This is a genomic window from Acidovorax sp. LjRoot74 (genome assembly GCF_964254355.1).
Classification (GTDB): Bacteria; Pseudomonadota; Gammaproteobacteria; order Burkholderiales; family Burkholderiaceae_C; genus Acidovorax.
In genome coordinates, this window is sequence record NZ_CAXUTI020000001.1 from 667710 (window position 1) to 780291 (window position 112582).

Below are 112582 nucleotides of genomic sequence, written 5' to 3' on the forward strand. Positions count from 1 at the left end.
CACATCGCCAATGCAGTCGTAGCGCTGCTGCAGCGCGCGCAGCCCGGCCTCCAGCCGCGCACCGGCCACCTGCGCGCGCTCGGCCAGGCGGTCGCGCTCGACGATCTCCAGCACCTTGAGGCCGATGGCAGCGGGCAGCGGGTCGCTCACATGGGTGGTGTAGAACAGGTAGCCACGCTCGTGCGCCTTGTCCTCGATCTCGGCGGTGGTGACGATGGCTGCCAGCGGCAGGCCCGCGCCCAGCGTCTTCGACAAGGTGAGGATGTCGGGCACCACGCCGTCGCGCTCGAACGCGAACATCGTGCCCGTGCGGCCCACGCCGGTCTGCGCCTCGTCCAGGATCAGCAGCATGCCGCGCTCCTCGCACTTCTTCTTGAGCGCGGCCAGGTAGCCCGGCGGCAGGTCGATGATGCCGCCCGAACTCAAGATGGGCTCGGCAATGAACGCCGCCAGGCTGCCGCTGGACTGGCGGTCCACCAGGTCAAAGCCGTAGTCCAGCTCGGCCTGCCAGTCATACGCACCGCTCGCGTCAAAAAAGCGCGGCCGGTAGCCAAAGGGCGCGTTGATGGCCAGCGAGCCCGCCGCCGCCGGGCCCACGCCACGCCGCCCCGCGCTGTAAGTGGCCGATGCCGCACCGCCCGTCATGCCGTGCCATGACTGGGCAAAACCCACGATCTCGTACTTGCCCGTGACCAGCTTGGCCATGCGGATGGCGGCCTCGTTGGACTCGGCGCCGGTGGTCAGCAGCAGGCTGCGTTCCAGCGCGCCGGGCGTCACTTCGGCCAGGCGCGTGGCCAGGTCCACCACGGGGCGCGAGAGCATGCCGCTGAACAAATGCTCCAGCCGGTGGGCGTAGTCGCCGATCACGGCGCTGATCTCGGGGTGGCAGTGGCCCAGCACGGCGCTCATCTGGCCCGAGGTGAAGTCGAGGATGGGGCGGTCGTCCGCGTCGTACACATAGCTGCCCGCAGCGCGCTCGATCACCATGGGCGCAAAGCTGCCGCCGTAGCGCACCAGGTGCTGGCGGGCGTGGGCCCAGAAGGCGGGGTCGTCGTTGCGGGACATGGCAAGCTCCAAAAGAAAAGAGGGGTTGGCGGCCACTCTAGGCACTTGCATGGGTTCAGTAAAACGAATAGTTTTCACAGCTGAAATCAATTCTGCTGATATCTCAAGCCCATGGCCACACCCACCCTCGACATCGACCTGCTGCGCAGTTTTGCCGCCGTGGCCCAGGCGGGCACGCTGGGCGCAGCGGCCGAACGTGTGGGCCGCACGCAGTCGGCCCTGAGCATGCAGATGCAGCGGCTGGAAGACGCCTGCGGCCAGGCCTTGCTGCACCGCACCGGGCGCGGCGTGCGGCTGACGCACCCGGGCGAGCGCCTGCTGGTGCATGCGCGCCGCATCCTGCACCAGCATGACGAGGCGCTGGCCGACCTGGCGGGCACGGGCCTGGCCGGTGCGCTGGCCGTGGGCTGCCCCGACGACTACGCCGCCGCCTTTTTGCCGCACCTGCTGCGCGGCTTTGCGCAGCAGCACCCGCTGGCGCGTGTGGACGTGGTCTGCGCCAGCACGCCCCGCCTGCGCGAGCGGCTGGCCACCCGCGCGCTGGATGTGGCGCTGGTGTCCACCCCCTGGGGCGCCGCGCCCGAGCCCGGCATGCTGCCCGCGCTGCGGCGCGAGCCGCTGGTGTGGGTGGCCGCCCCCGGCGTGCAGCCGCGCGACTGGGACCCGCTGCCGCTGGCGCTGTCCGACCCCGATGTGCTGGACCACCTGGCCGCGCGCGAGCGCCTGGACGCGCAGGGCCGCCGCTACCGCGTGGCCTACGCCAGCGGCAGCCTCACCGGCCTCACGGCGGTGGTGCGGGCGGGCTCGGCCGTGGCCGTGCTCACCCGCTGCGCCGTGCCGCCCGACCTGCAGGTGCTGCCGCCCGACGCGGGTCTGCCCGAGCTGCCGTTGCTGGCCATTGGCGTCGCCTTTGCGGGCGGGCAGCCCACGCCGCTGGCGGCTGCGTTTGCCCACCATGTGCGGGATGTGCTGCCGTCGCTTTAGGAATCGGATTGCTATTAAAAATATAGCTATCAGGGCATGATGGACGGGCGAGATCGGCTTTTTTCCCCAAACTGCATCTCGTGCGGCGGCTCGAAAGGGCTCGGCGCCGGGGCCTGGCGCCTACACTCGGCGCACCATGATCCGCTGGCTCCTCGTCATCTTCCTGGCCCTGATGCTCATCAGCTGGCTCACGCCCCTGCTGCGCCGCCTGGGCTTTGGGCGCCTGCCGGGGGACCTGCGGTTTCGCTGGCTGGGGCGCGACTGGGATGTGCCGCTCGCGTCCACGCTGCTGCTGAGTTTTGTGGTGAGCCTGCTGACCAAGCTGCTGTAGAAAGACCCCGAACCCGCAGGTTGTTACTGCTCTGCCGCTTGCAACGCGTCCATGAACGCCTTGCGCCACCAGTGCACGTCGTGCTCCCGGATGCGCGCCATGAGCTTCTGGTGGCGCGCCTGCCGCTCGGCCAGCGGCATCTGCAGCGCCTGCTGGATGCTGTCTGCCACGCCCTGGGTGTCGTAGGGGTTCACCTGCAGCGCTTCTTTCAGCTGCTCTGCCGCACCGGCAAAGCGTGACAGCACCAGCACGCCGGGGTTGTCCGGGTCCTGCGCCACCACGTATTCCTTGGCCACCAGGTTCATGCCGTCGCGCAGCGGTGTGACCAGCCCCACGGCGGCGGCGCGGCACAGGCCCGGCACACGTTTACGCGCCACCATGCGGTGGATATAGCGCACGGGCATCCAGTCCAGCTCGCCATAGTCGCCGTTGACTGAGCCGCACAGGCCCTCCAGCTCGTGGCGCAGGTCGGCATAGGCGTGCACGTCGTCGCGGCTGGGCGAGGCGATCATGATCATCGTGGCGCTGCCCCGGTTTTCGGGGTAGCGGTCCAGCAGCTCGCGGAAGGCCCGCACGCGGTGCGGGATGCCCTTGGAGTAGTCGAGCCGGTCAATGCCCAGCAGCAGGCGCCTGCGCGAATACTCGTCGCGCATGTTCTGGTAGGTCTCCACCGCGTCGGGGGCGTGCGCGAGGCGCGTGAACTCGTCCACGTCGATGCCGATGGGAAACGACTGCACCACCACCGTGGCCCCGAAGGCGCGCACGCGCTTTTCGTCCACCGCTTCGGCGCTGCCTTCGTTGCGCACATAGCGCGTGAAATGTGAAACATCGGCCTCGCTCTGCAGGCCCACCAGATCGTAGGCAAACAGCGACCGCATCAGCCATTCGTGCTGCGGGATGGCCGCCATGATGAGCGGCGGCGGCATGGGGATGTGCAGGAAGAAACCGATGCGCTGCTTGCAGCCCATGGCGCGCAGCTCGGCGGCCAGCGGGATCAGGTGGTAGTCATGCACCCAGATCACATCGTCGTCGCGCAGCAGCGGCAGCAGCTTGCGTGCAAACATCTGGTTCACGCGCCGGTAGCCTGCGATGTAGCTGGCGCTGAAGTCGGCCAGGTCCAGCCGGTAATGGAACACCGGCCACAGCACGCTGTTGCTGTAGCCGTGGTAGTAGCTGTCGTGGTCTTCGCGGCACAGGTCCACGGTGGCCAGGGTGACGGCGCCGGCCTGGCGTGTGTGCAGTTCGCCTTCGCCGGGTGTGCCGCCTTCGACCACGGTACCGCTCCAGCCAAACCAGAGTCCTCCGGTCTGGCTCAGGGCTTCACCCAGGGCGACAGCCAGGCCGCCTGCAGCGGGTTTGCGGGGATCTGCGAGGCGGTTGGAGATGACGACAAGACGGCTCATGGACCGATCATCGTTGTGGATCGGTCCCGGCCATTGTCGGACAGCGCCTCAAATCACGCTGTCCCAGGGCGCCGACAGGCGCACGGCGGCGTTGATCACGCCCACCATCGAGTAGGTCTGTGGGAAGTTGCCCCACATCTCGCGGGTGTCGGGGTGCGTGTCTTCCGACAGCAGGCCCAGCGGGTTGCGGGCGGCCAGCATGGTCTCGAAGATGGCCCGTGCCTCGGCCTTGCGGCCAATGCGCGCCAGCGCGTCGATGCGCCAGAAGGTGCAGATGTTGAAAGCCGTTTCGGGCTTGCCGAAGTCGTCGGCCGCTTCGTAGCGCCGCATGTAGGGGCCATCGCACAGGCTTTTTTCCATGGCCTCCACGGTGCTCACAAAGCGCGGGTCTTTCGGGTCGATGAGGCCCACCTCGGCCATCAGCAACACGCTGGCATCCAGCTCATGCCCGCCAAAGCTCTCGGCAAACGCTTGGCGCTCTTCGCACCACGACTTGTCGAGGATCTCGGCGCGCATGCGGTCGGCATGTTGCTGCCAGTGGCTGGCACGGTCGGCCAGCTGCAGCGTGGCGGCGATCTTGGCGAGGCGGTCGCAGGCGGCCCAGCTCATCAGGGCCGACGAGGTGTGCACCCGGGCGCGCGTGCGCAGCTCCCACATGCCCGCGTCGGGCTGGCCGTACACGCGCACGGCGTTGTCGCCCACCTGTTCCAGCCGCTTGAATTCGGCCAGGTCCGCGCGGTGCAGCAGGCGGTGGTCGTGGAAGGCCTGGGCCGCGCCCAGCACGATGTTGCCGTACACGTCGTGCTGAAAATGCTCGGCCGCCTGGTTACCCACGCGCACCGGGCCCATGCCCCGGTAGCCCGCCAGCTGGGGCACAAAACTTTCGGGCAGGTCTTTCTCCAGCCCAATGCCATACAGCGGCTGGATATGGCCGTCGCCGCCTTCGACCACCACGTTGCTCAGCCAGCGCAGGTAGTCCTCCATGGTGCCCACCTCGGAGATGCTGTTGAGCGCGCGCACCACAAAAAAAGCATCGCGCAGCCAGCAGTAGCGGTAGTCCCAGTTGCGGCCGCTGTGGGCGGATTCGGGGATGCTGGTCGTCATGGCGGCCACGATGGCGCCGGTTTCCTCGTACAACGACAGCTTGAGCGTGATGGCTGCGCGGATCACCGCGTCCTGCCACTCCAGCGGAATGGCCAGCGCGCGGCTCCAGCTGCGCCAGTAGGCCGTGGTCTCCTGCTCGAAGTGGCGGGCGGTGTCGGCAATGCCGTCCACCAGCGTCTCGTCGGCGCCCAGCAGAAAGTTGTGTTCGCGCGTGAGCACAAACGCCTGGCCCGACAGCACATGCGACACCGGCGCATCGGTGGACAGGCGCAGCGTCATGCTCTCGCCCACATAGCGGATGTGGTTGCTGCCGCGCGTGATCTCGGGCGTGGTCTGGCCCCAGTCGTAGCGCACCTTGAGCGCCACCCGGATGCGCGGAGACCCTTGGATGGGGCGCACCCTGCGCACCAGCGTCATGGGCCGGAAGTAGCGCGAGCGGCTGTAAAAGCGCGGCGCAAAGTCGGTGATCTCGATGCCATGGCCCGACTTGTCGAACAACTGCGTGCGCAGGATGGCGGTGTTCGGCTCGTACCACTGGTGGGCCGATGCCAGGTCTTCCAGCTCGATCGCAAAGTGGCTGCCCTCGTCGCCGGGCTGCAGCAAGGCGTTGAACACCGGGTCGCCGTCAAAGCGCGGCAGGCAGCACCACACCATGCGGGCGTGGTCGTCGATGAGTGCGCTGATGGCGCAGTTGCCGATCATCCCGAGGTTGAGCGAGCCCGTCTGGGCCTGTGTGGTGGCTGTGTTCATCGTTCGCGCTCCAGCGTTGTGCGTGCAGACGAAAGCCAGCCCCGCAGTGCGGCCGATGTCATGCAGCGGTGTTGTGCCATGGTGGGCCCTTCGCCCACCTTGATGCCCCAGCCGCCCAGCGTCTGCACAGCCGCAAAACCGGCTTCGTCGGTGACGTCATCGCCCACAAAGACCGGCGTGCGGCCCTCAAAGGGGGGCTGCGTCATGAAGTCGATGATGGCCTGGCCCTTGTGAACGCCACGGGGCTTCACTTCAAAGACACATTTGCCGCGCAGCAGTTCCACACCGTCCACCTCGCGCATGGCCCGCACCAGCGTGTCGTGGCACAGGGATTCGAGGTGGGGGACCAGGCGGTAGTGCAGGGCCACGCTCACGCGTTTGGTTTCCACCAGCAGGCCGGGGTGGCGCGCTGCCAGGGCCTGGGCGGCCTGCAAGACAGGCTCCAGGGCGGGTGGTGCGGTGGCGGGCACCGAAGTGTCAAAGAGGCGGTATTGGGCCCCATGTTCGCTCGCCAGCGGCAGGCGCAGCGGCGCCAGAAATCCGTCGATGTCGGCCTCGGGCCTGCCGGTCACGATGGCCAGCGCGCCACCCAGCTGGGCGTGCAACGATGACAGCGTGGGAATCAGGCCCGATGCGATGCGCACCGCCTCGGGGCGCGGCGCCAGCTCGGTGAGCGTGCCATCGAAATCGAGGAAAAGCGCATGGGCAGTTGTCAGTGTGGGGAGCAGCTGCATGCGCGAAACCATAGCAGACGCTGCAATGCAGGCAAGGCCACCAGGGGGATTCAGGGCTGGTAAACGCGCGCAAGGTCTGCGACCGGTTGCAACTGGAGTGGCCGCAGATTGCCGCGCGGACTCTTGAAACCGCGCGCCTGCGGCGCCAAGTGATCACCAAGCTTTTTGCCTCTACTCTTGCCGCGCCATGACCGAAGCCCTGCACATCGTCTGTCCCCATTGCCACACCACCAACCGCGTGCAGAGCGCTGACCTGGGCAGCGCGCCCGATTGCGGCCAATGCCATCGGCCCCTGTTTGCGGGGGCGCCGCTGGAGCTGGATGCGACCAGTTTTGACAAGCATGTGGCGCGCAGCCACATTCCGGTGCTGGTGGACTTCTGGGCCCCGTGGTGTGGACCTTGCCGCCAGATGGCGCCCGCCTTTGCGCAGGCCGCCCGCGAGCTGGAACCCCGCGTGCGCCTGGCCAAGCTCAATAGCGAAGACCAGCAGGCCATCGCGGCGCGCTATGCCATCCGCAGCATTCCGACCATGATCCTGTTCCAGCAGGGGCGCGAGGTGGGGCGCATTTCGGGCGCACTGGGGGCGGCAGACATCGTGCGCTGGGTGCGCACCACCGCAGGTTGATGCGCAGCGGTCAGCGGATTCCCAGCACGCGGTCCAGCGACACGTTGCCTGCACCGCGCCCCACCAGGTACAGCATCAGCCCCGCCCACGATAGGTGGGTGGGCCATGCGTCCGGGTAGACAAACAGTTGAATCGTCAGTGTCATGCCCAGCAGTGCCAGCGCCGACAAACGCGTAAACAGGCCCAGCACCAGCAGCACCGGAAACAGGTGCTCCGCCACGGTGGCCATCTGCGCCGCCAGCTCGGGCGGTAGCACAGGCAGCTTGTATTCGTCGCGGAACAGCGCATACGCGCTGTCGGAGATGGTGAACCAGCCCTCGACCTTGGTGCGTGCCGACATCCAGAAGATGCCCGCGATAGCCACCCGGTTGACCAGGGCCAGCAGGCTGTGCGGGGTGAGCCAGGCGGCGGTGTCGGCCAGGCGCGCCAAGAGCACGCGGGGGCCTTTGGCGGGTGCAGTGGGGAAGTGTGTGCTGGTGGTCATGAAGGGCTCCTCAGCCTGGGCGTGAATCGGTGGGTAAATCGGTGGGTATCAAGGCGCCTGCGTCCAGCAAGGTGCTGATCAGGGCGGCAAAGTCGGCGGTGGGTTCTGCATTCAGGGCCGAAGTGGCGGCGGCCTCCAGCGTGTGGCCATCGGCGCAGGCGTCCAAAAAAACCACGCCTGCCCGCGACACGGGGTGCCACACCACTTCTGCGTGGGGCCGGGTGAGCAAGGCGCCATCGCCCGTCCACTCCAGCGGCTCTGCCGGGGTCAGGCCTTCACGGTGGTTGTGCCACAGGGCGTAGGCGGGATGTTCTTCGCACCAAGCCCAGCGTGCAGCGGGGTGGGGCCGCAGTGATGCTCGGGGCAAGCTGTCAGGGGTTTGCTGGGCCAGCCAGTGGCGGTCCACGGCGGTGGCATCTGCCGCCAAGTGGCATTCGGTCCAGCAGCGGTCCAGGCGCGCCACGGCGCTCAGGTAGGGCAGCTCGGCGGCCGGGGCAAACCCGGCCAGAAAGTCGGCAAACCCCGCGCCATAGCTCACCAGCAGGCCGTCACGCGGCGGCTGGGCGCGGGCAAACACTGCCGCAGCGGCGCGGAACCAGTCGTCACCCACCAGCTGGCACACCGTGGGGTAGTTGGCCTGCAGCGCATCGATGCAGCCCTTGAGCACGGTGTTGCGGTACACGGCAAAACCCGGTTGAGACTCCAGTGCAGACAGCCACGGCGCATCGGCTGCCTGGCCGAGCAGTGCGGCAGAGAAGCCGTCCTGGAAGGTGCTCAGCTGCACGCTGCCTCCTCGGGCTGCGCTGCGGTGAGCGCGTTGTGGGCCTGTTCCCTCTCGGCCAGCAGTTCGCTGAAGACGGGCAGCTGGTCGTCTCGCTCGATGAGGGTGGGCACAGGGCCGGTGCGTGCGATCACCTGCGCATACAGCGCCCACACGGCGGGCGCCACAGGCGCATCGTGGCTGTCGATGAGCAGCGCATCGCCATGCACCGGGTCCGCATGGTGGCCCGCCAGGTGTATTTCGGCCACGGCGTGCAGTGGGAAAGCGTTGAGGTAGGCCTGTGCGTCAAAGCCCAGGTTGTTGGCGCTGATGTACACGTTGTTCACGTCCAGCAGCAGGGCGCAGCCGGTGCGCCGCACCAGCTCGGCCAGAAACTCGGTCTCCAGCCAGTCATGGCCGTCGATGTGCAGGTAATGCGTGGGGTTCTCGATGGCGATGGGGCGTTGCAGCACATCCTGCGTGCGGGCGATGTTGTCTGCAATGCGCTGCAATGCGGCCTGTGTGCGCGGAAACGGCAGCAGGTCAGGCAGGTACTGCCCGCGCCAGGTGGACCAGGCCAGGTGCTCTGAAATGATGGCGGGCTCCACACGCTTTGCGAGGGCAGCTAGCCGCGCCAGGTGGGCCGCATCGGGCGGCGCGTCGGCTGCGAGCGACAGCGACACGCCATGCAGGGCCACCGGGTGGCGCGCACGGATGGCTTCGAGCCAGGCCAGGCGCGGGCCGCCGTTGGCCAGGTAGTTCTCGGGGTGCACCTCCCACCACAGGCCGGGGGCGGTGCATCGCAGCGCCTCGTCGTAGTGCTGGGGCTTGAGGCCCAGGCCGGCGGTGAGAGGGCACGTGGTCATCGGTCAGGCCTTGGTGGGGGCCAGCGAGCCCATGCCCTTGGGCGTCTTGATCGTGGTGCATGTGCCTGCGGGCACAAACTTCCAGGCGTTGCCCTGATAGTCCATCTTGGACGAACCGGCGCAGGTGGTGCCGGGGCCTGCTGCACAGTCGTTCTTGCCGGCCATCGACACGCCGTAGCACTTCTCCATGGCAGGCTTGGCTCCTTCGGCGGGCTTGGTCTGGGCAATGGATGCACCAGAAGCCAGGGCGGCAATTGCAAGGGCGCCGATGCTGAGGGTACGAGTGGTCATGGTGAGGTTCTCCAGAAAAGTAAGGGTTGAAACTGACCGGGGCTGCACAGTGGCTGCTCCAAACTGCCCGATCTGCGTTGTAATTCGCGCAGCCCCGTGGGCCGGTTACACCGCATCTATAAATAGTTGTCCATTGTTTTTTTCGCACGGGGTGTAACCCACAAGCCTCAGGACCCGAATTCCCCTCAGGGAGACACCATGGAGATAGAAGAACGGCTGCGCGGCTTGCTGCTGCAGGGGCTGGACGCGGACGCTGCCGCCTACCAGCGCTTTCTGAAAGAGCTGAGCGCTCACCTGCGCGCGTTTTTGCGCCGCCGCCTGGCGCAGCGGCCCGACGAGGTGGAGGATCTGGTTCAGGAGACGCTGCTGGCCGTGCACAACCAGCGCCACACCTACCGGCCCGAGATGCCGGTGACGGCCTGGGCGCATGCGATTGCGCGCTACAAGCTCATCGACTGGCTGCGCTCGCATGCCGCCAAGGAGGCGCGCAACGACCCGCTGGACGATGCGGACGAGCTGTTTGCCAGCAGCGACAGCGAGGCGGCCGAGGCGCGGCGCGACCTGGGGCAGTTGTTGCAGACCCTGCCTGACAAGCAGCGCCTGCCGATCGAGTATGTGAAGCTGGAAGGTTTGTCGGTGGTCGAGACGGCACGCCTCACGGGGCTGTCGGAGTCGGCCGTCAAAGTGGGCGTGCACCGGGGGCTCAAGGCCCTGGCCGCCAGGATCAGGGACATGGCTTACGCGCCACAGGGTTCAGGCGCACCGCCCGGCACACAAGACCGGGCCGTGTTGCACCCCGAGGTGCGGAAGCCCCAGAGGAAATAGCATGAAAACCGATGAATTGATCCACCTGTTGGCTGCGGACGACCGGCCCGTGCAGCGTACCGCCATCGAGCAACGGTTTGCCGTTGCCAGCGCCGTCGGCATTGCGGGCGCCGGGGTGCTGATGCTGGCGCTGTTTGGCCTGCGCCCTGACCTGCTGGTGACCATGGCGCTGCCCATGTTCTGGGGCAAGCTGGTGTTTGCGGCCGCCCTGGCGGCTGCAGGCCTGGCGCTGCTGCGCCGCATGGCCCGCCCGGGCATGCCGCTGGTCCACGCTGCCCTGTGGCTGGCCGTGCCACCGCTGGTGCTGTGGGCCCTGGCCGCAGTGGCGTTGGCACAGGTGCCTGCAGCTGAGCGTGCGCCGCTCATCCTGGGCAGCACCTGGCGCACCTGCCCGTTCAACATCGCGGCGCTGTCGGTGCCTGCGTTTGTGGCCGGGTTCTGGGCGCTTAAGGGCGCGGCGCCCACCCGCCTGGCTTGGGCGGGTGCGGGCGCGGGCCTGCTGGCCGGGGCGCTGGGCGCCTTGGTCTATGCCCTTCACTGCCCCGAGATGGCCACACCCTTCCTGGCGGTGTGGTACCTGGCGGGCATCGCCATCCCCACCGCGCTGGGCGCCGTACTGGGGCCGCGCCTGCTGCGCTGGTAAGAGCCGCTCTTAGTGCGCGGTGGGCGCGCTGAGCCACTGCGCCACGGCCTCCACCCGTGCCTGGTGGATCCGTGCACCCACCTGCGGACCGCTCTGGCCCTTGGCGGCGGCCTGCGCCGCAATCTCGCGCGTGACCACGGCCTGTACGGCGGCCAGCACGGCCAGCAGGCGGGGGCGCTGCGGGTAGGCGGATTCTTCAAACCCCAGCCGCCCGCGCGCGTCGCATTCGCAGGCCAGCAGGATTTCGGCAAACCGCTCGGGCTTGCGGATCGCGTCGCAGCGTTCCAGCAGGCGCACCAGCGCTGCGGCCGACAGGTCCTGGCTGCGGTGGATGTGCCCATGTTCACGCGCCACCACATCGGCCGTCTCGCGGCAGTCCACCGGCACGCGCAGGCGCTCGGCCACGTCTTTCAGCAGCTCGGCGCTGCGGGTTTCGTGGTCGATGTGGCGCGGCAGCACATCGGCGGGCGTGGTGCCCTTGCCCAGGTCGTGCGCCAGGCAGGCAAAGCGCACAGTCAGCGGCGCTTGCAGCCGCGCGGCCATGTCCAGCACCATCATCAGGTGCACGCCGGTGTCCACCTCAGGGTGGTAGTCAGCGCGCTGGGGCACGCCCCACAGGCGCGCCACCTCGGGCAGCAGTACAGCCAGCGCGCCACAGTCGCGCAGCACCTCGAACATGCGCGAGGGCTTTTCTTCCATCAGCCCGCGCGCCAGCTCCTGCCACACCCGTTCGGGCACCAGGTGGTCCACTTCGCCGCGCTCCACCATCTCGCGCATGAGCTGCATGGTTTCGGGCGCTACGCTGAAGTCGGTGAAGCGCGCAGCAAACCGCGCCACGCGCAGGATGCGCACGGGGTCTTCGCGGAAGGCATCGGTCACGTGGCGCAGCACGCGCGCTTCAATGTCCTGGGCACCAGAATAGGGGTCAAAAATGCCCTCTTCGCTCGTACCATCTATGTTTTCAGCTATCGAATTGATAGTAAGGTCGCGGCGCGAAAGGTCTTCTTCCAGCGTCACATCCGGCGCGCTGTACACCACAAAGCCCCGGTAGCCACGCCCGCTCTTGCGCTCGGTGCGGGCCAGCGCGTATTCCTCGCGGGTCTCGGGGTGCAAAAAGACGGGGAAGTCGCGCCCCACGGGCAGGTAGCCCTGCGCCAGCATCTGCTCGGGCGTGGCGCCCACCACTACCCAGTCGCGGTCATTCACCGGCCTGCCCAGCAGCTTGTCGCGGACCGCGCCGCCCACCATGTAGATTTGCATCGGCATAGTTTAGGGCGGGCCCCCGGCCGTATATTCAACGCACCATGTCACTCTCGTCCGACCTCACCATTGCCCAGCTCAACCCCGACGGCAGCGTGCCCGTGCCCACCGCGCCCGATGCTGCAGCCAATGCCGCCGCCGAGGCCCTGCAGCGCGAGGCGCAGTTCGAGGCCCTGAAAGCCCAGGTAGAAGGCTTGCAGGAGATCCTGGCCAAGCCGCTCAACGACATCCTGGCCGAACACGACAAGTTCAAGGAGGTGGCGGCCGCATGGGATTCTTTCGGCGCCATGTGGATGCTGTCCCAGCGCGCCATGCGCCGCGTGGCGATGGACCTGGCAGCCACGCAGGGCGTGAGCGAGGAAGAGGTGGTGGCCCGTGCCATGGCCTACGCCAACCAGGTGCTCAACACCGAGGACGAAGACCTGGGCGGCTCCGTCGCCCCCGCCCAGCTGGCGCACATCGCGCGGCACAAGGCGTTTTTGCGCAAGCAGTTCCGGTGAGGGCGCCGCCTGCGCGTGGGTTCATCAATCAGCCAAACACCGGCCTGAAAAAACTCCGCTCGTAACTCACGATGCAGTCCGTTTCCTCGGCATAGCGGAAGGCCGCCTGGCATTCCGCGTCCTGCATCGAGGCCTCGCGGTAGCGCTCATAGGCCGCGAGGCTCTCGAACGTGAACAGCGCCAGCGCGATGTTGTTGGCCCCTTCGCTGGGCATGAAGTAGCCGTGGTGCTGGCCGCCGAATTTCTCGACCAGCGGGATCCACAGCTTGCCGTAGTGCTCGAACTCTTTCAGCTTGCGGGTGTTGAGCACGTAGCGCAGGTAGATGGTGACGGCCATGGGGTGCTCAGCCTTCCGTGTGGCGCAGGCGGTAGGGTTCTTCAAAGTCCAGAAAATCCCTCTCGCCCAGGGCCTCTGCGATCCAGGCCTGCACGCCGGGCAGGGCGCGCACGCGGTCCACATAGGCCTTGATGGGGGCGGGCACGGGCAGGGCGTAGGTGTGCAGGCGCATGCACACGGGGGCAAAGTAGGCGTCGGCCACGCTGAACGAGCCAAACAGCATGGGGCCGCCGTGTTCCTGCAGCAGGGCGCTCCACATCTCCACGAGGCGCTGCACATCGGCGCGCACGCCGGGCTTGTCGCGCCAGATCAGCGCGCCGGTGTCGGCCAGGTCGGCCTCGATGTTCATGGGGCAGTTGCTGCGCAGGGCCGTGAAACCGCTGTGCATCTCGGCGCAGACGCTGCGGGCGCGTGCGCGGGCCTGGGGGGGGGCGGGCCAGAGCTGCTTGTCGGGCCACGTCTCGGCCACGTATTCGGCGATGGCCAGGGTGTCCCACACCACCAGATCGCCATCGACCAGCACCGGCACCTTGCCGGTGGGGCTCACGGGGCCGATGACGCGCTTGAACTCCGAGTCGGTCTCGAAGCTGTCGAAGCGCACCAGCACTTCCTCGAACGGGATGCCGGCCTGCTTGAGCAGCACCCAGGGGCGCATGGACCAGGACGAATAGTTCTTGTTGCCGATGTAGAGCTTGGGCATGGTGGGCACCTGAAAAATAAAGGTCAGCCTGCCATGCTAGCCGCTGCGGCGCGCGCGAGCGATGCCAAAACGCTGCCTGAATGATGCGCGGTGCGCATCACCGGCCGTGCCGGCAGCTCAAACGGGCCAGACCACGCCGTTGTCGTTCAGGATGGCATCGAGCGGCAGGTCGAAGTCTTCGGGCTCGAAGTCGTCGAGGAAACCGTGGGTGAAGCCCAGGCCCACGGTGAAAGGCTTGGGCTGCAGTGTGGCCAGCGTGCGGTCGTAAAAGCCGCCGCCGTAGCCCAGGCGGTAGCCCCCGGCGGCGTAACCCACGCAGGGCACAAACAGCAGGGTGGGCACGATGACCTCGGTGTCCTTGGGCTTGGGGATACCGTAGGCGTCTTCTTCCATGGGGCAGCCGGGGTACCAGGCGTGGAAGGTGAGGGTCTTGTGCTGCTTGTTGACCACCGGTAGGCCGATGCGGCGGCGCAGGGGCTCGTCCAGCAGCTCGCCGTCTTCCTTCCAGCGGTGCAACGCGGGCAAGGGGTCGAACTCGCCCTTGATGGGCCAGTACGCGCCAATCACGGTGTCGGGCCGGTTCACCAGCCAGATGCGCATCACCTGTTGTAACAGGTCGGACCGCTGTAGGCGGTCGGGCAAATTGAGGCGTTCTTCTATCAATGCGCGCCGAAGGGCTGCTTTGTCCATCACATAATTCCCCCATGCAATTGTTTCGAATTCTGACACCGCTTGTCGCCAGTGCCCTGCTTGCCACGGCGGCCCCCCTTGTCCAGGCGCAAAACAGCAAGGGTGACGACACCCTGCTGGAGATGCAGCAGGCCTTCCGCAAGGGCGACCGCAAGCGGCTGGAGCAACTGCTGCCCTCGGCCCGTGGCCATGCGCTGGAGCCCTGGGCCGCCTACTGGGAACTGCGGGTGCGCCTGGCCGAAGCCCAGCCGGCCGAAATCCAGTCGTTCATGCAGCGCTACGCCGGCAGCTACCAGGAAGACCGCATGCGCAACGACTGGCTGCTGCTGCTGGGCCAGCGGCGCAACTGGGCGCAGTTTGCCGAGCAGCATCCCGCCTACCGCATGTCGGACGACCGCGAGGTGCGCTGCTATGCGCTGCTGATCGACACCCTCAAAGGCACGGCCTCCGCCACCGTGGCCGACGACGTGCGCAGCAACTGGTATGCCATCCGCGACGCCGACGACGGCTGCACCCATGCGGCCAGCGAGCTGTACAGCTACAAGAAGCTCAGCGCGCTCGACATCTGGCGCAAGGCGCGTCTGGGCGTGGAGGCCAACCGCCCCCGCGTGGTGCGCAACGCGGTCGAGATCGTCTCGCCCGACTCGTTGCCGCAGCTCAAGGAGGTGCTGGACGCGCCCACCAAGTTCCTGCTCTCGCGCGCCACCGCACGCGGCAACGCCCGGCAAGAGCTGGTGCTGCTGGCCCTGGTCAAGCTCGCAGGCAGCGACCCGGACGGCGCCGCGCAGCAGCTCGACAACAAATGGGGCGTGCACCTCTCGGCCGAAGAGCGCAACTGGGCCTGGGGCGTGATTGGCAAGGCGTCCGCGCAAAAGCTGTCGTCCAGCGCGGCGGGCTACTTTGCCAACGTGACCAAGGACACCGACCTGAACGACGACCTGCTGGGCTGGAAGGTGCGCGCCGCCTTGCGTGCCGGGCAGTGGAAGGCCGTGGGCAAGGCGGTAGATGCCATGAGCCCCGAAGCACGCCAGGACAGCACCTGGGTGTACTGGAAGGCCCGCTCGCTGCTCGCAGGCCGCGTGACCGATGCCGAGCGCGCCGAAGCGCGTCAGCTGCTCGAAGGCATTGCCAGCACCCGTGGCTTTTATGAAATGCTGGCGGTGGAAGAACTGGGCCAGCGCATCACCACGCCCCCCGCCCCCGCGCCCCTCACCGCCGAAGAAAAAGCGGGAGCCCGCGCCAACCCGGGCCTGAACCGCGCCCTGTACGCCATCCTGCTCGGCCTGCGCAGCGAAGGCGTGCGCGAGTGGAACTACACCACCAACCTGCACCAGAGCGGCGGTATGCCCGACCGCGAACTGCTGGCCGCCGCCGACTTCGCCTGCCAGCGCGAAGTGTGGGACCGCTGCATCAACACCAGCGAGCGCACCAAGAGCGTGGTGGACGTCACCCAGCGCTTTCCCACCCCCTTCCGCAGCGCGGTGGTCGAGCGCGCCAACGGCATCGGGCTGGACCCGGCCTACGTCTACGGCCTGATCCGCCAGGAAAGCCGCTTCATCATGGATGCGCGCTCGCATGTGGGCGCCTCGGGCCTCATGCAGGTCATGCCTGCCACCGCGCGCTGGACGGCCAAGAAGATCGGTCTGAACGGTTTCACTGCCGACCAGATCAACGACCGCGACACCAACATCACCATCGGCACGGCCTACCTCAAGCTCGCGCTGGACGACTTTGCGGGCTCCATGCCCATGGCCGCAGCCGCCTACAACGCAGGCCCCGGCCGCCCGCGCAGCTGGCGCAATGGCCCGGTGCTGGACGCCGCCATCTGGGCCGAAAACGTGCCCTTTGCCGAAACCCGCGACTACGTGAAGAAAGTGCTGGCCAACACCACCAACTACGCCGCCATGCTCACCGGCCAGCCCCAGTCGCTCAAAGGCCGCCTGGGCACCATCGGCCCGCGCGATGCATCGGCGCCCGAGGTGAACAAGGACCTGCCCTGATGCCCGCCATCCGCACCCCGCAGCACCTGCTGCGGCAGGTGCGAGGTGGGTGGATGTGAGATTGCTATAAATAAAATAGCTGTTTGCGCATGATGGACGAGCGCAAAGGCCCAATTTGATTCATATTTCTGGAGGGGGAATCATGAAAAAGCTGTATGGGGTGGCCCTGGCCGCCATGGTGTGCTGGGCGCTGGGCACGGCCCAGGCGCAGCCGGTGTACAAGTGGGTGGATGCCGACGGCAAGACCCATTACGGATCACAACCCCCGCCCGCCAAGCAGGACGCCGAACCCCTCAAGCTGCAAAGCAACAACGGCAGCACCCGGAGTGCATCGCCGTCCACCAAGCCCGCCCAGCAGTACAACCCCGACGGCACCAAGAAGATCCCCAAGGATGTCGAAGAGTTTGGCCAGGGCATGAAGAAGGCGCTGGAAAAGGTGGACGGCAAACAGGTGCCCCTGAACTGCGCTGCCGCCGTGGACAATATCCACTACCAGGCCGACCAGATGCTGGAGGTGGGCCAGAAGAACGTGCGCGACGGCTATATGAAGCAGGCCGACTTCGACAAGACGGCCCCCAAGATCCGCGAGGCCCGGGGCAAATACAGCGTGTCAGATTGCCAGGCGTCGTCGGGCAACAAGAAGTCGTTCTACCAGTGTATGTCGAGCAGCAACAACCATGTGATGGGGTGCGACAAGCAGTTCAAGCATGGGGAGTGAGTGGGCTGCCTGAGTGCTTCCTCGGGCTAGTGTGGCTGCTGGCGGCCAGGAGCAGGTATCGAACCATGCCTGCCACGGCCAACCAATCTGTAGGCCTCCAACGATGATTCGCATTATTTCTCCGGGCGATGCGCGGTCGGTAGTGTCCCCATGGTTCTGGGGCTATCTGGTATCGCTTCCTGTCACGCTATCGTTGATCGCTTTGGCTTTTGGGTTATGGTGGCCCGATTCGCTGGAGCATTTGTTTTCCCTCGGCGGATCAACACGTCTTCGTCAGTTTTTTAGTCAGCAGGCCAGCTTCACCAGCTTTCACTCTGCCGCCTATCTGTACTGGTGGGTGCTCGTTTCAACGGTTCCGCTCTGCTTGGTGTGGATGCACATAAGATCGAAAAAGCTGGCGCTTCATCAAGCGCTGCGTTCAATCGCTAGGTTGAATATGAGCAATGGTTCCTGGGACCCAGACAAGTGGACGCTCCGAGGTGGACGCATTCGGTTGATCGCCGGCGTAGCATTGGGAGCAATTCTCGCTTTAACGTCGCTGCTGCTGGCGCAAGAGCTGTCATTCTGCAAAGGCTGCGAGACGACATCCTTGCTAGGCGCTGCTTTGTTCCATTGGGCTGCGCTCCATATGGCGCTAGCTTTAAGCTACATGATGGGCGTCTACTTCTATTTCTGGCGTTCGATCCGTGTCGGCTTGGAGGCAGGACAGAGCACATAGTTTGAGTCAAAAGCTTCTCTTCCAATTTCTGCTTTTGGCTCCAAGCGGCTCCTGCAAACTCCCCGTCATCTCACACGTTGTGCAGCACGCCCCCCTGCCGCACGGCCGCCCCCGACCGCACCAGCTCATCCACCAGACTCAATAGCCACACCCCCTCGGGCTGATCGCCGAAATGGCGCTGGTGCAGCATGCCGAAGTAGGGCGTGGCCTGCGCCCAGGCCGTGAGGTCAGCCATGGCGATCTGCTGCCACTCCAGCAGCTTGTATTTCAGCAGCACCTTGGCGGCATACAGCGCGTGTTTGCCGGGGTTGCGCACAAAACCATCCAGGCGGCGGCGGGCGCCGTCGATGGCGCGGGGGGCATCCGCAAACACAGGGCCGTGGCCGGGGATGACGACCTGGGGTGACAGTTTTTCGATCACATCCAGCGTGGCCGCCACCTCGGCAAACGCGCTGTCGCCTTCCAGTTCGGGGAATACCACGCCGAAGCCGTTTTCCCACAGCGCATCGGCCGAAATCAGCACGCGGCCCTCGGGCTCGAACAGCACCACCGAATGGGGGTCGTGCCCCGGCGCGGCATGCACCTGCCAGGGTTTGTCGCCCAGCAGCACGCACGAGTCCGGCATCAGCAGGGTGTCGGCACGGAACGGCGGGCATTCCTGCCCCGTGGGCGTGTAGCTGAGCGCATACGCGTCCCACTGGCGCACATGGTCGGCCTGGCCGGGCGGGATGGCCGTGAGCACACCGGGCCAGGCCTTCTGCAGCGCCGCGTTGCCGCCGCAGTGGTCGCTGTGCAGGTGGGTGTTGAGCACACGGTCCAGCGCGCGGCCTGCCAACGCGCCGCGCACCAAGTCCACGGTCTGCTCGGCATGGCTGCAGTAGCCGGTGTCCACGATGGCCGTGTCGTGGTGGCCGATGAAGAGGATGTTGTTGGCCGACAGCCAGCCGCGCTCCAGCACGGTGATTTCGGGGGGGAGCAGGTCGTGTGGTGCGGTGGTGGGCATGGAGGCGGGGGGGACGGTGCTTCGGTGGCAGGCATCAGCAATGCATCGCGCGGCAGGCTGTGGCCCAGCCTACCGCAGGTCGCGGCTGTCTGAAGTCCTCCAAAACCCGCAGCCTACGCCCGCCATGGCTGTGCGCTGCTACTGCGGCAGGCTCACCTGCGCCACCGCATTGCGCGTAGTGAAGTACAGCTTTGAGTCGCGCACTACGATGCCCACAGGCGTGTGGATCACCCCCGGAAGGTCGCCGCCGACGAAGCCTCTTTGTCCAGCCTTGCCCACGAGGGTGGTCACTTGGCCTTCTGCGGAGATCTTGCGGATCACGCTGTTGACGGGATCGGTGAGGTACAGATGGCCCTTGGCATCCACAGCAAGGCTGGCCGTTGCGCCATTCTCTCCATGGCTGGAGCCAAAATCCTGGCCCACGTAGACCCCGCCCGCCGTGTAGGTGCTGTAGCTGGCAACAGCAAAGCGCGCGCTGCTGGCAGGGCCATCCACCAGGCTCGCAGGCAGGCCGGCTTGGCCAGCAATGGTGCTCACCACGCCTTGCGGTGTGATCTTGCGGATGGTGGGACCAATGCCGGTGAAGGCATCGTTAAGCCCATCGACCACATACAGGTTGCCCGCCTGGTCCAGGGTCATGTTTCCCAGGATGGCGAAGCGTGCAACGTTGCCCGGCCCATCCACATGGCCCAAGGCACCGGGGCTTCCGGCCAGAACCGTGACCGAGCCCGCCGGAGTGATCTTGAGGATGACGCCATTGACGCCTGCGGCATAGACATTGCCAGCGCCGTCGGAGGCAATCCCGTTGATGCCTGCTGAGTATCTATAGGTTTGGCCACCCGAGGTGAAGGGGGCTATCCAGTTGGATACATCTGCCAATACGGAGCCTTGGCCGGTGGGGCTGATTTTGTAAATGAGATTGGGTGCACCCGGCATGCTTGCCGTCGAAGCCGCGTAGACGTTGTCCTGTTCGTCCGTGGCCATGGCTCGCCAGGAAGGGCTTGCAGTGCCTGCGGGCCACTGGAGCGCGCGGGTGCTTGTGACGCCATCAGGGCTGACGATGCGCATCCTGACGTTGTCGTAGTCACTCACATACAAGGCGCCCGATTTTGCAAGGGCCAGGGCCAACGGTACCCTGAACCGTGCATTCATGCCTGGGCCATCGGGCGGGGGCGCCTCAAGATTCGCTTGCGTGGGCTTGCCAGCCAGGATGGACCGGCTGCCGTCCCGCTGGTACTTCTGGATCCACACGGATTGGCCGTTGGAGATGCTGGCAATAAAGTTGCCGTTGCGATCAATCACCAGGCTTGTGCCGCCCAGCGCATCAGGAGTAGCGCTGGCTACTGTGGATACTGTCCCGTTCCTGGCGATGTGGCGAATGGTGGCGGAACGGAGGCCATCCAGTGCATAGAGTTCGTTGGCAGCGTCGATTGCCAGGTCCTGGAGGATGCCGAACCGGGCTGTGGTCGCATCGCCATCGGCCGTTCCCTGGGTGTCTTTGGCGCCGGAAACGTGGGTCAGTTCTCCGGTCGGGGCATATTTCTTGATAGAACTGCCGTCCGTGACGTAGATGGTGCCGGATGCATCCACGACGAACTTGGAGCGCTCGGGTATCGGCAGTTCCGCAGCCAGCGTACTCGTCACGCCAGCGGGTGTGATCTTGCGGATCTTCGGATAGGTGTAGGAGCCCTGGCCGACATAGAGATTGCCAGCACTGTCCAGCTTCAGTTCCCGAGGGCCGCAGAGTGTTGATTCGTTGGGCGCACCGTCTGCGTTGCCACACACTCCGTGCTTGCCTGCGACTGTGGTGACCGCACCCGCGTTGTCGATCTTGCGCACCAGGTGGTTGGCGGTGTCCGCCACATAGGTATTGCCTGCCGCATCCGACACGATCGCAGCCGGGTAATAGAAGAGGGCGGCAGCGCCTGAACCGTCCGCATACTGCCCCTGACCGGACTGAGAGGGGGGCGGGCTCTTGCCACCCGCCACGGTGCTGACCACGCCAGAGGTCGTCAGCTTGCGGATGGCATGGTTGCCCGTGTCGGCCAGCAGCAAGTCGCCCGTGGGGGACAACGCCAGCGCCGGCGCGCCGGCAAACAGCGCGTCAGCAGCGAGGCCATCCTGATAGCCAAAGCCACTGGTGGCCCCGGCAAGCAGGCTGAGCGAAGCCTTGGCTGCGGGTGGGGGGGCCGGGGTAACCGGAGCGCTTCCACCGCCGCCGCACGCAACGAAAAGGACGGAAGCGCCTAACAGGAGGAGAGGCTGCCACACTCGGGCAGGCGGGTGTCGTCGCGGCATGGTGTTCATGGGTAGATCCTCCCGGATGTGGTGTCAGCAAATTGCACCAATGTGGTGCGTTTATGTGCGAAATGATTATGCTGAAGCACTACTAAAACACGGCGGCTGTTTCAATTTATTGCAGTTTGGCTTTGGCTCCTGGTGGGCCGTGGAGGGCCCGGAGCGTGACAACGCAGAAGCCGCATTGCGCGGCCTAGCTGTGAGGATTCAATAGGTTGTATCCGGTGTTCATCCGGATTGGGTTTGAGAGACTGGAAGTTGCCAAACACCCAATCCACCCAGGACACCCAACCGAATGAACACCCATAAGCATGCCCGACTTACGTTTGCCCGTCGCCTGCAGATGGTCCAGCAGATGACACTGCAGGGCCTCAGCGCTGCGCAAGCCGCTGCTGTGCAGCGGTGTCACACCGCCTACAGCCAGGAAGTGGCTTGGCCGCTATCTGGCAGGAGGTGAGGCAGCCCTGGCCGATGCACCCTCCAGACCCGCCAGCTCACCAAGAACCATTGATGCGGCCAAGGCCTTGCCGATCCTGGGTTTGCGCAAGCGGCGCATTGCACACAGCGTGGGAGTCTGTCAGGCCACGGTAGCCCGCGTGCTGGCCAGAGCGGGTCTCTCCAGGCTGAGCGATCTGGTGCCCGCCGAGCCTGTGGTGCGCTACGAACACAAGGCTCCTGGCGATCTCCTGCACATCGACACCAAGAAGCTGGGTGTCATCGTCAGACCCAGCCACCGGGTGACCGGCAATCGCAAGGATTCGGTGGCTGGAGCGGGTTGGGAGACGCTGTTCGTTGCCATCGATGACCATGCCCGCATTGCCTTCACGACCATGCATCCCGATGAGAAGAAGCGTGAGGCGGTGCAGTTCCTGCGCAATGCGGTGGCCTACCACGCGGGGCTGGGCGTCACCATCAAGCGGTTGCTGACGGACAACGGCTCTGCGTTTCGCTCACGAGAGTTCGCTGCGGCCTCCACAGCCCTGGGCATTTGGCACAAGTTCAACCGGGCTTATCGACCCCAGACCAATGGAAAGGCAGAGAGATTTATCCCATCTGCACTGCGCGAGTGGGCCTATGGCTGGAGCTACCAGAACTCAGCTGAGCGAGCTGTGGCCTTGGCAAGCTGGCAGCATCACTACAACTGGCACCGACCGTACAGTGGCATTGGCGGCTTGGCACCCATGGCCAGACTCAATCCAACGGGAAACAACCTGTTGACTCTTCACATCTAGCGGTGCGCGACTACTGCGGCAACGTCACTTGCGCAACCGCATTGCGAGTGGTGAAAAACAGCTTGGAATCCCGCACGGAGATGCCCACTGGCGTGTGGACGATTCCAGGAGCCTCTCCCGCGAGGAAGCCCTTCCGCCCGGCTTGGCCTACCAAGGTGCTGACTTGCCCGTCTGCCGCAATCTTGCGGATTACGCTGTTGCGAGGGTCTGTAATGTACAGATTGCCCTTGACGTCGGTGGCCAAGCTCGCGGTACCTCCCCATGTTGCGAGGGAATCGCCAAAATCAATTCCCCAGGGGATAGTTGCTGCGATGAGCAATGTTGAGTAACCCGCGACGGTCAGTTGTGCGTTTGCGGCGGGGCCATCGACATAGCCTGCAGGAAGATCGGGACGCCCAGCCACGGTACTGACGACGCCGGCCGGCGTAATCTTGCGAACGGTGGGCCCGATCCCCGTGTAGGCGTCATGTAGTCCATCGACCACATACAGGTTGCCATCGGCATCCATGGTCATGTTGCCGAGAACAGAGAAGCGTGCAGCCCTGCCCTGCCCGTCCTGATGGCCGAGCGCACCTGCACTGCCGGCCAGCAAGCTGACGGTGCCTTGCGGGGTGATTTTCACAATAGTACCGTTGACACCTGCTGCATAGACGTTGTCCGCTGCGTCGGCGACCAGCCCGTTCACGGGGCTGCCGTACTTGTACGAACGCCCCGCGTGTTCGAAGTATGGGAACCACTGAGAAAGGTCTGCCAGCACCCTGATAGTGCCCTGGGGATTGATCTTGTAGACGTAGCTAGGCAGGTTGGGTGCAGCAGCGAAGGATGCGGTGTAGAGGTTGTCATTGCCATCGACGGTCATCGCTCGCCAGGACGGGATGCTCTGGACTTCAGCAGGAGCCGTGTCCGAGGTGAGCGGCAGGGTGCTGGTGCGGCCATCCGATTCCAACTTTCGCAGGGTGGTGGTGCTGAGTGCGTCCCCTACATACAGCGCGCCGGATTTGGTAAAGGCCATGGCGAGGGGGGCGATGAAACGGGCCTGCGGCCCTGCGCCATCGACGGGCACCAGCTTGGGCTCGTACGGCGTGGCCTTGCCCGCAAGAACCGAAGTCGTTCCATCCAAGCGGAATTTCTGGATCCACGACGACAGCGAGTTGCCCAGACTGACGATGAAACTGCCGTTCGCATCGATGACGAGGCTTCTGGCCGTCTGCGCATCGGAAATGCGCAGCACCGTTGAGACGGTGCCATCATCGCCAATACGGCGCACGGCGATGGAGCGGTCTTTGGCTGCCTCATAGGCAGGAGGGTACTGGTCGAGTGCATACAGTTTTCCAGATGCATCGAGTGCCAAGTCAAGCAATGTGCCAAACCGGGCGGTGACGGCGTCGCCGTCAGCGTTTCCCATTGCGTTTGCCGAGCCGGCGACCTGGACCAATCCCGTCTCCGGGGTGTACTTCCGGATGGTGCTTCCGGCGGTAATGAACAGCGCACCCGATGCATCCACGACAAAGGTGTAGGGAATGTTCCAGCTGCGCTCCAGCGGCAGCGTGCTGACCACGCCCGCCGGGGTGATCTTACGGAATGGGCGGTCGCCACCACCGCTCAAAACGTAGAGGTTCCCTGCACCGTCCAGCCGGATTGCATTTACATAGCAGAGCGTTGCAACCTGCGGCGGGCCGTCGTCGGTGCCGCATATGCCGGGTTTGCCAGCCAATGTGGTGACAACCCCCTGGCTGTCGATTTTGCGAACGAGGTGGTTGTCTGCCACGTAAGTGTTGCCTGCCGCATCGACGACCACTGCTGACGGGTTGACGAAGCGTGCTGCAGGCCCTTGCCCGTCTGCGTGGTTGGGGGAGCTGCTGAAGGAGAACGGGCCCGAGGGCTGCCCGCCAGCAAGGGTGCTGACCATGCCCGAAGTTGCTAGTCTGCGCACCGCCTTATTGTTCGAGTCTGCCAACATGATGTCGGCAGTCGGTGTCAATGCAAGTGCCGGAGGTGCTGAGAACAGCGCATCGGCAGCCGTACCATCCTGATACCCGGTACCCAGCGTGGTGCCAGCGACCATGCTGAGTACACCCTTAGCCGTGGCTGGCGGCGGTTTGGGGGCGCTCCCTCCGTTGTTGTCGCTACCTCCACCGCAGGACGCGATCATTAACGAGAGACTCAGCGCGGCGGTCGCAACCCGTGAACGTGATGCGAGGCTGGGGACTTCTGGCAGGGTTCTCAAAAGCAACCTCTTGGTGAAGGGGGGATTGCAGCGCCGTGCATAGGTTTCTTGGCGCGCAGTGCTGCAGTTGTCTGATTATTGCCAGACTGACTGAAAACTCTGTGCTATTGCATCTGCTTACATGGGACCGCCACAGATGGTGGGCCCGTAGCGTGTCAGAACGTCACGCCAGCCACCAGGATCACGTTGGCATACGGCGTGCACTCCCCCGTGCGCACCATTACGCGAGCCTGGGCCGTGCGCCGTTTGAATTCCTCGTGCGCAATCGGCACGGGCGGCACGGGCAGCCCTGCACTCCAGGCGGGCGGGGCGCCTGCGCTGCGCTCCACGGCCTCGGTGGCGATGAAGGCGTGCTCGACCTGCATTTCCGTCAGCACCACACGCAGCACATCGGCCACAGCCGGGATGCCGGGCGTGAGCGCCAGGTCGATGCGGCGCGGGCCGGGGGGGATGGGCAGGCCCACGTCGCCAATCACCAGCATGTCGCCATGGCCCAGGGTGGCGATGGCGTGGGAGAGTTCGGCGTGCAGCAGGGCGGTGCGTTTCACAGGGGGCTCCAGGCGGGCGGTTGGGGGCTTTGCGCCACGGCGGCGCGGGTGGGGATGGAGGGCTGGGCGCCGGGCTGGGTGACGCACAGCGCCGATGCGCGGATGCCTTCGCGCACGGCGGCGTCCAGCGGCTCGCCGCGTGCCAGCGCCACGGCCAGCGCACCCAGGAAGGTGTCACCTGCGGCCGTGGTGTCCACGGCTTTCACGACCAGGCCAGGGTGGTAGCGGTTGCCTGCAGCATCGGCGGCCACGGCGCCTGCAGCGCCCAGGGTCACCACCACCTGGGCCGGGCCCTTGGCACGCAGGGCCTGTGCGGCCTGCGCGGCATCGGCGGGGGTGGCAACGTTCTGGCCCGCCAGCGCAGCGGCTTCCACCTCGTTCACCACCAGCGTGTGCACCCGCGGCCACAGGGCCTCGGGCAGGGGCTGGATGGGCGAGGGGTTAAGCACCACGGGGCAGCCAGCGGCATGGGCCATCTCGGCGGCGGCCAGTACCTGGGGCAAGGGGGTTTCAAACTGCAGCACCAGGCCGCCTGCGCCTTGTAGCGCGGCGCCCAGCGCGACGGCATCCAGCACAAAGCGGCCATTGGCGCCGGGCACGACCACGATGCGGTTTTGCCCGCTGGCTTCCACGGTGATGGCGGCCACGCCGGTGGTGGTTTCGGTGTCGGTCTGCACGCCGCTGTGGTCGATGCCGTCGGCATCGAGCCCGGCGCGCAGCGTGTGGCCGTAGCCGTCATCGCCCACGCGGCCGAACAAGGCCACCCGGGCGCCTTGGCGCGCGCAGGCCACGGCCTGGTTGCCGCCCTTGCCGCCGGGCACCAGGTGCAGGGCATCGGCCAGCACAGTCTCGCCGGGGCCGGGTGCGTGTTGCACCTGCAGCACCAGGTCCATGTTCAGGCTGCCGACGACGGCGATGCGGGGCGTGTTGTTTGTGCTCATGCGGCACCTCCGGGCGCATGGGCCGTGGAGGCGCGCACGCGCAGCTCGGGCTGCAGCATCACCTTGCGTGCGTCCTGGCGCTTGCCGTCGATGCGCTCCAGCAGCATGTCCACGGCCAGCGCGCCGATGCGCTGCTTGGGCTGCGCCACGGTTGTCAGAGGCGGGCTGGTGAAGGCGGTGAGTTCGATGTCGTCAAAGCCCACGATGGACAGTGCCTCGGGCACGCGCAGGTCGCGCTCGTGCGCGGCGCACAGCGCGCCCATGGCCATGAGGTCGTTACAGACAAAGACGGCAGTGGGCGGCACGGGTGCGCGCAGCACGGCATGCATGGCTTCGTAGCCGCCCTGGCTGGTGAAGTTGCCGTGCCACAGAAGGCCCTCGCCGGTGCCGCAGCCTGCATCGGCCAGCGCCGTGCGCCAGCCGGCAATGCGCTGCTCGCTGGGGGCGATGCCTTCGGGGCCGCCAATGCAGGCAATGCGGCGGTGGCCCAGCGACAGCAGGTGGCGCGTGGCCAGCAGGCCGCCCTGCATGTGTGCGGTTTCCACCAGGTCGCAGGGTTGTTGTTCGGCGATGTCGATTTCGCGGTCCACCAGTACGGTGGGGATGGACAGGCCTGCGAGCTGCGTGGCCAGCGTGGCGTCATGCCCGGTGGAGACCACGATGAGCCCGTCGATGCGCCGCTCGGCCAGCACCTGCAGGTAGGTGCCCTGGCGGTGCGCCTCGTCGTTGGTGTTGCACAGGATGACGTTGTAGCCCGCGCCAAAGCAGCGGTCTTCCACGCTGTGCACGATCTCGGCAAAGTAGGGGTTGGAGCTGTTGGGGATCAGCATGCCCAGCGTGCGCGTGTTGTTGCTCTTGAGGCTGCGCGCAATGGCGCTGGGCACATAGCCCAGGGCGCGGATGGCGGCCTCGACCCGCTCGCGCCCCTCGGGGCTCACGCGGCGTGTGCCGTTGACCACGTGCGACACCGTGGTGACCGACACCTCGGCGTGGCGCGCAACGTCCTTGATAGTAGCCATGCAAAAAGAAGAATGAGGTCGTTGGTGGTGGGGCGGCTGGATGCGGGGCCAGTCTCTCAGACCTTGGCGCGGCGCTGGCGTAGCGTGTCCACAATGACCGCCGCCACGATCACAAAACCCGTGATGATGCGCTTGCTGGGCTCGCTGGCGCCCACCTGGGCCAGGCCTGCCTCCAGCACCGCGATGATGAGCACGCCAAACGCGGTGTTGATCACCGAGCCGCGCCCGCCCATCAGGCTGGTGCCGCCAATCACCACGGCCGCAATCACCTGCAGTTCCATGCCGGTGCCTGCGTTGGGGTCGGCAGCTTCGAGCCGGGCCGACTGCATCAGGCCCGCCAGGCCTGCCAGCAGGCCGGTCATGGCAAACACGATCACGCGGATGGGGCGCGGGTCCACACCGGCCAGGCGCATGGCTTCTTCGTTGGTGCCAATGCCCACCACGCAGCGGCCAAACACGGTGCGCGACAGCACTAGTTGCGCCACCACCACCAGCACCACGGCCAGCAAGAAGGCGAACGAGATGCCGCCAAAGAAGGGGGCCGACAGCCAGGAGATCGCATCGCCCACGTACTGCGTGCGCGAGTCGGTCACCACATACGCGCTGCCGCGCACGGCTTCGAGCATGCCCAGCGACACGATGAACGAGGGCAGCCGCCACGCGACGGAAATCATGCCGGTGATGGTGCCGCACACCAGGCCCGTGGCCAGGGCCAGCGCGGCGGCGGCGGGCACCGTCCAGCCCCACTGAAGGATGGCGGCGGCCGAGGTAGCGGCGGCCAGCGCCATCACCGAGCCCACCGACAGATCGATGCCCGCGATGATGAGCACAAAGGTCATGCCCACGGCCATCACGGCCAGGGCCGGGATTTCGTTGGCGATGGTGATGAAGGTCTCGGCGCTCCAGAAGTATTCGGACAGCGACGAGAACAGCGCCACCATGCCCGCCAACACGGCCATCAGGCCCAGGTAGGTGCCCAGCTGGCTGCGCCAGACCGAGGCGGAGGAGGGCGCCGCAGCGGGCGCGGCAGATGCGGTGGGGGCGTTCATGCGGTAACGGGGGAGGAAGTTGAAGGGGTTGTGCTGGTGCGCCCGCCGGGCTCGGAGAACGCGGCCGCCAGCAGGGATTGCTCGGACCACTCGCCGCGCTCGAACACGGCCACCAGGCGGCCCGCGCTCATCACGCCGATGCGGTCGGCCATGGCCATGAGTTCGCGCAGGTCCGACGACACCATGAGCAGCGCGCGGCCTTCCAGCGCCATGCGGTCCAGCTCGCCATACAGCTCGGCGCGCGCGCCCACGTCCACGCCGCGCGTGGGTTCGTCGAGCAGCAGCACGCGGCCTTCGCGGTGCAGCCAGCGGGCGAACACCACCTTTTGCTGGTTGCCGCCCGACAGCTGGCCCACAGGCTGTTCCGGGCCGTGGCAGCGCACGCGCAGGGTGCGGATGAAGCCCTGCACCAGGCGGCTTTCCAGCCCGCGCTGCAGCCAGCCGCCGTGCGATACGGCCGACAGGTCGGACAGCGTGGCGTTGATGCGGATGGGCTGCGAGAGCAGCAGGCCCTGGGATTTGCGGTCTTCGGTGACCAGGCCGACTCCGGCGGCAATGGCTTGCAGCGGCGAGGCAAAGCCCCGGTGCCAGGTACGGGGCGCAGTTGTGTCGGGGGTGTTTGCTATGTTTTGTATAGCTGTTTTGGCTTGTCCATCGCGCGGGAGAGCCTGTTTTTGTTCAAATTCTGAGTGCAGCGTCACGCTGCCACGGTCTGCCCGGTCGGCGCCAAACAGCAGGCGGACCAGCTCGGTGCGGCCCGATCCGACCAGCCCGGCAATGCCAAAAATTTCACCGGCCCGCAGCTCCAGGCTCACGTCCTGCACGGCGGTGCCCCGGCCCAGCTTGTCAGCGCTCATCACCACCGGGCCGACGGGGCGGCGTGGGCGGTGGTCCAGGTCGCTCACCACGCGGCCCACCATGCGCTGCACCAGGTCGTCCTCGCTCATGCCCGCCATGGGGCGCACGTCCACCAGGCGGCCGTCGCGCAGCACGGCCACGCGGTCGGCAATGCGGCGCAGTTCCTCCAGCCGGTGCGACACGTAGATGATGGCCACGCCGCGTGCGGTGAGGTGGGCGATCTGCTCGAACAGGTAATTGGTCTCGCGCGGCGTGAGCATGGCCGTGGGCTCGTCCAGCACCAGGATGCGCGTGTCGTCCTGCAGATTGCGCGCAATCTCCACCATCTGCTGCTGGCCAATGCCCAGCTGCGAGACCGGCGTGGCGGGGTCGATGGTGTCGAGCCCGATCTTGGCCAGCTGCGCACGGGCGGCGGCATGCAGCACATCGCGCTGCAGCCAGCCCAGCCGGTGCGGCAGGCGGCCCATCAACAAATTCTCGGCCACGGTGAGCGTGGGCACCAGGCCCAGCTCCTGCATCACCATGCGCACGCCGTGGCGCTCGGCATCGCGGCGCGACGAGGGCGCGTACGCCTGTCCCGCCAGTTGCATGCCGCCGCGTGTGGGCTGCTCCAGCCCGCAAAGGATCTTGGACAGCGTGCTCTTGCCCGCCCCGTTCTCCCCGGTCAGCGCCAGCACCTCGCCCGCAAACAGCTCCACGTTCACGCCATCGAGCACGGTGGCGGTGTAGTCCTTGCCCACGGCCTGGATGGCGAGCAGGGGCGTACGTGGTGAGTCAGGTGACGGGCTGGGCATGGCGGTGTGTGCGGTTTTCAATCTTGGAGCGGAGAACAACGCCAGAAGGGCATTGTTCTCCGCTCCTGGGCTTACTTGCTGTCTTTAGTCACCAGCACCACATCGGTCTTCACCGTGGCGGGCAGCTGGTTCTGGGGCGTCTTCGCGGCCAGGGCCTTCTGCGCGAGTTCGATGCCGAACACGGCCTGCTTGGCGGCGTACTGGTCGGCGGTGGCCAGCACGCGGCCGTCAGCCAGCATGGGCTTGATGGCGCCGATGTTGTCGTAGCCCACCACCTGCACCTTGCCGGTCTTGCCTGCAGCCTTCACGGCGGCCACGGCGCCCAGGGCCATGCTGTCGTTGCCGGCCAGCAGGGCCACAAGGTCCGGGTGCTCGCGCATCATGCCGGCGGCCACGGTGTTGCCCTTTTCGATCTCCCAGTTGCCGGACTGCACGCCCACAACGGTGATGTTGGCGGCCTTCATGGCGTCCTGGTAGCCCAGGGTGCGCTGCTGCGCATTGAAGGTGGTGGACACGCCTTCGATGATGCCGACCTTGTCACCGGCCTTCAGCGTCTTGGCCAGGTGGTCGCCCACGAGTTTGGCGCCTGCACGGTTGTCGGGGCCCACAAAAGGCACGGTGATGCTCTTTTCCTTCAGCGCATCGGCATCGAGCTGGTTGTCGATGTTGACCACGAGGATGCCCTTGTCGATGGCCGCCTTGACCACGGGCACCAGCGCCTTCGAATCGGCCGGGGCCAGCACGATGGCGCTGACCTTCTGCGCCATGGCTTGCTCGATCATCTTGATCTGGGCTGCCGTGTCGGTCTCGTTCTTGATGCCGTTGGCCACCAGCGTGTATTCCTTGGCGTGGGCCTTCTGGTGCGCCTTGGCGCCGTCTTCCATGGTGCGGAAGAACTCGTTGGCCAGCGACTTCATGATGAGCGCGATCTTGGGCTTGTCTTGCGCAAACGCAGGGCTGGCCAGCAGGCTGCCCACAACAGCGAGGGCGGCGGCGGTCTGAACGGAACGGCGGGTGAACTTCATGGGTGTTGTCTCCAGGTTGGAATGTGGACAAAGGCGACCGACAGCGTGAATAGAACCCCGGCAGACCCCGCAAAAGAAGAGCGGCTGCGGAGGCCCGGTGCCTTGTCGCGATCGGGATGATAACGAAAGCAAACGTTTGCGCAAACGTTTGCTAATCGGTAAAAACCCGGGGACGATGGCGTTTTACGGCTGTGCGGTGGCTGCAGGAAGGCGCTGCAATGCGGTGAAAAAGAGCTGGCCTGCCGTTGTGTCGATTCGCTATGTGGCCGACGGAGGCAGAGTTGCGGAGCGGGCTTGCGGGGGGGGGCGTGTGCCGAGAAGACAGATACTTTGCTATCGCTTGGGCCTTTGGAGAAGGCGCGCCCCAGACCAGGGACACCGCGCAAGGGCCGCCCCGCCGCGCTGGTGTCGTCCCCCTTCCCGAAGCGCGTAGCGCGCAGAGAGAAGGGGGAAGCGGCGTAGCCGCTCAGGGGGATGGTCTCTACTTTCGCAATTCCCTGCGCAAGATCTTGCCCACGTTGCTCTTGGGCAGCTCGTCGCGGAACTCGATGTACTTGGGTCGCTTGTAGCCCGTGAGGTTCTGGTGGCAGTAGTTGGCCACTTCGTCCTCGGTCAGGGCCGGGTCGTTCTTGATGATGAACACCTTGATGGCCTCGCCCTGTTTCTCGTCGGGCACGCCAATGGCCGCGCATTCGACCACGCCGGGGCACAGGCTGATGACCTGCTCCAGCTCGTTGGGGAACACGTTGAAGCCGCTCACCAGGATCATGTCCTTCTTGCGGTCGATGATGCGGGTGTAGCCCTGCGGGTCCATGATGCCGATGTCGCCCGTGCGCATGAAGCCGTCGGGCGTGAAGGCCTTGGCGTTTTCTTCGGGCTGGTTGTAGTAGCCCGTCATCACGTTGGGGCCACGGATGCAGATCTCGCCCGACTCGCCCTGGGGCAGGCTGTTGCCCTCGTCGTCCTTGATGGCAATGTCGATGCCCGGCAGCGGCAGGCCGATGTTGCCGCTGAACTCGGTGCTGATCACCGGGTTGTTGGTGCCGATGGCGCAGGTCTCGCTCATGCCCCAGCCTTCGATCATGGTGCTGCCGGTCACCTTCTGCCACTGCTTGGCCGTGCCCTCGCTGGCCGCCATGCCCCCGGCCTGCGACACGCACAGGTGCGAAAAATCGAGTGTCTTGAACTGCGGGTTTTGCAGCAGCGCGTTGAACAGCGTGTTCACCGCAGGCAGCATGTGGAAGGGACGCTTCTTCAGCTCGGCCACGAACTTGGGGATGTCGCGCGGGTTGGGGATCAGCGTGAGGCTGGAGCCCTGGCGGATGGCCAGCAGGCACAGCGTGAGCGCGAAGATGTGGTACAGCGGCAGCGCGGCAATGCTGTTGGCCTTGCTCAGGTCGCCCACCTTGGACAGGGCGGGCGTGAACCATGCCTCGGCCTGCAGCGTGGCGGCCACGATGTTGCGGTGGGTGAGCACCGCGCCTTTCGACAGGCCCGTGGTGCCGCCGGTGTACTGCAGGAAAGCAATCGAATCCAGCGTGGCCTGGCTGGGCGCGAGCGACTTGTGCTCGCCCAGCGACAGCGCCTTCTTGAAGGTGACGACCTTGCGGCCATTCGACAGCGGCAGGTCATACGCAGGCACCATCTTGGCCAGGTGGCGCACGGCAAAGGTGATCCATTTGCCAAACCAGAAGCCCAGCAGGTCGCCCATGGACGCCATCACCACATGCTTGACGGCGGTGTGGTCCACGACCTCGGCCAGCGTGTGGGCAAAGTTCTCCAGGATCACGATTGCCGTGGCGCCCGAGTCCTTGAGCTGGTGCTCCAGCTCGCGGGCGGTGTACAGCGGGTTAACGTTCACGCAGGTGTAGCCCGCGCGCAGCACGGCGGCCATGGTCACGCCAAACTGCGGGATGTTGGGCAGCATGATGGCCACGCGCGCACCGGGCTCCAGCCCCAGGCTTTGCAGATAGGCGCCCAGCGCGGCCGAGCGGCGTTCCAGCTCGCCATAGGTCATCCACTGGTCCATGCAGACCGAGAACGGGCTCGATGCGTGTTTGCGGAACGACTCTTCCAGCAGGTGGGCCACAGAGCGGTATTGCTCGGGCTTCACGTCATGCGGGACGCCCGGGGGGTAGCTCTTGAGCCAGATCTTTTCCATGCGCGTGTTTCCTTGTGCTCGCCAAATGCCATTGATAGGTGGGCACAGATTGTGGAAGGCAGGCGCGTTGCGGGCTATCGGGCTTGTCCTAGTGTGTGGTTAAGCTGGGTCCCGCAGGTGACAGGATCAGCGTCGAAGAGCAAATCCATCAGCGCGCGCTCCCGTTGTTCGATGGTGGCCAGGAACTGCTCCACCCCGCCGCGCTGGCGCGCGAGCTGGCCGAAGGTGTCAAACCCCGCCTCCAGAAACTTCTGCAGCGCGCCCATGCCCGCAGCGTTGGCCGGGCCGCGCATCATGCGCAGCATCATCCGCAGGCCGGGCGTGCGGGTGAGGCGCGCCAGGTCGGTGCCCATGGCCAGCACGCGCTGCAGCTGCTGCTGGCGCGCGTGGCGCTGGCCCACGGTGCGCCACGCGGCGGTGTAGCGGGCGGCGTCGTTGGCCGCATCGGCACCTTCGTGCGCAAGCCAGGCGCGGCCCATGTCCTGGTCCAGTTCCTCGGTCTGTGCGTGCAGCACGGCAAGGGCTACGGCGGTATTCACGACCGGTTGGGGAAACATGGTCTGCAGCGTGCCGGCGATGCGGCCAAACTGCTGGTCGCGGTCGGTGTAGTCGGTGTCGCTGTACAGCTCTTCCAGAAAAAACCGCGCTGCGGGCCCGAACGCGGGCGATGCTATCAGGTCGGCATAGGTGCCGCCAAAGCGCCGCGCCTGAAAGGTCTTGACGCTGCCCACCGCCGCCCCCAACGCCGGGTCGCCCGTGCGGTGCAGGCGCAGGGCGGTCACATCGGCAATGGCGTCGCGGATGGTCTGGGCAGCATCCATGGGGCGGGGTCCTTTCAGCGTTCTGCGGGGTGCGGTGTCGGGCTGTGGTCAGACCGCACAATGCGGCTGGTCGATTACAACATTTGCCCATCACCACCATCATGATGATCGCGCGCTGGCAACGAATCCTTCTCCTGTGCATCCTGCTGGCCATGGCCGCCTGGCTGGTGTGGCAATGGCCCCATTCACCCTGGCGCGCCGTGCTGGGGGCCTTGGTACCGCTGTGTCTGTACCTGGTGGTGATGGCGGTGGAGTTTGTGCTGATGCACATCACCAACCGCACCAACGCCGCGCCGCGCGCCCGCCTGTCGCAGGTGGTGGGTGCCTGGTGGGCCGAGGTGTGGGTGGCACTGCTGGTCTTCTGCTGGCGCCAGCCGTTTCGCCACCAGTCCGTGCCCGACTGGCTTCCTGCACAGCCGACGGGAAAGCGCGGCGTGGTGCTGGTGCATGGATTCATGTGCAACCGGGGGCTCTGGCTGCCGTGGTTTGCGCCTTTGCAGGCGCGGGGGCATGCCTATGTGGCGGTCAATCTGGAGCCGGTGATGGGGTCGATTGACGAGTATGCGGACATCATTGAAGACGCTGTGCACCAAGTGACGGCTGCCACGGGGCAGGCGCCGGTGTTGTTGTGCCACAGCATGGGGGGGTTGGCGGTGCGGGCGTGGCTGCGGGCGCACCAGGCGGATGGGCGGGTGCACCGTGTGTTGACGCTGGGCACGCCGCATGGGGGCACATGGCTGGGGCGTTTCAGCCGGGCGGTGAATGGGCGGCAGATGAGCTTGGCGGGGGATTGGGTGGTGGCGTTGCAGCGGGCGGAGCCTGCGGGGCGGGCTGCGTTGTTTACCTGCTGGTATTCGAACTGCGACAACATTGTGTTTCCGGCGACTACTGCGGCATTAGTGGGGGCGGAACACCGGTTGGTGGAAGGGGTCGCGCATGTGCAGATGGCGTTTGCCCCTGGGGTGATGAAGGCTTGTCTGGAGGAGATAGATCGCGGGTGATTCTGTGATTTTTTGGCTGCTGGCGCCTGTCTGTAAAACGGTTGTAGCTATTGATTTTGTAGTACTTGGTTAGGTGCGCTGATGTAGCCGCATGCTTTTGTTGAGGGCGGGGGCCGGGTTGTCGCCCCGGCGGGCGAGGTACTTTTCTTTGCTTCGCCAAAGAAAAGTACCCAAAAGAAAAGCGACCCCCAGTCTGCGACCCCTGCGCTTCGCTACGGGGCAAACCTGCGTCGTGTCGGTTGCGGGGTGCGCCGTGGAACTCGCTTTGCGCTGCGCGCGCCGCTCGGACAGCCACGGCGAGTCAGAGCACGAAGCATGGGCGCTTCGACGCCCATGCCACCCCGCAACCGCCCCGCCGCAGGCGCAGCCAGCAGGGGTGGGGAGTCAAACATCCAACAGCCGAACAGCCACACGGGCCGTCGCTGCGCTCGGCCCAGTTTGCGCAGCGCGTGGCGCTTGCGCCCGCGAGACGGGGCCGAGCGCAGCGCAGCGAAGCAATGGCCCGTGTGGATGTCCCTCGGGTTCCCTTCTGGATGCGCCTGGGGCGCGCAGGGCGCGGGGTGGCGCGTGTGCCGAAGGACACACGCGCTTCGTGAACTGACTCACCGCAGCTGTTTGAGCGGAGCGCCGCAGGCGCGCAGCGAGTTCTGCGGTGCACCCCGTGACCGAGCACCCCAGGTTGCCCCGCAGCGCAGCGAAGGGGTCGCAGACAGTAGGGTCGCTTTCTCTTTGGTGACTTTCTCTTGGCGAGACAAGAGAAAGTTACTGCGCCGCCGGGCGCACACCCCGGCCTCCGCCCTCAACACCGGCATGCTTTTCAAACCAGCACGCCAATCCTTCGATCGGCTCAGCCCGAAGGGCTGCTTAATCGCTATGAAAATAATAGCTGTTAGCGCTTTATAGACAGGCGGTGGCAGTCAATTTCACTAAAAATCAAGCCGCCACAGCCTCCCGCTCATCCGCTGCAAACTCCGGCAACCCCCGCAGCCGCTCATAAATCGGCGCAAAGTCCGCCGCCGTCATCTCAAACAGCTGCTCAAAACTGTCGATCACAAAATACGTCTGCTGGTACGTATCGATTTTGTAGCGCGTGCGCATGGTCCGCTCCAGTTGCAGCGGAATGCGCTGCGGCTCTGGGCTCTGCACCGAGTACGCCAGCTCGCCAGACGAACTCAAAATCCCCGCGCCATACGCCCGCAGCTCCCCCGCCTCGCGGATCAGCCCGAACTCGATCGTGTACCAGTACAAGCGGCTCAGCATCTCGCACGACCCCAGCCCCTGCGCCTTCAGCCCGCCCTGGCCGTAGCGCTGCACATAGTCGGCAAACACCGGGTTGAACAGCAGCGGCACATGCCCGAACAGGTCGTGAAAGATGTCGGGCTCGACGATGTACTCAAACTCCTCGGGCTTGCGGATCCAGTCCGTCACCGGGAACTTGCGGTTGGCCAGCAAGGTGAAAAAGGGCACCTCGGGGATCAGCCCCGGCACGCCCACCAGCTCCCAGCCTGTGGCCTTGTAAAGGCGCTCGTTCACCTCTTCAAAACGCGGAATGCGGTCGCTGGCGCCCAGCGAGGGCAGGGCGTCGATGAACGCCTGGCTAGCCAGTCCCGGCAGCAAGGCGCGCTGGCGCTCGTACAGGCGGCGGTAGGTGTCGTGGTCGGCGGCAGTGTAGGCCGCGTAGTCCTGCGGGCAGGTGTAGTCCGCGTTGGCTCGCGAATAGTCGCCACGGGGTGGGCGGGTGGATTGGCCATAGACGACAGGGGCTTGTCCCATTTTTTCTCCTTTGCCGCCATGGTCGGCGCACCGCGATGGGGGTGCGCACCAGCCCACGCGGCTGCTAATCGATCTTGATCTTTGCGGCCCGGATCAGAAATTCGTACTTGCTGTTTTCCGAGCGCACAAACTGCGCGAACCCGTCGAGCGTCAGCTCTTCGGGCGTGATACCCATCTTCTTGAACTTCTCCTTGCCAGCGGGCGAGTGCATCGCGGCGCTAAATGCGTTGGCATAGCGGCGCGCGTCCGCATCAGGCAGCGAGGCGGGCGCGAACAGGCCGAACCAGGTGGACACGTTGAAGCCCTGCACGCTGTCGTTGATGCTGGGCACGTTGGGCAGTGCCTCGTTGCGGCTTAATGTGGTCACGCCCAGCGCCAGCAGCTTGCCCGACTGGATCTGCGGCAGCGCCGAGGCCAGGTTGTCAAACACCATCAGCACCTGGCCCGATTCCAGCGCCGCCAGCGCGGGCTTGGAGCCCTGGAATGGCGTGTGGCCCATCTTGGTGTTGGTGAGCGACTTGAACATCTCGGCCGCAATGTGGCCGATGCTGCCGTTGCCGCCCGAGCCGTACTTGGCCTGGTCCGGGTTCTTCTTGAGGTACTGCACCAGGTCGGGCGTGGTCTTGATGCCCAGCTTGGTGGCCTGTGCCGCGTTCACCACCAGCACGTTGGGCGTGCGTGCGACCAGCGCGATGGGCTTGAAGTCCTTGATGGGGTTGTAGGGGAAGTTCTTGTACAGCCACGGGTTCACTGCGTGCGTGGCCACCGCGCCCATCAGCAACTGGTTGCTGGTCTTCCCGGCCTTGGAAACCTGGTCGGCGCCGGTATTGCCACCTGCCCCGGGTTTGTTCTCCACGGTGATAGCGCCCAACTGGGCGGCAGCACCTTCGGCCACGATGCGGGCCGAGATGTCCAGCGGGCCGCCAGCAGGGTAGGGGACCACGATGGTGAGGGGGGCAGACGGTTTCTGCGCCAGCGCGGCAGTGGCCGCGCTGGCGAGAAAGATGCTGAACAGGGTGCTACGGAGCGACATCGGGATCCTTTTGAGTTCCGGGGAGCGCGCAGTATAGGCATCTGTTCAGGGTAAACCCTAGGCGGCGGATGTCTTAGGTGTTCAGTACGCCGCGCCGGATCTGGTCGCGCTCCAGCGACTCGAACAGCGCCTTGAAGTTGCCCTCCCCAAAGCCGTCGCGGTAGTCGCCTTCGCGCTGGATGAATTCGAAGAACACGGGGCCCAGCATGGGCGTGGAGAAGATCTGCAACAGCAGGCGGGGCGTGCCGTCGGCGGTGGTGCCGTCCAGCAAGATGCCGCGCGACTGCAGCTCGGGCACGGGCTGGCCGTGGCCGGGCAGGCGGGTGTCCAGCATCTCGTAGTACACGTCGTTGGGGGCGGTGGCCAGCGAGACGCCCGCCATACCGAGCTTGTCCACTACGTCCTGCAGGTTGTCGCAGATCAGCGCGATGTGCTGGATGCCCTCGCCGTTGAACTGCATCAAAAATTCTTCGATCTGGCCGCCGCCCTGCTTGGACTCTTCGTTCAGCGGGATGCGGATCTTGCCGTCGGGCGCGGTCATGGCCTTGGACGTGAGGCCCGTGTATTCGCCCTGGATGTCGAAGTAGCGGATTTCGCGGAAGTTGAACAGCTTCTCGTAGAAGTTGGCCCAGAAACCCATGCGGCCGCGGTACACGTTGTGCGTGAGGTGGTCGATGAGGTTCAGGCCGTGGCCCACGGGGCGGCGGTCCACGCCTTCGATGAATTCGAAGTCAATGTCGTAGATGGACTTGCCGTCTTCAAAGCGGTCGATCAAATACAGCGGTGCGCCGCCAATGCCCTTGATGGCGGGCAAGCGCAGTTCCATGGGGCCGGTGGGGATCTCGATGGGCTGGGCGCCCAGCTCCAGTGCGCGGTTGTACGCCTTGTGCGCGTCCTTCACACGGAAGGCCAGACCGCAGGCCGAGGGGCCGTGCTCGGCGCCGAAGTACGCGGCCTGGCTGTGGGGCTCGCGGTTCAGGATGAAGTTGATGCCGTTCTGGCGGTACAGCACCACATCCTTGGAGCGGTGCTTGGCCACTAGGGTAAAGCCGAGCTTTTCAAACACCGCCTCCAGCACGCCCGGCTGGGGCGAGGTGAATTCGACGAATTCGAAGCCCATCAGGCCCATGGGGTTGTCCCAGGCTTGAAGCTGGGCGGCGGTTTCTTGCGGCAGGGCGGCGTTCATGGGGTGTCTCCGGCATTCGTTGATGAATGTCATGGACTGTAGGCGCGCCCTGCCTCATGTTTCTGGCGAAATCAAGAGGCTTTGCTGCTTGATTTGCAGGAATATTGTGAATGGTCAAATTTCTGCGCAAGGAGTCGGCGCTGTTTGCACGGAAGGGCCGTCATGTACGGCGTGCAGGCTTAGGAGCCGGGCGCCGCCGTCTGGAGTTTGCGCAGGGCCAGCGCGGCGTCCACACGCTGCTGCTCTTCCGATGAAAAAAGCTGCTGGCGCAATTGCTGGAGCGCGGCCCCATCGCCCTGCTGGGTGCGGGCCTGGCTGTACTGGTCCAGGCGCTGCTGCCAGTGCTGCTCCTCTTGGTCGAGCCGGGCCAGCGCATGGGCTGCGGCCTCGCCGTACTGGGCGCTGCGGGCGGTGTGGCGCGTGTAGGCGTCGGCGTTCTGGTTGTTGAAGGCAGCGGTCTGCGCGGCGGCGGCCAGGTGCTCGGTGGCGGCGCTGCGTTCTGTGCGGCGTTCGGGCGAGAGTTCGCGCTCTGCCTGCTGCAGCGCCTGGCTGCGCTGTTCGGGCGAGAGCTGAGTGTTGTAGGCCACCTCCAGGCGCGCCAGCGTGTAGCGGTCCAGCTCGGCCTCGCGGGCAAAAAGTGCGTCGTATTCGGCACCGTCAAAGAACTGCGCGCGCACCTTGTGGCGGGCGTCCATCGCCTTGCGCAAGGCGCGTGGGTCGGTCAGGTCCTGGGGCGCACGCAGCTGGCCCAGGGCCACGCGGTAGTCCACATAGCGCTCGGCCAGCGCCAGCGCGCGTGTGGCCAGGGCGGCAGGAAAGTGCTGGCCTATCAGTGCGGCCAGGCGTTGCTTGAGGGTGGCCGGATCGCTGGTGTCGCCCGCTTCCAGCAGCAGGGCCTCCAGCGTGTTGCGCAGGCCGTCCACCAGCAAGGGGTCGGTCGGTTCCTGCGTGTTGCCACTGCGCTGGTGTGCCGAGGGGGCACCATCCGAGCCCCGTGCGGAGTCGGAATATGGGTCCGGGGTGTGGCTGGGCGCGGTGACCGCGCCCCACTGTCCTTCAGGCCATGCGCCCACACCGGGCCAGCCCGCAGGGCCTGTCAGCCACCAGGCCACGGCGGCCGAGGCGATGATGGCCAGGACGGCTGCGGGCTTTGCCCAGGTGCGGATGGCCATGGCTTACAGACCTTGTTGCTTGAGGCGGTTGGCGTGCTGGCGGTACAGCGTCACCGGGTCGGTGGAGAACCAGTCGCGCAGGCCCAGCAGCTGGTTGACTTCGTCCAGGTGGTTCTGGCGGTAGTCGCCCAGGTGTTTGCCCAGCCGCGATGAGCAGGCCGACACCAGGCCGTCGTTGGCCTCGCCAAAGGTGAGGCTCAGCACGCTTAGCAGGCCGTCGCTGGCGTCCAGCACGTTGGTCAGGGGCTGTGTGCCCGTCCACGAGTAATAACGCACGCCGTTCACCAGTTCGGCCCCGTTGCCGCAGCCGGAGGTGGGCACGCCTTGCGGGAAGCGGTTGTTGAACTTGGCAGAGCCCGCCGTGGTCAACGAGTCCAGCGCCGCCGTGGGCATTTGGGGCAGGCCGGTGCCGCCAGAGGTCAGGTTGATCAGGCCCACCAGCGCCTTGGCTGCGGCACTGGCCACAGCCTCGGACACCGAACCTGCGGGCGCTACGCCGCGCAGGATGTCCGCCACGCGCGAACCCCGGTTCACGCCGCCAATCGATGTCACCGATGCCACCAACTGCGGCGCCACGCCCGCCACGTAGCGGGTGGTGGGCCCGCCATGGGAATGCCCCACCAGGTTCACCTTGGCCGCGCCGGAAATGGCGAGGATGGTCTTGACCTGCGCCAGCAATTGCTCGCCGCGCACCTCGGTGCTGTTGGCGGCCGACACCTGTGCCACGTAGACCTTGGCACCACCCTGGCGCAGCGCGTCGGGGATGCCGTAGAAGTAGTCGATGCCCAGCGCCGAGTCAAAGCCGAAAAGCCCGTGCACCAGCACGACGGGATAGCGCGTTTGTGTGTAACCCGTTTGCGCCTGTGCGCCCACGCCCGCCAACAGCAACCCCGCTGTGGCTGCCAGCACCAGTCGCCGCAAAAAGCGGCTGAAAAATCCGGTCATGTGTTTGTCTCCGTTGATGTGATTTCTTATGCTTGCAAAATAGAACGGTCGTTCGTTTTTGCAGGGTTTATTTTTTGGGGAGATGGCTTCTGTCACTATCGGGACATACCCGTGCCTGCAATATGGGCAGCGGATAAATGCCTGGATTCCGTAAAATCCTGCGCCATGAAAGCCTTTGACGCATTGGACAAGCTGGATCGCGCCATCCTGCGCCGTCTGCAAGAAAACGGCCGCGAGACCTACGACGTGATCGGCGAGCAGGTGGGCCTGTCGCCCAGCGCGGTGCTGCGCCGCGTCAAACGGCTGGAAGACAGCGGTGTGATCGACCGCTACGTGGCCCTGGTGCCGCCCGAGGCCGTGGGTCTCGGGCTCACGGCGTACCTGAATGTGCGCCTAGAAAAGCACACCGAAAGCCACAAGCGCAACCCCATGGACCTGTTCCGCGCCAGCGTGCAGACCTGGCCCGAGGTGGTGGAATGCGCCTCGCTCACCGGCGAAATGGACTACCTGCTGCGCGTGGTGGTGGCCGACATGGCGCACTACAGCCGCTTCATCATGGACACCCTGCTCAAGCACCCCAGCGTGCAGGACTGCAAGACCAGTTTTGTGCTCGACCGCGTGAAGGCGACGACGGCTGTGCCCGTGTAAGTGCGTGGGGCCTGGGTGCAGGTGTTGCCGGGCGGACCGCTTCGCTATACGCTGGTGCTGACCGGGCTGTGGCGCCAGCCGGGCCCGTCGCCAGCGCGACGGGGGCGGTGGGGTGGTGTTGTATGAATGCTCTCAAAATAGGAGCATTTATTCTAGGTGGGATGCGCGGAGAAGCCCATTTTCTTTGTTTTTTGAGTGAGGTCACTATTTTGCTGCGGTGCAGCAAAATGAACTGGAAATGATTGGGGAAAACCCTTACATTACTTGGCATGATCGCAACCAAAGACTGGCTCAAGGCATCCTGGTACGCCAGCAGGGACATGCTGCGCCCGGTGACGGGCGGTCCGTCTGCCGGTGATATCCGCATCAAGCAGGAGGTGCCCGTGATGGTTCCTATCCGTGCCCTGGGGCCCTCGTACCGCGAGCGGATTGCCCAGCATCTGCTGCAGCTGGAACCGGCTGACCGCTATCTGCGTTTTGGCTACGCCGCCAACGACGAGCAGATCCGCCGCTACGCCGAGCAGCTCAACTTCGAGCGCGACGAAATTTTTGGCATCTACAACCGCCGCCTTGAGCTCATCGCCATGGCCCACCTGGCGTTCTCGGAAAACCCCGAACACAAGCCCTGTGCCGAGTTTGGCGTGTCGGTGCTCAAGCAGGCGCGGGGCCGTGGTTTTGGTGCGCGCCTGTTCGAGCGCGCTGTGATGCATGCGCGCAATGAGGGCGTGAACATGGTGTTCATCCATGCGCTGTCCGAAAACACCGCCATGCTCAAGATTGCGCGCAACGCCGGTGCCACGGTGCGCCGCGATGGCTCCGAGTCTGAGGCCTACCTGCAGATCCCGCCCGCAAGCCTCGACACCCGCATGGCCGAGATCGTGGAGCAGCAGTTTGCCGAAGTGGACTACCAGCTCAAGAAGCAGGCCAAGCAGTTCTGGGATTTCCTGGCCAACGTGCAGGAAGTGCGCAGCGGCGTGCAGCACGCGCGCCACCAGTCGGCCGAATAACGCCCGCGCGCCGGGCGTGCCTTGGCGTAGTGCGGGGCCGCTGCGGGGCCCCGTCATCACAATCCGCTATCCTAGGGGCTCGATTCACCACCGCACGTCCTGCACTCCACGACAGTGTCTGATCCGCATCCCGGGCGTCCGCCCGAAAAGGAAGACAAACGCACCTTCCTGCAGAAGGTGGCCGAGTTCATCCACCCTGGCCCCGATTCGACGCAAGAGTTGATCGAAACCCTGGCCGAAGCCGAGGACAACCAGGTCATTGGCGCCGAGTCGCGCGTGATGCTGGAACGCGTGATCCGCATGGCCGACATGACGGCGGGCGACGTGATGGTGGCCGCGCCGCGCATGGACCTGGTCAACATCGACGCTCCCTTCGAAGAGTTGTTGCACCTGGTCATCAACACCGCACATTCGCGGTTCCCGGTGTACCAGGGCGAGCGCGACAACATCATCGGCATCCTCATGGCCAAGGACCTGCTCAAGCTGCAGCGTGCGCCCGAGCTGAACATCCGGGCCCTGCTGCGCCCGGCAGTGTTTGTGCCCGAGAGCAAGGGCCTGAACGACCTGCTGCGTGAGTTCCGGGGCAACCGCAACCACCTGGCCATCGTGATCGACGAGTTTGGCCGCATGGCCGGGCTGGTCACCATCGAGGACGTGCTGGAGCAGATCGTGGGCGAGATCGAGGACGAATTCGATATCCCCGAGGACGACGGCGACATCTTCGGCCTGGCCGATCGCACCTACCGCGTGAGCGGCGACACCTCGGTGGAGCGCGTCTGCGAGGCCTTTGATACGCTCATCCAGAGCAGCGACCCCGGCGAGAGTTTTGACACCATCGGCGGCCTGATCGCCCATGAGATGGGCCATGTGCCCAAGCGTGGCGAGCAGTTGGTGCTGGGCGGCCTGCATTTTGTGGTGCTGCATACCAAGGGCGGCGCCGTGCGCTGGTTCAAGGTGTCCAAGGCCGAAGACGGCAGCACTGCCGGTTGATGGCGCGGGTTTCCTTGACGATGCGCTGGCCTGTGCAGGCACTGCTGGCGTTGGCCGCTGGGCTGGCGCAGGCCGCGTCGCTGGCCTGGCCGGGCAGTGGCCAGCCGCTGTGGTGGCTGCAGCTGGCGTCTATCGCGGTGCTGGCCCGCCTGGTGCGACCGGGCGTGCACGGCGCAGTGCCCTGGCAGCGGGGCGCCCTGATCGGCGGTGTGTTTGCCACAGCCTGGCTTTCGGGCACTTTCTGGTGGCTGTTCATTTCCATGCACACCTATGGCGGCTTGCCTGCGCCGCTGGCGGTGGCGGCGGTGCTGGCGTTGGCCGCGTTCCTGGGCAGTTACTACGCTGCAGTCTTAGGCCTTTTTTGCCGCCTTGCGCCCGTCCATCAAGGCGGAGCTGCTCTGCTTTTCGGAGCGCTGTGGTTGCTGGCCGAGCTGGCGCGGGGCATCTGGTGGACAGGTTTCCCGTGGGGAGCGGGGGGCTATGCCCATGTCGATGGGCCGCTGGCGCCGCTCGCGCGGTATGTCGGGGTCTATGGCCTGGGCGCCGTGGCGGCTGCGCTGGCCATGGGGGTGGTGCAACTGCGCCCTGCCGACCTGCGTCGGTGGCGCCTGTGGGCACTGTTGCTGGCCCTGGCGGCTGTGCTGGCCGGGGTCACGGTGCAGCGCTTCTGCGCGGTCAATCTGTGCCATACGCCCTCGCAACCCCAGCCGCCCGCATTGAGCCTGGAACTGCTGCAAGGCAACATCCCGCAGGACGAGAAATTCCAGCCGGGCAGTGGTGTGCCCGTGGCCCTCCAGTGGTATGCCGAAGCCTTGCGCAATGCCAAGGCCGACCTGGTGGTGGCGCCCGAAACCGCCATCCCGCTGCTGCCGCAACAGCTCATCCCCGGCTACCTGGAAGGCCTCCAGCAACGCTACGCCCAGGGCCCGCAGGCTGCACTCGTAGGGATTCCGCTGGGGGATGAAACGCTGGGCTACACCAACTCGGTGCTGGGCCTGGCCCCAGCCACTGCAGCGGGGCAGGCGGACCCCTACCGCTACGACAAGCACCACCTGGTGCCCTTTGGCGAGTTCATTCCGCCATTCTTCAAATGGTTCACGGCCATGATGGACATCCCCCTCGGCGACTTCAACCGGGGCGCTGTGGGCCAGGCGTCTTTTGTGTGGAAGGGCCAGCGCATCGCGCCCAACATCTGCTACGAGGATTTGTTTGGCGAAGAGCTGGGCGCACGTTTCATCGACCCGGCCCAGGCGCCCACGGTGTTTGTCAATTTCAGCAACATCGGCTGGTTTGGCAATTCGCTGGCGATTGACCAGCACCTGCACATCAGCCGCATGCGCGCGCTGGAGTTCGAGCGCCCCATGGTGCGCGCCACCAACACCGGCGCCACGGCCATCATCGACCACCGGGGCGTGGTCACGCACCAGCTGGAGCGCCACACCCGGGGCGTGCTCCGGGGCGAAGTGCAAGGCCGTGGGCTCAGCGCCAACACCGGCTGGGCGATCACGCCCTATGCGTGGTGGGTGGCCCGCTGGGGCCTGTGGCCGCTGTGGGCGCTGGGGGGCCTGGCGCTGGCGGCGGCCCTGTGGGCGCAGGGTGCGCGCAGGGCGCGGGGCGGTTGATTCAGGTCAGTCGCCTACCCGCCTGCGAGGGGGCTGGACAATCGCTTCTTTAGAGGCGACTCCCTATGCCTTGATAATAGAGCCCCGCAAGCGGGGGCTTGTGTTGCGTACAACGACGATTTGAGGCGGGCCCACCGCCGTTCTGGAGCACGACTGAAGATGGCTGATTCCTTTTCCTACGAACAACTGATCGCCTCGGGCGAGGGCCGGCTGTTCGGCGCTGACAGCGGGCGTCTGCCGCTGCCACCCATGCTGATGTTTGACCGCATCACGCACATCGACGGCGATGGTGGCGCGCACGGGCTGGGGAAGATCCGGGCCGAACTCGACGTCAAGCCCGACCTGTGGTTTTTTGCCTGCCACTTCCAGGGCGACCCGGTCATGCCCGGCTGTCTGGGGCTGGATGCCATGTGGCAGCTCATCGGCTTCTACCTGACCTGGCTCAAGCTGCCAGGCCGGGGCCGCGCACTGGGCGCGGGCGAGGTCAAGTTCACCGGCGAAGTGGGCCCGGATGTGAAGCTGGTCACCTACGAAATCGACATCAAGCGCGTGATCAAGCGCAAGCTGGTCATGGCCATCGGCGACGCCCGCCTGCTGGCCGACGGCAAGGAAATCTATGTGGCCAACGACCTGCGCGTGGGCCTGTTCAAGCGCGAGGGCGACGACAAGGACGCAGCATGACGACCAAAAAGCGCGTAGTCATCACCGGTGCGGGCATTGTCTCGTGCATCGGCAACGACCTGGCCACGGTGGAAGCCTCGCTGCGGGCCAGCAAGAGCGGCATCAAGGCCGTGGAAAAGTTCAAGGAGCTGGGCCTGCGCAGCCAAGTGGGCGGCGCGCCCGAGATCGACATCGAAGCGCGCATCGACCGCAAGCAGCTGCGCTTCATGGGTGACGCTGCGGCCTATGCGCAGATTGCGCTGGAAGACGCCATCCAACAAGCAGGACTGACGCCAGAACAGGTCAGCCACCCGCGCACCGGCCTCATCATGGGCTCGGGCGGTGGCTCGCCCGCCAACCAGATCGAAGCGGCCGACACGCTGCGCGAGAAGGGCATCCGCCGCGTAGGGCCGTACCAGGTCACGCGCTGCATGAGTTCCACCGTGTCCGCCTGCCTGGCTACCAATTTCAAAGTCAAGGGCATCAACTACTCCATCACCTCGGCCTGCTCCACGTCGGCGCACTGCATCGGCGCTGCGGCGCAGCAGATCGCCTGGGGCGTGCAGGACGTGATGTTTGCGGGTGGGGGCGAAGAGCTGAGCTGGGGCATGTCGCTGCTGTTCGACGGCATGGGCGCCATGTCCAGCAAGTACAACGAAACGCCCGAGAAGGCCTCGCGCGCCTACGACGCGAACCGCGATGGCTTCGTGATCGCGGGCGGCGGCGGCGCCGTGGTGCTGGAGAGCCTGGAGCACGCGCTGGCGCGCGGCGCCACCATCCTGGCCGAAGTGGTGGGCTTTGGCGCCACCAGTGATGGCGAAGACATGGTGGCCCCCTCGGGCGATGGCGCCATTGCGTGCATGCAGCAGGCGATGGACGGTCTGGATGCGCCCATCGACTACATCAACACGCACGGCACTTCCACGCCCGTGGGGGACATGCAGGAAGTGCGCGCCATGAAGGCGTTGTTTGGCGACCAGGTGCCGCCGTTCTCGTCCACCAAGTCGCTCACCGGCCACTCGCTGGGTGCGACCGGTGTGCAAGAGGCGATCTACTGCATGATCATGCTGAACAAGGGCTTCATTGCCGGTTCGGCCAATGTGGAAACACCCGACCCCGCACTGGGCTCCATGCCCCTGGTCACACAAACGCGTGATGCCAACCTGACGACGGTGTTGTCCAACAGCTTCGGCTTTGGCGGTACCAATGCCAGCCTGGTGCTGCGCCGCTGGATGGGCGCCTGATCGGTTTTTTCGCCGGTTCCGCTGCCGCCAGACCCGCCCCCGCGCACAGCGGTGGCGGGTTTTGTCATATGGAGCGGGTTACTTGCGCGGCCGGGGCGACAGCGCCTCGTGCAGCAGCGCTGGCAGCATGGCCAGCATGCGTGTGGCCTGCAGGCCCGGCGGGTGGCTGCCTGCGTGGTAGCTGTACAGCGACATGGGCGGCAGGTCGGGCAGCTCCACCGCCACCATGTGGGCGGGGTCCAGGCGGATGGCCGTGAGGAAGTCCACCACCGTCCAGCCCATGCCCAGCCGCACCAGCTCCAGCGCCAGGCGCGATGTCTGCACCTGGATGCCCGGCCCCCCCGGTGTGCCCAGGCGGTCGGCCGTGTGGTCGATGGACTGGCGCATGGGGTCGTCGCCCACCAGCCGGATGGCGGGCACCTGCGCCAGCCGCGCGGCCGTGCTGGCGGCGCGCGGGGCGCGGTCCCACACGGTGCGGGCCACCGCCAGCGACAGGCGGCCGCTGACCAGCAGCTCGCTGTGTACCTGTGGGTGCGGATGCTTGAAAAACCCCAGCCCAAAGTCCACGCTGCGCGTGAGCAGCGCCTGCGTCATCTGGTCCTGGTGGATGGTGCGCACCTCCACGCCCACCTGCGGGTGTTTTTGCGCATGGCGGTGCAGCAGCGTGGGCAAAAACTCATGGGTGATGGACGGAATGGCCGCCAGTCGCACATCGCCCAGCTCGGTGGTGGCCAGGTTGCGCGCCGTGCGCTGCAGCGCGTCCAGCTGGCGGTGGAGGCTGCCCGACTCCACAGCCAGCACCTGCGCTTCGGGCGTGGGCGTGAGGCCTGCGGGCGTGCGGTTGAACAGCCGGTAGCCCAGCTGCAGCTCGGTGTGGGCCACGGCCTTGCTCACGGCCGATGGGGTGATGCACAGCAGGCGGCCCGCCGCGCTCATGCTGCCGGTCTGCAAAACGGCCTGGAACACTTCGAGCTGGCGCAGGTTCATGGGAATGCCCAAAAAGAGGGTGTGAATCAAATTCACAAGGTGACGCCAATTATTCCACTTGGCTGTGCGTGGATTTCTCATAGGATGCCGCACCGCCCGACACCCGCACACCGGGGCCGGACGGCAGCAGGACGCAGCACACCCCGCTGTGCCCGAAGAATGACCCGGAGACACAACCATGCGATTTTTTTCTGATTCTTCCTCGTCCATCACGCGCCGCTGGTTTGCGGGCGTGGTGCTCTCGGCTCTGTCCACGGTGGCCATGGCCCAGGCGGCCAAGCCCCATGTGGTCGTGCTGGCCACGGGGGGCACCATTGCCGGTGCGGGCGCCTCGGCGGCCAACAGCGCCACCTACGCCGCCGCCAAGGTGCCGGTCGATAAGCTGCTGGCAGGCCTGCCCGAGCTGGCCAATGTGGCCAAGGTGTCGGGTGAGCAGGTGTTCCAGATCGCGTCCGAGAGCTTCACGAACGAGCACCTGCTGCGCCTCGGCCAGCGCGTATCGGCCCTGACCAAGCAGGCGGATGTGGACGGCATCGTCATCACCCACGGCACGGACACGCTGGAAGAAACCGCGTACTTCCTCAACCTGGTGGTCCGCACCAACAAGCCCATCGTGGTGGTCGGCTCCATGCGCCCCGGCACGGCCCTGTCGGCCGATGGTGCGCTGAACCTGTACGACGCCGTGACCGTGGCCGCCAGCAAGGACGCTGCTGGCAAGGGCGTGCTGGTCACGATGAACGACGAGATCCAGAGCGGCCGCGATGTGAGCAAGACCATCAACATCAAGACCGAGGCCTTCAAGAGCCAGTGGGGCCCGCTGGGCATGGTGGTGGAAGGCAAGAACTACTGGTTCCGCGCCCCGGTCAAGCGCCACACGGCCCAGTCCGAGTTCAACATCGACGACATCAAGGCCCTGCCCGCAGTGGACATCGTCTATGGCTACGGCAACATGAACACCACGGGCATCGAAGCCTATGGCAAGGCGGGCGTGAAGGCGCTGATCCATGCTGGCACGGGCAACGGCTCGGTGGCTGCGCAAGCGGTCGATTCGCTCAAGGCCCTGCGCGCCTCGGGCGTGCAGATCATCCGTTCGGCCCGCGTGCCCGACGGTTTTGTGCTGCGCAATGCCGAGCAGCCTGACGACAAGTACGACTGGGTCGTTGCCCATGACCTGCGCCCCCAAAAGGCCCGCATCCTGGCCATGGTCGCTTTGACCAAGACCAACGACAGCAAAGAACTGCAACGCATTTTCTGGGAGTATTGAGAAGACCCCCTGAGGCGCTTTGCGCCTTCCCCCTGAAGGGTGACGCCCCCAGCGCGGCGGGGCGGCCCTTGCGCGGGGGCACTGGCCCAGGCAGCGCCTCGTGGTGGCGCTGTGGGCCAGTGTGATGGATCGTGAGTTGATTTGACTTGGTGCACAACACGTGCACCGACAGGCTACCCGCAAAGGTGGTCACTGGTACGCACCGGCTTATAGCGCGCGTGACTGGTTGGGAAGGCTGGGGCTCCAAAAGGGCTCCGGCCTTTTTTCATGGGTGCGGGCCGATGTTGTGGGCGCTGTCGCAGCACACGCGGCGGGGCGCCGTAAAATCACCGGTTTGCGCGCGCGATGCCCGTCCTGATTGCCTTGTGGGGCGGCGGGCCCTGGGGTTTGCTCACGCACCGCGTTTTCTTCTTTTCCCCTTATTTGCCCGGCCCTGGCTTGCCAGTGCCTCAGCCACAGACGCCATGTTGACATTCCAGCAAATCATTTTGAAGCTGCAGTCCTACTGGGACGCGCAGGGTTGCGCCCTTTTGCAACCCTATGACATGGAAGTGGGCGCCGGCACCTCGCACACCGCCACCTTCCTGCGCGCCATCGGCCCCGAGCCGTGGAAGGCCGCCTACGTGCAGCCCAGCCGCCGCCCCAAGGACGGCCGTTACGGCGAGAACCCCAACCGCCTGCAGCACTACTACCAGTACCAGGTGGTGCTCAAGCCCGCACCGGCCAACATCCTGGAGCTGTACCTGGGCTCGCTCGAAGCCCTCGGCTTTGACCTGAAAAAGAACGACATCCGCTTTGTGGAAGACGACTGGGAGAACCCCACGCTCGGCGCCTGGGGTCTGGGCTGGGAGGTGTGGCTCAACGGCATGGAAGTCACGCAGTTCACTTACTTCCAGCAGGTTGGTGGCATCGACTGCAAGCCCGCCACCGGCGAGATCACCTACGGCCTGGAGCGCCTGGCCATGTACCTGCAGGGCGTGGACAACGTCTACAACCTCAAGTGGACCGACACGCTGAGCTACGGCGACGTGTACAAGCAAAACGAGGTGGAGCAGTCCACCTACAACTTCGAGCACAGCGACGCGGACTTTTTGTTCACCGCCTTCAACGCGCACGAAAAGCAGGCCAAGTACCTGATGGAGCAGCAGCTCGCGCTGCCCGCCTACGAGCAAGTGCTCAAGGCCGCACACAGCTTCAACCTGCTGGATGCGCGCGGCGCGATCAGCGTGACCGAACGCGCTGCCTACATCGGCCGCATCCGCAACCTGGCGCGTGCTGTGGCGCAGAGCTACTACGAGAGCCGCGAGCGTCTGGGCTTCCCCATGGCGCCGCGCGAGTGGGTGGAACAGATGACGAAGAAGGCTGCGTGAGAGAAATGACGATGACAACCCAAAACCTTCTCGTTGAACTGTTTGTCGAAGAACTGCCGCCCAAGGCATTGCAGAAGCTGGGCAATGCGTTCGCAAACGTACTTTTTGATCAGCTGAAAGTTCGTGGACTGACAGCTGCCGATTCGGTAGTTACTTTTTTTGCTTCGCCCCGCAGATTGGCTGCCCACGTAACCAATGTGTTGGAGCGTGCCGCGGATAAAGATGTTTTGGTGAAGCTCATGCCGGTCGCTGTTGCCATTAAGGACGGCAAGCCGACTGATGCACTGAGGAAGAAGCTTGCGAATGAGGGGCGAGCACACTTGGCTGACTTGTGGCCGAACGCTGTGGATGGCCCCGACAGTCTCGTTGTGCAAAGCGACGGCAAGGCGGATGCGGTTTATCTGCGTGGCATCGCAATTGGCGGAACACTGCAGGTTGGGCTTGAGTTCGCCTTGAATGAAGCCATCGCCAAGCTGCCCATCCCCAAGGTGATGAGCTACCAGCTTGAAACCGACTGTGAGCTGCCCGGCTGGACCAGCGTGAACTTTGTGCGCCCCGCGCACGGCCTGGTGGCGCTGCACGGCAGCACCGTGGTGGCCGTGAAGGCACTGGGCCTGACGGCTGGCAACAGCACCCAAGGCCACCGTTTTGAAGCCGTTGTGTCGCCCGTGGTGCTGCAGGACGCCGACAGCTACGCCGCCACGCTGCGCAAGGACGGCGCCGTGATCGCCAGCTTTGCCGAGCGCAAGGCCGAGATCGCCCGCCAGTTGGCCGCTGCCGCTGCCAAGGTCGGCAACGGCGCTCGCCCCATCGAAGACGAAGCCCTGCTGGACGAAGTGACCGCGCTGGTCGAGCGCCCGAACGTCGTCATCTGCCAGTTTGAAGAGCAGTTCCTGGGTGTGCCGCAGGAGTGCCTCATCCTCACGATGAAGGCCAACCAGAAGTACTTCCCGCTGCTGGACGCTGCTGGCAAGCTCACCAACAAATTCCTGGTGGTCAGCAACATCAGCCCCGAAGACACGATCTTTGTGACCGGCGGCAACGAGCGCGTGGTGCGCCCGCGCCTGGCCGACGCCAAGTTCTTCTTCGATCAGGACCGCAAGAAGACTCTGGCCTCGCGCGTCGAAGGCCTGGGCAAGGTCGTGTACCACAACAAGCTGGGCACGCAGGGCGAGCGCGTGGAGCGCGTGCGCGCCATTGCCAAGGCGATTGCGTCCCAGCTGGGAGATGCGCAACTGGTGCAGGACGCCGACCTGGCCGCGCAACTGGCCAAGACGGACCTCGTGACTGACATGGTGGGCGAGTTCCCCGAGCTGCAGGGCATCATGGGCGGCTACTACGCCCTGAACGACGGCCTGGGCGAGACCGTGGCAAACGCGATTGAAGACCACTACAAGCCGCGCTTTGCGGGCGATGCGCTGCCCCGCAACACGGCGGGCGTGGTGGTGGCCCTGGCCGACAAGCTCGAAACCCTGGTCGGCATGTTCGGCATCGGCAACCTGCCCACGGGCGATCGCGACCCGTTTGCGCTGCGCCGCCATGCGCTGGGCGTGATCCGCATGCTGGTCGAGAAGGATTTGCCACTGGACTTGAACGCACTGTTGGCCGGTGCCGTGCCTGCGTTTGGCGACAAGATCACCGATGCATCGGCGCAACTCGCTGACTTCATCTACGACCGCCTCGCTGGCAGCCTGCGCGAGCAAGGCTACAGTGCCCAGGAAGTGGACGCCGTGCTGGCCCTGCGCCCACAGCGCCTGGCCCTGGTCGAAAAGCAGCTTGCCGCAGTGCGCGCCTTCGCCGCCTTGCCCGAAAGCCCGGCCCTGGCCGCAGCCAACAAGCGCGTGGGCAACATCCTGAAAAAGGCCGAGGTCGAAGGCCCGGTGGATGCCCATGTCAACCCTGAGCTGCTGCAGGAAAAGGCCGAGCAGGACCTGTTTGCCGCCCTGCAGCGTTTTGTGCCCGAGGCCAATGCGCAGTTCGACGCGGGCGACTACACCGCCAGCCTGCAGACCCTGGCCGTGCTGCGCGCGCCGGTGGATGCGTTTTTTGACGACGTGATGGTCAACGCCGAACAGCTGGATGTGCGTATGAACCGCCTGGGCCTGCTCAAAATGCTGCACAACGCGATGAACCGCGTGGCCGACCTCTCGCGTCTGGCGGTGTGATCCCGGGGCTGATAGGCTGGCGGTCTGTTTCCACAAGGCACCCCCTCCTATGAAACTCGTCATCCTGGACCGCGACGGCACCCTCAACCCGCTGGGGGAGGACTACATCACCTCGGCCGACGAGTGGACGGCCGTGCCCGGTGCACTCGAAGCCATTGCGCGGCTCAATCACGCGGGCTGGCATGTGGTGGTGGCCACCAACCAGCCGGGGCTGGGGCGCGGGCTGTTTGACGTGGTGGCGCTCAACGCCATCCACGCCAAGATGCACCGGCAGGTGGCGGCCGTGGGCGGGCGCATCGACGCCGTTTTCTACTGCCCCCACGCGGCCGACGAAGAATGCACCTGCCGCAAACCTGCACCGGGTCTGCTGGAGCAGATCAGCGACCGCTACGGCGTGGAGCGCCACGACGTGCAGGTGGTGGGCAGCTGTGTGGCGCACCTGCAGGCGGGTGCCGCACTGGGCGCGCAGCTGCACCTGGTGTGCACGGGGCAGTCGGCGCAGCTGCACCCGGTGGGGCCCCTGCCCACAGGGCTGCCGCCAGGCCTGCGTGTGCATGCCAGCCTGGGGGATTTTGTGGACCAGCTGTTGCCTGCGGTGCCTGCCACGGCGCCACCGCTTGCGGCCACGCCTCTGCCTGCCGTGGGTGGCCTGGCCTCCTGATACTATCAATTCAATAGCTGTAATCGCTTGATGGACAGGCGGTAGCGGCCTAAAACACCATCAAAAATGGCCTTTCTTCGTTCCGTCATTCACCTTCTCTGGATGGGCATCACCGTGGTGCCTTACGCCCTGGCCATCATGCTGGGCACCTTGCTCGGTGTGCGCGGCCTGCCGCTGTACCGCATCGCGCGGGCTTGGCTGTCGCTGTGCATCAGCGGTGCGCGGGTGATCCTGGGTATCCGGGTGGAGATCACCGGCATGGAGCACCTGCCCCAGGGCGAGAACGCCGGGGCGGTGCTGCTGGTCAAGCACCAGTCCACGTTCGAGACCTTCCTGATGCCGACGATCATGCCGCACCCCCTGGCCTATGTGTTCAAGAAGGAGCTGCTCTATGTGCCCTTCTTCGGCTGGGCCATCGGGCGGCTGGACATGATCCACATCGACCGCAGCCAGCGCACCCAGGCCTTCAACAAGGTGGTGCAGCAGGGCAAGGACCTGCTGGCCAAGGGCATCTGGATCATCATGTTCCCTGAGGGCACGCGCATCGCGCGTGGGCAGAAGGGCCAGTACAAAACCGGTGGCACGCGCCTGGCCATCGACACGGGCGCGCCCGTGGTGCCGATTGCCGTCACCTCGGCCAAGGTCTGGCCACGCAAGGCCTTCGTCAAGCGGCCGGGTGTGGTCGAGGTGTCGATTGGCCAGCCTATTTCCAGCGTCGGCCGCGAGCCCGATGAACTGATGCGCGAGGTGGAGGCCTGGATCGAAGCAGAAATGCACCGCCTGGACCCCGGGGCCTATCCGGCAACCCCCGCCGCCCCTGCGGCCCATGGGGCCGCCCCAAGCGGGAAGTAAGCCCACCGTGATGCAGCGGCTTGTGCAACTGGCGCTGGATCTGTTCGACCCGCCACCCGCTGCGGCGCCTGTGCCCGTGGCCCCGGCTGCGGGCGTGTCAGATACCAGGCCAAAAATGCCCTCTGCGCCTGATGGGCAAGCGCTGGCAGCTCCTAAAACAATAGTAAACCGCCCCTCCATCCCGGCGCCTCCGGCGGTGCCGCTGCCTTCCCTGCTGTCCCCCGCCGAATTCCGCCACCCGCAGGCCAACCGCGAGCTGCTGCTGGGCGATGCCGTCGTGGCCTATGCACTGCAGCGCGCGCGGCGCCGCAGCATCGGGTTCACGGTGGGGGCCGATGGCCTGTCGGTGCGCGCCCCCAGCTGGGTCACGCTGGGCGCAGTGGATTCTGCGCTGCGCGAGAAGTCCGACTGGATCCTGCGCAAGCTGGGCGAAGCGCGCGAGCGCCAGCAGCGCATGGAAGGCGGCCGCATTGTGTGGGCCCATGGCGCCGTGTTGCCCTACCTGGGCGAGCCCTTGACGGTGGTGCTGGACCCGAGCCACGGTTTTGCGGGCAAGGGCGGGGCGCTGGTGATGGCGGCAGGGCAGGGCGACAGCCTGCACATCGGCCTGCCCCACAGCGCCAGCCCCGCGCAGATCCGCGACGCCGTGCAGGCCTGGCTGATGCGCGACGCGCGACGCCACTTCACCGAGCGGCTGGACCACTTTGCCCCGCTCCTGGGCGTGCGCTGGGCCAGCCTGCGGCTGTCGAGCGCCAACACCCGCTGGGGCAGCGCCAAGGCCGATGGCTCCATCCGCCTGAACTGGCGGTTGCTGCACTACCGCCCGGCCATCATCGACTACGTGGTGGCGCACGAGCTGGCCCACCTGCGCGTGATGGACCACAGCCCCCGCTTCTGGGACACCGTGGCCACCGTGGTGCCCGACTATGCGCAGCTGCGCAACCGCTTGCGGGATGAGCCTGCGCCTCTGTGGGAGTAGGCGCCCGTTGCGGCGGTGCTTCGCACTGAGTGAACGAACTGAATTGCAATGACCAAGAGGACTCTGGAATGACCACTTCCCCATCCGTGACCCCCGCCGACGGCTATGCCGGTGACATCACGCCCCAGCAGGCCTGGCAGTGGGTGCAGGCCGGGCAGGCCGTGCTGGTGGATGTGCGCAGCGACGCCGAGCGCGAGTGGGTGGGCCGGGTGCCCGGTACTGCCGCCGTGGCGTGGAAACAGTGGCCAGGCATGGCGATGAATGCCGACTTTGATGCCCAGATGCGCGCCGCCGTGCCTGCTGGCACGCCTGCGGTGCTGCTGTGCCGCAGCGGCGTGCGCTCCATCGCCGCTGCGCGCCGCGCGACCGAGCTGGGCCTCACCGCCTACAACATCCTCGAAGGCTTCGAGGGCGACCCCGACGCAGAGGGCCACCGCAGCCAGCGAGGCGGCTGGCGCTTCCACGGCCTGCCGTGGAAACAGAGTTAATGCTCCTAAAAAAATAGCTGCCAGCGCTTCTCTATCAAGCGATAACAGCTATTTTGGCTTGAAATCTGCCTTGCGGCGTCAAGGGGACTGCCTTCGTTGCAGCCCCGTTCCCACAGGCTTTCGCACCACCCCCGCCCCCAGCCAGTGCACCCGTGGAACCGGCTTTGCCGGGCCACTGGGTGCGTCCCCCTTGGGGGAAGACGCGCAGCGGCTCAGGGGCTTACTTCAATCCAGGGATGCGCAGCTTCTGGCCTGGGTAGATCTTGTCGGGGTGGCTCAGCATGGGCTTGTTGGCCTCGAAGATCACGGGGTACTTGTTGGCGTCGCCGTAGAACTTCTTGGCAATGGCGCTCAGCGTGTCGCCGCGCACCACGTCGTGGTACTGGGCTTCGGGCTCGGGGTTGGTGACCTCCATCTGGTTCTCGACGCTGGTCACGCTGGCCACGTTGCCACAGCACAGGGTGATCTTCTCCTTGGCAGCCTGGGTGGGGGCGGTGCCTTTCACCGTGACCTTGCCTTCGGGGCCCTGAAAGGCCACCTGCACATTGCTGGCGCCCAGGTTCTGGGCGGCGATGTAGGTCTCGATGGCCTTGCTCGCCTTGGCGTTGAGTTCATCCTGTGTGGGAGCGGCGGCGGTGGCCGCCTGCGCATCCTTGCCGCCAAACAGCTTTTCACCGGCTTCCTTGATGAAACTGAAAAGACCCATGTCGTACCTCCTGAGGTTGCAGAAAAAGGAGAGACCACTGTAGCGGCAATGGGGGGCGGGCCCGTGTCAGACAGAGGGCGTGAAACGATTTTTCACATTCCCGTGCGGGCCGCTGTGGGGCTGTCTCGGCGGGATCAGCCCCGATTCCAAAACTCGGGATAATCCGCCGCATGACTTTTCTGGCCATCGACGTCGGTAACACCCGTCTCAAATGGGCGTTGTACGACGCTCCCCGCCCCGGGGCTGCGCTGATTGCGCATGGCGCCGAGTTCCTTGACCACATCGACCGCCTGGCTGAAGGCAGCTGGGCATCGCTGCCGCATCCGACGCGCATGCTGGGTTGCGTGGTGGCGGGAGATGCCGTCAAGCGCCGCGTGCAGGAACAGATGGAGCTGTGGGACGTGGCCCCGTCCTGGGTGGTGTCTTCGACGCAGGAGGCGGGGCTGACCAACGGTTACGACCACCCCTCGCGTCTGGGTTCGGACCGCTGGGTGGCCATGATCGGCGCGCGCCACCATGTGCTGGCACGCGGGCCCGCGCGGCCGCTGGTGGTGGTGATGGTCGGCACGGCCGTCACGGTGGAGTGCATCGACACCGAAGGCCGCTTCATGGGCGGCCTGATCCTGCCCGGCCACGGCATCATGCTGCGTGCACTGGAGACCGGCACCGCCGGCCTGCATGTGCCCACGGGCGAAGTGCGCCCCTTCCCCACCAACACCAGCGATGCTCTGACCAGCGGCGGCACCTATGCCATCGCGGGGGCCGTGGAGCGCATGTACCAGCACCTGCTAGAGCACTGCGGCCAGGAGCCCGCCTGCATCATGACCGGCGGTGCAGGCTGGAAGATGGCACCCAGCATGACGCGGCCGTTCGAGCTGGTGGACAACCTGATTTTTGACGGGCTGCTGGAGATTGCGGCGCGGCGGTTTGGGGGTTGAGGCTCGTCGCTGCTGGCGGCGGCAGTGAGCGCTTGGGCGTTTATTCGATGGTTGTAAGCCGAAAGCCGCACATGCCACGCCTGTGACCGCGCAGGTTCAGCGCGAAGGCGCGAAGCGCCTCAGGGGGATGTACCGAAGTTATTCTTCTTCGAGTTCACTCCGCGCCATTTCCACGTCCAGCCGCTCCATGGCATCCATGGGCTCGGCGGCGGCGGCTTTTTCGTACAGCGCGGTGGCTTCCTTCATCTTCTTGTCGCCTTCCAGCATGACGAGTGCATTGGCGTATTCGATCATCGCAATGGCCGAGCCGGAGTTGAGCTTGAGCGCTTCCTGGAACAGCTTGAGGCCCGTGTCCTTCTTGGCGCCGTAGGTCATTCCGCCAATCAGCGAGCCCACCTTGTCGATCACCTCGGCATGGAAGGCGCCCAGCGCGATGCGTGCGTCGGCGTGTTTGGGCGACAGGGCGATGGCCTTTTCCAGCGACTCCTTCACCTTGCCGCCCAGGCCCTGCGCCAGTGCTTTGGCCACGCTGATGCCCTGGCTGTAGCGGCCCAGCGCATAGGCGTGCCAGTACCAGGCATTGGCGTTGTTCGGGTCTTCGCTGGCCTGGGCCTCGGCACGCTCGGCCACCTGGGTGAACAGGTCCAGGCGGGTTTTCTCTTTGGGCTCCAGGTAGTTGGCGTAGATGGAGGTGGCCTTGTTGGCCACGGTGATGCCTGCGCCGCCTGCGGCCAGGCCTGCGGCAGCGGCTTTTTCAAAATCGCCGCTGTGGAACAGCGCCCAGGCTTCCAGCACGGCGGTGTCCTTGGGGCAGGGTTCGGCATCACCGCCATGCAATCGTGCCCAATGCTTCTTGACGCTCGCGGCGTCGAACGGGTAGTCGCCTGCGTGGGGGAAGGGGGTCCATTTGGCCATGGTGTCTGTCTCCGAGAGTTCTTGTTGGGGGATCTGTGGCGGGTGGCTGTGTCAGCCTGGGGCCGCCGCGTAGGCGCCTACCAGCTGCAGCAGGTGGGCCCGCTGGCCACTTTCGAGGTAGGGCATGAGCAGGTTCAGCACATGGTGGGCGCCCCGCATCAGGGCGGCCTGGGCGCTTTCGGGCTCCAGTGCGCGGCGTGGGTCGCGCACATATTCAAAGCTGAGCCAGTAGGTGAGCACCACCACCATGCTGGTGGCAGTGGCCTCCAGCTCGCGCGAGTCGATGTGCAGGGCTTCTGCACGGCCCATGCCGTCGAGCATGGCACGCACGGCGCGGGTCTTGTTCTTGAGGATGGCCTGGAAGTGGGTTTCCAGGCGCCGGTTCTTGGACAGCAGGTCGTTCAGATCGCGGTACAGGAAGCGGTACTGCCAGATCAGCTCGAACAGCGTGTGCATGAAGAACCAGGCGTCTTCCACGTTGCGCACACCATCGGCGGCGGCCAGCAGTTCGGTGAGCGAGCGCTCGTAGCGATCAAACAGCGCGTTGATCAGCTCGTCCTTGGCGGGGTAGTGGTAGTAGAGGTTGCCGGGGCTGATGCGCAGCTCGGCCGAAATCAGGGTGGTGGAGACGTTGGGTTCGCCGAACCGGTTGAACAGGTCCAGCGTGACTTCCAGAATGCGTTCTGCGGTGCGGCGTGGCGCTTTCTTCACCATGTGTGCTGGCCCTTCGCGTCGTTGTGCATCGTTGTTGCTGTGTCTCTGGTGGCTACTCTAACCCACGCCGCCATGCTGCACTGCGGCATGGCGGCGCGCTGCCATTGCCGGGCTGCAAGGTCTGCCCTGCAATGGCTTGTAACGCACTTCACGGGTTTCGCCAAAAAGAAAAGCGGCCCACACGCTGTGGCGCGTGGGCCGCTTTCAGGTGTCAGCGGTTTGTGGAGCCGCCTTTGCCCGTGGTGGGGGGCAATCAGCTGGCCGACGAAGGGCTGCTGGCGCCGGTGTCGGCGGCTGCGCGGGCTGCGGGCTTCTTGGCGGCCGCTTTCTTGGCAGGTGCTTTGGCGGCGGGCTTGGCGGCAGCCTTGGCGGGGGCGGGCTTCTTGGCGGCGGCCTTCTTGGCAGGTGCCTTGGCGGCGGGCTTGGCTGTAGGCTTGGCAGGCGCTGCCTTGCTGCCCTTGGCCAGGGCGTCCACGCGGGCGCTCAGGGCTTCCAGGTCGCGGGCCGAAGGCACGCCCAGCTTGGCCAGGGCCTTGGCCACGCGGTCTTCAAAGATGTTTTCGAGCTTGTCCCACTGGCCCTGGGCCTTGGAGCCGATGTCGCTGGCCATGGTGGTCACGCGGCTGGTGGCTTCGGTGATCTTTTCTTCGGCCACGGCCTGGGTCTTGCGCTGGATGGTCAGGCCTTCCTTGACCAGGGCTTCAAACACCTTGCCGCCTTCTTCCTGTGCCTTGGAGAAGGCGCCCAGACCGGCCAGCCAGATCTGCTGGGCGGAGTCCTTGACGGTGCTGGACAGTTGGGCGTTGCTCTTCTTCTTGTCAGCGCTGAGTTTCTGCAGTTTCTTGACCATGGGGCCTCCGTTGTGCGGTTGGTTGGGTTTGCCGGGGCGGTTTGCCTTCGACGCATGGCCGCACTGTACGCCGCACGGCGTGCAAGGTGTAGGCGTGCGCTCCTAAAAATGTAGAGCGCGCCATCTAGCATGCGCAGGCCAAGCTTGCCTAGTATCGGCGCGGGTTTCTGCTGAATCGGGGTGCGCAGGCCTTGGGCAAGAATGAAGTTATCTCAGAGGAGTTATCCATGCAGTATTTCGTGACGGGGGCAACGGGGTTCATTGGCAAGCGGCTCGTGAAGAAGTTGCTGGAGCGCAAGGGGGCGGTGGTTCACTTCCTGATCCGCAAGGAAAGTGCCGACAAGGTGGCCGACCTGCGCAGCTTCTGGGGCGTGGGCCCTGCACGCGCCGTCCCTGTGTTTGGCGACCTCACCGCCAAAAAGCTGGGCGTGGCGGCCGATGATGTGAAGAAGCTCAAGGGGCAGATCGACCATTTTTACCACCTGGCAGCTGTCTATGACCTGGGCGCCGATGAGGAAACCCAGGTGGCTGTGAACATCGAAGGCACGCGCAATACGGTGGACCTGGCCAAGGCCATCGATGCCGGCCACTTCCACCATGTCTCGTCCATCGCGGCCGCCGGCCTGTACGAAGGCGTGTTCCGCGAGGACATGTTCGAAGAGGCCGAGGGCCTGGACCACCCGTATTTCCAGACCAAGCACGAAAGCGAGAAGATCGTGCGCCAGGACTGCAAGGTGCCCTGGACGGTGTACCGCCCCGCCATGGTCGTGGGCGACAGCACAACCGGCGAGATGGACAAGATCGACGGCCCCTACTATTTCTTCAAGCTCATCCAGCGCCTGCGCCAGCTGCTGCCGCCCTGGATGCCCACCGTGGGCCTGGAGGGGGGGCGCGTGAACATCGTGCCGGTGGACTTCGTGGTGAATGCACTCAACGTCATCAGCCACCAGAAGGACATCACCAAGAAGTGCTACCACCTGGTGGACCCGGTGGGCTACCGCGTGGGCGATGTGCTGGACATCTTCAGCCGCGCGGCCCATGCGCCGCGCATGAACCTGTTCATCAACGCCGCGCTGCTGGGGTTCATCCCCAAGGGCATCAAGAAGAGCCTGATGGCCATGGCGCCCGTGCGCCGCGTGCGCAATGCCGTCTTGAAGGACCTGGGCCTGCCCGAGGACATGCTCACGTTTGTGAACTACCCCACGCGCTTTGACTGCCGCGAAACCCTGGCGGCGCTCAAGGGCTCGGGTGTGAGCTGCCCCAACCTCAAGGACTACGCCTGGCGCCTGTGGGACTACTGGGAGCGCAACCTCGACCCCGAACTGTTCATCGACCGCACGCTCAAGGGCACGGTGGCGGGCAAAGTGGTGCTCATCACAGGCGGCTCGTCGGGCATCGGCCTGGCGGCGGCGCACAAGTTTGCCGAGGCGGGCGCCACCACCATCATCTGCGGCCGCGACCAGGACAAGCTCGACGAAGCCTGTGCAGAAGCCAAGGCCAAGGGCTACCAGTTCATCGCTTATTCGGCCGACATTGCGGACATGGTGGACTGCGACCGTTTCGTGCAGCTGCTCATCGACAACCACGGCGGCGTGGACTTCCTCATCAACAACGCAGGCCGCTCCATCCGCCGCGCCATCGAGTCGAGCTACGACCGCTTCCACGACTACGAGCGCACTATGCAGCTGAATTACTTCGGCTGCCTGCGCGTGACCATGGGCTTCCTGCCCGGCATGGTGGAAAAGCGCAAAGGGCATGTGGTCAACATCAGCTCCATCGGCGTGCTGACCAATGCTCCGCGCTTCTCGGCCTATGTGGCCAGCAAGGCGGCGCTGGATGCGTGGACCCGTTGTGCGTCGAGCGAGTTTGCCGACCAGGGCATCACCTTCACCACCATCAACATGCCGTTGGTGCGCACGCCCATGATCGCGCCGACCAAGATCTACAACAACGTACCCACCCTGGCACCGGAAGAGGCGGCCGACATGATTGCCCAGGCCTGCATCTTCAAGCCCGTGCGCATCGCCACACGCCTTGGTATCACCGGCCAGCTGCTGCACGCGCTGGTGCCGCGCGTGGCGCAGATCACCATGAACACCAGCTTCCGCATGTTCCCGGATTCCACTGCTGCCAAGGGCGGCAAGGACGCCAAGCCGCAGCTGTCTGCAGAGGCGGTGGCGCTGCAACAGATGATGCGTGGTATCCACTTCTAATGACGCCTCCATTTGCCTCGGGAGGCGCGCGTTGAACTCTGTTACCCGGTAGCCGGGCGGGGTGGGATAATCGCGGGTTCTGCCGAGCAGGCATTTCACACAGCCCATCCCATGATTCTGGTTACTGGCGGCGCAGGTTTCATTGGCGCCAATTTCGTTCTTGACTGGCTTGCTGCCTCCAGCGAGCCCGTGGTCAACCTCGACAAGCTCACCTACGCGGGCAACCTGCACAACCTGGATGGGATCAAGGGCGACGCGCGCCACATCTTCGTGCAGGGCGACATCGGCGACTCCGCACTGCTGGCCCGCCTGCTGGCAGAACACAAGCCCCGCGCGGTGGTCAACTTCGCGGCCGAGTCGCATGTGGACCGCTCCATCCACGGGCCCGAGGACTTCATCCAGACCAACATCGTGGGCTCGTTCCGCCTGCTCGAAGCCGTGCGCGCCTACTGGACTGCACTGCCCGAGGGCGAGCGTGCTGCCTTCCGCTTCCTGCACGTGTCCACCGACGAGGTGTACGGCTCGCTCGCACCCACCGACCCTGCTTTCGCCGAGACACGCGGCTTTGAGCCCAACAGCCCCTACAGCGCCAGCAAGGCCGCCAGCGACCACCTGGTGCGCGCCTGGCACCACACTTACGGCCTGCCGGTGCTCACTACCAACTGCAGCAACAACTACGGGCCCTATCACTTCCCCGAGAAGCTGATCCCGCTGATGATCGTCAACGCCCTGGCTGGCAAGAACCTGCCGGTGTATGGCGACGGCATGCAGGTGCGCGACTGGCTGTACGTGAAGGACCACTGCAGCGCCATCCGCCGCGTGCTGGAAGCCGGGGCTCCCGGCGAGACCTACAACGTGGGCGGCTGGAACGAGAAGCCCAACATCGAGATCGTGAACATGGTCTGCAGCCTGCTCGATGAGATGCGCCCCCGCGCCGACGGCCAGAGCTACCGCAGCCAGATCACCTATGTGAAGGACCGCCCCGGCCACGACCGCCGCTACGCTATCGACGCCCGCAAGATCGAGCGCGAGCTGGGCTGGAAGCCTGCCGAAACCTTCGACACCGGCATCCGTAAGACCGTGCAGTGGTATCTGGAGCATGCCGACTGGGTGGCCAACGTGCAGACCGGCGCCTACCGCGACTGGGTAGAAACCCAGTACGAGCAGCAGCCCGCCCCCGCTGCGGACGCCCGCGCATGAACATCCTGCTCTTTGGCAAAGGCGGCCAGGTCGGTTGGGAGCTGCAGCGCAGCCTTTCCGTGCTGGGCACGGTCACGGCGCTGGACTTCGACAGCACCGAGCATTGCGGCGACTTCGCGAACCCCGCTGGCGTGGCCGAGACGGTGCGTGCCCTGCGCCCCGACGTCATCGTCAATGCCGCAGCCCACACTGCCGTGGACAAGGCAGAGAGCGAGGCCGACTTCGCGCGAACCCTGAACGCCACCACCCCTGGCGCGATTGCGCAGGAGGCGGCCAAGCTGGGCGCCTGGCTGGTGCACTACAGCACCGACTACGTCTTCGATGGCAGTGGCACCCGCCCTTGGGTCGAAACCGACCAGCCTGCGCCGCTGAGCGTGTACGGCCGCACCAAGCTCGAAGGCGAGCAGCTGATCGCTGAGGCCGGTGCCAAGCACCTGATCCTGCGCACCAGCTGGGTCTATGCCGCGCGTGGTGGCAACTTTGCCAAGACCATGCTGCGCCTGGCCCAGGAGCGCGAGCGCCTGACCGTGATCGACGACCAATGGGGTGCCCCGACCGGCGCCGACCTGCTGGCCGATGTCACCGCCCACGCGCTGCGCCATCTGCATAAGTACCCTGAGGACGCGGGCCTGTACCACTGCGTGGCCGCAGGTGAAACGACCTGGAATGCATATGCAAAATACGTGCTTGCGCGCGCTAGTATTGAAAATTCAGCTATTAAAATTATAGCTAAAGAGGTGGCGCCAGTCCCCACGAGCGCCTTCCCGACCCCGGCCGTGCGTCCGCACAACTCGCGCCTGAACACCGACAAGCTGCAGACCACCTTTGGCCTCCAGCTGCCCCATTGGCAGACGGGTGTGGCGCGCATGCTGGCTGAAATTCTTTGAACGGCACCCCTACATGACGCAACGCAAAGGCATCATCCTGGCCGGCGGCTCCGGCACCCGGCTGCACCCCGCCACCCTGGCCATCAGCAAACAACTGCTGCCGGTGTACGACAAGCCCATGATTTACTACCCGCTAAGCACCCTGATGCTGGCGGGCATCCGCGACATCCTCATCATCAGCACCCCGCAGGACACGCCGCGGTTTGCGCAGTTGCTGGGGGATGGCAGCCAGTGGGGTTTGAACCTGCAGTACGCGGTGCAGCCCAGCCCGGATGGTCTGGCGCAGGCGTTTGTGATTGGCGAGGCGTTTCTGGATGGCGCCCCTAGCGCGTTGGTGCTGGGCGACAACATTTTCTATGGCCACGACTTTCACGAACTGCTTGGCAGCGCCCAGCAGCGCACGGTGGGCGCCAGCGTGTTTGCCTACCATGTTCAGGATCCTGAGCGTTATGGCGTGGCCGAGTTCGATGCCCAGGGCAAGGTGCTGTCGCTGGAGGAAAAGCCTGCGCAGCCCAAGAGCAGCTATGCGGTCACGGGCCTGTACTTCTACGACAGCCAGGTGGTCCAGATGGCCAAGGCCCTCCAACCTTCGCCGCGCGGAGAGCTGGAAATCACCGACCTGAACCGCCTGTATCTGGACCAGGGCCAGCTGAGCGTGGAAATCATGGGGCGTGGCTACGCGTGGCTTGACACGGGCACCCATGAGAGCCTGCTTGAAGCGGGGCAGTTCATTGCGACGCTGGAACATCGCCAGGGCTTGAAGATTGCATGCCCCGAAGAGATTTCGTGGCGCTCGGGCTGGATTGACAGCACGCAGCTGGAGCGCCTGGCCCAACCCCTGGCCAAGAACGGCTACGGCCAGTACCTGCAGCGCCTGTTGAACGACAAGGTCTATTGATCCGCCATGCAAGCTATCCGGCAATCCATCCCCGACGTTGTATTGATCGAACCCAAGGTGTTCGGTGACAGCCGAGGTTTTTTCTATGAGAGCTTCAATCAGCAGGCCTTCAATGAAGCCACGGGCACGAACCATGCGTTCGTGCAGGACAACCACAGCCGCAGCAGCCAGGGCGTGCTGCGTGGCCTGCACTACCAGTTGCCACCCCGGGCCCAGGGCAAGCTGGTGCGGGTTGTGCGCGGGGCCGTGTTCGATGTGGCGGTGGATATCCGCAAGGATTCGCCCACCTTCGGCCAATGGGTGGGTGCACTGCTGACGGAAGACAACCACCGGCAACTCTGGGTACCGCCGGGCTTGGCCCATGGCTTTCTGGTGCTTTCCGAATCGGCCGACTTTCTCTACAAGACCACGGACTACTACAGCCCCGAGCACGAGCGCTGCATCCGCTGGGACGACCCGCAGCTGGCCATTGCCTGGCCTTCCGTGGAGGCTGCCATTCAGCTGTCTGCGAAAGACCAGGCAGGGCGCTGGCTGGCCGAGGCCGACCTTTGACGGGCTCTCTGGCTCCAGCGCCCAAGGCCCCCGGAGTCGATAGCCCTCCAGCCTCATTGCGCATCGCCATCCTTGGGGCGCGGGGTATTCCTGCAAGCTACGGTGGTTTTGAGACCTTTGCCGAGCAGTTGGCTACGCGACTGGTCGCCCGTGGGCACCAGGTCACGGTCTATGCCGAGGGCGGGGATCGCCCGGTTGCAGATACCCTGTACCAAGGGGTCCGGGTCCGCACCCGGCGCCGTCCCCGTTGGGGCGCGGCCTCGGTGCTGGCCTACGATTGCGCTTGCCTGTGGGATGCGCGCCGTGACTACGACCTCGTCTACATGCTGGGCTATGGTGCGGCCTGGGCCTGCTGGTGGCCGCGCGTCTTCGGCGTGCCGGTCTGGATCAATGTGGACGGGCTGGAATGGGCCCGCAGCAAGTGGGGCAGGGGTGCCCGCCTTTACCTGCGGTGCATGGAGTGGGTGACGACCAAGGTGGCCACGCGCCTCATTGCCGATGCCGAAGCCATCGCGCAGCGGTTCCGCCAGACCTATCCCGGCGGAGCACCCAGCAGTTTTATCGCCTATGGCGCCGAACTGGTGCAGATCGAGGACGCCGATCCTGCAGTGCTGTCGGCGTGGGGGTTGCAGGCCCACCGTTACATGCTGGTTGTAGCGCGGCCTGAACCCGAGAACCATGTCCTGGAGATCGTGCAGGGCTATGTGCGCCATGGAGGGGACTGGCCCCTGGTGGTTGTGGGCGACGTGTCGGGCGCGACCCCTTATCAGCGGCAGCTGCTGGCGCTGGCAAGTGACCATGTGCGCTTTGTGGGGGGGATCTATGACACGGCTCAGCTCAAGAGCCTGCGTGTGCATGCAGCCTGCTATCTCCATGGCCATTCGGTGGGCGGCACCAACCCATCGCTGCTGGAGGCGCTGGCCTGTGGCAACTGGGTGATCGCACATGACAACCCTTTCAACCGGGAGGTCGCGCGCGACGCTGCCGACTATTTTCAGACCCCCGAGCAACTGGCGCACAGCCTGGACCACGTGGTGAAACAAGGGGCGACTTTTCAGGCGGAGCGCAGTCGTCGTGCGCGTGGCATTGTTGCGGAGCACTACACATGGGACGGCATTGCCGATGCCTATGAAGCGTTGATGCGCGCCGAGTGCCCGCCGCGCCGCGCCTTGAAAGCGGCCCAGCGGTGAGCGCGATGGCAGGTGGGCCAGGCCTATCCCGCGTGACGAGGTGGTTCCCATGAGCGCTGCGCTGGTCGATGTGTTGCTGGCCACCTACAACGGGTCGAGGTACCTGGCGGACCAGCTGGACTCCATCCTGGCCCAGACGCACCAGGATTTTCGGATCCTGGTCAGCGATGACGGTTCGTCGGATGACACCTTGGCGATCCTGCAGCGGTACCGAGCCCGGCTGGGCGCGCGCCTGGTCCTGGTGCCAAACCCTTCTCCCGGCAAGGGCGTTGTCCGCAATTTCGAGAATCTCATGGTGGCCAGCCTGGACGATGGCGTGGCACGGTGGGCTGTTTTCTGCGATCAAGACGATGTCTGGCTGCCGGAAAAAATAGCGTCATCACTCGCTGAGATGCTGCGTATTGAGGGTGAGGATGGCGGGCAGGTGCCCTGCCTGGTGCATTCGGATCTCACGGTGGTGGATGAGGGACTGGCGGTGCTGTCCCCCTCTTTTGCCAGGTACCAGCAGATGGACCCGGCCACCTGCACACCGCTGTCGCTCCTGAGCGTGAATCAGGTGACGGGTTGCACCATGATGGTCAACCGGGCCTTGTTGAAAATGGCGCTGCCACTTCCGGCCGAGGTCATCATGCACGACTGGTGGTGCGGCCTGATCTGTGGCAGTGGGCGCCGGTCCTTCCTGGCGAGGCCTTTGATCCTGTATCGCCAGCACGGTGCGAACCAGGTTGGCGCCAAAGACCGGGGTTTGAAGACGCGGTTACGGCGCATGGTCGCGGACGGCCCTGGGGTGGTGCGCCGCGTGAAGCAGCTGGGCCGTGCCACTCATCTGCAGGCAGGCGCGTTGCAGCGGCGGCTGCGTGCCCAGGGGCTGGATGGGGGCTACGTGTCAGAATACCTCTCCTGGAGAGGTCGGCCTTTGTGGTCCAGGTTGATCAGCTATCGCCATTATTATGTCGGCCCCGAGCTGGATCGGCTGAGCCGCTGTTTGCTGTGGTTCAAATAATTCCTTCGCAAGGTGAATTTTGATAATTGCAGGGTATCTGGTTCGGAAATGTGCAAAGGCGTAGGTAATGAAGTCTTCGGCTGAAGTAATCGAAATCGAAAGCATTGATGCCGCTGCGCCCAAGCTGGGTGAAATGCTCCTTGCAGAGCAAAAACTTTCCCGCAATGACTTGGAGCGGGCGCTGGAGGTGCAGCGCTCCATGGGGGGGCGGTTGGGGCGCCTGCTCATCAGTCTGGGGCTGGTTTCCGAGGCGGACGTGTATGCCGCACTATCGCGCCAGGCAGGGTTGCCCTTGGTGCGCCAGGATGCGTTTCCAAAGGACAAGCCAGCAACCGCCCGGTTGAACACCAGCTTTCTGCTGGCCAATAATCTGCTGCCACTCGGCGATGTTGATGGCTCCGATGGCGAACAGACACTGCCAGACTTCGCATCGGTGGATCCCAAGAGTGCGCAGCTTCGGGATGCCCTGCGGCTCGTGTTCGGACAGGTGCCCAGGATTTGCTTCGGGCTGGAGTCCGAAATCTCCAGCCAGTTGAACGAGTGGTATCTGCAGGATGCTTCACAAGATGAAGAAGGTGGCGGCGAGCAGGCGGAGGCATCAGAGTTCATCGAGCACCTGCGCGACATGGCCTCCGAGGCGCCCATCATCCAGCGTGTGAGCCAGATCCTGGCGCAGGCTGTGGCCGCGCAGGCGTCGGACATCCATATTGAGACCTACGAAGAAAAATCGGTGGTGCGCATCCGGGTGGACGGAGAGATCTTTCCCATCGACGAGATCGACAACAAGGATGTACCCGCCGTCGTCTCGCGCATCAAGATCCTGTCGCAGCTGGACATCGCCGAGCGGCGCATGCCCCAAGACGGCCGTACCAAGCTGCGTGTGCACGGCAAGGAAATGGACGCACGGGTGTCTACCATCCCCACCATGTTTGGTGAGTCGGTGGTCATGCGTCTGCTGGAAAAGAATTTCGATCTGCTCTCGCTGGAAAGCCTGAACTTCACGCCTCCCACGCTCAAGACCATGCGCGAGATGCTCAGCGTGCCGCACGGGATTTTCCTGGTGACCGGGCCCACGGGTTCCGGCAAGTCCACCACGCTGTATGCATCGATGCAGGAGCTGGAAGGCGAGAACCTCAAGATCCTGACCGTGGAGGATCCGGTGGAATACCGCCTGCAGTGGCTCAACCAGGTGCAGGTGCAGCCCCAGATCGGCCTGACCTTCGCCAAGGCGCTGCGCTCCTTCCTGCGCCAGGATCCCGATGTGATCATGATCGGGGAAATGCGCGACGGCGAGACCGCCGAGATCGCCGTGCAGGCCGCCCTCACGGGGCATCTGGTTCTCTCGACGCTTCACACCAACAGTGCGCTGGGCGCCATCGTCCGCCTCATCAACATGGGGGTCGAGCCGTACCTCATCACTGCGTCCTTGGTGGGTGTGCTGGCGCAGCGGCTGGTGCGCAAGCTGTGCGCCGAGTGCAAGGCGCCGCTGTCGTCCGAGCAGTCGCAGGCCGCAGCCGCATCGCTCGGTGTGGCCGCGCCGCCCGGGCAACTGCTGTACCGGGCCGTGGGGTGTCCCGCGTGCCGCGGCACGGGCTACCGCGGACGGGTGGCCGTCCATGAGTTGCTTGTCCTGACGGACGAGGTCAAGAAGGTCGTGCTGGAGAAGGGTTCGTCCCTTGGCAATGACGGCGGGGCCTACGCCGGGGGGAACTTGTTGCAGGATGGCGCCACCAAGGTCTTCAAGGGTCTGACGACCGCAGAGGAAGTGTTGCGCGTCGCTCGTCAAAATGATTGATTTTCAATACGATGGTGTGATGGCCGATGGCAAGGCCTGCCAGGGGTCCATCCGCGCGCCCAACGAGGAGACCGCGCGGTTGCGCCTGCTCGGCCAGGGCGTGACCCCGGTGCGCATTGCGGACGCGGCTGGCGCCGTTTCGCAGGACACGCCACAGGGCCGCAGCCCAAGGCTCAAGCGGGCGGACATCCTCTTGTTCAGCCGCGAGATGGCCCACCTGAAGCAGGCGAACATGCCGCTGGACAAGGCATTGGCCATGCTCAAGGAAACGGCCGACTCGGACCGTTTGAAAGTCTTCATCTCCAAGGTGGAAGAGGGCGTGCGCGGCGGTAAGTCGCTGTATCAGTCACTGCTGCCTTTCGAGCGCGACCTGGGCCGCCAGTACCTGGTACTGATCCGTGCGGGGGAAACCTCGGGTTCGCTGCACGTGGTCATGAAAGAACTGACGGTGCAGTTGGAGGCAGCTGACAAGCTGCGCAACTACGTCATCTCGTCGATGACCTACCCGGTCATTTTGCTGGTGGTGGCCGTGCTGTCTGTTGTGTTGCTGCTGGCTTTCGTGGTGCCGCAGTTCCGTGAGATCTTCGACTCCATGGGGGACAAGCTGCCTTACACGACCCGCCTCGTGGTGAACATGAGCGATGCCATTCGCTCGCACTGGATGGCCATCATGCTGGCGGTAACGGCGTTGCTGTACCTGGGCTCACGCTGGGCCGCGACTGCGGGCGGGCGCCTGCGGCTCGACAGCCTGCTGTTGGACCTGCCGCTTTTTGGCAAGGTTTTGCGCAACCTGCAGTTTGCGGTGTATTTCAGGACCTTCGGTATCCTGCTGCAACGCGGCGTTCCCATCGTGGATGCATTGCGCATCGCGGTAGATACGCTGACTAATACCGCTCTGCGCAAGGACATCGAGCCCCTGGTCGCGCTGGTGAAGGCCGGCAAGCGGCTTTCCACCGGGTTTGTCTCGCCCTACCTCGGCAAGTCCAGCACGCCGCAGCTGATCAGGGTGGCAGAAGAAACAGGGCAGCTCGATGTGACGCTGCTGGGTCTGGCGGACCGCTATGAAGACGAAGGCCGGCGCACCATGAGCCGGGTTCTGGCCGCCATGGAGCCCTTGATCATTATCGTGCTGGGCGCATTGGTTGCATTTATCATTATTGCCATCCTGGGTGGTGTATTGTCGATTAATGACACTATCTAGATTTTCATATTTCGATTGCCAAAGAGTATCCATGAATATCACGAATATCTCCAATATCAAAAAATCCCTGCAGTCCCGCCGTTCCAGGGGCTTCACCCTGATCGAATTGCTGGTGGTGCTGGTGATCCTGACGCTGCTCGCCGGCCTGGTCGGGCCCAAAGTGCTTGACCAACTGGGCGGCGCCAAATCCAAGACGGCCAAGATCCAGATCTCCGAGATCGAGCAAAGCCTGGACCTGTTCAAGCTGGACGTGGGCCGCTACCCCAATGACGCCGAAGGCCTGCGCGCTTTGGTGGAGAAGCCCGCCACGGCACAAGGCTGGACTGCGCCCTATCTCAAGAAGGGCCTGCCAACCGATCCATGGGGTGCCGCCTACCTGTACAAGAACCCCGGCCGCCACGGCGGCCCGGACGTGTTTTCCCTGGGGGCAGATGGCAAGCCCGGTGGCGACGGCGAAAACGCCGACGTCTATAACTAAGAATTACCCGCAGCACAGGATGCCCACCCAGTGATCCACGTTGCATGATGAGGCGTTTGCGCGCACGTTGCGCAAGTCAGGTAAGCCAGGGGTTCACCTTGCTGGAGCTGCTGGTGGTGCTGGTGGTGGCCGCCATCGCGGTGTCGGTGGTTGGCGTCGGTGGACAGTCATTCATGGAGCGATCCCGCTACCACCAGACCGTGCGCGATATCGCCAATCAGCTCCAGCAGGCAAGGGCACTCAGCGTACGGGAGGGGCGGTCTGTGGTTGTCACCTATCAGCCTGAAGTCCGCAAGCTCCTCATCGATGGTCGGCTGTACCTGGATATCCCCCCTGTGTTGCAGGTCCAGTGGGATGCCTTGGAGCGCGGCAGTGCTGGGGTAGCGTCTGGGTCAGGCGTCCCGCTCTTTGTGTTCAATCCCGATGGCGGTGCCCGGGGGGGGCGGTTGGCGGTGTTGCGAGGGGGGCAAGGCTTGGCCTTTCGGGTGAACTGGCTGCTGGGCACGGTAGAGCAAGCTGCTGCCGTGGCGCCGTCATGACGGTGATGAGCCGTCTGTGGCAGTGCCTTGGCCTCCGTGCTGGCGGCGGGTGCAGGCAGGCCCTCCGGGAGCCACGCCAGCGAGGTTTCAGCCTGCTGGAGGCGCTTGTCGCCATGTCCATTGCTGCCATTGCCCTTGCCAGTCTCTACCGTACGGTGGGGCAAAGCTCTAAGGGCGTGATGGATGTTGAATCTCGGATCGAAGCGGCACTGGTCGCCCGCTCGGCGCTGGCCAGCAGCACGTTTGCCGAAGATGCCGAGCGGCAGCTGAGTGGTGCTTCGGGGGAGTGGCACTGGCATGTTGAGATGCATGCAGAGCAGATTTCCTTGCGGGAGCAAGACGGGCGACCTGTGCCTGGAGAGCCCTTGCGTGCGGCCAAGGTTACCGTCTACGTCACGCGTGGCAAGGAGGGCCCCACGGTCATGACCTGGACCACCTGGAAACCTTACCGGGCAACGCCATGAACCGCCTTCTGCAAAATCGCTCGCGCGGTTTTACTTTGCTGGAACTGCTGATTGCCCTGGCCGTCACTGCGGCGGTGGTTGCGCTGATGTTTGCAGGCTTCGGTGTGATTGGTCGCTCTGAAGAGCGCAATCAGCGCGTGATGGAGCGCTCGGAGCGGATGCTGGTGGTCAGCCAGTGGCTGGGGCGAAAATTCGATGCGTTGCGCTTGCTCAGTCGGCGTGATGGGAATATTTTTGTCAATTTCTTCAGTGGCAACGCTGCGGGGGTCATTTGGGTCGCCCCTTTGCCAGAGCGCGGCGATGCGGGCGGACTCTATGTGTTTCGCATGAACCCTCTGCGCCATGAGAACGGCCGTATAGACCTTTCTGTTGAGGCTGTTCCCTACGATGGTGCGCTCATGGCGCTGGACTGGAGTAAGGCCTTGCGTGAGACCCTGCTGCGGGATGTGCGGACCTTGCAGTGGTACTACCAGGATGGACGCTCCGGCGAATGGACGCAGCAATGGGACGCGTCAAGAGCAGGTTACCCTGCAAGGGTTCGTGTCGAGATCGCAGACGAACGTGGCGCATGGCCGTCTCTGGTATTCCCTTTGGCGAGGGCCCGGTGATGGCCTCGCGTGTACACAATGTTCGGGGTGCGGCGCTCATCATGGTGCTCTGGCTGGTGGCGGCACTGTCGCTGGTGGTGCTTGCGGGCGCGCAGGGGGTGCGGCAACAAACCCAGCGGACAGCACTGGATATGGAGCGCCTGCGTGTGGAGTCTGTTCTGGACGCCGCAATACAGCTGACAGCCCAGCGTCTGCTGCTCGGCAGAGGCAAGGATAGCCAGTATCGGGTCCAGCGACTGTCGTTGGGGCAAAGCGATGTTTGGGTGGAAATCACACCATCGGGAGGTCTGGTAGACGTCAACGTCGCCAGCGAGGCGCTGCTCCAGGCGCTTTTCCAAAGAGCGGGAGGGCTCTCGTCGGGCGAGGCAGCAATCCTCGCCTCTCGAGTGAAGGACTACATTGATCCCGACGATACCCCCGGCGGGGTGGGGGGGGCTGAGGCTGCTCAATACCGAGCTGCTGGCTGGCCTTCCATGCCCCGGAACTCGGCGCTGGAAGACCTTTCCGACCTGAAATCGGTGCTCGGAATGACGGCTGGGCTCTATGAGATAATCGCGCCCCATTTGGGCATCAACGGGCAGCAACGCATCGAAATCGACTCTGCTCCCCCCGCACTGATCGACGCTCTGACGGGTCAGCAGGGTCTTGGGGCGCGCCTCCATAAATCCCCACCGGAAATGAGGGCGGGTGTGCTTCTTTCAGGAGCCGCCGCCGAGTTCTTCACGCCTGCTCGGTCGTCAGGTGGGCAGACTGTCCGTGTGCGAGCGTTCACCCAGGCAGAAGGCGACCGTTGGTGGCAGCGCGAGGTGTGGATCGACCCCAGCGAACGCCCAGACGCATTAACGCCATGGACAACCCGCTCGGTAGAGCCTACACGCCGCTTTAACAAGCCGGAACAGGAATTCAAGCCATGACAGGTCGGGGGCAGCTATCTCTTCGTGTGCAAACCGCGCTTGACCGGTTCGCATGGGGTATTGGTGACCTCAGGCGGGTGTTGGTGGAGCATGGCGCCTGGCCCTCCAGCGCAAGCGTCGCCGTGGCTTCCGATGGGGGGCGTTGGTCTGTGACTGGGGGGCGTTTGCGCAAGCGGATTGGCGGCCGCAAGGCCATGAGCCTGCTGGTGCCAGAAATGGAATGCCTGTGGGGGGCGGTGCAAATCCCCGCCATGCCGCGCAAAGCTTTGGGCGGTGCGGTGGAAGAGGCGCTGTGGCGCGTGTCCCCCCTGCCGCCGGATCAAATCATTTCAGCCTGGAAAGCCGAGCCGGAGGCCAGCGGAGGGTGGTCCATTCAGTGGGGAATGTGTAGGCGCAGCGTGCGCGACCAACTGCTGACCCAGCATGGGCTACCCGCAGATGCGCCTGTTTTTCTGTTGCGGGAAGGGCGAGCTTTTCCTGTGCGTAACCAGGCCTGGCAGAAGCAGAACAATCGCCAGCGATGGGTGGATGGTGCTGCCGTGGTGCTGCTCTTGCTGCTGCTGGTGGCGCTGTCCCTGCCTGCGCTGATGCCGTTGGTATTGAAGCGCCAGGCGGTGGTGAGGGCGGTCGAGCATGTCAACATGCTTGTGCCCAAGGCTGCGCCCCTGCGCCAGAAGATGGATGAGCTGCGTCGCCAGGCCGGCGTGGCCGAGGAGTTGCGCAAGAACGCCAGCACCGATCTGCCTCTGGCCAGCGTGGTCGATGGCCTTTCGGCCGCCTTGCCGGGGGACACCTGGCTGGATCGCATCGAAATCACCGGCTCCGAAATCCGCATCACGGGATTGACTTCCAACGCTCCAGAACTCATCGCACAGCTGGGGCGCCACCCCGCGCTGGCCGATGTCCGGGCCACGGGGGCCAGCGTGCGTGAAGGCGCGTCGAATAAGGAACGCTTCACCTTCGAAATGCGCTGGCGCGGCGAAGGAGCAAAGCCATGAAACTGATGAATCCCTGGTTGCGCCGTGCGGTAGTCGTTGTGCTGCTGCTGTTCTTTGGAGGGCTGGCATGTGCTGCGCTGGTGTACCAGGCCCTGTGGGCCCGCTATGACAACGCATTGCAACAACTGGAACCCCGCAGCGAGCGGCTTGAGGGGGTGGTGAATGCGGGCGCCGACATTGAAGCCCTGCTGGGTACTGCCAATGGCACGGTGGCTCCGTGGCTGCATCCTGGTGGTGAAGCTGCGCAGAACGAGGTTCAACAGAAGCTGCGCCAGATGATCGTAGCCTCCGGCAGCACTCTGGTGTCTTCCCAAGCTGCTCTGGAGCCTGGGGAGGAGGGCAAGCTGGCGCGCATACGCCTCACGGCCACAGTCACGGGCGACTGGTCCAAGCTGGTGGGCTTCATGGAGAGTCTGCAAATGCACCGCCCGCCGTTCTGGGTGCGTACGGCCAGCATCACGCGCGAAGGTGCCAGCGCGGGCGCAGGGCCGCAGGCTGCACGCCTGGCGTTGCAGCTGGAGGCGCCACTGGCGCCAGAAAAGGTCACGCCATGATGATCAAGCCTTGGTATCTGGCCCCTTTGCTAGCCGCCGCGGCCCTGGTTGCAAGCGCTTATTGGTGGCAGGCCGAAAAAGACCGCTGGGTCCCTCCGAAAGAGCGTCGGCCTGACCTGCCCAAGGTGGAGCCCATGCCGCAGTCCGCGCCGATGCGCGCCAGGCAGGCGTTGGAGCGCCCCGTGTTATGGGTGTCGCGCCGGCCCCTGGATGTAGACGACAAGAAAGGCAGTGTGGCGCGTGAGCTGACGCAGTCGCGGCTAACGGCTGTACTGGAGTCGGGAGGGGAGCGTGTGGCTATATTGCAGCGCGCGGATGGCAGCACCCTCAAGATCACAGCAGCAACCCAGCCCTGGCGCATTGTGTCGTTCGATGGCCGCAAGGCCGTGTTTGCCTCGGCGGACGAGGGGCAGGTGGAGCGGCCGCTGGAGGCGGGAGGTCCTGCTGCGGCGCCTGCCAAAACCGGCCCCATCGCTGGCCCCATCGGCGACCGTGCGCGCAATCCTGCTGCAAACCAGTGACAGCAGGTGCTAAGCCACCGTAGTGCACCCCAATATTGTGGAGTTACCCCCTATGAACATTCGGCCTTCCATTCTTTTGCTGGCTTTGCTGGCCTCTGGCTGTGCCAGCACGCAGAGTGGGCCCGTTGCAAGTCCTGCATCCCGGCCTGTGTCTACCGCTGTGCCTGCTACAGCCGCAGGCAGCACGACAGCGCCTGCTACTAAGGAGGAAGCCCAGGCGCTTGCGTCCCCTCTGCCTGTTGCGCCGGCGACGGCCGAGAGCCTGCCAGCCTCCACTTCGGATGCAGCCAAGAGTCCTGAAATCAAACGGCCTGCCGCAGGCTCCCGGCTTTTCCCTGGGGACGACAACCTCTTCAAGCGCAGTATCGCGCCGCGTGTAGATCCCGTGCTGGCCCAGGGCGACAAGGTTGCCCTTAACTTCGAGAATGTCACGGTGGGCAACCTCGCTACCGCTTTGTTGGGGGACTTGCTCAAGCTCAACTACACCATTGACGCAGGCGGCGACACCGTGGTGAGCCTGCATACGCGCCAGCCGCTGCTGCGCAGCCAGGTGCTTGATGTGCTGGATGCGGTGCTCTTGCCGCACGATCTGGCCATCGTTCGCGACAACGCGGGCGTGTACCACGTTACCAAACGCACGGTCACCCTGGGCGCGCGCCCGGTGGTGGGTGCCTCCAACTTCAAGGATCTGTCGGGCTCGGGTACTGTCATTGTTCCTCTGAACCACATCGCGGCTGCCGAAATGGCCAAGATCCTGGCGCCCATCGCTCCCAAGGAGTCCATCGTCTATGTGGACAGCATGCGCAACCTGCTCGTGCTGCAGGGCAGCAAGGCCCAATTGGGCGGATGGCTGGAAATGGTGGAAGCCTTTGATGTGGACTTCCTCTCCGGTATGTCGTTGGGGGTGTTTGTGTTGGAAAACGCCAACGTCAACGTCGTGCGAGATGCCTTGCAGGCCATGCTGGGATCGGACAAATCCGCAGACCCCTACGGTGGTGCTACCCCTGCTGCGCCTGCGGGTGCTGCCCCGGGGGCTGGAGGCGCGGCGACGGCTGCCAGTACTGCATCTGCACAGGCGACGGGCCCCCTGGGAGGGCTCATCCGGGTGTTCCCGGTCGAGCGGCTCAACGCCCTGGTGGTGGTCACCCCCCGTGCCCACCTGCTTACGCAGGTCGAAACCTGGGTGCGGCGCCTGGACCGTCCCACCGACACCCTGGAAGCCAGCCTTTTTGTCTATCCCGTGCAAAACGGCTCGGCCTTGCAGTTGGCAGAAATGCTCAACGGTCTGTTTGGCGGACAGTCCACACAGGCCAAATCGGGCGGCGGTGTGGCAGGAGGCTCGGCGCCCACGCAATTCACCCAGGGCGCGGGCAGCACCGGTCTGGCCTCTGGCGGCGCAGGGGGCTCCAACCCCTTTGGTGGCAGCAGCACTGGTGCGGGCTCCAGCACTGGTACTGGCACGGGCACTGCCGGGGGCTCCGGCTTCCAGGCCATGACAAACAATAGCAATAGCAAGGCCTCACCGAACAACGCCTCGCTCACGTCCACCAGCCAACTGGATGGCAATGTGCGCGTGGTCGCCGACGAAAAGCGCAATGCCTTGCTCATCCGTGCACCACGCACGGAATACCGCCGCATCGAACAAGCGCTGCGCGAGTTGGACAAGGCGCCGTCCCAGGTGCTCATCGAAGCCAGCATCGTGGAGGTCAGCCTCACGGGCAATCTGCAGTATGGGGTGGAATGGTTCGTGCAGAACAGCCTCTCGGGTGGCCGTGAGGGGCAGGCGCTGCTCAACATGAATAAAACAGGCGACATCGGCCCCAAGCAGCCGGGTTTCTCATACACCATCCTCAACAAGGCCGGTGTTGTGCGCGCCACGCTCAATGCCCTGGCCGAAAAATCCCAGGTGCGCCTGCTGTCCAGTCCCTCGGTGCTGGTGTTGAACAACCACAACGCCACCATCCAGGTGGGGCAGCAGCAGCCCATCAAGAGCTCCACCTCGGTCACCACGGGCAATCTGGTGACCGAATCCATTGTCTATAAGGATACGGGGGTGATGCTGTCAGTTACGCCCTCTGTCAATGCAGGGGGCTTGATCACTCTGGACATTTCGCAGCAGGTCACCGATGTGGGCGACCTGGATACCGCCACGGGCCAGCGCGCGTTCCTCACCCGCCAGATCCAGACCCGCGTGGCGGTGCGCTCCGGCGAGCCCATTGTGCTGGGGGGGCTGATCCGCGAGAACGACACCACCGGCCGCAGTGGCGTGCCCTTGCTCTCCAGCATCCCGGTGGTGGGCGCCCTGTTTGGCAACACCACCAACAACAATAACCGCACCGAACTGCTGGTGCTGATGACGCCCAGGGCGCTGGAGGACGACGACGCCCTGCGCAGCGCCAGCGCCGAGATGCGCCAGCGCATGCGCAGCATGTCTTTGCAGTCGGCCCCGTCAATGGACCGAAATGGGTCTTCCGGGCCGGCAGCGTTGCCCCCGCTTCCACGTTGAGGCTGGGGCCGCATACGGATACATGTAGTTAGTAAACGCTTTGCCCCTGTCTGTTTTCTAGGAGAATATGCATGAAATTGCCTATGTTTCAACGCCGCCGTCTGCTGGGTTATCTGGCGGCACCTGCTGTGACCGTGTTGGCTGCGGGCTTGGTTGGTTGTGCGAGCGGTTCATCGCCCGCCTCGGATCGCCAAGCGCTCCTTCAGCGCGCTACGGCGTTCTGGAAGTCGGTACAAGACAATGATCCTGTCACGTCCTGGAACTACGAAGAGTTGTCGAAGAAACCTGGCTGGACCTTGCAGGCTTACCTGAAGCGTGAAGGCATTCTCTATCAAGCGGTACAAGTGCTGGAAGTCCGCTCGTTAGAGGGTGACAAAGCTGTGGTGGATGTCAAAGTTACCTATTCGATTCCTGTGCTGCGGATGATGGATCAGGAAGTGGTCTTGAAGGATGAGTGGGTGCGGGTGGATGGGCTCTGGTACCACGCGGAGCGCAGAGGCATTCTTTGAAGTGCGCAACTGCCTATGTTCTTCGTTGTGTTGCTGCAACAAAACATGGGTGAAAAAAATGAAAATGATGCAAGGATTGAAAACCCTGTGTTCACGGGCTAAGATACTCGCAGCCCAAACGGTTTGACGGATGGGTTGCACAGCCCGCAAGGGTGGGAAGCTTCCTTCTTTTTTCTAAGGACATTTAAGATGAAAAAATTTGCTCTGGCAGCCGTTGCGGCAGCTGCGCTGACGGCTGGTGTGGCTCAGGCTTATACGGTCGGTACGTTCTCCAACGGCCTGGTGGTTCCTAACGTGATCCACAACGGCGCTGCCAACACGACCGCTGTCGGTCTGGTGAACCAATCCGGCCGCACGATCCCCGTGTTCTGGACTTGGTTTGACCAAAATTCCAACCACGGTGTTGACGGCTGCTTCCCCATGACCAACAAGCAGTACACCGGTTTCAACTGGGCTACTTCTTCCGGCGTTGGTATGGAAGGCAAGCGTGGTTACCTGGTGTTCGCAGTGGGTTCGGGCGGCGCCGCTCTGACCGCTGCTACGGCTTGCGCTCCTGCAAACGCCACGCTGGCTACCCAAGCTGACGCTGCTACCTCCGGTCAGCTGGCTGGTAACGCCTTCTACGTGGACGTCGCTGGCAAGAGCGTGGCTTTCACGCCCGTGATCGACGGTCCTCTGACCCTGGCCGTTGGTACCAACCTGTCGACCATGGACGCTCTGAGCCTGACTAACGTGGCTGGTGCTGCTACCGTGGCTGCCACGACCCAACTGTCGCTGCGCTATTTCATCGACGGCACTGTGAACAGCGGCAACGACACGCGTATCACTGTGTGGTCCACGGGCAACCAAATCGGTACGCACACTGTCAACATCTATGACAACGCGCAAAACCGCCAGTCCGTGAACTTCCCGCTGGCTGAAAGCGAACTGTCTTGGTTCGATCCTGAAACCATCGCTGGCCGCCCTGCTGCGTTCCTCGACGGTATCATCGAATGGAACCCAGGCGTTGCTCCATCTGGCGCTCCCGTGGCTCCTGCTCTGGTCGGCCCTCTGCTGTCCGCTGGTGGCGGTTCTGTGATCGCTTACTCCACCATCGTGGCTCCTGCCTTCGGTGCTGTGCAAACGCTGCTGGGCGCACACCGCCTGTCCGGCGCATTCTAATGACTTGATGGCGCGGCTTGCTGCGCCAGCTAGGCTTAGACTGGGTGGCCTTGTGTCACCCTCAAAACAAATAGCGCCTTTGGGCGCTATTTGTTTTGGTGTGTCAGAAATAGGAAACTTGGAATGATATCGGGACGCCCTTTACAAGTGGTTGCGACCACTCTCGCTGCTCTGCTGCTTGCTGCCTGCCAAACCACGCCTGTGCCCGCTCAAGGGGGGCTATCGAGTGCTGCTTCCGGCACTCGTGATGCCTCTGAGCTGCAACCTGCTCGTACGGGGATTGATGTCAACATGGCCTGGGGGGGCGAACTGCGCTGTGGTGCTGCAGGTTGCCGACTGGTGGCGGTGGAGCATGAAAAGAGCACGGTGGTGCTGTATGAAGTTCAGGGGCGCAAGGCGCGGTTGCTGGACAAGCAATCTGTGGCCTATCACCCAGACAGCGCGATCTGGCTCAGCGACGACCTGGTGGTTGCGGCGGTGGAGAACAGCTTCAGCCTGGATGTATTCCGTGTGGTGCAAGGGCGTTTGCAGCCCCTGCGCCAGATTCCTTTGGGGATTTCGCCGCGCGACGTGGTGCTGGTGAGCGCTTCTGAGGGGCGTTACAGCTTGCTGGCCACGCCCTACACGGGCAAGGAGGTGGTCTGGGTGGATTACGCCCCGGATCAGCCTGAGACTGCCACACGTGTCCAACAGGTCAAGTGGTGCGAGGCCCCATGGCACCCCGTGCGTGTGCAGCGTGCGCCAGGTGCGCCGTCAGGGGGGGTGGTAGCGGCTTGCCTGGATGAGAAGCGGATAGTGTTGGCGCCGGAAGACAACCTGCAGGGTGCTGCGCGCAACCTGCTGACGGTGCCTGTGGAGACTCGCATCATTCCGCGCCATACCCGGCCATCGCCTTCGGGGCGCTGGTTGTATGTGGCTCTGGAGACTGGCGGGCGCAACTTGCGTTTCAACATGGACAGCGGGGAACTTCAGTGGATTGTTGCCCCTCAACCGGTGGGGACTGTGAGTGTTTTGCCGCTGGCCGACGATCTCGTGATCTGGGCGATGGATTCGCGTTTGGCTTTGCAGCGCTTGGGCGCCGATGGTGCGGTGCTTGAGACACGCTGGTTGCCGGTGGATGGTTTTGCCACAGGTTTGCAACTCGCTGATGCCGATGCGGATGGTGCTCAGGACCTCGTGGTCTTCAACTCTGCCGCGCTGCCTAAAAAAATGGGCGTTGAAATTATCTATGGGCCGCTGTGGGAACAGGCGAAGCCCCAAATGCCGTAAGGAGGACGAAAGAGATGATGTTGAAAAAAATCAAGCACTTGGTTGCTGCTGTGCTTTGTATGACGCTGGCTTCCGCTTGGGCCCAGTCAACCCCGGCCAAGCCATTGGCACGTTTGGCCAATGGCGAGGTGGTGAGCGAGCAGGACCTGTCGGACTACTTGGACAGTCGAATCGATCTCAGGCAGATCGCGCGTAACGCTTGGGGGGTAGAGGGTGTTGTCCAGGAAATGGCCATGACTCGGGCGCTGGTGCTGGAGGGGGGGCGGCTGGGTTTGCCACGCAGGGGCGAGGGCGCGCCCAAGCGCTTTGACGATGTGTATGGTTTGGCTGTTTACAAGAAGCAGGCGCCTGCCTGTGAAGCGCCCGCCAACGAGCAGGAAGCACGCAAATATTTCGATTCGCATCCCCAAGCCTTTGTCGTACCAGCGCAAGCGCGGGTAGAACGGATTATTTTGCCTGCGGCCACGGAGATTGGCGGCGGTTCGGCCATGGCCTGGCTGCAGGACCAGGCCCGCGCAGTGATACAGGGCAAGCGCAAGTTTGGTTTGGTCGCGATGCGCGCAAAGGGCGAGTATTCGTTGGATGCGCAGGGCGATCTGGGTTGGATCACGCTGGATGGTGACCACACCATCATGCGCGCCCTGAAGACGGTGAAGGCGGGCGAGTTGCTGGGGCCCGTGCAGGACGATGAATTTGTCTACCTGTTCTCGGTGCTGCAAAAGCGCGAGGCGCGCCAACTGTCGTGGGATGAGTCCAAGACTTTTGCTGCGACCCGTGCTGTAAGCTACTGTCGCGAAGAAGCGCAGACCCAGATGCGTGCGGATTTGTTCAAGCGCTATGGTGTGGAGATTGACCGCGCGGCCATTCGTGAGTTGGTAGCCAAGGCCAACAGCGCTGGCGCTGCGGCAGACAAGGCAGATGGCAAGGCCGACCCGAAGCCGCAGCAATAATCCCCAGGCTGCGTTGGGCAGGTCCCTGAAGGCGGATTTGTTAGACTTACGGGTTCGCCTTCTCTAGGACTTGCTGTTGCATCGCATGGCTGATATTCGAGCGTCTGTATTAATACCAGTCAAAAATGGTGGGCCCTTGTTGGGCGATGTGCTGGAGGCGGTGCTGGCCCAGCAGGCGCCTTGGCCCTTCGAGGTGATTGTGGTGGACTCCGGTTCATCGGATGGCTCTGTAGAGCTGGCTCGCCGACATGGTGTGCGCGTCGAGACCATTCCCGCTGCGGAGTTTGGCCACGGACGCACGCGCAATTTGCTGGCGTCGATGGCATCGGGGCAATTCCTGGTGTTCATCACGCAGGATGCCCGGCCTGCCAGCCCGCAATGGCTGGCCAACATGGTGCAGGGCTGTGATTCCGATCCTGCGGTAGCAGGGGCCTTTGGGCCGCACAGGGCCCACCCCCATGCCCGGCATGTCACGCATTGCGAGTTGAACCAGCACTTTGCAGGTTTTGGCGACAAGCTGTCGGTCGTGCGCTTGGAAGACCGGGCCCGGTTTGCTGCCGATCCTGGCTATCGTCAGTGGCTGCACTTCTTTTCCAGCAACAACTCGTGTATCCGTCGTTCGGTATGGGAGCAATTGCCTTTGCCCGAAGTGGCCTTTGCAGAGGATCAGACCTGGGCCTTGCGCGCCATCGAAGCGGGCCATGCCAAAGCCTTTGTTCCCGATGCGGTGGTGTATCACTCGCACGACTTCGGTGTGTGGGAAACGCTGCAGCGCAATTTTGATGAAGCGCGCTCGTTCAACCTCTATTTTGGTTACCGTATCCAGGACCATCTGCTCCAGGCGCTGCGGTCGGCCGCGCACCTGGCCAAGCGGGATCTGGCGTGGTTGCGCAGTGGCGGCCTGCGTGGCTGGCGTCTGTTCAAGAACGCCGGGTATATGGCCTGCATCGAGTTGGCGCGCGTTTTGGGGCAGTACCTGGGCACGCGCCACGACCGCTTGCCCGCTTGGCTATTGCGTTCGGTTTCGCGCGATGAGCAATTGCAGCGTGCAGGGGCGGCCTGACCATGGCATTGAACCTTAAGAAGAAAATCTGGCGTGTCAAAGAGATGGTCCGCAAAGAAGGGGTGTTCCCCGCCCTGCGTGCTGTGGTGCGCCGCCTGCGCCAGGGGCCTGGCCGGTATGTCGATGTTTTTCGGCATTACGACTTTGCCCTGCCCTATGTGTTGCAGGCCACGCCGGGCAAGGCCGGGGTTGGAACGCTGCTGTGGTTTATTCCCGATTTCAACCTGGGCTCGGGGGGGCATCTCAACATCTTCCGCACCATCTGGCACCTGGAGCAGATGGGCTATACGTCCACCATCGTGATCGGAAAGCCCGTCATGCACCAGAATGCAGACGAGGCGCGCGACGAAATACGCGAACACTTTTTTCCATTGCAGGCCCGGGTGTTGCTGGGACTGGACCAACTGCCCCCTTGTGAGTTTGCTGTGGCCACGGGCTGGGACACGGCCTATGCGGTCCGGGCATTCACGGGTGCCCAGCACAAACTGTATTTTGTGCAGGACTACGAGCCCCACTTTTACCCGGTGGGATCGGAGTCGGTGCTGGCCGAGAACACTTACCATTTCGGGTTCTTCGGCATCACGGCCGGTGGCTGGCTGGCGCACAAGCTGGCGCAGGAATACGGCATGACCACCCATCCGGTGGGTTTTGGCGTGGAACTCGAACGCTACCGCCGCCTGCCTCGGCGCGAGCCGGAAATTCGCCGAGTGTTCTTCTATGCGCGCCCTCCCACGCCCCGGCGTGCATTTGAACTGGGCCTGCTGGTGCTGAATGGCGTGTGGGAGCGTTTGCCCGATGTGCAGTTTGTGCTGGCGGGCTGGGACACGGCGGGCTACCACATCCCGTTTCCGCACCTGAATTGCGGCACTTTGGCGCTGGATGATCTGCCAGACCTGTACAGCCAGTGCGATGCCGCGCTGGTGCTGTCGCTCACCAATGCATCGCTGCTTCCTCTTGAGCTGATGTCCAGCGGCTGTGCCGTAGTGTCCAACCGGGGGGCCAACGTGGAGTGGCTGCTCAACGACGATGTGGTGATGCTGGCGGAGTCGTCGCCCGAAAAACTGGCGGATGCCGTGTGTGCTTTGCTGCAAGACGATGCACGGCGTCACGCCATGAGCCAGCGTGCCGAGGTGTTTGCCCGGAGCCAGACCTGGGATGCTGTGGCCCGTGATTTCGAGTTGGGGCTGCAACGCGCCCGGGCGCAGAAACCGCGAGGCCAATCCTGATGCGGTGCGCCATTTTGGGTGGAGCTGGTTTTTTGGGGCGCCACATTGGCCGCTCCATGGCGGCCGGGGGTATGTCGGTGTGGTCGGTGGACCGGACTCTGGCGCAACCGGGCAGCGCTCCTTGGCTGACGGGGCAAGTGCAGGCGGATTGCTTTGACCTGGCCTCCTGGTGGGATGCTGTAGGCGGCGCCGATGTGATCGTCCACCTGGCTTCGTCCACAGTGCCAGCCACGGCGAGTGAAGACCCGGTGCAGGATGCGCAGACTAATTTGGTGGGCACTTTGCGCCTGCTGCAGGCGCTGCGCCAGAAGAATGCCCGCCCCAGGCTGTTGTTTGCCTCGTCGGGCGGAGCCGTGTATGGGCGGCCGCAGTTTGTCCCGCTGAGCGAAACGCACCCGACCATGCCGATGGGGGCCTACGGGGCCACCAAGCTAGCGATTGAGCACCACTTGCGCATTGAAGAGACGCAGCATGGCCTGCCCTGCCGCATTCTGCGGCTGAGTAATCCGTATGGCGAGTGGCAGCAGCCCCATGGTGTGCAAGGGGTTGTAGCTGTGTTCGCGCACCGCGCCTTGCATGGGCAGCCACTGGATGTTTGGGGTGATGGTTCTGTGGTGCGCGATTTCGTCTATGCCTCGGATGTGGGGCGTGCGTTCGTGAGCGCCGCTCGCCACGAAGGGGCGACCCGAATTTTCAACATCGGCGGCGGCGCAGGGCACAGTGTCAATGACATCATCCAAACGCTAGAGCGCTTGCTGGGACGGGCTGTAGAGCGGCGAGTTTTCCCGGCGCGTCCGTTCGACCCGCCGGTGAACGTGCTGGACATTCAGCGTGCGCAGGAGGAGCTTCAGTGGGCGCCCACCATGGCTTTTGAAGAGGGTGTGGCCATGTCGCTCCAATGGCTGCGGGCGGTGCCATGACGCGTCCCGAATCTCTTTCAACCGCGGTCTCGTCGGCTGCTCCCCGGAATGCGCGCCAGTTGTGGGTCTTGTGGCGCTACTGGATGGTGCGCGAGTTCAAGACCCGCTACGCAGGGTCGGTGCTGGGCTTTGCCTGGGCGTTTGTTCAGCCGCTGGCTTCCCTGGCAATTTTTTATGTTTTGTTCGGCCTGGTGCTCGCCGTGCGGGTGCCGGGGCTGGATGTGAACAATGGCTACCTGCTGCACCTGCTTGCCGGCCTGGCTGTGTGGCTGCCTTTCACAGATGCCATTGGGCGAGGGGTGGGGTGCTTGGCCGCCTATGAGGATTTCCTGCGCAAGCAGCCTATGCCGGCGGAGATCCTGCCGGCTGTGTCTGTTGGCGGCAGCTTGCTGGTGTTGGGTATTGGCTACGGGTTGCTGCTGGTGCTGTCGGTGGGGCAGGGTGTGGGGCCCTACGCCTCGCTGGCCTGGTTGCCTGTACTGGTGCTGGCCCAGATTGCGCTGACCTATGGCCTCACGCTGTTGCTGAGCATGGCGCATTTTCTGTGGCGCGATGTGGGCTCCATGGTGGCTTTTGGCCTGCAGCTGTGGTTTTACGTGACGCCCATCGTGTACCCACTGTCCCAGGTGCCGGAGCAGTTCCACCGCTGGTTCCTGTTCAATCCGCTGGCCTGTCTGGTGCTGATGGTGCAAGGCGCGGTGTTGCACATGCCTGTGCCGCCGGGAACGCCTGTGGCCCTGGCTGTGTGGGTGGTGCTGCTCGGTGGTGGTGGGTGGTGGTTCTTCCGTTCTATGAAGTCCGCGTTGGGCGAGGCCCTTTAAGTCATGACCATCCGCTTTGAGGGCATCGAAAAGACCTATATGGTGTACGCCCGTCCCCAGGACCGCTTGTGGGAGTGGGTGACGCGCAGCCAGCGCCACCGGGTGCATGTGGCACTGACCGGTGTGGACTTTGAAGTCCAGGCGGGTGAGACGTTTGGCCTCATCGGCGAGAACGGCGCAGGCAAAAGCACTTTGCTGAAGATCGCTGCGGGCACCATCCGGCCGACGCGTGGGCAGGTAGCGCAGGAGGGGCGCGTGGCCGCGTTGCTAGAGCTGGGTGCGGGCTTCCACCCCGAAGAATCTGGCTACGACAACATCCGCTTCATGGCCGCCCTGCATGGCCTGGAGGGGAGCGCTATGGAGGATTTCATTGCGCGGGCAACAGCGTTCTCGGAGTTGACCAGGGAGACGCTGGAGCGGCCCGTCAAGACCTATTCCTCCGGCATGTTCATGCGGCTGGCATTTGCCGCCGCAACTGCCATTGACCCGGATGTACTGATCGTGGATGAGGCGCTTTCCGTGGGGGATCTGCATTTCCAGAAGAAGAGCCTGAACCGCATCCTGGAACTGCGGGAACGCGGTGCGACAGTGCTGTTTTGCTCCCACAACCTCTACCAGGTGCGCAGCCTTTGCCAGCGGGCCGCGTGGATCCATGGCGGGAAGATACAGGCCATCGGGGCGACCGAAGATGTGGTAACGGCCTACGAATCGCACGAGCGGCGCCGGTATGCACATTTGCGCGTCGAGTCGAATGAGGCTGTGAAAGCGGACGATGCGGCCCCTGCGGCGGGCGTGTCTTCGGGGGTGCCTCTGGTGAAGATCGGTGGACTGACCATTGAAACCGGGGATGGGATCAATCCTGCACAGGTGGACTCCTTCCAGGACCTGTCGGTGGAGATCGTGATCGAGTCTTATGCGGCCGATGCGCCATTCCATGTACTGTTTGCGATTGTCCGGCCAGACAAGGACAACGTGTTTGGTACCAGCACACAGTTTCGTGCGGAAGGCAAGCCGCTGCAGGGCATTGGTACCCACCGCATCCGTGCGCGCTTTCCTCGGTTGTCCTTGCTGTCAGGGGAATACCTGTGGAGTGTGTATGTTCTGGACGATTCCGGCATTCAGGTGCTGGACATGGCTGAACTCATCCAGCCTTTTACCGTGCTGAACCAGAAACACCGGGAGTTTGGCGTGACCTGGCTGGAGCACGAGTGGGTGTTGGTGGAATGACGCGTGCCTGGTCTTTGGACCTGCTCTTCCCCTCCATGGCCCGTGTGCCCACGACCCTGCCCTGGCGGCTGGCTGGACGCATAGGCCGTGAATCTGCCGCTGAGCGTGAGCCATTGCTGCGCTGGCTGGAAGGTCTGTTTGCCCGGGTGTTTCCGGGGGCCACGGGGGCAGAGCACGCGCAATGGGCAAGGGCCCATTTGGCGATGCTGGCGCAGGAGATGGTGGATGCCATGGCGTTCCAGCGGCTGGGCTGCAGAGGCGGGCCCGCCGTTGACCTGCAAGGGGCCGAGCATGCGAAGAGCCTCGTTCGACAGGGCAAGGGGTTCATTCTGGTGCTCAACCACTATGACCGGCTCCTGACTGCCCCGGTGGCGCTCGCGAGAGCGGGAGTCGCCACCAACGTGCTGACGATGCCGGTGCTCGACAACCCCGAGCTCCAGGTGGCACAGCGCAACTTCCTGCTGCGCAAAATCCAGGGCTACACCGCTGTGACGGGGGGGACCTGGCACACCACCAGTGATGGACTGCGCCCGGTGCACGAGAGCCTGAGGGCGGGCCAGGGCTGGGTGATTCTGGCTGATGCATGGCGGCCCGAGTTTGGTCGTCTGCGGGACCACCCGTTCCTGGGGGGACGTTTGAGTCTGCCCACCGGCATCGAGCGCCTTGCCCAGTCCACTGGGGTCCCGTTGCTGCACGCGGTGACCTGTTCGCGAACCCCGGACAATCTGCAAGTGCGTGTCGAGCCTTTGCCGGAGAGCCCCAGGCAGGCCATTGACACAGTAGTCCAGCGTCTTGACCAAGATGTGCGGAGCCGGCCCTGGGCCTGGTGGCAATGGGGATTGTGGGATCAGATGTGGCAGCAACAGGCGCCAGAATTACAAGCAGAACCAAAGCCGGGGGACACGCATGACCAAGATTGAGCGCTACGACTACGCTTTTGAGCCGGATGGGGAGGAGTGGGCCGCTCGGTTGCTGCGCCGTGTCCCGCAGGGGGGAGGCTCCGTGCTGGAGTTAGGCCCAGGGCCTGGAGCGATGACCCGTGTACTGCTTGCGCGTGGCCATCGGGTAACGGTGGTGGAAAACGACCCGGAGGCCCTGGATGTGCTCAAGGCCCTGGGAGCCGAAGTCATCTCCGGCAATCTGGACGGTACCGATTGGTTGGACGCGATCGCTGGCCGCCGCTTCGATGCTGTGCTGGCCTGTGATGTGCTGGAGCACCTCAGAAAGCCCGAGGAGGTGCTGTCCCGCCTGAGTGAGTTTGTCGCTCCCATGGGGCGTCTGGTGATTTCCGTGCCCAACATCGCCTATGCCGGCGTGGTGGCCGCAATGCGCAATGGCATCTTCGACTACTCAGACAAGGGGCAATTGGACCGTACCCATGTCCGGTTCTTCACCCGGCGCAGCATTGAAAAGGTTCTGCTGGACTGCGGGTGGTCGCCCAGGGCCTGGGAGGCCAACCGGGTACCAGTCGAGTGCAGCGAATTTGCCTGGTACTGGAGTGCGTTGTCTGGCGAGCAGCGCCAGGCATTGTTGGCGGGCTGGCAGGATTTCGATGTCTACCAGTGGATGGCGGTGGTGACCCCCTCGGTAGACGCCTCCGCCTGGGAGTTGATCGATGCCCGTAACGCGGCGGACAAGCTGCGTGAGGACCTGCAAGCCCTGACTGTGGTGCATCAGCGTGAGCGCGCGTCACTGCTGGAGCACCAGAAGGCCTTTTCGGAAGCCAAGGACATCATCGGCAAGCTCCAGTTCGAGGCAAAGCAAATGCGTGCGGAGATGGATATCGTGCGGGCTGAAAAGACAGCGGTGGAGGCAGAACTGGCCGCCAGGCTGGCTGCGCAGCCCTCTCCAGCAGGTGTTTGGTCCCGGCGCTGGCGACGACTTATGGGCCGCACCTCATAGGTGACCATGGCGAGGGCAATATGCTGTTAGGAGTCCCCGATTTCACGCTGTCGCACGCAGGGGTGGATGCCCTGGGTGCTGACTGCCGGATTGATCCCACCGTGTCCGTGATGCGCTTTGGCCAGCGTGCCGGGGTGCTGTGCCTGGCTGACGGGGTCAGCCTGTATGCGCATACGCGCCTGGTGCTGGGGGATGTGGTCGCGGACCCCTGTGTAGGAATCCGCATTGGTGCGCGCACCATCGTGAACGTAGGGGGCTACCTATCCGGTGAGGGCGGACTGGAGATTGGTGAAGATGTGCTGATCGGGCCCCACGCCAAGCTTCTGTCTGCGGGCCATGCCATCGACGAAGGGGATGTGATCATCGCCCGTAATCGCATTACCCGGGCCAAGATCACGATCGAAGATGGTGCTTGGATAGGGGCGGGCGCCATTGTTCTGGAGGGTGTGACCATTGGCCGTGGTGCCGTGGTGGCTGCCGGGGCGCTGGTCCGGCAGGATGTACCCGCAGGGATGGTAGCGGCGGGCATGCCGGCGAGGCTGATCCGTGCGCGGCGTGGCGAGGCCTGGCCGCAGCCCGCGCTGCCCGTTACAGGGCTTCGGCGCGTTTGGTCCATTGTCAAGGGCATCTGGCGCTGAGCAGAGTGAATCGGATGCAGATGAGTACACGGAATGGAAGAAGGGGCGCATGCGGCATGCCGCGAGGGATGCTAGGTTTTGCGCGCGGAGCGATGCTGCTCGTCTCGTTGTGGGTTGTTTTCTCATCCGTCGCCTGGGCCGACGCAGTCTGGGAGTTTGTGGACGGCGATGGCGTGGTGCACATGGGAAATGGTTCCCCGCCGCCTGTTTCGCGGGGGGTGACCTGGCTCAGTCGCATTCCATCAATCAGGACGGACAAGGGTGGCAAAGAACGCGAGCCATCAGCTCTGCAGTTTCCTGGTTTTGATGCAGCCAAACCGCACTTGGAGGCCGCGGCCCTGTCGCAGTCCCTGGATCCGGCGTTAGTGATTGCCGTGGCTGCGGCGGAGTCGGCCTTCAACGAGAAAGCAGTATCCCGCAAAGGCGCGCTGGGCCTGATGCAGGTGATGCCTGCCACCGCCGAGCGTTACGGCGTTTCTGCAGGCCGGGCATCGGACGGAGACCATGCTGCCATGGAGCCTAAGGTGAATGCGCAGATCGGAAGCCGCTACCTGGCGGACTTGCTGCGCATGTTCGATGGCGACAAGGAGCTGGCTTTGGCTGCCTACAACGCGGGCGAAGGTGCCGTGCTCAAGTACGGACGGCAGATACCCCCCTATCCGGAAACACAGCAGTATGTTGCCAAGGTCATGCGCATCTACCGTGCTTTGGTCCGGTAAGGCGCAGTTGCTGTGCGGACGAGACGCTGCATGATCCGCTCGAGGACCATCATGGGGTGCAGGCGCCCAATTGGACCTGAACTATTCCCATCGCCAAAATCCGTACTATTTCACGTAACAGGAGTCAATCGGTGGCCGTGCGTAGCTTTGGCTAGCGGTTTCTTGCAGGCATTTGCGCCGAGTCCGGGTACGATCGGCCGCTCATGATCTGGTTATCTGTGGTGGCATTCATCGTCGCAGCGTTGGCTGCAGGGTATATCGTGCGATGGATGCGCAGCCATGCTTCCGTGTACGGCAACGGCATGCCGCAGCGCTTTCATTTTGGCGATGTTCCCCGATTGGGAGGAGCCGCGTTGCTTTTGGGCATTGGCTGCAGCTGGAGTCTTGGTGTCCTGCAGTCCTTGCAGTGGGGCGATCCCGGCTCGCTGAGGTTGGGTGCCTGGGTGTGGGGATGGCTGGTGGTGTTGCTGCCTGCTGCCCTGGGCGGCATTGCCGAAGACATGACCCAGCGCCTTTCAGTCCGGTATCGGCTGATATTGACGGGGGCGTCAGGCGTCCTGGCCGTGGTTGTGTTGAACCTGACCCTGCCCCGCATGGGCTGGCCCTGGCTTGATGCCGTACTGGCAGCGGCCCCCTGGCTGGGGATTGCCGTTGTTGTGCTGGCTGTTGCCGGCCTGCCGCATGCCTTCAACATCATCGACGGCTATAACGGTCTGGCAGGCATGGTGGCACTGATTGTCTGTCTGGCGTTGGCCCATGTGGCTTTGCAGGTGGGCGACCGGGCGCTGGCGGCGCTGCTGGTATCCACGGCGGCAGCCACCGGGGGCTTTCTGGTCTGGAACTATCCGCGTGGCATGCTGTTTGCCGGGGATGGCGGGGCCTATGTGTGGGGCGTGGTGATTGCCATGGCCAGCATTTCCCTGGTGCAGCGCAATGCGGATGTCTCGCCGTGGTTTCCCATGCTGCTGCTGATCTACCCGGTGTGGGAAACGATTTTTTCCATCTACCGCAAGGCGGTGCGTGGGGTTTCGCCCGGGGTGGCCGATGCCTTGCATTTTCACCAGCTCATCTACCGCCGCATTGTGCGCGGGGTGTTTCACGACGATGAGTCGCGCCGCATGCTGATGCGCAACAACCGCACTTCCCCGTATCTGTGGGGCTTTACCCTGCTGACGGTGGTGCCCGCTGTACTGTTTTGGAACAACACACTCTTGCTCATGGCGTTTTGTGGGCTGTTTGTGATCAGCTACGTGATGGCTTACCTGGCGATTGTGCGGTTCAAGGTGCCGCACTGGCTGCGCCACTGAACGGCGCCGGGCGCGCAGGGCCCCGCGTGGGCCTCCTTGGAGATACCGGCCTGTCCCCAACGAGCTGTACCCGCACGCTGGCTACGAGCCGCCTGGCCATGTTTTCGGTGGCGCACTTCAACCTTCCGACAGCTGTACGCCCCGCGAATGCGGCACAATTTGCGCCTCACCCTGTTTGTTTTCTTCTTCCGGATGGCACGCCCCCATGACCGACCTTCTTTCGATTGCCCCGCGCGACAAGGCTGAAATTCTGGCCCAGGCGCTGCCGTATATCCGCAAGTTCCATGGCAAGACCATGGTGATCAAGTACGGCGGTAACGCCATGACGGACCCGGCTCTGCAGGCCGACTTTGCCGAAGACGTGGTACTGCTCAAGCTGGTGGGTATGAACCCGGTGGTGGTGCACGGCGGCGGCCCACAGATCGAGACGGCCCTGAATCGCCTGGGCAAGAAAGGCGAATTCATCCAGGGCATGCGTGTGACGGATGCTGAGACCATGGAAGTGGTGGAATGGGTGCTGGCTGGCGAGGTGCAGCAGGACATCGTGGGCCTGATCAACCAGGCCGGTGGCAAGGCCGTGGGCCTCACGGGCCGCGACGGCGGCATGATCCGCGCGCAGAAGCTCAAGATGGTGGACAACAAGAACCCGGCCATCGAGCACGACGTGGGCCAGGTGGGCGATATCGTTTCCATCGACCCCAGCGTAGTCAAGGCACTGCAGGACGATGCCTTTATCCCTGTGATCAGCCCCATTGGCTTTGGCGAAAACAACGAGAGCTACAACATCAATGCCGATGTGGTGGCCAGCAAACTGGCTGAGGTGCTCAAGGCTGAAAAGCTGGTGCTGCTGACCAACACCCCGGGAGTGCTGGACAAGGCGGGCAACCTGCTGACCGACCTGACCGCCCGCCGCATTGACGAGTTGTTCGCCGATGGCACGATCTCCGGCGGCATGCTGCCCAAGATCGCCGGCGCGCTCGACGCCGCCAAGGCGGGCGTCAACGCGGTGCACATCATCGATGGCCGGGTGCCACATGCCATGCTGCTGGAGATCCTGACCGAGCAGGCCTACGGCACGATGATCCGGTCGCACTGATTTCCGATATTCCTACGGCCCGCCATGCGTTTGCTCCTGGTCGAAGACGATGTGATGGTGGCCAGCGGTATCAAGCTGGGGCTGACCGACGCGGGCTATGCCGTGGATTGGGTGGGCAGCGGTGAGCGCGCCGAGGAGGTGCTGCGCACCGAGTCGTTCGATGCGGCGATCATCGACATCGGCTTGCCGGCCATGGATGGGCTGGAGCTGACGCGCCGTTTGCGGCGCCCGGACATGGCCAGCCCGGCCATGCCGGTGCTGATCCTCACAGCACGTGACGCGTTGCATGACCGCGTTCAGGGGCTGGACCTGGGGGCGGACGACTACATGGTCAAGCCCTTTGAGCTGCCCGAGCTGTTGGCGCGCCTGCGGGCCTTGCTGCGCCGCTCCCAGGCGGCCACCACGGCGGTGCTGAGCTTTGGCCCGCTGGAGCTGGACACGGCTGGCCGCCGCGCCAGCATCCGAAGCGATGCGGGCGAGCAGGTGATCGAGCTGGGGCCGCGCGAGTGGACGGTGCTCGAATACCTGCTCATCAATGCCCCCAAGCCCGCCAGCAAAGACAAGCTCTTGCAGGCGCTGACCGGCTGGGACAAGGAGATCACGCCCAACGCGGTCGAGGTCTATGTCTCCCGCCTGCGCGGCAAGCTGGAGCCCCATGGAGTGGCGCTGCGGTCGATCCGTGGGTTTGGCTACCGGCTGGAACTCCAGAATCCCTGACGGGGCGACTGCCCCGGTTTCTTTCCTTTTCTTGACCGCCCGCCATGCTGCTTCGGAACTCCTCCACCAAGCGGCCCGGTTTGCGTGCCATGACGTCCGACCTGCGGACCCGGCTGCTGCTGATGCTGGTGCTGCCACTGTGTGTGCTGGCGCTGGTGGGGGTGTGGCTGGACTACCGTTCGGCCGATGAAGCGGCCGTCCAGCATGACCAGCGCCTGGTGCGCCTGTTGCCCGCGCTGGCCGACTCGGTGCTCGCGCCGCCTATCCGCGACAACGCCTCTCCCTTGTTGCTGCTGGCGCCACCCATTGAAGATTTCCTGCGCCAGAACGCTGGGTTCTCTGCCTACAGCGTGCGCGACACGTCGGGGCGGCTGTTGCTGGGGGACGACTGGGTGCATGGGGCGGTGCCCTCCACGCTGGCCCCCGAGTTCCACAGCGTGGAGTTTGGCGGCGTGACCTACCGGGTGGCTGTGCAGCGCGGCCGCACGGGTGCGGGCGAGCTGGTGGTGGCGCTGGCCGACGGTTCCGACCCGCGCCAGAAATGGGCCCAGCAATTGCTGCTGCGGGTGCTGCTGCCCAACCTGGTGTTGCTGTTGGCGGCAGGTTTTGCTATCCACTGGGCGGTGCGGCAGGCGTTCAAACCCCTGGTGGGCCTGGCCGAGGCGGTGGAGCGCCGCTCGCCGCGCGACCTGAGCCCCATCGATGAAGCCGCCTCGCCCGACGAGGTGCGCCCGCTGGTGCATTCGCTCAACCGCCTGTTCGCTCTGGTCAATGCGCAGGCCGAGGGGCAGCGCCGTTTTGTGGCCGATGCGGCCCACCAGCTGCGTACGCCGCTGGCGGGGCTGCAGGCGCAGGTCGAAGCCTGGGCCATGATGGCCAAAGCGGCGGCTCCCCCCCAGGTTTCGTTCCCGGACTTTGATCGAAAAATGCCGTTTGCGCGCGAGGATCGTACGCAGGGTGCTATTGTTTTAGGAGTTGATCAGATCGAGAAGCTGCGCAACGCCACGCGCCGCACCTCGCAGCTGGCGCACCAGCTGCTGGCGTTGTCCCGCGCCGATGCGCGCAGCCTGGATGCCCAGCCGCCGCAGCGGGTGGATCTGAAGGACCTGTGCGAGTCCCTGCTGGAGAATTTTCTGGACGCCGCCACTGGCAAGGGGTTGGACCTGGGGCTGGATGTGCAGTTGGTGCATGTGACCGGCCATGGCTGGCTTCTGCGCGAGCTGCTGTCCAATCTGGTGGACAACGCTATCAAGTACACGCCGCCCGGCGGGGTTGTCACCATCCGCTGTGGACTGCGCCAGGGCCGCAGCGGCCCCCCGCGTGCCTATGTCGAGGTCGAAGACGATGGTCCCGGCGTGCCCGAGGCCGAGCGCACCCGGGTGCTGCAGCGGTTCTATCGCGTGCCGGGGGCTGGTGGTGAAGGCACGGGCCTGGGCCTGGCCATTGCCGACGAGATCGCCCGCGTGCACCGTGCGTCGCTCACGCTGGGCGCGGGTCCGCAGGGGCGTGGGCTGCTGGTGACGGTGGTGTTCCCTTTGTAGCCGGTGCTGGCAAGGCGCAGCGAACGGGTCCCAAAGGGCTGTGCGAGAATCATTTCCATACACGATTGACTTGTGCAAACAGGTGCGGCGACAGCGCACCCCCGGCGCTGGTGGCCTGCCTGCACCGCCGGTGACCGCACCAGCCGCGACGATTCTTCCTGCCTTGCCGCACCCTTGCGCATGCCCTGCTGGCATGGGAGGGGGCAAGGCCTTACCGGAGCCCCTGTCCCGCATGTCCGAACTCTCGCCCCAGCCCGAGCCTGTATCTACCGATGACTCCGGAGATGCCCCCGCCGCGCGCAAGCGACCCAAGCCGGGCGAGCGCCGCGTGCAGATTCTGCAAGCCCTGGCTGCGATGCTGGAGCAGCCGGGCGCCGAGCGCATCACCACCGCCGCGCTGGCTGCGCGCCTGTCGGTGAGCGAGGCCGCGCTGTATCGGCACTTTGCGAGCAAGGCGCAGATGTTCGAGGGGCTGATCGACTTCATCGAGCAGACCGTGTTCACCCTCGTGGCGCAGATCACGGGTCGCGACGTGCCCGACCCCGATCAGGCGCCGGAGGTCGGTGCGCGCCAGGCGGCGCGCATCGTGGCGTTGCTGTTGCAGTTTGGCGAACGCAACCCCGGCATGGTGCGGGTGATGGTGGGCGATGCCCTGGTGTTCGAGCATGAGCGCCTGCAGCAGCGCATGAACCAGTTCTTTGACCGCATCGAATCCACGCTGCGCCAGTGCCTGCGCCCTGCTACGGCGGCGTCGGCCACGCCCACGGTGGATGCGCAGGTGGCGGCCAGCGTGCTCACGGCCTTTGCGCTGGGGCGGCTGCAGCGCTATGCTCGCTCGGGCTTCAAGCGCCTGCCGTCCGAACACCTGGATGCCAGCCTGGCACTGATCCTGTAAAGGGTTTTTGCTATGGCCCGCGTCTGCGGGCTGAGGGCGGGCGTGGCAGAGGGCGAGGGGCTCTGCCGCGCGGTGGTGCCGCCACAACGCGCGTTTGGGTGACCCTCCCTATTTTTTCCAGGGGTTTTGGCCGTGCCCTGAAATTGCTGCAGAATAGAACGAACGTTCGTTTTTATTTGCCAGCATGCCCGTAACTTCTGAATCCAGCCCGGTCAGCCGCAGCCCGCGCACCCGCAGCAGCACGGGCCGCGCCTTGCAAAAGGGCCAGCAAACCAAGGCGGCCATCGTCGAGGCGGCGCTGGGCCTGGCCACGCACATCGGGCTGGAGGGCCTGTCCATCGGGGCGCTGGCCGATGTCACGGGCATGAGCAAGTCGGGCGTGTTCGCCCATTTTGGCTCGCGCGAAGAGCTGCAGATCTCCGTCATCCGCGAATACCACACCCGCTTCGAGCAGGAAGTGTTCTACCCCGCCATGTCCGCGCCGCGCGGCGTGGCGCGTTTGTCGGCGCTGTTCGACAACTGGATGAAGCGCACCTCCATCGAAATCGACTCGGGCTGCATCTACATCAGCGGCGCCGTCGAATTTGATGACCGCACCGGCCCCGTGCGCGATGCGCTGGCCAGCTCGGTGCTGACCTGGCACGCTGCCATGCGCCGTGCCATCGAGCAGTGCAAGGTGTTGGAAGAGCTGCGCGCAGACACCAATGCCGAGCAGATGCTGTTCGAGATCCACGGCCTCATCCTCGCGCTGCATTACGAAGCGCGCTTCCTGCAGACCCCGGGCTCCATGGGCCGGGCCGTGCAAGGCTTTCACAACATCCTGGCGCGCTACAGCGCCGCAATGCCGGGCGCAGCCGCCACGACAGCGCCCGCTGCCGCAGCCAAGCGCCGCAAAGTTTTCAACCAAACCACCACCTCCAAGGAGTAAACCCCATGCCTATGTACACGCCGCCCCTGCGCGACATGCAATTCGTCATGCACGAAGTGCTCAAGGTCAGCGATGAATTCAAGGCCATGCCGCCCCACGCCGAGGTGGATGTGGACACCATCAACGCCGTGCTCGAAGAAGCCGGCAAGTTCACCGCCGAAGTGACCTTCCCGCTGAACATCAGCGGCGACACTGAAGGCTGCGTGCTCAACAAGGCCACCCACGAAGTGAAGACCCCCACGGGCTTCAAGGACGCCTACGCCAAGTACGTCGAAGGCGGCTGGGCGGCACTGTCGTGCGACCCCGCCTACGGCGGCCAGGGCCTGCCCTTCGTGCTGAACCAGTGCCTGTATGAAATGATGAACTCGGCCAACCAGGCCTGGACCATGTATCCCGGCCTGTCGCACGGCGCGTATGAAGCCCTGCACGCCCACGGCACCGACGAGCAAAAGAAGGTCTACCTGCCCAAGCTGACCAGCGGCGAGTGGACCGGCACCATGTGCCTGACCGAACCCCATTGCGGCACCGACCTGGGCCTCCTGCGCACCAAGGCCGAACCGCAGGCCGACGGCACCTACAAGATCACCGGCAACAAGATTTTCATCAGCGCTGGCGAGCACGACATGACCGCCAACATCGTGCACCTGGTGCTGGCCCGCCTGCCCGATGCGCCCAAGGGCAGCAAGGGCATCAGCCTGTTCGTCGTGCCCAAGTTCAACATCAAGGCCGACGGCTCGCTGGGCGAGCGCAACCCCATCTACTGCACGGGCCTGGAGCACAAGATGGGCATCCACGGCAACGCCACGGCACAGATCGCCATCGACGGCGCCATTGGCACCATGGTGGGCCAGCCCAACAAGGGCCTGGCTGCCATGTTTGTCATGATGAACGCCGCCCGCCTGGGCGTGGGCAACCAGTCGCTGGGCCTGACCGAAGTGGCGTACCAAAATGCGCTGGCTTACGCCAAGGACCGCATCCAGATGCGCAGCCTGTCGGGCGTGAAGGCCAAGGACAAGGACGCCGACCCCATCATCGTGCACCCCGACGTGCGCAAGATGCTGCTCACCGCCAAGGCCTACGCCGAAGGCGGCCGCGCGCTGCAGATCTTCTGCACGCTGCTGCTGGACAAGGTGCACAGCCACCCCGACGAAAAGGTGCGTGCCGAATCCGAAGAGATGGTGGCGCTGCTCACCCCCATCGTGAAGGCCTTCATCACCGACAACGGCCACATCTCCACCAACGCTTGCATGCAGGTCTTCGGCGGCCACGGCTTCATCAAGGAGTGGGGCATGGAGCAGTACGTGCGCGACAACCGCATCAACATGATCTACGAAGGCACCAACACCATCCAGTCGCTGGACCTGCTGGGCCGCAAGATCCTGGGCAACAACGGCGCCACGCTGAAAAAGCTGGGCAAGCTGATCGGCAAACTGGTGGAAGAAGAAGGCGTGAACGAGAAGATGGCCGAATTCATCAACCCCATCGCGATGCTGGGCGACCAGATGACCAAGTTCACCACCGAGATCGGCTTCAAGGGCATGCAGAACCCCGACGAAGTGGGCGCCGCTGCCGTGGACTACCTGCGCGTGGCTGGCCACCTGGTGTTCGGCTACCTGTTTGCCCGCATGGCCCAGGTCGCGCTGCGCGAGATCGCCGCCGGCAACACCGACCCGTTCTATGGCGCCAAGCTGCAGACCGCGCGCTTCTACTTCGCCAAGCTGTTCCCCGAAACGGTCACGCTGATGCGCACGGCCCGTGCGGGCAGCAAGGTGCTGATGGACACGGATCTGGCCCTGGCCTGACCGGTGGATCTGCGGATTTCAAGTTTTTTTTGGCACGGAGCGCCTATGTATAAAGCGGTAGCAGCTATTGTTTTTGTAGCGTTTGCGGCGCCCACATGGGCACAGGCGACGCCCGAAGGCCTGTGGCGCAACATCGACGACAAGACCGGCGAGGCCAAGGCCGAAATCCGCATCCGCGACATTGGCGGCGGCGTGCTGAATGGAGCGCTGGAAAAGCGCCTGTCCAAGGACGCCAAGCCCGATGAGGTCTGCGACGAATGCTCGGACGACCGCAAGGGCAAGCCCATTCTCGGGCTGGAGATCATCCGTGGCGCCAAAAAGGCCGACGGCAAAGAAGTGTGGGAAGGCGGCAAGATTCTCGACCCCGAGAACGGCCGCAACTACACCCTGCGCATGACTCCCATCGAGGGCGGCAAGAAGCTCGAAGTGCGCGGTTCGATCGGCCCGTTTGGCCGCACGCAAACCTGGATCCGCGTCCAGTAAACCCCATTCCCGTGGCCGCGCGCACCCCAGCGGTGTCGCGCAGCGCCCCAACCAGGAACCCAACCCATGTCCCGATTCCAAGTGAAAAAAGTCGCCGTGCTCGGCGCAGGCGTGATGGGCGCGCAGATTGCCGCCCACCTCGTCAACGTGAAGGTGCCCGTGATGCTGTTCGACCTGCCTGCCAAGGAAGGCCCGAAGAACGGCATCGTCACCAAGGCCGTCGAAGGCCTCAAGAAGCTCAAGCCCTCGCCCCTGGGCGTGGCCGACGACGCGGCGCTGATCCAGCAGGCCAACTACGAAGAGCACATGCACCTGCTCAAGGAATGCGACCTCGTGATCGAGGCCATTGCCGAGCGCATGGACTGGAAGCTCGACCTGTACACCAAGATCGCGCCCCACGTGGCCAAGCACGCCATCCTGGCGTCCAACACCTCGGGCCTGTCGATCACCAAATTGAGCGAAGTGCTGCCCGAGAGCATCAAGCCCCGTTTCTGCGGCATCCACTTCTTCAACCCCCCGCGTTACATGACGCTGGTGGAGCTAATCAACACCCCCACCACCCAGCCTGAAGTGCTCGACCAGCTCGAAGCCTTTGTGACCAGCGGCCTGGGCAAGGGTGTGGTGCGTGCGCACGACACGCCCAACTTCGTGGCCAACCGCGTCGGCATCGCCGGCATGCTGGCCACCATGAAGGAAGTCGAGAACTTCGGCCTGACCTACGACGTGGTGGACGACCTCACGGGCAAGAAGCTGGGCCGCGCATCGAGCGGCACCTTCCGTACCGCTGACGTGGTGGGCCTGGATACCATGGCCCACGTCATCAAGACGCTGCAGGACAACCTGAGCATCGAGACCGACCCCTTCTACGAAAGCTTTGGCACGCCCGCCGTGCTGAAGAAGCTGCTGGAACTGGGCAACCTGGGCCAGAAGACCAAGGCCGGTTTCTTCAAGAAGGTCGGCCGCGACGTGATGCGCTTCGAGCTCGAAAGCGAAGAGTACGTGCCTGCTGGCCAGAAGGCCGACGAGGTGTACGGCCGCATGCTGAAGAAGCCCGCCGCCGAACGCCTGCGCCTGCTGCGCAACGCCGAAGGCGCGCCCGGCCAGTTCCTGTGGGCCATTCTGCGCAACAGCTTCCACTACGCCGCCGTGCACCTGGCAACCATCGCCGACAACGCCCGCGACGTGGACCAGGCCATGCGCTGGGGCTTTGGCATGAAGCAAGGCCCCTTCGAGCTGTGGCAAGAAGCAGGCTGGCTCGAAGTCGCCAAGATGATTCAGGAGGACATCGACGCCGGCAAAGCGCTGTGCAAGGCACCGCTGCCCGAGTGGGTCTTCAAGGGCCCCGTGGCCGAAGCCGGTGGCGTGCACACCGCGCAAGGCTCGTGGAGCGCGTCGCAGGGCAAGTTTGTACCCCGCCGCGAGCTGCCCGTGTATGAGCGCCAGATCTTCCCCGAGGCGCTGTTGGGCGAGACCAGCCTGCCCGACTGGCGCACCGCTGGCACCACCATTGCCGAATCGAAAGCCCTGCGCACCTGGACGCTGGACGGCCAAGTGCTCATCGCCAGCATCAAGAACAAGATGCACGCCATCAGCCCCGAAGTGATGGAAGCGCTGATGGAAGCACTGGAACTGGCCGAGGCCGAGTACCAGGGCATGGTGATCTGGTCTGGCGACGCGCCTTTCAGCGTAGGTGCGGATCTGGAAGCCACGATGCCTGCCTTCATGGTCGGCGGCGCCGATGCGGTGGAAAGCATCGAGCAAGAGCTGCAGAACCTGATGCTGCGCATCCGCTACGCGCAGGTGCCCGTGGTCGCTGCTATCCACGGCATGGCGCTGGGCGGTGGCTGCGAGCTGGCCGTGTATTCGGCCAAGCGCGTGGCGCACATGGAAAGCTACATTGGCCTCGTGGAAGTCGGCGTGGGCCTGGTGCCCGGCGCGGGTGGCCTGACCTACATCGCCCGCCGCGCGGCCGAGAACATGGCCGCTTCGACGAGCAAGGACATCCTGCCCTTCCTGACCGAAGGCTTCACCGCTGCGGCCATGGCCAAGGTGGGCACCAGCGCCATTGAATCGCGCAAGCTGGGCTTCCTGCTGGAGTCCGACATCATCGTTCCGCACAAGGACGAGCTGCTGTTTGTCGCCATCAACGAAGCCAAGTCCATGGCCGCCAGCGGCTGGCGTGCGCCGCACAAGCGCCTGTTCCCCGTGGCGGGCCGCAGCGGCTTGGCCACCATCAAGGCCCAGCTGGTGAACATGCGTGACGGCGGCTTCATCAGCGCCTATGACTTCAAGATCGGCGCCATGATCGCCGAGGTGGTCTGTGGCGGCGATGTGGATGCGGGTGCGATGGTGAGCGAGGAATACCTGCTCACGCTGGAGCGCAAGGTGTTCTGCCACCTGATCGCCCAGCCCAAGACGCATGAGCGCATCCTGGGCATGTTGTCCACCGGCAAGCCAGTCCGCAACTGACCGCCATCACCATGACGAGCCAAGCCCCCAACAAACTCCAGCGCTCGCTGATGCGCCTGGACGAGGCACCCGCCTTCATGCGCGGCTTCGTGCAGAACATCATCCTGCGCCGGGCCGTGCCGTTCACCGGCACCGCCGGGGTGAAGTTCGTGTCGCTCACGCCCGAGCGTGTGGAAGTGCATCTCGCCAACGAGCACCGCGTGCACAACCACATCGGCGGCGTGCACGCCTCGGCCATGAACCTGCTGGCCGAAACGGCCACCGGCATGGTCGTGGGCATGAACGTGCGCGACGACTGCATCCCACTGGCCAAGGAGCTCTCCATGGCGTTCAAGAAGCGCGCCACGGGCGGCCTCAAGGCCGTGGCCACGCTCACTGCCGAGCAGCGCGCCGCCATGCTGGCCAGCGACAAGGGCGAGGTGCAGGTGAAAGTCACTGTGACCGACGAAGCCGGTGTGGAGCCGGTCGAATGTGTATTTACGTGGGCCTGGGTTCCTTCCAGCCGCCCCCCCAAGAATTGAAGGAGTTTCATCACCATGGCTCAAAAACAAGTCCAGGACGCCTACATCGTCGCCGCCACGCGCACGCCCATCGGGCGCTCGGGCCGCGGCTATTTCAAGAACACCCGCCCCGACGATCTGCTGGTCGCAGCCATCAAGAGCGCGATGACCCAGGTTCCCACGCTGGACCCCAAGGCGATTGAAGACGCCATCATTGGCTGCTCGTTCCCCGAGGGCGAGCAAGGCATGAACATGGCCCGCATCGCCGTGGGCCTGGCGTTCAACCACCCCGTGGGCGGCGTGACGGTGAACCGCTTTTGCGCATCGGGCATCACCGCGCTGCAGATGGCAGCCGACCGCATCCGCGTGGGCGAGGCCGATGTGCTGATCGCCGGTGGCGCCGAGTCCATGAGCCTGGTGCCCATGGGCGGCAACAAGCCCTCGTTCAATGCCGAAGTGTTTGCGCGTGACGAAGACGTGGGCATTGCCTACGGCATGGGACTCACGGCCGAGAAGGTGGCCCAGCAGTGGAAGGTAAGCCGCGAAGCGCAAGATGCGTTCGCCCTCGAATCCCACCTGCGTGCCATCAAGGCACAGAAGGCCGGCGAGTTCACCGACGAAATCACGCCCTTCGAGGTCGTGGAGCGTTCGCCCAACCTCGCCACCGGCGAAGTGGTGGAGAAGCGCCGCACTGTGAGCCTGGACGAAGGCCCCCGCCCCGACACGTCCCTCGAAGGCCTGGCCAAGCTCAAGCCCGTGTTTGCGGCACGTGGCAGCGTCACGGCGGGCAACAGCTCGCAGACCAGCGACGGCGCGGGTGCGCTCATCGTCGCCAGCGAAAAGGCGGTGAAGCAGTTTGGCCTGACGCCCCTGGCGCGTTTTGTCAGCTATGCCGCGCGTGGCGTGCCGCCCGAGATCATGGGCATCGGTCCCATCGAGGCGATTCCTGCGGCGCTGCGGTATGCGGGGCTCAAGAGCGACGACATCGGCTGGTACGAGCTGAACGAAGCGTTTGCGGCACAGTCGCTCGCCGTGATCAATACGCTGGGGCTGAACCCTGCGAACGTAAACCCGATGGGTGGCGCGATTGCGCTGGGGCATCCGCTGGGGGCGACCGGTGCGATCCGTGCGGCGACGGTGGTGCACGCGCTGCGTCGGCACAAGCTGAAGTACGGCATGGTCACGATGTGTGTAGGAACAGGCCAAGGCGCCGCCGGCATCATCGAGGCGTTGTAACTGGCTACTGCGCGGGCCATCTGCGTCGTTGGGCGGTGCTCGGAATCCTCACGTACAGGAAGTACGTTCCGGTTCCTGTGCTCCGTCCGCCTAGCAGCTGATCCCGCTCGCTACGCCCTGGAGGGTGGGGTGTGAAGGCAGGGGGCAATGCACTGCCTGTTTTTGTTTTCCATTCAAGCCGGCGCAGATCGGTTTCGAAACAAGGAGACAGACATGAACAAGCAAACCTTGCAGGTCAACGGGGCAGTGTCTTTGGCACTGCGTGTCTACGAACCCCAAGGCGCTCCGCGCGCCAGTGTTGTCATCGGCGGCGCGATGGGGGTGAAGCAGTCGTTTTACGAGGCGTTTGCGTTATGGATGGCGCAGCAGGGGTTTCGGGTCACCACGTTTGACTACCGAGGCCATGGTGACTCACTGCAGGGTGCCATGCGCGATGTTAAGGCGGATCTGTTCGACTGGGCGCAGGATTACGAGGCCGTGATCTCCGCCGCCAAGGCCGCGCTGCCATCGCAGCCGTTGTACCTGCTGGGGCACAGCCTGGGAGCACAGTTGCCGGGGCTGCTCCAGAAACCCGAGCAGGTGGCGGGCCTGCTCAGCGTGGCCGCAGGCAGTGGTTACTGGCGCGACAACGCGCCGCAGCTCAAACGCATCGTTCCATATTTCTGGTGGGTGCTGGTGCCCCTGGCCACGCGGCTGTGCGGGTACTTTCCGGGGCGTACGCTCAAGAAGGTGGGTGACCTGCCTGCGGGCGTGATCCTGCAGTGGCGGCGCTGGTGCCTGGACCCTGCGTACAGCGTGGGCGCCGAGGGGCCTGCGGTGGCGCGAAGCTATGGTGCGGTGCGGTTCCCGGTGCTGGCGCTGTCCATGTCCGACGACGAGCTGATGACCTTGCGCGGCACGCACAATCTCGTCAACCTGTACGCCAACACCGAACGCCGCGTGGAGAGCATCACGCCCGCCGATTTGCAGGTGCGGCGCATCGGGCACTTTGGTTTCTTTCGCGACCAGTTCCGCCAAAGCCTGTGGCCGCGCGCTGCGGCTGCGCTGGCTGCCCTGGGCGGTGGCATGCCGCACGGCGAAGTCTCCGGCACGACGGCCTGAGCGGCTGTTTCACGGCACACTCGCAGCATGACTTCCTCTTCATCCACTTCTGCGCCATCGTCCTCCACGACCCACCCTCTGGACGAGGCGGTGCAGCTGACGGCCTCGCCCTCTGGGACAGGCCAGTACGAAGGGCAGACCCACCCCGGCTACTGGAACATGGTGGGCCCGTTCGGTGGCATCACCGCCGCCATGCTGCTGCAGGCCATCCTGCAGCACCCCGACCGACTGGGCGATCCGCTGTCGCTCACCGTCAACTACGCAGGCGCTCTGACCGCCGGTGCGTTCACCGTGCAGGCCACGCCCGTGCGCACCAACCGATCCACCCAGCACTGGACGCTGTCGATCCTGCAGGCCGGCGCCGATGGTGCGCAGGTGGTCACCACCACGGCCACCGCCGTCACCGCCGTGCGGCGCGAGACCTGGAGCGTGGGCGATGTGCCCATGCCGCAGGTGCCGCCCCCCGCAGAACAAAAAGCCATCATCGCGCCGCTGGGTGCTGTGGAATGGCTCAACCGCTATGAGATGCGCCCCATTGCCGGATTCATCCCGCGCACGTGGGACGGCAGTGGCGACCACAGCCTGACGCAGCTGTGGATGCGTGACACGCCACCCCGGCCGCTCGACTTTGTGGCGCTGTCTGCATTGGCCGATGTGTTCTTCCCCCGCGTGTGGCTGCGCCGTGCGCGCCAGGTGCCTGCGGGCACGGTGTCCATCACCGTGTACTTCCATGCGAGTGCGGCCCAGCTGCAGGAGACGGGCATGGGCTACCTGCTGGGCCAGGCGCGCGGCCAGGAGTTCCGCAACGGTTTCTTCGACCAGACGGTGCAGCTGTGGAACGAAGCTGGCACCATGCTGGCCACCAGCCACCAGATCGTTTATTACAAAGAATAGGCAGCCGGTCCGGGGCCTGTGCTTGTTGCGCTGTCGCCCATTGCCCTTTCTGTCTTTCCTTTTTCTCCTACATCCTTAGAGTCCGGAATCCATCACCATGACAGCATCCACCCCCGACATCCTTGCCCACGCCGAAGCCGGTGTGATGACCATCACCTTCAACCGGGTGGACAAGAAGAACTCCATCACCAGCGCCATGTATGGCGCCATGGCCGATGCGCTGGAAGCCGCGCAGGCTGACGCGGGTGTGCGCGTGGTGGTGTTCCAGGGCGACGTGGCCATCTTCAGCGCGGGCAACGACATTGGCGACTTTCTGCAGAAGCCGCCCGCCACGCAGGACTCGCCCGTGTTCCGTTTCCTGCGCGGTATCGCCACCTTCCAGAAGCCCGTGATTGCCGCCGTGTGTGGCCCGGCAGTGGGCATCGGCACGACCATGCTGTTCCATTGCGACCTGGTCTACGCGGGCGACAACGCGGCGTTCTCCATGCCTTTCGTCAACCTGGGCCTGTGCCCCGAGGCGGCGTCAAGCCTGCTGGTGCCACAGATGATGGGTTACCACCGTGCAGCCGAAGCCCTGCTGCTGGGTGAACCCTTCATGGCCGAAGCCGCGCTGGAGGTGGGGCTGGTGAATCGTGTGGTGCCACCGACCGAGTGCAATGCCTATGCCCAGGCGCAAGCGAAAAAGCTGGCGGCCAAGCCGTTGTCCTCGCTCATCGAGACCAAGCGTTTGATGAAGGGCGGGCAGCAGGCGAAGGTGCTGGAGGTGATCGCGGAGGAGGGCGTGAGCTTTGGGCGCATGTTGCGTGAGCCTGCGGCGCGCGAAGCGTTCTCGGCGTTTATGGAAAAGAGGAAGCCAGATTTCAGCAAGAGCTGAAATCTGGCCACCGCGATAGCGGTGCAGACCGCGTAGCGGGCTAAACGATCGTTCGGTAAAAGAGAAAGCCAGATTTCAGCGCGGTTTGATCCTTTGAGTTTGAGGATTTTTGGCTGCTGGCGTCTGTCCATAAAGCGTTGGCAGCTATTGATTTTGTAGTGTTTTGTCGAGTGTGCTGATTGGGTGGTGTGCCCGTGCTTAGGGCGGAGGCCGGGAGTCGCCCGGCGTGCGAGTAACTCTCTTTTGGGTCGCCAAAAGAAAGTCACCAAAGAAAAGGCGACCACCAGTCTGCGACCCCTGCGCTTCGCTACGGGGCAAACCTGCGTCGTGTCGGTTGCGGGGTGCGCCGTGGAACTCGCTTTGCGCTGGCGCGCGCCGCTCGGACAGCCACGGCGAGTCAGTTCACGAAGCATGGGCGCTTCGACGCCCATGCCACCCCACAACCGCCCCGCCGCAGGCGCAGCCAGCAGGGGGTTGGACAGCCGAACCTCCAACAGCCGAACAACCAACGGGCCATCGCTTCGCTCGGCCCCGCCTGCGCAGCGAAGCAATGGCCCGCGTGGATGTTCGCACCCCGGGTTCCCTTCAGGATGCGCCGAGGAGCGCAGCGGCCAGCGGATCAGGGCTCGCGATTGTCTGAGCGAAGCGAGTTGGAGCGAGACCCCGCTGGACGCGAGCACCGCAGGTTGCCCGCAGCGAAGCGAAGGGACGCAGCCTGTAGGGTCGCCTTTTCTTTGGTGACTTTCTTTTGGCGAAGCAAAAGAAAGCCACTGCGCCGCCGGGCGCACACCCCGGCCTCCGCCCTCAACCCAAGCACACCACCCAAACCAGCAAGCAACAGCTTCGGCATGCTCAGCCCGAACGGCCCCCAAATAGCGCTCCCTCTCACCTGCAGAGAAGCCCACGCATCCGCATGTCAAGACGGCAAGGATATTTTTACAAAGCACTTGCTTGCTAAAAATAAACGGTTTTGCTATCGTGCCGCATATGGAATCCCCCGTTCGGCGCACCCGTGCCACTGCTCCCGCCGCAGCCACCCCAGCAGCCCGCCCGCGCAAGGCTGCTGCACCTAAGCCGACCGCTGCCTCAGCGGAAGCTGCAGCAACCCCACAAGAACAACCCCGCCGCCCCCGCGGCCGCCCGCGCAAGACGGCCGAAGAGCTGGACGACGGCAACCGCCGCCGCAAGCTCATGGACAGCGCCGCAAAGCTGTTTCTGGACAAAGGCTTTGCGGCTACCAGCACACGCGACATCGCCGCTGCCGTGGGCATGCACAGCGGCTCGCCCTTCTACCACTTCGAAAGCAAAAGCGCGCTGCTGTTTGCCGTGATGAACGAAGGCATGACCACCGCTGTGCAAAGCCAGCAGCAGGCGCTGGATGCGCTGGCGGCTGCTAACCCCAAAGCCACGGCGCGGGAACGCCTGCGGGTGCTCATCCGCCACCACTTCGAGGTGCTGCTCGGCCCCCACAGCGGGTTCATCCCGGTGATGCTGTACGAATGGCGCTCGCTCACGCCCGCGCAGCGCAAGAGCATTGCGCGCGTGAAAGACACCTACGAGGCTGCATGGATGCCCACGCTGGAAGCGCTGGCACGCCAGAAAGCGCTGCAGGCCGACCCCGGTGTGGCGAGGCTGTTCATCTTTGGTGCGCTCAATTGGGCAGTGCAATGGTTTGCGCCCAAGAAGGGGCGGTCGCTCGACGAGCTGACCGAAGACGCACTGAATCTCTTCATCCATTCGGCCTGAAGAAGGAAAGACGGCGATGAGTTCTTCCACGTACCAGTCGGTCTTTGCGCCGGGTCTGTTCGATGGCCAGGTGGTCATCGTCACGGGGGGCGGCTCGGGCATCGGCCGCTGCACAGCGCACGAGCTGGCGCGCCTGGGCGCGCAGGTGGTGTTGGTGGGGCGCAAGCCTGAGAAGTTGCAGGCCGTGGCCGATGAAATCACCATCGATGGCGGCCGCGTGTCCTGGCATGCCTGCGACATCCGCTCCGAAGATGCTGTGGCCTTGCTGGTGCAGCAGGTGCTGGCCGAGCAGGGGCGCATTGATGGGCTGGTCAACAACGCGGGCGGCCAGTTCATGGCGGCGCTCGAATCCACCAGCGCCAAGGGTTGGGAGGCGGTGTTGCACACCAACCTCACCGGCGGCTTTCTCATGGCGCGCGAGTGCTACCGGCAGTGGATGGCCGCACAAGGCGGCGCTATCGTCAACATCGTGGCCGACATGTGGGGCTCCATGCCGGGCATGGGTCACAGCGGCGCATCGCGTGCGGGCATGGTGAGCTTCACCGAAACTGCCGCGCTCGAATGGGCCTGCAGCGGCGTGCGGGTGAACGCCGTGGCGCCGGGCTACATCGCATCAAGCGGCATGGACAACTACCCACCCGCTGCCGCCCACATGCTGCGCGCCATGCCGCAGACGGTGCCTCTGGGCCGCTTTGGCAACGAGGCCGAGGTGTCGGCATCCATCGTCTTCTTGCTCAGCCCGGCCGCCAGCTTCATCAGCGGCAGCACGCTGCGCGTGGATGGTGCCCGGCCGCAGGTGCGTTTGGGTTGGCCGATGCGCGTGCCCGATGCCGCTACCCAGCAGCGCGCCGCTGTGCGTCCGTATGCAGGCTTTCACCGCGCACAGGTGCCGCGCGTGTTTGCATCTGCTCCAGAGACAGCCCTGAAAGATTCCGCATGACCGCTGCAGCCGCCTTCGCCTCGCGTTTCAATCCGGGCGCCCCCGATGCGTTAAAACGCCGCACGGCATTGGCGGCGCGGCTGGAGGCGCTGCGTGCACTGGAAGACCGCGCAGCCACCGCATCGGCCCGCTCGCTGCCCCAGTTTGAAAAGCGCGGCCAGCTGTTGCCGCGCCAGCGCGTGGCACTGCTGCTGGACGCGGGGGCGCCCTGGCTGCCGCTGTGCACGCTGGCGGGCTACCTGCAGGATGTAAAGGACCCCGAGAAGTCCGTGCCCGGTGGCGGCATGGTCGCGGGCATTGGCTTCGTCAGTGGCGTGCGCTGCGTGGTGGTGGCCAGCGATTCGGGCATCGAAGCCGGCGCCATCCAGCCCATGGGCCTGGAAAAGATCCTGCGCGTGCAGGAGATTGCGCTGCAAAACCGCTTGCCGTTCATCCATCTGGTGGAGAGCGCGGGCGCCAACCTCATGCGCTACCGGGTGGAGGGCTTTGTGCATGGCGGCACGCTGTTCCGCAACCTCGCGCGGCTGTCCGCGGCGGGCATTCCGGTGATCACCGTACAGCACGGTTCGGGCACGGCAGGCGGCGCCTACATGCCGGGCCTGTCGGACGTGGTCATCATGGTGCAGGGCCGCTCACGCGCCTTTCTGGCCGGGCCGCCGTTGCTCAAGGCCGCTACGGGCGAGATCGCGACGGAAGAAGAACTGGGTGGCGCCGAGATGCACACCTCCGTCTCGGGCCTGGGCGAATACCTGGCGCAGGACGACCGCGAGGCGATTGGCCTCGCGCGCGATGTGGTCGCGCAGCTGGGGTGGAATATGCCCCCGCGAACCAGCGCACCCGGCCCCACCTTGCCTGCCGACGATCTGCTGTCCCTGATGTCCGCCGACCTGCGCCAACCCGTGGACATGCGCGAGGTCATCGCGCGGCTGGTCGATGGCTCCGAACTGCTCGAATTCAAGGCCCGCTACGGCATGGCCACCGTGTGCGCGCAGGGCCACATCCAGGGCCATGCCGTGGGCTTCATCAGCAACAACGGCCCCATCGATGTGGCGGGCGCCAACAAGGCCACGCACTTCATCCAGTGGATGTGCCAGCTGGGCCACCCCATCATCTACCTGCAGAACACCACGGGCTACATGGTGGGCAAGGACAGCGAGCAGGGCGGCATGATCAAGCACGGCAGCAAGATGATCCAGGCCGTGACTAACGCCACCGTGCCACAGATCACCATCCAGTGCGGCGCCAGTTTTGGTGCGGGCAACTACGGCATGTGCGGGCGGGGCTATGCGCCGCGCTTTCTGTTCAGCTGGCCGGGCGCCAAGACGGCGGTGATGGGCGGCGAACAGGCCGCGCGCACCATGCAGATCGTGACCGAGGCGGCGCTGGCGCGCAAAGGCATCACGCCCGACCCGGCCGAGTCGCAAGCCCAGTTCGACAAGATCGTCGCCATGTTCGAGGCCCAGGCCGATGCGTTCTACACCAGTGGCCTGCTGCTGGACGACGGCGTGATCGACCCGCGCGACACCCGCGCCGTGTTGGCGTTTTGCCTGGATACCTGTGCCGAGGCCCAGGCCCGCACGCTGCGGCCCCTGAGCTTTGGCGTGGCTCGGATGTAAGCGCTTCGCACGCAATCCCTACGATGGCCGAGCCTCTCAAACACCTGCTCAACGACACCGTGCCCCCGCGTATTGCGGCCATGGTGCAGCGCGCGTGGCGGTCCTTCGATACCCAGGCCTTCTTGCGTCAGATTGAGCCCGGCTACGAATCGCTGGGGCTGATGGCACGCGGCCAGCGCATTGCCCAGGCCCTGCAGTCGCACCTGCCGCAAGACGTGCCACGCGCGCTGGGTGTGCTGGTCGATTCGATGGACCCACCCATGGGCCTCGATGCCGCCGGAGAGCCCGATGCGGGTGACCGTCCGTACAGCGCCTTTTTGTACCTGCCGCACAGCATCTACATCGGCACACACGGCCTGCAGCATTTCGAGGCGGCCATGGCCGCGCAGCACGCGCTCACCCAGCGCTTTACCGCCGAGTTCAGCATTCGCCCTTACCTGCTGCACCACCAGGGCGCCACTCTCGCGCGGCTGCGCGACTGGGCGCAGGACGACAACGCCCATGTGCGCCGCCTGGTGAGCGAAGGCATGCGGCCCCGCTTGCCCTGGGCGCCACGCCTGCCCGCGTTCCAGGCCAACCCGCAACTGGCCTTGCCGTTGCTCGATGCGCTCAAGGACGACCCATCGTCTTACGTGCGCCGCTCCGTGGCCAACCACCTGGGCGACATCGCCAAGGACCACCCCGACCTGGCCGTGGACACCGCGCGCACTTGGCTGCAGAACGCACCCGCGCCACGCGAAACCCTGGTGCGCCACGGCCTGCGCTTTCTCATCAAACGCGGCGACGCTGGCGCGCTCGACGCCCTGGGCGTGGGCCATGCTGTGGCGCTGGATGTGCGGGCCGCGCGCGTGCTACCTGTCCGCGCACGCATTGGCGACAAGGTGCGCATCGAGGCCGAGCTGCACAACCCCACACCCCAGGCCCAGCGCGTGCTGGCCGACCTGAAGGTGCACTACGTCAAGGCCCACGGCGGCGCAGCGCCCAAGGTGTTCAAGCTGCAGACGCTGGACATCGCCCCCGGCGCCACCGTGGCCGTGGGCAAGACGCTGTCGCTGAAGCAGATGACCACGCGCACCCACTACCCCGGCGCGCACCAGGTGGAGCTGGTGCTCAACGGACGGCCCCAGCCACTGGGGCAATTTCAGCTTTCGTGATCGAGGTTTACAGGCACACCAACACACAAACGCAACAGCAGGAGACAAGCACCATGCAGTTCACGCACGAGCACCGCGAGATCCAGAAGACCCTCAAGCGTTTCATCGACGAAGAGATCAACCCCCATGTGGACGAGTGGGAGGCGGCCGAGATTTTCCCCGCGCACGAGGTCTTCAAAAAGATGGGCAACCTGGGCCTGCTCGGCCTGTGCAAGCCCGAGGAATACGGCGGCGCGGGGCTGGACTACTCGTACAGCCTGGCCATGGCTGAAACGCTGGGCCACATCCACTGCGGTGGCGTGCCCATGGCGATTGGTGTGCAGACCGACATGTGCACGCCCGCGCTGGCCCGCTACGGCAGTGACGAACTCAAGCGCAACTTTCTGGCCCCCGCGATTGCGGGCGACATGGTGGGCTGCATTG

Annotated in this window: 107 protein-coding genes and 1 pseudogene (2 of these 108 only partly in view); 75 read left to right on the top strand and 33 right to left on the bottom strand. The window is 64.8% G+C overall.

Annotation, left to right across the window (positions count from 1 at the left end):
- On the bottom strand, nt 1-1065 hold the 5' portion of the coding sequence (locus ACSQ3O_RS03120; protein ID WP_436137820.1) for an aspartate aminotransferase family protein. Its footprint begins 240 nt before the window's first position; 1065 of the gene's 1305 nt are visible here — the first part of the coding sequence; it begins with the start codon at nt 1063-1065; its stop codon lies beyond the left edge, outside the window.
- 111 nt (nt 1066-1176) lie between these two features.
- Between ACSQ3O_RS03120 and ACSQ3O_RS03125 the strand changes: the two genes are divergently transcribed.
- Nucleotides 1177-2049, top strand: coding sequence for a LysR family transcriptional regulator (locus tag ACSQ3O_RS03125; RefSeq protein WP_436137821.1), 873 nt, complete (start codon nt 1177-1179; stop codon nt 2047-2049).
- 136 nt (nt 2050-2185) lie between these two features.
- Nucleotides 2186-2380: a DUF2905 domain-containing protein gene (locus ACSQ3O_RS03130; protein WP_436137822.1), complete on the top strand. Its 195-nt coding sequence runs from the start codon at nt 2186-2188 to the stop codon at nt 2378-2380.
- A 23-nt stretch (nt 2381-2403) separates the two neighbouring features.
- Here the strand turns inward: ACSQ3O_RS03130 and otsA are convergent, their stop codons facing one another.
- The 3 genes from otsA to otsB are packed head-to-tail and all read right to left on the bottom strand — an operon-like array spanning nt 2404 to nt 6371.
- Nucleotides 2404-3783 (bottom strand): alpha,alpha-trehalose-phosphate synthase (UDP-forming), encoded by a 1380-nt coding sequence (otsA, locus tag ACSQ3O_RS03135; protein ID WP_436137823.1) that lies wholly within the window; start codon nt 3781-3783, stop codon nt 2404-2406.
- Between the two features lie 48 nt (nt 3784-3831).
- Complete coding sequence (locus tag ACSQ3O_RS03140; RefSeq protein ID WP_436137824.1) at nt 3832-5637, bottom strand: glycoside hydrolase family 15 protein; 1806 nt, start codon at nt 5635-5637, stop codon at nt 3832-3834.
- Entirely contained in the window at nt 5634-6371 is a 738-nt protein-coding gene (otsB, locus tag ACSQ3O_RS03145; protein ID WP_436137825.1) for a trehalose-phosphatase, read from the bottom strand. Before otsB ends, ACSQ3O_RS03140 begins: the two co-directional genes overlap by 4 nt.
- Nucleotides 6372-6558: 187 nt before the next feature.
- Here otsB and trxC point away from each other — a divergent pair, with 187 nt between their 5' ends.
- Entirely contained in the window at nt 6559-6996 is a 438-nt protein-coding gene (gene trxC / locus ACSQ3O_RS03150; RefSeq protein WP_436137826.1) for a thioredoxin TrxC, read from the top strand.
- A gap of 10 nt (nt 6997-7006) precedes the next feature.
- Here trxC and ACSQ3O_RS03155 read toward each other — a convergent pair whose 3' ends face one another.
- From ACSQ3O_RS03155 to ACSQ3O_RS03170, 4 genes are read right to left on the bottom strand one after another with little or no spacing between them, the layout of a single operon-like run.
- Complete coding sequence (locus tag ACSQ3O_RS03155) at nt 7007-7480, bottom strand: DoxX family protein (protein WP_298452572.1); 474 nt, start codon at nt 7478-7480, stop codon at nt 7007-7009.
- Nucleotides 7481-7490: 10 nt separating this feature from the next.
- Nucleotides 7491-8264 carry an HvfC/BufC family peptide modification chaperone gene (locus tag ACSQ3O_RS03160; RefSeq protein ID WP_436137827.1) on the bottom strand — a complete coding sequence of 258 codons (774 nt, stop codon included), beginning with the start codon at nt 8262-8264 and terminating at the stop codon, nt 7491-7493.
- Nucleotides 8255-9106 carry an MNIO family bufferin maturase gene (gene bufB, locus ACSQ3O_RS03165; protein ID WP_436137828.1) on the bottom strand — a complete coding sequence of 284 codons (852 nt, stop codon included), beginning with the start codon at nt 9104-9106 and terminating at the stop codon, nt 8255-8257. Before bufB ends, ACSQ3O_RS03160 begins: the two co-directional genes overlap by 10 nt.
- A gap of 3 nt (nt 9107-9109) precedes the next feature.
- Entirely contained in the window at nt 9110-9397 is a 288-nt protein-coding gene (locus ACSQ3O_RS03170) for a BufA1 family periplasmic bufferin-type metallophore (protein WP_436137829.1), read from the bottom strand.
- 198 nt (nt 9398-9595) lie between these two features.
- Between ACSQ3O_RS03170 and ACSQ3O_RS03175 the strand changes: the two genes are divergently transcribed.
- Both ACSQ3O_RS03175 and ACSQ3O_RS03180 read left to right on the top strand, forming a co-directional pair.
- Nucleotides 9596-10222, top strand: a complete 627-nt coding sequence (locus ACSQ3O_RS03175; RefSeq protein WP_298452560.1) for a sigma-70 family RNA polymerase sigma factor — start codon at nt 9596-9598, stop codon at nt 10220-10222.
- Between the two features lies 1 nt (nt 10223).
- A complete protein-coding gene (locus ACSQ3O_RS03180) occupies nt 10224-10865 on the top strand; it encodes an NrsF family protein (protein ID WP_137748693.1) in 642 nt (213 codons plus the stop codon).
- 9 nt (nt 10866-10874) lie between these two features.
- On the opposite strand, the gene ACSQ3O_RS03185 is transcribed toward ACSQ3O_RS03180, so the two are convergent.
- On the bottom strand, nt 10875-12125 hold the full coding sequence (locus ACSQ3O_RS03185; protein ID WP_436141064.1) for a multifunctional CCA addition/repair protein: 1251 nt from the start codon (nt 12123-12125) through the stop codon (nt 10875-10877).
- 44 nt (nt 12126-12169) lie between these two features.
- Between ACSQ3O_RS03185 and ACSQ3O_RS03190 the strand changes: the two genes are divergently transcribed.
- Nucleotides 12170-12625, top strand: coding sequence for a hypothetical protein (locus tag ACSQ3O_RS03190; protein WP_436137830.1), 456 nt, complete (start codon nt 12170-12172; stop codon nt 12623-12625).
- Nucleotides 12626-12653: 28 nt separating this feature from the next.
- Here ACSQ3O_RS03190 and ACSQ3O_RS03195 read toward each other — a convergent pair whose 3' ends face one another.
- The 3 genes from ACSQ3O_RS03195 to ACSQ3O_RS03205 all read right to left on the bottom strand — a co-directional run bounded on the left by ACSQ3O_RS03195 (nt 12654) and on the right by ACSQ3O_RS03205 (nt 14352).
- Nucleotides 12654-12962, bottom strand: coding sequence for an NIPSNAP family protein (locus ACSQ3O_RS03195; protein ID WP_108615408.1), 309 nt, complete (start codon nt 12960-12962; stop codon nt 12654-12656).
- Between the two features lie 7 nt (nt 12963-12969).
- On the bottom strand, nt 12970-13662 hold the full coding sequence (locus ACSQ3O_RS03200; protein ID WP_436137831.1) for a glutathione S-transferase family protein: 693 nt from the start codon (nt 13660-13662) through the stop codon (nt 12970-12972).
- 117 nt (nt 13663-13779) lie between these two features.
- A complete protein-coding gene (locus ACSQ3O_RS03205) occupies nt 13780-14352 on the bottom strand; it encodes a 5-formyltetrahydrofolate cyclo-ligase (protein ID WP_137748688.1) in 573 nt (190 codons plus the stop codon).
- Nucleotides 14353-14366: 14 nt separating this feature from the next.
- Here ACSQ3O_RS03205 and ACSQ3O_RS03210 point away from each other — a divergent pair, with 14 nt between their 5' ends.
- The 3 genes from ACSQ3O_RS03210 to ACSQ3O_RS03220 all read left to right on the top strand — a co-directional run bounded on the left by ACSQ3O_RS03210 (nt 14367) and on the right by ACSQ3O_RS03220 (nt 17788).
- Nucleotides 14367-16352 carry a transglycosylase SLT domain-containing protein gene (locus ACSQ3O_RS03210; RefSeq protein WP_436137832.1) on the top strand — a complete coding sequence of 662 codons (1986 nt, stop codon included), beginning with the start codon at nt 14367-14369 and terminating at the stop codon, nt 16350-16352.
- Nucleotides 16353-16494: 142 nt separating this feature from the next.
- On the top strand, nt 16495-17070 hold the full coding sequence (locus tag ACSQ3O_RS03215) for a DUF4124 domain-containing protein (protein ID WP_436137833.1): 576 nt from the start codon (nt 16495-16497) through the stop codon (nt 17068-17070).
- 103 nt (nt 17071-17173) lie between these two features.
- On the top strand, nt 17174-17788 hold the full coding sequence (locus ACSQ3O_RS03220) for a hypothetical protein (protein WP_436137834.1): 615 nt from the start codon (nt 17174-17176) through the stop codon (nt 17786-17788).
- Nucleotides 17789-17858: 70 nt separating this feature from the next.
- Here ACSQ3O_RS03220 and ACSQ3O_RS03225 read toward each other — a convergent pair whose 3' ends face one another.
- Nucleotides 17859-18791 carry an MBL fold metallo-hydrolase gene (locus tag ACSQ3O_RS03225; protein WP_436137835.1) on the bottom strand — a complete coding sequence of 311 codons (933 nt, stop codon included), beginning with the start codon at nt 18789-18791 and terminating at the stop codon, nt 17859-17861.
- Nucleotides 18792-18929: 138 nt separating this feature from the next.
- Nucleotides 18930-21098 carry a hypothetical protein gene (locus tag ACSQ3O_RS03230; protein WP_436137836.1) on the bottom strand — a complete coding sequence of 723 codons (2169 nt, stop codon included), beginning with the start codon at nt 21096-21098 and terminating at the stop codon, nt 18930-18932.
- 286 nt (nt 21099-21384) lie between these two features.
- Here ACSQ3O_RS03230 and ACSQ3O_RS03235 point away from each other — a divergent pair.
- Nucleotides 21385-22321: pseudogene (locus ACSQ3O_RS03235) on the top strand (IS481 family transposase).
- 10 nt (nt 22322-22331) lie between these two features.
- On the opposite strand, the gene ACSQ3O_RS03240 reads toward ACSQ3O_RS03235, so the two are convergent.
- The 9 genes from ACSQ3O_RS03240 to ACSQ3O_RS03280 all read right to left on the bottom strand — a co-directional run bounded on the left by ACSQ3O_RS03240 (nt 22332) and on the right by ACSQ3O_RS03280 (nt 33764).
- The gene (locus tag ACSQ3O_RS03240; protein ID WP_436137837.1) at nt 22332-24386 is read right to left on the bottom strand and encodes a hypothetical protein; all 2055 of its coding nucleotides are present in this window, start codon (nt 24384-24386) and stop codon (nt 22332-22334) included.
- Nucleotides 24387-24703: 317 nt separating this feature from the next.
- Entirely contained in the window at nt 24704-25096 is a 393-nt protein-coding gene (gene rbsD / locus ACSQ3O_RS03245) for a D-ribose pyranase (protein WP_436137838.1), read from the bottom strand.
- Complete coding sequence (gene rbsK / locus ACSQ3O_RS03250) at nt 25093-26037, bottom strand: ribokinase (protein ID WP_436137839.1); 945 nt, start codon at nt 26035-26037, stop codon at nt 25093-25095. The genes rbsD and rbsK overlap by 4 nt, the downstream gene beginning before the upstream one ends.
- Nucleotides 26034-27056 (bottom strand): LacI family DNA-binding transcriptional regulator, encoded by a 1023-nt coding sequence (locus tag ACSQ3O_RS03255; protein ID WP_436137840.1) that lies wholly within the window; start codon nt 27054-27056, stop codon nt 26034-26036. The genes rbsK and ACSQ3O_RS03255 overlap by 4 nt, the downstream gene beginning before the upstream one ends.
- A 56-nt stretch (nt 27057-27112) precedes the next feature.
- On the bottom strand, nt 27113-28105 hold the full coding sequence (locus ACSQ3O_RS03260) for an ABC transporter permease (protein WP_436137841.1): 993 nt from the start codon (nt 28103-28105) through the stop codon (nt 27113-27115).
- Nucleotides 28102-29757: a sugar ABC transporter ATP-binding protein gene (locus ACSQ3O_RS03265; RefSeq protein WP_436137842.1), complete on the bottom strand. Its 1656-nt coding sequence runs from the start codon at nt 29755-29757 to the stop codon at nt 28102-28104. Before ACSQ3O_RS03265 ends, ACSQ3O_RS03260 begins: the two co-directional genes overlap by 4 nt.
- Before the next feature lie 71 nt (nt 29758-29828).
- Nucleotides 29829-30782: a sugar ABC transporter substrate-binding protein gene (locus tag ACSQ3O_RS03270; protein WP_436137843.1), complete on the bottom strand. Its 954-nt coding sequence runs from the start codon at nt 30780-30782 to the stop codon at nt 29829-29831.
- Between the two features lie 481 nt (nt 30783-31263).
- A complete protein-coding gene (locus ACSQ3O_RS03275; protein WP_436137844.1) occupies nt 31264-32943 on the bottom strand; it encodes an AMP-binding protein in 1680 nt (559 codons plus the stop codon).
- A 74-nt stretch (nt 32944-33017) separates the two neighbouring features.
- Nucleotides 33018-33764 (bottom strand): FFLEELY motif protein, encoded by a 747-nt coding sequence (locus tag ACSQ3O_RS03280; protein ID WP_436137845.1) that lies wholly within the window; start codon nt 33762-33764, stop codon nt 33018-33020.
- Between the two features lie 104 nt (nt 33765-33868).
- On the opposite strand from ACSQ3O_RS03280, the gene ACSQ3O_RS03285 reads away from it, so the two are divergent.
- The gene (locus tag ACSQ3O_RS03285) at nt 33869-34765 is read left to right on the top strand and encodes an esterase/lipase family protein (RefSeq protein ID WP_436141065.1); all 897 of its coding nucleotides are present in this window, start codon (nt 33869-33871) and stop codon (nt 34763-34765) included.
- 933 nt (nt 34766-35698) lie between these two features.
- On the opposite strand, the gene phhA is transcribed toward ACSQ3O_RS03285, so the two are convergent.
- From phhA to ACSQ3O_RS03310, 5 genes are all read right to left on the bottom strand, one after another.
- Nucleotides 35699-36538, bottom strand: a complete 840-nt coding sequence (phhA, locus tag ACSQ3O_RS03290) for a phenylalanine 4-monooxygenase (RefSeq protein ID WP_436137846.1) — start codon at nt 36536-36538, stop codon at nt 35699-35701.
- A 64-nt stretch (nt 36539-36602) separates the two neighbouring features.
- Complete coding sequence (locus ACSQ3O_RS03295; RefSeq protein ID WP_436137847.1) at nt 36603-37571, bottom strand: Bug family tripartite tricarboxylate transporter substrate binding protein; 969 nt, start codon at nt 37569-37571, stop codon at nt 36603-36605.
- Nucleotides 37572-37644: 73 nt separating this feature from the next.
- Complete coding sequence (hppD, locus tag ACSQ3O_RS03300; RefSeq protein WP_298458860.1) at nt 37645-38757, bottom strand: 4-hydroxyphenylpyruvate dioxygenase; 1113 nt, start codon at nt 38755-38757, stop codon at nt 37645-37647.
- Nucleotides 38758-38936: 179 nt separating this feature from the next.
- Complete coding sequence (locus ACSQ3O_RS03305; RefSeq protein ID WP_436137848.1) at nt 38937-39929, bottom strand: lipase secretion chaperone; 993 nt, start codon at nt 39927-39929, stop codon at nt 38937-38939.
- A 3-nt stretch (nt 39930-39932) separates the two neighbouring features.
- On the bottom strand, nt 39933-40874 hold the full coding sequence (locus ACSQ3O_RS03310; protein ID WP_436137849.1) for an esterase/lipase family protein: 942 nt from the start codon (nt 40872-40874) through the stop codon (nt 39933-39935).
- Nucleotides 40875-41039: 165 nt separating this feature from the next.
- Between ACSQ3O_RS03310 and ACSQ3O_RS03315 the strand changes: the two genes are divergently transcribed.
- From ACSQ3O_RS03315 to fabB, 6 genes are all read left to right on the top strand, one after another.
- Entirely contained in the window at nt 41040-41522 is a 483-nt protein-coding gene (locus ACSQ3O_RS03315; protein ID WP_109790902.1) for an Lrp/AsnC family transcriptional regulator, read from the top strand.
- A 269-nt stretch (nt 41523-41791) separates the two neighbouring features.
- Nucleotides 41792-42529 carry a GNAT family N-acetyltransferase gene (locus ACSQ3O_RS03320; protein ID WP_298458850.1) on the top strand — a complete coding sequence of 246 codons (738 nt, stop codon included), beginning with the start codon at nt 41792-41794 and terminating at the stop codon, nt 42527-42529.
- A 114-nt stretch (nt 42530-42643) separates the two neighbouring features.
- Nucleotides 42644-43519, top strand: a complete 876-nt coding sequence (locus ACSQ3O_RS03325; protein ID WP_137747062.1) for an HlyC/CorC family transporter — start codon at nt 42644-42646, stop codon at nt 43517-43519.
- 20 nt (nt 43520-43539) lie between these two features.
- Entirely contained in the window at nt 43540-45141 is a 1602-nt protein-coding gene (gene lnt, locus ACSQ3O_RS03330) for an apolipoprotein N-acyltransferase (RefSeq protein WP_375708151.1), read from the top strand.
- Nucleotides 45142-45300: 159 nt separating this feature from the next.
- Nucleotides 45301-45822, top strand: a complete 522-nt coding sequence (gene fabA, locus ACSQ3O_RS03335; RefSeq protein WP_137747060.1) for a 3-hydroxyacyl-[acyl-carrier-protein] dehydratase FabA — start codon at nt 45301-45303, stop codon at nt 45820-45822.
- A complete protein-coding gene (gene fabB / locus ACSQ3O_RS03340) occupies nt 45819-47045 on the top strand; it encodes a beta-ketoacyl-ACP synthase I (RefSeq protein WP_137747059.1) in 1227 nt (408 codons plus the stop codon). The genes fabA and fabB overlap by 4 nt, the downstream gene beginning before the upstream one ends.
- Nucleotides 47046-47123: 78 nt before the next feature.
- Here fabB and ACSQ3O_RS03345 read toward each other — a convergent pair whose 3' ends face one another.
- Nucleotides 47124-48032, bottom strand: a complete 909-nt coding sequence (locus ACSQ3O_RS03345) for a LysR family transcriptional regulator (protein ID WP_436137850.1) — start codon at nt 48030-48032, stop codon at nt 47124-47126.
- Between the two features lie 262 nt (nt 48033-48294).
- On the opposite strand from ACSQ3O_RS03345, the gene ACSQ3O_RS03350 reads away from it, so the two are divergent.
- From ACSQ3O_RS03350 to ACSQ3O_RS03380, 7 genes are all read left to right on the top strand, one after another.
- Nucleotides 48295-49296: a type II asparaginase gene (locus ACSQ3O_RS03350; protein WP_436141066.1), complete on the top strand. Its 1002-nt coding sequence runs from the start codon at nt 48295-48297 to the stop codon at nt 49294-49296.
- Nucleotides 49297-49760: 464 nt separating this feature from the next.
- Complete coding sequence (glyQ, locus tag ACSQ3O_RS03355) at nt 49761-50666, top strand: glycine--tRNA ligase subunit alpha (RefSeq protein ID WP_010462637.1); 906 nt, start codon at nt 49761-49763, stop codon at nt 50664-50666.
- 11 nt (nt 50667-50677) lie between these two features.
- Nucleotides 50678-52831: a glycine--tRNA ligase subunit beta gene (glyS, locus tag ACSQ3O_RS03360; RefSeq protein ID WP_436137851.1), complete on the top strand. Its 2154-nt coding sequence runs from the start codon at nt 50678-50680 to the stop codon at nt 52829-52831.
- A gap of 49 nt (nt 52832-52880) precedes the next feature.
- Nucleotides 52881-53492, top strand: a complete 612-nt coding sequence (gmhB, locus tag ACSQ3O_RS03365; protein WP_298458833.1) for a D-glycero-beta-D-manno-heptose 1,7-bisphosphate 7-phosphatase — start codon at nt 52881-52883, stop codon at nt 53490-53492.
- A 66-nt stretch (nt 53493-53558) separates the two neighbouring features.
- A complete protein-coding gene (locus ACSQ3O_RS03370) occupies nt 53559-54344 on the top strand; it encodes a lysophospholipid acyltransferase family protein (protein WP_436137852.1) in 786 nt (261 codons plus the stop codon).
- 10 nt (nt 54345-54354) lie between these two features.
- Nucleotides 54355-55323, top strand: a complete 969-nt coding sequence (locus tag ACSQ3O_RS03375) for a M48 family metallopeptidase (protein ID WP_436137853.1) — start codon at nt 54355-54357, stop codon at nt 55321-55323.
- A gap of 68 nt (nt 55324-55391) precedes the next feature.
- Nucleotides 55392-55811: a rhodanese-like domain-containing protein gene (locus tag ACSQ3O_RS03380; RefSeq protein WP_436137854.1), complete on the top strand. Its 420-nt coding sequence runs from the start codon at nt 55392-55394 to the stop codon at nt 55809-55811.
- 220 nt (nt 55812-56031) lie between these two features.
- On the opposite strand, the gene lysM is transcribed toward ACSQ3O_RS03380, so the two are convergent.
- Complete coding sequence (gene lysM, locus ACSQ3O_RS03385; RefSeq protein WP_298458823.1) at nt 56032-56517, bottom strand: peptidoglycan-binding protein LysM; 486 nt, start codon at nt 56515-56517, stop codon at nt 56032-56034.
- Between the two features lie 170 nt (nt 56518-56687).
- Between lysM and ACSQ3O_RS03390 the strand changes: the two genes are divergently transcribed.
- Nucleotides 56688-57455 carry a type III pantothenate kinase gene (locus ACSQ3O_RS03390; protein ID WP_436137855.1) on the top strand — a complete coding sequence of 256 codons (768 nt, stop codon included), beginning with the start codon at nt 56688-56690 and terminating at the stop codon, nt 57453-57455.
- A gap of 138 nt (nt 57456-57593) precedes the next feature.
- Here ACSQ3O_RS03390 and ACSQ3O_RS03395 read toward each other — a convergent pair whose 3' ends face one another.
- The 3 genes from ACSQ3O_RS03395 to ACSQ3O_RS03405 form a co-directional block, all read right to left on the bottom strand.
- Nucleotides 57594-58370: a tetratricopeptide repeat protein gene (locus ACSQ3O_RS03395; RefSeq protein ID WP_298458817.1), complete on the bottom strand. Its 777-nt coding sequence runs from the start codon at nt 58368-58370 to the stop codon at nt 57594-57596.
- Between the two features lie 51 nt (nt 58371-58421).
- Nucleotides 58422-59084, bottom strand: coding sequence for a TetR/AcrR family transcriptional regulator (locus tag ACSQ3O_RS03400; protein ID WP_137747048.1), 663 nt, complete (start codon nt 59082-59084; stop codon nt 58422-58424).
- 253 nt (nt 59085-59337) lie between these two features.
- Entirely contained in the window at nt 59338-59934 is a 597-nt protein-coding gene (locus ACSQ3O_RS03405) for a phasin family protein (RefSeq protein ID WP_436137856.1), read from the bottom strand.
- A 227-nt stretch (nt 59935-60161) separates the two neighbouring features.
- Between ACSQ3O_RS03405 and ACSQ3O_RS03410 the strand changes: the two genes are divergently transcribed.
- The 50 genes from ACSQ3O_RS03410 to ACSQ3O_RS03655 form a co-directional block, all read left to right on the top strand.
- Nucleotides 60162-62147 (top strand): SDR family oxidoreductase, encoded by a 1986-nt coding sequence (locus ACSQ3O_RS03410; protein ID WP_436137857.1) that lies wholly within the window; start codon nt 60162-60164, stop codon nt 62145-62147.
- A gap of 111 nt (nt 62148-62258) precedes the next feature.
- Nucleotides 62259-63347: a dTDP-glucose 4,6-dehydratase gene (gene rfbB / locus ACSQ3O_RS03415; RefSeq protein ID WP_436137858.1), complete on the top strand. Its 1089-nt coding sequence runs from the start codon at nt 62259-62261 to the stop codon at nt 63345-63347.
- Nucleotides 63344-64234: a dTDP-4-dehydrorhamnose reductase gene (gene rfbD / locus ACSQ3O_RS03420; protein WP_436137859.1), complete on the top strand. Its 891-nt coding sequence runs from the start codon at nt 63344-63346 to the stop codon at nt 64232-64234. The genes rfbB and rfbD overlap by 4 nt, the downstream gene beginning before the upstream one ends.
- Nucleotides 64235-64247: 13 nt before the next feature.
- Nucleotides 64248-65132: a glucose-1-phosphate thymidylyltransferase RfbA gene (rfbA, locus tag ACSQ3O_RS03425; RefSeq protein WP_436137860.1), complete on the top strand. Its 885-nt coding sequence runs from the start codon at nt 64248-64250 to the stop codon at nt 65130-65132.
- Nucleotides 65133-65138: 6 nt separating this feature from the next.
- Entirely contained in the window at nt 65139-65684 is a 546-nt protein-coding gene (rfbC, locus tag ACSQ3O_RS03430) for a dTDP-4-dehydrorhamnose 3,5-epimerase (RefSeq protein WP_436137861.1), read from the top strand.
- Entirely contained in the window at nt 65681-66874 is a 1194-nt protein-coding gene (locus ACSQ3O_RS03435) for a DUF1972 domain-containing protein (protein ID WP_298458795.1), read from the top strand. The genes rfbC and ACSQ3O_RS03435 overlap by 4 nt, the downstream gene beginning before the upstream one ends.
- 49 nt (nt 66875-66923) lie before the next feature.
- Nucleotides 66924-67877: a glycosyltransferase family 2 protein gene (locus ACSQ3O_RS03440; protein WP_298458792.1), complete on the top strand. Its 954-nt coding sequence runs from the start codon at nt 66924-66926 to the stop codon at nt 67875-67877.
- A 67-nt stretch (nt 67878-67944) separates the two neighbouring features.
- Entirely contained in the window at nt 67945-69672 is a 1728-nt protein-coding gene (locus ACSQ3O_RS03445; RefSeq protein WP_436137862.1) for a GspE/PulE family protein, read from the top strand.
- Nucleotides 69673-69691: 19 nt separating this feature from the next.
- Nucleotides 69692-70873, top strand: coding sequence for a type II secretion system F family protein (locus tag ACSQ3O_RS03450; protein ID WP_436137863.1), 1182 nt, complete (start codon nt 69692-69694; stop codon nt 70871-70873).
- A 31-nt stretch (nt 70874-70904) separates the two neighbouring features.
- Entirely contained in the window at nt 70905-71351 is a 447-nt protein-coding gene (gspG, locus tag ACSQ3O_RS03455; RefSeq protein WP_298458785.1) for a type II secretion system major pseudopilin GspG, read from the top strand.
- Nucleotides 71352-71398: 47 nt separating this feature from the next.
- Nucleotides 71399-71890 carry a GspH/FimT family protein gene (locus ACSQ3O_RS03460; protein ID WP_436137864.1) on the top strand — a complete coding sequence of 164 codons (492 nt, stop codon included), beginning with the start codon at nt 71399-71401 and terminating at the stop codon, nt 71888-71890.
- Between the two features lie 5 nt (nt 71891-71895).
- Complete coding sequence (locus tag ACSQ3O_RS03465) at nt 71896-72354, top strand: type IV pilus modification PilV family protein (protein ID WP_436141067.1); 459 nt, start codon at nt 71896-71898, stop codon at nt 72352-72354.
- Nucleotides 72351-72962, top strand: a complete 612-nt coding sequence (locus ACSQ3O_RS03470; RefSeq protein ID WP_436137865.1) for a prepilin-type N-terminal cleavage/methylation domain-containing protein — start codon at nt 72351-72353, stop codon at nt 72960-72962. Before ACSQ3O_RS03465 ends, ACSQ3O_RS03470 begins: the two co-directional genes overlap by 4 nt.
- Complete coding sequence (locus tag ACSQ3O_RS03475) at nt 72923-73876, top strand: general secretion pathway protein GspK (protein WP_436137866.1); 954 nt, start codon at nt 72923-72925, stop codon at nt 73874-73876. Before ACSQ3O_RS03470 ends, ACSQ3O_RS03475 begins: the two co-directional genes overlap by 40 nt.
- A gap of 479 nt (nt 73877-74355) precedes the next feature.
- Nucleotides 74356-74874: a PilN domain-containing protein gene (locus ACSQ3O_RS03480; protein ID WP_436137867.1), complete on the top strand. Its 519-nt coding sequence runs from the start codon at nt 74356-74358 to the stop codon at nt 74872-74874.
- Nucleotides 74871-75428, top strand: coding sequence for a type II secretion system protein GspM (gene gspM, locus ACSQ3O_RS03485; protein WP_436137868.1), 558 nt, complete (start codon nt 74871-74873; stop codon nt 75426-75428). Before ACSQ3O_RS03480 ends, gspM begins: the two co-directional genes overlap by 4 nt.
- The gene (locus tag ACSQ3O_RS03490) at nt 75425-75949 is read left to right on the top strand and encodes a hypothetical protein (RefSeq protein ID WP_322578985.1); all 525 of its coding nucleotides are present in this window, start codon (nt 75425-75427) and stop codon (nt 75947-75949) included. Before gspM ends, ACSQ3O_RS03490 begins: the two co-directional genes overlap by 4 nt.
- A gap of 148 nt (nt 75950-76097) precedes the next feature.
- A complete protein-coding gene (gene gspD / locus ACSQ3O_RS03495) occupies nt 76098-78455 on the top strand; it encodes a type II secretion system secretin GspD (protein ID WP_436137869.1) in 2358 nt (785 codons plus the stop codon).
- Nucleotides 78456-78526: 71 nt separating this feature from the next.
- Complete coding sequence (locus ACSQ3O_RS03500) at nt 78527-78964, top strand: hypothetical protein (protein ID WP_436137870.1); 438 nt, start codon at nt 78527-78529, stop codon at nt 78962-78964.
- A gap of 189 nt (nt 78965-79153) precedes the next feature.
- Nucleotides 79154-80125, top strand: a complete 972-nt coding sequence (locus tag ACSQ3O_RS03505; protein ID WP_436137871.1) for a hypothetical protein — start codon at nt 79154-79156, stop codon at nt 80123-80125.
- A 123-nt stretch (nt 80126-80248) separates the two neighbouring features.
- Entirely contained in the window at nt 80249-81394 is a 1146-nt protein-coding gene (locus ACSQ3O_RS03510) for a hypothetical protein (RefSeq protein ID WP_436137872.1), read from the top strand.
- Nucleotides 81364-82344 carry a peptidylprolyl isomerase gene (locus tag ACSQ3O_RS03515; protein WP_436137873.1) on the top strand — a complete coding sequence of 327 codons (981 nt, stop codon included), beginning with the start codon at nt 81364-81366 and terminating at the stop codon, nt 82342-82344. Before ACSQ3O_RS03510 ends, ACSQ3O_RS03515 begins: the two co-directional genes overlap by 31 nt.
- Nucleotides 82345-82429: 85 nt before the next feature.
- Nucleotides 82430-83407, top strand: a complete 978-nt coding sequence (locus tag ACSQ3O_RS03520) for a glycosyltransferase family 2 protein (protein WP_436137874.1) — start codon at nt 82430-82432, stop codon at nt 83405-83407.
- A 2-nt stretch (nt 83408-83409) separates the two neighbouring features.
- Nucleotides 83410-84633 (top strand): glycosyltransferase family 4 protein, encoded by a 1224-nt coding sequence (locus ACSQ3O_RS03525; protein WP_436137875.1) that lies wholly within the window; start codon nt 83410-83412, stop codon nt 84631-84633.
- On the top strand, nt 84633-85553 hold the full coding sequence (locus ACSQ3O_RS03530) for an NAD-dependent epimerase/dehydratase family protein (protein WP_436137876.1): 921 nt from the start codon (nt 84633-84635) through the stop codon (nt 85551-85553). Before ACSQ3O_RS03525 ends, ACSQ3O_RS03530 begins: the two co-directional genes overlap by 1 nt.
- 59 nt (nt 85554-85612) lie before the next feature.
- A complete protein-coding gene (locus ACSQ3O_RS03535) occupies nt 85613-86374 on the top strand; it encodes an ABC transporter permease (protein WP_436137877.1) in 762 nt (253 codons plus the stop codon).
- Nucleotides 86375-86377: 3 nt separating this feature from the next.
- Entirely contained in the window at nt 86378-87601 is a 1224-nt protein-coding gene (locus ACSQ3O_RS03540) for an ABC transporter ATP-binding protein (RefSeq protein ID WP_436137878.1), read from the top strand.
- A gap of 35 nt (nt 87602-87636) precedes the next feature.
- Entirely contained in the window at nt 87637-88521 is an 885-nt protein-coding gene (locus ACSQ3O_RS03545) for a lysophospholipid acyltransferase family protein (protein ID WP_436141068.1), read from the top strand.
- The gene (locus ACSQ3O_RS03550; protein WP_436137879.1) at nt 88508-89503 is read left to right on the top strand and encodes a class I SAM-dependent methyltransferase; all 996 of its coding nucleotides are present in this window, start codon (nt 88508-88510) and stop codon (nt 89501-89503) included. Before ACSQ3O_RS03545 ends, ACSQ3O_RS03550 begins: the two co-directional genes overlap by 14 nt.
- 20 nt (nt 89504-89523) lie before the next feature.
- The gene (locus tag ACSQ3O_RS03555) at nt 89524-90141 is read left to right on the top strand and encodes an acyltransferase (RefSeq protein WP_322578999.1); all 618 of its coding nucleotides are present in this window, start codon (nt 89524-89526) and stop codon (nt 90139-90141) included.
- Between the two features lie 92 nt (nt 90142-90233).
- On the top strand, nt 90234-90860 hold the full coding sequence (locus ACSQ3O_RS03560) for a lytic transglycosylase domain-containing protein (RefSeq protein ID WP_436137880.1): 627 nt from the start codon (nt 90234-90236) through the stop codon (nt 90858-90860).
- Nucleotides 90861-91063: 203 nt separating this feature from the next.
- On the top strand, nt 91064-92167 hold the full coding sequence (locus tag ACSQ3O_RS03565; protein ID WP_436137881.1) for a glycosyltransferase family 4 protein: 1104 nt from the start codon (nt 91064-91066) through the stop codon (nt 92165-92167).
- A gap of 205 nt (nt 92168-92372) precedes the next feature.
- Nucleotides 92373-93263: an acetylglutamate kinase gene (argB, locus tag ACSQ3O_RS03570; protein ID WP_094288851.1), complete on the top strand. Its 891-nt coding sequence runs from the start codon at nt 92373-92375 to the stop codon at nt 93261-93263.
- Nucleotides 93264-93287: 24 nt separating this feature from the next.
- The gene (locus tag ACSQ3O_RS03575; protein WP_063459990.1) at nt 93288-93980 is read left to right on the top strand and encodes a response regulator transcription factor; all 693 of its coding nucleotides are present in this window, start codon (nt 93288-93290) and stop codon (nt 93978-93980) included.
- Nucleotides 93981-94069: 89 nt separating this feature from the next.
- Nucleotides 94070-95521 (top strand): ATP-binding protein, encoded by a 1452-nt coding sequence (locus ACSQ3O_RS03580; protein ID WP_436141069.1) that lies wholly within the window; start codon nt 94070-94072, stop codon nt 95519-95521.
- A gap of 232 nt (nt 95522-95753) precedes the next feature.
- Nucleotides 95754-96416 (top strand): nucleoid occlusion factor SlmA, encoded by a 663-nt coding sequence (gene slmA / locus ACSQ3O_RS03585; protein ID WP_137747019.1) that lies wholly within the window; start codon nt 95754-95756, stop codon nt 96414-96416.
- A 184-nt stretch (nt 96417-96600) separates the two neighbouring features.
- The gene (locus ACSQ3O_RS03590) at nt 96601-97344 is read left to right on the top strand and encodes a TetR/AcrR family transcriptional regulator (protein WP_137747018.1); all 744 of its coding nucleotides are present in this window, start codon (nt 96601-96603) and stop codon (nt 97342-97344) included.
- 5 nt (nt 97345-97349) lie between these two features.
- Nucleotides 97350-99146: an acyl-CoA dehydrogenase C-terminal domain-containing protein gene (locus ACSQ3O_RS03595; RefSeq protein WP_436137882.1), complete on the top strand. Its 1797-nt coding sequence runs from the start codon at nt 97350-97352 to the stop codon at nt 99144-99146.
- Between the two features lie 45 nt (nt 99147-99191).
- Nucleotides 99192-99629, top strand: coding sequence for a DUF2147 domain-containing protein (locus tag ACSQ3O_RS03600; RefSeq protein WP_436137883.1), 438 nt, complete (start codon nt 99192-99194; stop codon nt 99627-99629).
- A gap of 66 nt (nt 99630-99695) precedes the next feature.
- On the top strand, nt 99696-102098 hold the full coding sequence (locus tag ACSQ3O_RS03605; protein ID WP_436137884.1) for a 3-hydroxyacyl-CoA dehydrogenase NAD-binding domain-containing protein: 2403 nt from the start codon (nt 99696-99698) through the stop codon (nt 102096-102098).
- 11 nt (nt 102099-102109) lie between these two features.
- Entirely contained in the window at nt 102110-102619 is a 510-nt protein-coding gene (locus ACSQ3O_RS03610) for a DUF4442 domain-containing protein (protein ID WP_137747014.1), read from the top strand.
- Nucleotides 102620-102634: 15 nt separating this feature from the next.
- Nucleotides 102635-103834, top strand: a complete 1200-nt coding sequence (locus tag ACSQ3O_RS03615; RefSeq protein WP_298458708.1) for an acetyl-CoA C-acyltransferase — start codon at nt 102635-102637, stop codon at nt 103832-103834.
- 213 nt (nt 103835-104047) lie between these two features.
- Nucleotides 104048-104935 (top strand): alpha/beta hydrolase family protein, encoded by an 888-nt coding sequence (locus ACSQ3O_RS03620; protein ID WP_436137885.1) that lies wholly within the window; start codon nt 104048-104050, stop codon nt 104933-104935.
- 27 nt (nt 104936-104962) lie between these two features.
- Nucleotides 104963-105829: an acyl-CoA thioesterase gene (locus ACSQ3O_RS03625; protein WP_436137886.1), complete on the top strand. Its 867-nt coding sequence runs from the start codon at nt 104963-104965 to the stop codon at nt 105827-105829.
- Nucleotides 105830-105926: 97 nt separating this feature from the next.
- Nucleotides 105927-106703, top strand: a complete 777-nt coding sequence (locus ACSQ3O_RS03630; RefSeq protein WP_436137887.1) for an enoyl-CoA hydratase — start codon at nt 105927-105929, stop codon at nt 106701-106703.
- Nucleotides 106704-107690: 987 nt separating this feature from the next.
- Nucleotides 107691-108449, top strand: a complete 759-nt coding sequence (locus ACSQ3O_RS03635; RefSeq protein WP_436137888.1) for a TetR/AcrR family transcriptional regulator — start codon at nt 107691-107693, stop codon at nt 108447-108449.
- Between the two features lie 16 nt (nt 108450-108465).
- On the top strand, nt 108466-109389 hold the full coding sequence (locus ACSQ3O_RS03640) for an SDR family oxidoreductase (protein ID WP_436137889.1): 924 nt from the start codon (nt 108466-108468) through the stop codon (nt 109387-109389).
- Nucleotides 109386-111005: an acyl-CoA carboxylase subunit beta gene (locus tag ACSQ3O_RS03645; RefSeq protein WP_436137890.1), complete on the top strand. Its 1620-nt coding sequence runs from the start codon at nt 109386-109388 to the stop codon at nt 111003-111005. Before ACSQ3O_RS03640 ends, ACSQ3O_RS03645 begins: the two co-directional genes overlap by 4 nt.
- 23 nt (nt 111006-111028) lie before the next feature.
- Nucleotides 111029-112159, top strand: coding sequence for a DNA alkylation repair protein (locus tag ACSQ3O_RS03650; protein WP_436137891.1), 1131 nt, complete (start codon nt 111029-111031; stop codon nt 112157-112159).
- 53 nt (nt 112160-112212) lie between these two features.
- On the top strand, nt 112213-112582 hold the 5' portion of the coding sequence (locus ACSQ3O_RS03655) for an acyl-CoA dehydrogenase family protein (RefSeq protein WP_436137892.1). 809 nt of this gene lie beyond the right edge of the window; 370 of the gene's 1179 nt are visible here — the first part of the coding sequence; the start codon lies at nt 112213-112215; its stop codon lies beyond the right edge, outside the window.

Bases quoted from the DNA above. Each gene is read 5' to 3' on its own strand.
- ACSQ3O_RS03525 (WP_436137875.1), top strand. From the start codon at position 83,410: ATGGCATTGAACCTTAAGAAGAAAATCTGGCGTGTCAAAGAGATGGTC.
- ACSQ3O_RS03615 (WP_298458708.1), top strand. From the start codon at position 102,635: ATGGCTCAAAAACAAGTCCAGGACGCCTACATCGTCGCCGCCACGCGC.
- lysM (WP_298458823.1), bottom strand. From the start codon at position 56,517: ATGGGTCTTTTCAGTTTCATCAAGGAAGCCGGTGAAAAGCTGTTTGGC.
- ACSQ3O_RS03650 (WP_436137891.1), top strand. From the start codon at position 111,029: ATGGCCGAGCCTCTCAAACACCTGCTCAACGACACCGTGCCCCCGCGT.
- ACSQ3O_RS03230 (WP_436137836.1), bottom strand. From the start codon at position 21,098: ATGAACACCATGCCGCGACGACACCCGCCTGCCCGAGTGTGGCAGCCT.
- ACSQ3O_RS03140 (WP_436137824.1), bottom strand. From the start codon at position 5,637: ATGAACACAGCCACCACACAGGCCCAGACGGGCTCGCTCAACCTCGGG.
- ACSQ3O_RS03445 (WP_436137862.1), top strand. From the start codon at position 67,945: ATGAAGTCTTCGGCTGAAGTAATCGAAATCGAAAGCATTGATGCCGCT.
- ACSQ3O_RS03125 (WP_436137821.1), top strand. From the start codon at position 1,177: ATGGCCACACCCACCCTCGACATCGACCTGCTGCGCAGTTTTGCCGCC.
- bufB (WP_436137828.1), bottom strand. From the start codon at position 9,106: ATGACCACGTGCCCTCTCACCGCCGGCCTGGGCCTCAAGCCCCAGCAC.
- ACSQ3O_RS03600 (WP_436137883.1), top strand. From the start codon at position 99,192: ATGTATAAAGCGGTAGCAGCTATTGTTTTTGTAGCGTTTGCGGCGCCC.
- ACSQ3O_RS03185 (WP_436141064.1), bottom strand. From the start codon at position 12,125: ATGCAAATCTACATGGTGGGCGGCGCGGTCCGCGACAAGCTGCTGGGC.
- ACSQ3O_RS03580 (WP_436141069.1), top strand. From the start codon at position 94,070: ATGACGTCCGACCTGCGGACCCGGCTGCTGCTGATGCTGGTGCTGCCA.
- ACSQ3O_RS03310 (WP_436137849.1), bottom strand. From the start codon at position 40,874: ATGACCGGATTTTTCAGCCGCTTTTTGCGGCGACTGGTGCTGGCAGCC.
- ACSQ3O_RS03410 (WP_436137857.1), top strand. From the start codon at position 60,162: ATGCAGTATTTCGTGACGGGGGCAACGGGGTTCATTGGCAAGCGGCTC.
- ACSQ3O_RS03450 (WP_436137863.1), top strand. From the start codon at position 69,692: ATGGCCGATGGCAAGGCCTGCCAGGGGTCCATCCGCGCGCCCAACGAG.
- ACSQ3O_RS03530 (WP_436137876.1), top strand. From the start codon at position 84,633: ATGCGGTGCGCCATTTTGGGTGGAGCTGGTTTTTTGGGGCGCCACATT.
- ACSQ3O_RS03460 (WP_436137864.1), top strand. From the start codon at position 71,399: ATGAGGCGTTTGCGCGCACGTTGCGCAAGTCAGGTAAGCCAGGGGTTC.
- ACSQ3O_RS03520 (WP_436137874.1), top strand. From the start codon at position 82,430: ATGGCTGATATTCGAGCGTCTGTATTAATACCAGTCAAAAATGGTGGG.
- ACSQ3O_RS03565 (WP_436137881.1), top strand. From the start codon at position 91,064: ATGATCTGGTTATCTGTGGTGGCATTCATCGTCGCAGCGTTGGCTGCA.
- ACSQ3O_RS03590 (WP_137747018.1), top strand. From the start codon at position 96,601: ATGCCCGTAACTTCTGAATCCAGCCCGGTCAGCCGCAGCCCGCGCACC.
- slmA (WP_137747019.1), top strand. From the start codon at position 95,754: ATGTCCGAACTCTCGCCCCAGCCCGAGCCTGTATCTACCGATGACTCC.
- ACSQ3O_RS03595 (WP_436137882.1), top strand. From the start codon at position 97,350: ATGCCTATGTACACGCCGCCCCTGCGCGACATGCAATTCGTCATGCAC.
- rfbB (WP_436137858.1), top strand. From the start codon at position 62,259: ATGATTCTGGTTACTGGCGGCGCAGGTTTCATTGGCGCCAATTTCGTT.
- ACSQ3O_RS03315 (WP_109790902.1), top strand. From the start codon at position 41,040: ATGAAAGCCTTTGACGCATTGGACAAGCTGGATCGCGCCATCCTGCGC.
- ACSQ3O_RS03195 (WP_108615408.1), bottom strand. From the start codon at position 12,962: ATGGCCGTCACCATCTACCTGCGCTACGTGCTCAACACCCGCAAGCTG.
- ACSQ3O_RS03155 (WP_298452572.1), bottom strand. From the start codon at position 7,480: ATGACCACCAGCACACACTTCCCCACTGCACCCGCCAAAGGCCCCCGC.
- ACSQ3O_RS03270 (WP_436137843.1), bottom strand. From the start codon at position 30,782: ATGAAGTTCACCCGCCGTTCCGTTCAGACCGCCGCCGCCCTCGCTGTT.
- ACSQ3O_RS03180 (WP_137748693.1), top strand. From the start codon at position 10,224: ATGAAAACCGATGAATTGATCCACCTGTTGGCTGCGGACGACCGGCCC.
- ACSQ3O_RS03635 (WP_436137888.1), top strand. From the start codon at position 107,691: ATGGAATCCCCCGTTCGGCGCACCCGTGCCACTGCTCCCGCCGCAGCC.
- ACSQ3O_RS03470 (WP_436137865.1), top strand. From the start codon at position 72,351: ATGAACCGCCTTCTGCAAAATCGCTCGCGCGGTTTTACTTTGCTGGAA.
- lnt (WP_375708151.1), top strand. From the start codon at position 43,540: ATGCGCTGGCCTGTGCAGGCACTGCTGGCGTTGGCCGCTGGGCTGGCG.
- ACSQ3O_RS03475 (WP_436137866.1), top strand. From the start codon at position 72,923: ATGGCCGTCTCTGGTATTCCCTTTGGCGAGGGCCCGGTGATGGCCTCG.
- ACSQ3O_RS03395 (WP_298458817.1), bottom strand. From the start codon at position 58,370: ATGGCCAAATGGACCCCCTTCCCCCACGCAGGCGACTACCCGTTCGAC.
- glyS (WP_436137851.1), top strand. From the start codon at position 50,678: ATGACAACCCAAAACCTTCTCGTTGAACTGTTTGTCGAAGAACTGCCG.
- ACSQ3O_RS03605 (WP_436137884.1), top strand. From the start codon at position 99,696: ATGTCCCGATTCCAAGTGAAAAAAGTCGCCGTGCTCGGCGCAGGCGTG.
- rfbD (WP_436137859.1), top strand. From the start codon at position 63,344: ATGAACATCCTGCTCTTTGGCAAAGGCGGCCAGGTCGGTTGGGAGCTG.
- ACSQ3O_RS03555 (WP_322578999.1), top strand. From the start codon at position 89,524: ATGCTGTTAGGAGTCCCCGATTTCACGCTGTCGCACGCAGGGGTGGAT.
- ACSQ3O_RS03200 (WP_436137831.1), bottom strand. From the start codon at position 13,662: ATGCCCAAGCTCTACATCGGCAACAAGAACTATTCGTCCTGGTCCATG.
- ACSQ3O_RS03220 (WP_436137834.1), top strand. From the start codon at position 17,174: ATGATTCGCATTATTTCTCCGGGCGATGCGCGGTCGGTAGTGTCCCCA.
- ACSQ3O_RS03490 (WP_322578985.1), top strand. From the start codon at position 75,425: ATGATGATCAAGCCTTGGTATCTGGCCCCTTTGCTAGCCGCCGCGGCC.
- otsA (WP_436137823.1), bottom strand. From the start codon at position 3,783: ATGAGCCGTCTTGTCGTCATCTCCAACCGCCTCGCAGATCCCCGCAAA.
- ACSQ3O_RS03320 (WP_298458850.1), top strand. From the start codon at position 41,792: ATGATCGCAACCAAAGACTGGCTCAAGGCATCCTGGTACGCCAGCAGG.
- ACSQ3O_RS03400 (WP_137747048.1), bottom strand. From the start codon at position 59,084: ATGGTGAAGAAAGCGCCACGCCGCACCGCAGAACGCATTCTGGAAGTC.
- ACSQ3O_RS03620 (WP_436137885.1), top strand. From the start codon at position 104,048: ATGAACAAGCAAACCTTGCAGGTCAACGGGGCAGTGTCTTTGGCACTG.
- ACSQ3O_RS03610 (WP_137747014.1), top strand. From the start codon at position 102,110: ATGACGAGCCAAGCCCCCAACAAACTCCAGCGCTCGCTGATGCGCCTG.
- ACSQ3O_RS03305 (WP_436137848.1), bottom strand. From the start codon at position 39,929: ATGGCCATCCGCACCTGGGCAAAGCCCGCAGCCGTCCTGGCCATCATC.
- ACSQ3O_RS03170 (WP_436137829.1), bottom strand. From the start codon at position 9,397: ATGACCACTCGTACCCTCAGCATCGGCGCCCTTGCAATTGCCGCCCTG.
- rfbA (WP_436137860.1), top strand. From the start codon at position 64,248: ATGACGCAACGCAAAGGCATCATCCTGGCCGGCGGCTCCGGCACCCGG.
- otsB (WP_436137825.1), bottom strand. From the start codon at position 6,371: ATGCAGCTGCTCCCCACACTGACAACTGCCCATGCGCTTTTCCTCGAT.
- ACSQ3O_RS03240 (WP_436137837.1), bottom strand. From the start codon at position 24,386: ATGGTCGCTGGCACCACGCTGGGTACCGGGTATCAGGATGGTACGGCT.
- ACSQ3O_RS03130 (WP_436137822.1), top strand. From the start codon at position 2,186: ATGATCCGCTGGCTCCTCGTCATCTTCCTGGCCCTGATGCTCATCAGC.
- glyQ (WP_010462637.1), top strand. From the start codon at position 49,761: ATGTTGACATTCCAGCAAATCATTTTGAAGCTGCAGTCCTACTGGGAC.
- ACSQ3O_RS03505 (WP_436137871.1), top strand. From the start codon at position 79,154: ATGAAAAAATTTGCTCTGGCAGCCGTTGCGGCAGCTGCGCTGACGGCT.
- gspM (WP_436137868.1), top strand. From the start codon at position 74,871: ATGAAACTGATGAATCCCTGGTTGCGCCGTGCGGTAGTCGTTGTGCTG.
- ACSQ3O_RS03280 (WP_436137845.1), bottom strand. From the start codon at position 33,764: ATGGATGCTGCCCAGACCATCCGCGACGCCATTGCCGATGTGACCGCC.
- ACSQ3O_RS03265 (WP_436137842.1), bottom strand. From the start codon at position 29,757: ATGCCCAGCCCGTCACCTGACTCACCACGTACGCCCCTGCTCGCCATC.
- ACSQ3O_RS03260 (WP_436137841.1), bottom strand. From the start codon at position 28,105: ATGAACGCCCCCACCGCATCTGCCGCGCCCGCTGCGGCGCCCTCCTCC.
- ACSQ3O_RS03190 (WP_436137830.1), top strand. From the start codon at position 12,170: ATGTCACTCTCGTCCGACCTCACCATTGCCCAGCTCAACCCCGACGGC.
- ACSQ3O_RS03175 (WP_298452560.1), top strand. From the start codon at position 9,596: ATGGAGATAGAAGAACGGCTGCGCGGCTTGCTGCTGCAGGGGCTGGAC.
- ACSQ3O_RS03345 (WP_436137850.1), bottom strand. From the start codon at position 48,032: ATGAACCTGCGCCAGCTCGAAGTGTTCCAGGCCGTTTTGCAGACCGGC.
- trxC (WP_436137826.1), top strand. From the start codon at position 6,559: ATGACCGAAGCCCTGCACATCGTCTGTCCCCATTGCCACACCACCAAC.
- ACSQ3O_RS03545 (WP_436141068.1), top strand. From the start codon at position 87,637: ATGGCCCGTGTGCCCACGACCCTGCCCTGGCGGCTGGCTGGACGCATA.
- ACSQ3O_RS03225 (WP_436137835.1), bottom strand. From the start codon at position 18,791: ATGCCCACCACCGCACCACACGACCTGCTCCCCCCCGAAATCACCGTG.
- fabB (WP_137747059.1), top strand. From the start codon at position 45,819: ATGACGACCAAAAAGCGCGTAGTCATCACCGGTGCGGGCATTGTCTCG.
- ACSQ3O_RS03255 (WP_436137840.1), bottom strand. From the start codon at position 27,056: ATGGCTACTATCAAGGACGTTGCGCGCCACGCCGAGGTGTCGGTCACC.
- ACSQ3O_RS03380 (WP_436137854.1), top strand. From the start codon at position 55,392: ATGACCACTTCCCCATCCGTGACCCCCGCCGACGGCTATGCCGGTGAC.
- ACSQ3O_RS03465 (WP_436141067.1), top strand. From the start codon at position 71,896: ATGAGCCGTCTGTGGCAGTGCCTTGGCCTCCGTGCTGGCGGCGGGTGC.
- rfbC (WP_436137861.1), top strand. From the start codon at position 65,139: ATGCAAGCTATCCGGCAATCCATCCCCGACGTTGTATTGATCGAACCC.
- hppD (WP_298458860.1), bottom strand. From the start codon at position 38,757: ATGAACGCCGCCCTGCCGCAAGAAACCGCCGCCCAGCTTCAAGCCTGG.
- ACSQ3O_RS03540 (WP_436137878.1), top strand. From the start codon at position 86,378: ATGACCATCCGCTTTGAGGGCATCGAAAAGACCTATATGGTGTACGCC.
- rbsK (WP_436137839.1), bottom strand. From the start codon at position 26,037: ATGAGCACAAACAACACGCCCCGCATCGCCGTCGTCGGCAGCCTGAAC.
- ACSQ3O_RS03645 (WP_436137890.1), top strand. From the start codon at position 109,386: ATGACCGCTGCAGCCGCCTTCGCCTCGCGTTTCAATCCGGGCGCCCCC.
- ACSQ3O_RS03550 (WP_436137879.1), top strand. From the start codon at position 88,508: ATGACCAAGATTGAGCGCTACGACTACGCTTTTGAGCCGGATGGGGAG.
- argB (WP_094288851.1), top strand. From the start codon at position 92,373: ATGACCGACCTTCTTTCGATTGCCCCGCGCGACAAGGCTGAAATTCTG.
- ACSQ3O_RS03630 (WP_436137887.1), top strand. From the start codon at position 105,927: ATGACAGCATCCACCCCCGACATCCTTGCCCACGCCGAAGCCGGTGTG.
- ACSQ3O_RS03510 (WP_436137872.1), top strand. From the start codon at position 80,249: ATGATATCGGGACGCCCTTTACAAGTGGTTGCGACCACTCTCGCTGCT.
- ACSQ3O_RS03390 (WP_436137855.1), top strand. From the start codon at position 56,688: ATGACTTTTCTGGCCATCGACGTCGGTAACACCCGTCTCAAATGGGCG.
- ACSQ3O_RS03205 (WP_137748688.1), bottom strand. From the start codon at position 14,352: ATGGACAAAGCAGCCCTTCGGCGCGCATTGATAGAAGAACGCCTCAAT.
- ACSQ3O_RS03375 (WP_436137853.1), top strand. From the start codon at position 54,355: ATGCAGCGGCTTGTGCAACTGGCGCTGGATCTGTTCGACCCGCCACCC.
- ACSQ3O_RS03285 (WP_436141065.1), top strand. From the start codon at position 33,869: ATGATCGCGCGCTGGCAACGAATCCTTCTCCTGTGCATCCTGCTGGCC.
- ACSQ3O_RS03560 (WP_436137880.1), top strand. From the start codon at position 90,234: ATGCTGCTCGTCTCGTTGTGGGTTGTTTTCTCATCCGTCGCCTGGGCC.
- ACSQ3O_RS03295 (WP_436137847.1), bottom strand. From the start codon at position 37,571: ATGTCGCTCCGTAGCACCCTGTTCAGCATCTTTCTCGCCAGCGCGGCC.
- ACSQ3O_RS03275 (WP_436137844.1), bottom strand. From the start codon at position 32,943: ATGGAAAAGATCTGGCTCAAGAGCTACCCCCCGGGCGTCCCGCATGAC.
- ACSQ3O_RS03350 (WP_436141066.1), top strand. From the start codon at position 48,295: ATGGCCCAGGCGGCCAAGCCCCATGTGGTCGTGCTGGCCACGGGGGGC.
- ACSQ3O_RS03440 (WP_298458792.1), top strand. From the start codon at position 66,924: ATGAGCGCTGCGCTGGTCGATGTGTTGCTGGCCACCTACAACGGGTCG.
- ACSQ3O_RS03405 (WP_436137856.1), bottom strand. From the start codon at position 59,934: ATGGTCAAGAAACTGCAGAAACTCAGCGCTGACAAGAAGAAGAGCAAC.
- ACSQ3O_RS03215 (WP_436137833.1), top strand. From the start codon at position 16,495: ATGAAAAAGCTGTATGGGGTGGCCCTGGCCGCCATGGTGTGCTGGGCG.
- ACSQ3O_RS03370 (WP_436137852.1), top strand. From the start codon at position 53,559: ATGGCCTTTCTTCGTTCCGTCATTCACCTTCTCTGGATGGGCATCACC.
- ACSQ3O_RS03500 (WP_436137870.1), top strand. From the start codon at position 78,527: ATGAAATTGCCTATGTTTCAACGCCGCCGTCTGCTGGGTTATCTGGCG.
- phhA (WP_436137846.1), bottom strand. From the start codon at position 36,538: ATGGGACAAGCCCCTGTCGTCTATGGCCAATCCACCCGCCCACCCCGT.
- ACSQ3O_RS03210 (WP_436137832.1), top strand. From the start codon at position 14,367: ATGCAATTGTTTCGAATTCTGACACCGCTTGTCGCCAGTGCCCTGCTT.
- gspG (WP_298458785.1), top strand. From the start codon at position 70,905: ATGAATATCACGAATATCTCCAATATCAAAAAATCCCTGCAGTCCCGC.
- fabA (WP_137747060.1), top strand. From the start codon at position 45,301: ATGGCTGATTCCTTTTCCTACGAACAACTGATCGCCTCGGGCGAGGGC.
- ACSQ3O_RS03640 (WP_436137889.1), top strand. From the start codon at position 108,466: ATGAGTTCTTCCACGTACCAGTCGGTCTTTGCGCCGGGTCTGTTCGAT.
- ACSQ3O_RS03625 (WP_436137886.1), top strand. From the start codon at position 104,963: ATGACTTCCTCTTCATCCACTTCTGCGCCATCGTCCTCCACGACCCAC.
- ACSQ3O_RS03575 (WP_063459990.1), top strand. From the start codon at position 93,288: ATGCGTTTGCTCCTGGTCGAAGACGATGTGATGGTGGCCAGCGGTATC.
- gmhB (WP_298458833.1), top strand. From the start codon at position 52,881: ATGAAACTCGTCATCCTGGACCGCGACGGCACCCTCAACCCGCTGGGG.